101 protein-coding genes and 1 tRNA gene (2 of these 102 cut by a window edge) are annotated in these 115,343 nt (G+C 57.8%); 53 read left to right on the top strand and 49 right to left on the bottom strand.

The annotated features are described in order from the left end of the window. Positions 1-56: the beginning of an aspartate kinase gene (locus GH722_11510; protein MRG72402.1), read on the bottom strand. The gene continues 1,171 nt to the left of window position 1, outside the view; the window shows 56 of its 1,227 coding nt (coding positions 1-56); its start codon is at positions 54-56; the stop codon falls past the left edge of the window. 178 nt (positions 57-234) lie between these two features. Between GH722_11510 and ubiG the strand changes: the two genes are divergently transcribed. Beyond that, a complete protein-coding gene (ubiG, locus tag GH722_11505; GenBank protein ID MRG72401.1) occupies positions 235-993 on the top strand; it encodes a bifunctional 2-polyprenyl-6-hydroxyphenol methylase/3-demethylubiquinol 3-O-methyltransferase UbiG in 759 nt (252 codons plus the stop codon). Positions 994-1,007: 14 nt separating this feature from the next. On the opposite strand, the gene GH722_11500 is transcribed toward ubiG, so the two are convergent. Next, the gene (locus tag GH722_11500) at positions 1,008-1,454 is read right to left on the bottom strand and encodes a DUF1178 family protein (GenBank protein ID MRG72400.1); all 447 of its coding nucleotides are present in this window, start codon (positions 1,452-1,454) and stop codon (positions 1,008-1,010) included. A 72-nt stretch (positions 1,455-1,526) separates the two neighbouring features. Here GH722_11500 and GH722_11495 point away from each other — a divergent pair, with 72 nt between their 5' ends. Continuing rightward, positions 1,527-2,078, top strand: a complete 552-nt coding sequence (locus tag GH722_11495; protein MRG72399.1) for a methyltransferase domain-containing protein — start codon at positions 1,527-1,529, stop codon at positions 2,076-2,078. On the opposite strand, the gene grxC is transcribed toward GH722_11495, so the two are convergent. Together grxC and GH722_11485 are read right to left on the bottom strand one after the other, a co-directional pair. Next, the gene (grxC, locus tag GH722_11490; protein MRG72398.1) at positions 2,075-2,338 is read right to left on the bottom strand and encodes a glutaredoxin 3; all 264 of its coding nucleotides are present in this window, start codon (positions 2,336-2,338) and stop codon (positions 2,075-2,077) included. The two genes, GH722_11495 and grxC, sit on opposite strands and share 4 nt — an antisense overlap. A gap of 60 nt (positions 2,339-2,398) precedes the next feature. Beyond that, positions 2,399-3,205: a ComF family protein gene (locus tag GH722_11485; GenBank protein MRG72397.1), complete on the bottom strand. Its 807-nt coding sequence runs from the start codon at positions 3,203-3,205 to the stop codon at positions 2,399-2,401. Positions 3,206-3,450: 245 nt separating this feature from the next. On the opposite strand from GH722_11485, the gene GH722_11480 reads away from it, so the two are divergent. From GH722_11480 to GH722_11440, 9 genes are all read left to right on the top strand, one after another. Further along, positions 3,451-3,954 carry a hypothetical protein gene (locus GH722_11480; protein ID MRG72396.1) on the top strand — a complete coding sequence of 168 codons (504 nt, stop codon included), beginning with the start codon at positions 3,451-3,453 and terminating at the stop codon, positions 3,952-3,954. Between the two features lie 293 nt (positions 3,955-4,247). Further along, complete coding sequence (locus tag GH722_11475) at positions 4,248-5,165, top strand: methyltransferase domain-containing protein (protein ID MRG72395.1); 918 nt, start codon at positions 4,248-4,250, stop codon at positions 5,163-5,165. Further along, the gene (gene sfsA, locus GH722_11470; GenBank protein MRG72394.1) at positions 5,162-5,863 is read left to right on the top strand and encodes a DNA/RNA nuclease SfsA; all 702 of its coding nucleotides are present in this window, start codon (positions 5,162-5,164) and stop codon (positions 5,861-5,863) included. The genes GH722_11475 and sfsA overlap by 4 nt, the downstream gene beginning before the upstream one ends. Before the next feature lie 58 nt (positions 5,864-5,921). Next, positions 5,922-6,722 (top strand): type I methionyl aminopeptidase, encoded by an 801-nt coding sequence (gene map, locus GH722_11465; GenBank protein MRG72393.1) that lies wholly within the window; start codon positions 5,922-5,924, stop codon positions 6,720-6,722. After that, positions 6,703-7,419 (top strand): DNA repair protein RadC, encoded by a 717-nt coding sequence (gene radC, locus GH722_11460; protein ID MRG72392.1) that lies wholly within the window; start codon positions 6,703-6,705, stop codon positions 7,417-7,419. Before map ends, radC begins: the two co-directional genes overlap by 20 nt. Positions 7,420-7,518: 99 nt before the next feature. Continuing rightward, entirely contained in the window at positions 7,519-7,887 is a 369-nt protein-coding gene (locus GH722_11455; protein MRG72391.1) for a hypothetical protein, read from the top strand. Between the two features lie 173 nt (positions 7,888-8,060). Beyond that, on the top strand, positions 8,061-8,624 hold the full coding sequence (locus tag GH722_11450) for a copper-binding protein (GenBank protein ID MRG72390.1): 564 nt from the start codon (positions 8,061-8,063) through the stop codon (positions 8,622-8,624). A gap of 75 nt (positions 8,625-8,699) precedes the next feature. Then, complete coding sequence (locus GH722_11445) at positions 8,700-10,427, top strand: copper resistance system multicopper oxidase (GenBank protein MRG72389.1); 1,728 nt, start codon at positions 8,700-8,702, stop codon at positions 10,425-10,427. Positions 10,428-10,438: 11 nt separating this feature from the next. Next, positions 10,439-11,167 carry a copper resistance protein B gene (locus GH722_11440; protein MRG72388.1) on the top strand — a complete coding sequence of 243 codons (729 nt, stop codon included), beginning with the start codon at positions 10,439-10,441 and terminating at the stop codon, positions 11,165-11,167. A gap of 51 nt (positions 11,168-11,218) precedes the next feature. Here the strand turns inward: GH722_11440 and GH722_11435 are convergent, their stop codons facing one another. Beyond that, entirely contained in the window at positions 11,219-12,121 is a 903-nt protein-coding gene (locus GH722_11435; protein MRG72387.1) for a LysR family transcriptional regulator, read from the bottom strand. Between the two features lie 117 nt (positions 12,122-12,238). On the opposite strand from GH722_11435, the gene GH722_11430 reads away from it, so the two are divergent. The 7 genes from GH722_11430 to GH722_11400 are packed head-to-tail and all read left to right on the top strand — an operon-like array spanning position 12,239 to position 20,438. Continuing rightward, entirely contained in the window at positions 12,239-13,492 is a 1,254-nt protein-coding gene (locus tag GH722_11430) for an FAD-dependent oxidoreductase (GenBank protein MRG72386.1), read from the top strand. Beyond that, a complete protein-coding gene (locus GH722_11425) occupies positions 13,489-15,447 on the top strand; it encodes a hydantoinase/oxoprolinase family protein (GenBank protein MRG72385.1) in 1,959 nt (652 codons plus the stop codon). The genes GH722_11430 and GH722_11425 overlap by 4 nt, the downstream gene beginning before the upstream one ends. Next, positions 15,444-17,069, top strand: a complete 1,626-nt coding sequence (locus GH722_11420) for a hydantoinase B/oxoprolinase family protein (protein MRG72384.1) — start codon at positions 15,444-15,446, stop codon at positions 17,067-17,069. Before GH722_11425 ends, GH722_11420 begins: the two co-directional genes overlap by 4 nt. Before the next feature lie 29 nt (positions 17,070-17,098). Continuing rightward, complete coding sequence (locus GH722_11415; protein MRG72383.1) at positions 17,099-18,061, top strand: tripartite tricarboxylate transporter substrate binding protein; 963 nt, start codon at positions 17,099-17,101, stop codon at positions 18,059-18,061. Further along, positions 18,061-18,447: a RidA family protein gene (locus GH722_11410; protein ID MRG72382.1), complete on the top strand. Its 387-nt coding sequence runs from the start codon at positions 18,061-18,063 to the stop codon at positions 18,445-18,447. The genes GH722_11415 and GH722_11410 overlap by 1 nt, the downstream gene beginning before the upstream one ends. 21 nt (positions 18,448-18,468) lie before the next feature. Further along, the gene (locus GH722_11405; protein MRG72381.1) at positions 18,469-18,936 is read left to right on the top strand and encodes a hypothetical protein; all 468 of its coding nucleotides are present in this window, start codon (positions 18,469-18,471) and stop codon (positions 18,934-18,936) included. After that, positions 18,933-20,438 carry a tripartite tricarboxylate transporter permease gene (locus tag GH722_11400; GenBank protein MRG72380.1) on the top strand — a complete coding sequence of 502 codons (1,506 nt, stop codon included), beginning with the start codon at positions 18,933-18,935 and terminating at the stop codon, positions 20,436-20,438. The genes GH722_11405 and GH722_11400 overlap by 4 nt, the downstream gene beginning before the upstream one ends. A gap of 18 nt (positions 20,439-20,456) precedes the next feature. On the opposite strand, the gene betB is transcribed toward GH722_11400, so the two are convergent. The 5 genes from betB to GH722_11375 all read right to left on the bottom strand — a co-directional run bounded on the left by betB (position 20,457) and on the right by GH722_11375 (position 27,117). After that, entirely contained in the window at positions 20,457-21,920 is a 1,464-nt protein-coding gene (betB, locus tag GH722_11395; GenBank protein MRG72379.1) for a betaine-aldehyde dehydrogenase, read from the bottom strand. 213 nt (positions 21,921-22,133) lie between these two features. After that, positions 22,134-23,996, bottom strand: coding sequence for a molecular chaperone HtpG (htpG, locus tag GH722_11390; protein ID MRG72378.1), 1,863 nt, complete (start codon positions 23,994-23,996; stop codon positions 22,134-22,136). An 87-nt stretch (positions 23,997-24,083) separates the two neighbouring features. Next, the gene (locus tag GH722_11385; protein MRG72377.1) at positions 24,084-24,878 is read right to left on the bottom strand and encodes an ATP-binding cassette domain-containing protein; all 795 of its coding nucleotides are present in this window, start codon (positions 24,876-24,878) and stop codon (positions 24,084-24,086) included. Further along, complete coding sequence (locus tag GH722_11380) at positions 24,878-25,930, bottom strand: iron chelate uptake ABC transporter family permease subunit (GenBank protein MRG72376.1); 1,053 nt, start codon at positions 25,928-25,930, stop codon at positions 24,878-24,880. The genes GH722_11385 and GH722_11380 overlap by 1 nt, the downstream gene beginning before the upstream one ends. A gap of 56 nt (positions 25,931-25,986) precedes the next feature. After that, positions 25,987-27,117 carry an ABC transporter substrate-binding protein gene (locus tag GH722_11375; GenBank protein MRG72375.1) on the bottom strand — a complete coding sequence of 377 codons (1,131 nt, stop codon included), beginning with the start codon at positions 27,115-27,117 and terminating at the stop codon, positions 25,987-25,989. A 230-nt stretch (positions 27,118-27,347) separates the two neighbouring features. Here GH722_11375 and GH722_11370 point away from each other — a divergent pair, with 230 nt between their 5' ends. Beyond that, positions 27,348-29,873 (top strand): disulfide oxidoreductase, encoded by a 2,526-nt coding sequence (locus GH722_11370; GenBank protein MRG72374.1) that lies wholly within the window; start codon positions 27,348-27,350, stop codon positions 29,871-29,873. After that, positions 29,870-30,271: an RNA-binding S4 domain-containing protein gene (locus GH722_11365; GenBank protein ID MRG72373.1), complete on the top strand. Its 402-nt coding sequence runs from the start codon at positions 29,870-29,872 to the stop codon at positions 30,269-30,271. Before GH722_11370 ends, GH722_11365 begins: the two co-directional genes overlap by 4 nt. 16 nt (positions 30,272-30,287) lie before the next feature. Here GH722_11365 and msrP read toward each other — a convergent pair whose 3' ends face one another. The 5 genes from msrP to GH722_11340 form a co-directional block, all read right to left on the bottom strand. Then, positions 30,288-31,277 carry a protein-methionine-sulfoxide reductase catalytic subunit MsrP gene (msrP, locus tag GH722_11360; protein MRG72372.1) on the bottom strand — a complete coding sequence of 330 codons (990 nt, stop codon included), beginning with the start codon at positions 31,275-31,277 and terminating at the stop codon, positions 30,288-30,290. Positions 31,278-31,440: 163 nt separating this feature from the next. Continuing rightward, positions 31,441-32,316 carry a polyphosphate kinase 2 gene (gene ppk2 / locus GH722_11355; protein ID MRG72371.1) on the bottom strand — a complete coding sequence of 292 codons (876 nt, stop codon included), beginning with the start codon at positions 32,314-32,316 and terminating at the stop codon, positions 31,441-31,443. A 161-nt stretch (positions 32,317-32,477) separates the two neighbouring features. Beyond that, entirely contained in the window at positions 32,478-32,951 is a 474-nt protein-coding gene (greA, locus tag GH722_11350; protein ID MRG72370.1) for a transcription elongation factor GreA, read from the bottom strand. A gap of 81 nt (positions 32,952-33,032) precedes the next feature. Then, a complete protein-coding gene (carB, locus tag GH722_11345) occupies positions 33,033-36,278 on the bottom strand; it encodes a carbamoyl-phosphate synthase large subunit (GenBank protein MRG72369.1) in 3,246 nt (1,081 codons plus the stop codon). Positions 36,279-36,458: 180 nt separating this feature from the next. Further along, positions 36,459-37,067: a TetR family transcriptional regulator gene (locus tag GH722_11340; GenBank protein ID MRG72368.1), complete on the bottom strand. Its 609-nt coding sequence runs from the start codon at positions 37,065-37,067 to the stop codon at positions 36,459-36,461. Positions 37,068-37,250: 183 nt separating this feature from the next. On the opposite strand from GH722_11340, the gene GH722_11335 reads away from it, so the two are divergent. Genes GH722_11335 through GH722_11325 form a run of 3 tightly spaced genes read left to right on the top strand, consistent with a single transcriptional unit; the run spans position 37,251 to position 41,658 of the window. Further along, entirely contained in the window at positions 37,251-39,593 is a 2,343-nt protein-coding gene (locus tag GH722_11335) for an MMPL family transporter (GenBank protein MRG72367.1), read from the top strand. Positions 39,594-39,619: 26 nt separating this feature from the next. Beyond that, positions 39,620-40,426, top strand: coding sequence for an outer membrane lipoprotein-sorting protein (locus GH722_11330; GenBank protein ID MRG72366.1), 807 nt, complete (start codon positions 39,620-39,622; stop codon positions 40,424-40,426). Positions 40,427-40,428: 2 nt separating this feature from the next. Beyond that, positions 40,429-41,658: a hypothetical protein gene (locus GH722_11325; protein ID MRG72365.1), complete on the top strand. Its 1,230-nt coding sequence runs from the start codon at positions 40,429-40,431 to the stop codon at positions 41,656-41,658. A 25-nt stretch (positions 41,659-41,683) separates the two neighbouring features. On the opposite strand, the gene GH722_11320 is transcribed toward GH722_11325, so the two are convergent. Together GH722_11320 and carA are read right to left on the bottom strand one after the other, a co-directional pair. Then, positions 41,684-41,932 carry a hypothetical protein gene (locus GH722_11320; protein ID MRG72364.1) on the bottom strand — a complete coding sequence of 83 codons (249 nt, stop codon included), beginning with the start codon at positions 41,930-41,932 and terminating at the stop codon, positions 41,684-41,686. A gap of 174 nt (positions 41,933-42,106) precedes the next feature. After that, positions 42,107-43,279 (bottom strand): glutamine-hydrolyzing carbamoyl-phosphate synthase small subunit, encoded by a 1,173-nt coding sequence (gene carA, locus GH722_11315; GenBank protein MRG72363.1) that lies wholly within the window; start codon positions 43,277-43,279, stop codon positions 42,107-42,109. Positions 43,280-43,483: 204 nt separating this feature from the next. Between carA and GH722_11310 the strand changes: the two genes are divergently transcribed. The 4 genes from GH722_11310 (at position 43,484) to GH722_11295 (ending at position 49,377) form a co-directional block, all read left to right on the top strand. After that, complete coding sequence (locus GH722_11310; GenBank protein MRG72362.1) at positions 43,484-43,939, top strand: GatB/YqeY domain-containing protein; 456 nt, start codon at positions 43,484-43,486, stop codon at positions 43,937-43,939. A 181-nt stretch (positions 43,940-44,120) separates the two neighbouring features. Further along, positions 44,121-45,929, top strand: coding sequence for a DNA primase (locus GH722_11305; GenBank protein MRG72361.1), 1,809 nt, complete (start codon positions 44,121-44,123; stop codon positions 45,927-45,929). 63 nt (positions 45,930-45,992) lie between these two features. Next, positions 45,993-48,065: an RNA polymerase sigma factor RpoD gene (gene rpoD / locus GH722_11300; GenBank protein ID MRG72360.1), complete on the top strand. Its 2,073-nt coding sequence runs from the start codon at positions 45,993-45,995 to the stop codon at positions 48,063-48,065. 151 nt (positions 48,066-48,216) lie between these two features. Next, entirely contained in the window at positions 48,217-49,377 is a 1,161-nt protein-coding gene (locus tag GH722_11295; GenBank protein ID MRG72359.1) for an acyl-CoA dehydrogenase, read from the top strand. A 67-nt stretch (positions 49,378-49,444) separates the two neighbouring features. Here GH722_11295 and GH722_11290 read toward each other — a convergent pair whose 3' ends face one another. Genes GH722_11290 through GH722_11275 form a run of 4 tightly spaced genes read right to left on the bottom strand, consistent with a single transcriptional unit; the run spans position 49,445 to position 56,614 of the window. Then, on the bottom strand, positions 49,445-50,005 hold the full coding sequence (locus GH722_11290; protein MRG72358.1) for a GNAT family N-acetyltransferase: 561 nt from the start codon (positions 50,003-50,005) through the stop codon (positions 49,445-49,447). Continuing rightward, positions 49,971-50,576, bottom strand: coding sequence for a glutathione S-transferase family protein (locus GH722_11285; GenBank protein MRG72357.1), 606 nt, complete (start codon positions 50,574-50,576; stop codon positions 49,971-49,973). Before GH722_11285 ends, GH722_11290 begins: the two co-directional genes overlap by 35 nt. 49 nt (positions 50,577-50,625) lie before the next feature. Continuing rightward, positions 50,626-55,158, bottom strand: a complete 4,533-nt coding sequence (gene gltB / locus GH722_11280; GenBank protein ID MRG72356.1) for a glutamate synthase large subunit — start codon at positions 55,156-55,158, stop codon at positions 50,626-50,628. Positions 55,159-55,171: 13 nt separating this feature from the next. After that, the gene (locus GH722_11275) at positions 55,172-56,614 is read right to left on the bottom strand and encodes an NAD(P)-binding protein (protein ID MRG72355.1); all 1,443 of its coding nucleotides are present in this window, start codon (positions 56,612-56,614) and stop codon (positions 55,172-55,174) included. A gap of 293 nt (positions 56,615-56,907) precedes the next feature. Here GH722_11275 and GH722_11270 point away from each other — a divergent pair, with 293 nt between their 5' ends. Next, positions 56,908-57,708: an undecaprenyl-diphosphatase gene (locus tag GH722_11270; protein ID MRG72354.1), complete on the top strand. Its 801-nt coding sequence runs from the start codon at positions 56,908-56,910 to the stop codon at positions 57,706-57,708. On the opposite strand, the gene GH722_11265 is transcribed toward GH722_11270, so the two are convergent. After that, entirely contained in the window at positions 57,699-58,703 is a 1,005-nt protein-coding gene (locus GH722_11265) for an NAD(P)H-binding protein (GenBank protein MRG72353.1), read from the bottom strand. The two genes, GH722_11270 and GH722_11265, sit on opposite strands and share 10 nt — an antisense overlap. A 165-nt stretch (positions 58,704-58,868) precedes the next feature. Between GH722_11265 and GH722_11260 the strand changes: the two genes are divergently transcribed. Both GH722_11260 and GH722_11255 read left to right on the top strand, forming a co-directional pair. Then, a tRNA-Leu gene (locus GH722_11260) sits at positions 58,869-58,955 on the top strand. A 398-nt stretch (positions 58,956-59,353) separates the two neighbouring features. After that, positions 59,354-60,769 carry a reverse transcriptase gene (locus GH722_11255; GenBank protein ID MRG72352.1) on the top strand — a complete coding sequence of 472 codons (1,416 nt, stop codon included), beginning with the start codon at positions 59,354-59,356 and terminating at the stop codon, positions 60,767-60,769. Between the two features lie 15 nt (positions 60,770-60,784). Here the strand turns inward: GH722_11255 and GH722_11250 are convergent, their stop codons facing one another. The 7 genes from GH722_11250 to GH722_11220 form a co-directional block, all read right to left on the bottom strand. Beyond that, entirely contained in the window at positions 60,785-61,300 is a 516-nt protein-coding gene (locus GH722_11250; protein ID MRG72351.1) for a hypothetical protein, read from the bottom strand. Positions 61,301-61,357: 57 nt separating this feature from the next. Further along, positions 61,358-62,524 (bottom strand): 23S rRNA (adenine(2503)-C(2))-methyltransferase RlmN, encoded by a 1,167-nt coding sequence (gene rlmN, locus GH722_11245; protein ID MRG72350.1) that lies wholly within the window; start codon positions 62,522-62,524, stop codon positions 61,358-61,360. 153 nt (positions 62,525-62,677) lie between these two features. Further along, positions 62,678-63,970, bottom strand: a complete 1,293-nt coding sequence (locus tag GH722_11240; protein MRG72349.1) for a bifunctional O-acetylhomoserine aminocarboxypropyltransferase/cysteine synthase — start codon at positions 63,968-63,970, stop codon at positions 62,678-62,680. Positions 63,971-64,135: 165 nt separating this feature from the next. Next, positions 64,136-64,399, bottom strand: a complete 264-nt coding sequence (locus GH722_11235; protein ID MRG72348.1) for a hypothetical protein — start codon at positions 64,397-64,399, stop codon at positions 64,136-64,138. Between the two features lie 342 nt (positions 64,400-64,741). Further along, positions 64,742-65,485 carry an SDR family oxidoreductase gene (locus tag GH722_11230; GenBank protein MRG72347.1) on the bottom strand — a complete coding sequence of 248 codons (744 nt, stop codon included), beginning with the start codon at positions 65,483-65,485 and terminating at the stop codon, positions 64,742-64,744. A gap of 104 nt (positions 65,486-65,589) precedes the next feature. Next, positions 65,590-66,141, bottom strand: coding sequence for a hypothetical protein (locus GH722_11225; protein ID MRG72346.1), 552 nt, complete (start codon positions 66,139-66,141; stop codon positions 65,590-65,592). Then, positions 66,138-66,731, bottom strand: a complete 594-nt coding sequence (locus tag GH722_11220) for a pilus assembly protein (protein MRG72345.1) — start codon at positions 66,729-66,731, stop codon at positions 66,138-66,140. The genes GH722_11225 and GH722_11220 overlap by 4 nt, the downstream gene beginning before the upstream one ends. Before the next feature lie 262 nt (positions 66,732-66,993). Between GH722_11220 and GH722_11215 the strand changes: the two genes are divergently transcribed. After that, positions 66,994-67,434 carry a response regulator gene (locus tag GH722_11215; GenBank protein ID MRG72344.1) on the top strand — a complete coding sequence of 147 codons (441 nt, stop codon included), beginning with the start codon at positions 66,994-66,996 and terminating at the stop codon, positions 67,432-67,434. A 3-nt stretch (positions 67,435-67,437) separates the two neighbouring features. Here the strand turns inward: GH722_11215 and GH722_11210 are convergent, their stop codons facing one another. From GH722_11210 to GH722_11170, 9 genes are all read right to left on the bottom strand, one after another. After that, on the bottom strand, positions 67,438-69,045 hold the full coding sequence (locus tag GH722_11210; GenBank protein MRG72343.1) for a thiamine pyrophosphate-binding protein: 1,608 nt from the start codon (positions 69,043-69,045) through the stop codon (positions 67,438-67,440). Positions 69,046-69,087: 42 nt separating this feature from the next. Then, on the bottom strand, positions 69,088-70,206 hold the full coding sequence (locus tag GH722_11205; GenBank protein ID MRG72342.1) for a cycloisomerase: 1,119 nt from the start codon (positions 70,204-70,206) through the stop codon (positions 69,088-69,090). A gap of 4 nt (positions 70,207-70,210) precedes the next feature. After that, positions 70,211-71,764, bottom strand: coding sequence for a gamma-glutamyltransferase (locus GH722_11200; protein ID MRG72341.1), 1,554 nt, complete (start codon positions 71,762-71,764; stop codon positions 70,211-70,213). Next, positions 71,761-73,158, bottom strand: coding sequence for a M20/M25/M40 family metallo-hydrolase (locus GH722_11195; protein ID MRG72340.1), 1,398 nt, complete (start codon positions 73,156-73,158; stop codon positions 71,761-71,763). The genes GH722_11200 and GH722_11195 overlap by 4 nt, the downstream gene beginning before the upstream one ends. Before the next feature lie 74 nt (positions 73,159-73,232). Beyond that, the gene (locus tag GH722_11190; protein MRG72339.1) at positions 73,233-73,688 is read right to left on the bottom strand and encodes an NfeD family protein; all 456 of its coding nucleotides are present in this window, start codon (positions 73,686-73,688) and stop codon (positions 73,233-73,235) included. A 3-nt stretch (positions 73,689-73,691) separates the two neighbouring features. After that, positions 73,692-74,684, bottom strand: coding sequence for an SPFH/Band 7/PHB domain protein (locus GH722_11185; GenBank protein ID MRG72338.1), 993 nt, complete (start codon positions 74,682-74,684; stop codon positions 73,692-73,694). Between the two features lie 111 nt (positions 74,685-74,795). After that, positions 74,796-75,188, bottom strand: a complete 393-nt coding sequence (locus GH722_11180; protein ID MRG72337.1) for a GFA family protein — start codon at positions 75,186-75,188, stop codon at positions 74,796-74,798. Between the two features lie 210 nt (positions 75,189-75,398). Beyond that, a complete protein-coding gene (gene glpK / locus GH722_11175; protein MRG72336.1) occupies positions 75,399-76,892 on the bottom strand; it encodes a glycerol kinase GlpK in 1,494 nt (497 codons plus the stop codon). 21 nt (positions 76,893-76,913) lie between these two features. Then, the gene (locus GH722_11170) at positions 76,914-78,317 is read right to left on the bottom strand and encodes a trypsin-like serine protease (GenBank protein MRG72335.1); all 1,404 of its coding nucleotides are present in this window, start codon (positions 78,315-78,317) and stop codon (positions 76,914-76,916) included. Between GH722_11170 and GH722_11165 the strand changes: the two genes are divergently transcribed. From GH722_11165 to GH722_11110, 12 genes are all read left to right on the top strand, one after another. Next, the gene (locus GH722_11165; GenBank protein ID MRG72334.1) at positions 78,288-79,712 is read left to right on the top strand and encodes a VWA domain-containing protein; all 1,425 of its coding nucleotides are present in this window, start codon (positions 78,288-78,290) and stop codon (positions 79,710-79,712) included. The two genes, GH722_11170 and GH722_11165, sit on opposite strands and share 30 nt — an antisense overlap. Further along, the gene (locus GH722_11160; GenBank protein ID MRG72333.1) at positions 79,709-81,250 is read left to right on the top strand and encodes a hypothetical protein; all 1,542 of its coding nucleotides are present in this window, start codon (positions 79,709-79,711) and stop codon (positions 81,248-81,250) included. Before GH722_11165 ends, GH722_11160 begins: the two co-directional genes overlap by 4 nt. 118 nt (positions 81,251-81,368) lie before the next feature. Beyond that, positions 81,369-84,356: a hypothetical protein gene (locus GH722_11155; protein ID MRG72332.1), complete on the top strand. Its 2,988-nt coding sequence runs from the start codon at positions 81,369-81,371 to the stop codon at positions 84,354-84,356. Beyond that, complete coding sequence (locus tag GH722_11150) at positions 84,310-87,048, top strand: virulence factor (protein ID MRG72331.1); 2,739 nt, start codon at positions 84,310-84,312, stop codon at positions 87,046-87,048. Before GH722_11155 ends, GH722_11150 begins: the two co-directional genes overlap by 47 nt. Positions 87,049-87,050: 2 nt before the next feature. Continuing rightward, positions 87,051-88,082, top strand: coding sequence for a hypothetical protein (locus GH722_11145; GenBank protein ID MRG72330.1), 1,032 nt, complete (start codon positions 87,051-87,053; stop codon positions 88,080-88,082). 9 nt (positions 88,083-88,091) lie between these two features. After that, on the top strand, positions 88,092-90,098 hold the full coding sequence (locus GH722_11140) for a VWA domain-containing protein (protein ID MRG72329.1): 2,007 nt from the start codon (positions 88,092-88,094) through the stop codon (positions 90,096-90,098). Further along, positions 89,971-90,834, top strand: a complete 864-nt coding sequence (locus GH722_11135; GenBank protein ID MRG72328.1) for an ATP-binding cassette domain-containing protein — start codon at positions 89,971-89,973, stop codon at positions 90,832-90,834. The genes GH722_11140 and GH722_11135 overlap by 128 nt, the downstream gene beginning before the upstream one ends. A gap of 3 nt (positions 90,835-90,837) precedes the next feature. After that, positions 90,838-92,061 carry a lipoprotein ABC transporter permease gene (locus GH722_11130; protein ID MRG72327.1) on the top strand — a complete coding sequence of 408 codons (1,224 nt, stop codon included), beginning with the start codon at positions 90,838-90,840 and terminating at the stop codon, positions 92,059-92,061. Continuing rightward, a complete protein-coding gene (locus GH722_11125; protein MRG72326.1) occupies positions 92,051-93,607 on the top strand; it encodes an SUMF1/EgtB/PvdO family nonheme iron enzyme in 1,557 nt (518 codons plus the stop codon). The genes GH722_11130 and GH722_11125 overlap by 11 nt, the downstream gene beginning before the upstream one ends. Before the next feature lie 28 nt (positions 93,608-93,635). Continuing rightward, complete coding sequence (locus GH722_11120; GenBank protein ID MRG72325.1) at positions 93,636-94,355, top strand: hypothetical protein; 720 nt, start codon at positions 93,636-93,638, stop codon at positions 94,353-94,355. A 13-nt stretch (positions 94,356-94,368) separates the two neighbouring features. After that, complete coding sequence (locus GH722_11115; GenBank protein MRG72324.1) at positions 94,369-94,848, top strand: hypothetical protein; 480 nt, start codon at positions 94,369-94,371, stop codon at positions 94,846-94,848. Between the two features lie 79 nt (positions 94,849-94,927). Continuing rightward, complete coding sequence (locus GH722_11110; protein MRG72323.1) at positions 94,928-95,665, top strand: hypothetical protein; 738 nt, start codon at positions 94,928-94,930, stop codon at positions 95,663-95,665. A gap of 136 nt (positions 95,666-95,801) precedes the next feature. On the opposite strand, the gene GH722_11105 is transcribed toward GH722_11110, so the two are convergent. The 6 genes from GH722_11105 to urtA form a co-directional block, all read right to left on the bottom strand. Then, entirely contained in the window at positions 95,802-97,244 is a 1,443-nt protein-coding gene (locus GH722_11105) for an oligosaccharide flippase family protein (GenBank protein ID MRG72322.1), read from the bottom strand. A gap of 68 nt (positions 97,245-97,312) precedes the next feature. Beyond that, positions 97,313-98,008: an urea ABC transporter ATP-binding subunit UrtE gene (urtE, locus tag GH722_11100; GenBank protein MRG72321.1), complete on the bottom strand. Its 696-nt coding sequence runs from the start codon at positions 98,006-98,008 to the stop codon at positions 97,313-97,315. Positions 98,009-98,010: 2 nt separating this feature from the next. Continuing rightward, positions 98,011-98,757, bottom strand: a complete 747-nt coding sequence (gene urtD, locus GH722_11095) for an urea ABC transporter ATP-binding protein UrtD (GenBank protein MRG72320.1) — start codon at positions 98,755-98,757, stop codon at positions 98,011-98,013. 2 nt (positions 98,758-98,759) lie between these two features. Next, positions 98,760-99,914: an urea ABC transporter permease subunit UrtC gene (gene urtC, locus GH722_11090; GenBank protein ID MRG72319.1), complete on the bottom strand. Its 1,155-nt coding sequence runs from the start codon at positions 99,912-99,914 to the stop codon at positions 98,760-98,762. Beyond that, entirely contained in the window at positions 99,911-101,509 is a 1,599-nt protein-coding gene (gene urtB, locus GH722_11085; protein MRG72318.1) for an urea ABC transporter permease subunit UrtB, read from the bottom strand. The genes urtC and urtB overlap by 4 nt, the downstream gene beginning before the upstream one ends. A 97-nt stretch (positions 101,510-101,606) precedes the next feature. Then, positions 101,607-102,893 (bottom strand): urea ABC transporter substrate-binding protein, encoded by a 1,287-nt coding sequence (gene urtA / locus GH722_11080; GenBank protein ID MRG72317.1) that lies wholly within the window; start codon positions 102,891-102,893, stop codon positions 101,607-101,609. A gap of 424 nt (positions 102,894-103,317) precedes the next feature. Here urtA and GH722_11075 point away from each other — a divergent pair, with 424 nt between their 5' ends. The 8 genes from GH722_11075 to ptsN all read left to right on the top strand — a co-directional run bounded on the left by GH722_11075 (position 103,318) and on the right by ptsN (position 110,229). Continuing rightward, on the top strand, positions 103,318-103,995 hold the full coding sequence (locus GH722_11075; GenBank protein MRG72316.1) for a ribonuclease D: 678 nt from the start codon (positions 103,318-103,320) through the stop codon (positions 103,993-103,995). A gap of 133 nt (positions 103,996-104,128) precedes the next feature. Continuing rightward, entirely contained in the window at positions 104,129-105,127 is a 999-nt protein-coding gene (locus GH722_11070; GenBank protein MRG72315.1) for a KpsF/GutQ family sugar-phosphate isomerase, read from the top strand. Then, positions 105,066-105,794 (top strand): LPS export ABC transporter periplasmic protein LptC, encoded by a 729-nt coding sequence (locus tag GH722_11065; protein ID MRG72314.1) that lies wholly within the window; start codon positions 105,066-105,068, stop codon positions 105,792-105,794. The genes GH722_11070 and GH722_11065 overlap by 62 nt, the downstream gene beginning before the upstream one ends. Positions 105,795-105,803: 9 nt before the next feature. Then, positions 105,804-106,619 carry a hypothetical protein gene (locus GH722_11060; protein ID MRG72313.1) on the top strand — a complete coding sequence of 272 codons (816 nt, stop codon included), beginning with the start codon at positions 105,804-105,806 and terminating at the stop codon, positions 106,617-106,619. Positions 106,620-106,692: 73 nt separating this feature from the next. Continuing rightward, positions 106,693-107,451, top strand: coding sequence for an LPS export ABC transporter ATP-binding protein (lptB, locus tag GH722_11055; GenBank protein MRG72312.1), 759 nt, complete (start codon positions 106,693-106,695; stop codon positions 107,449-107,451). Between the two features lie 11 nt (positions 107,452-107,462). Then, positions 107,463-109,007: an RNA polymerase factor sigma-54 gene (gene rpoN, locus GH722_11050; GenBank protein MRG72311.1), complete on the top strand. Its 1,545-nt coding sequence runs from the start codon at positions 107,463-107,465 to the stop codon at positions 109,005-109,007. A gap of 148 nt (positions 109,008-109,155) precedes the next feature. Continuing rightward, on the top strand, positions 109,156-109,731 hold the full coding sequence (gene raiA / locus GH722_11045; protein ID MRG72310.1) for a ribosome-associated translation inhibitor RaiA: 576 nt from the start codon (positions 109,156-109,158) through the stop codon (positions 109,729-109,731). 33 nt (positions 109,732-109,764) lie between these two features. Next, entirely contained in the window at positions 109,765-110,229 is a 465-nt protein-coding gene (gene ptsN, locus GH722_11040) for a PTS IIA-like nitrogen regulatory protein PtsN (GenBank protein ID MRG72309.1), read from the top strand. A gap of 30 nt (positions 110,230-110,259) precedes the next feature. On the opposite strand, the gene GH722_11035 is transcribed toward ptsN, so the two are convergent. Further along, positions 110,260-110,490, bottom strand: a complete 231-nt coding sequence (locus GH722_11035; GenBank protein ID MRG72308.1) for a hypothetical protein — start codon at positions 110,488-110,490, stop codon at positions 110,260-110,262. Next, positions 110,480-111,031 (bottom strand): Hsp20 family protein, encoded by a 552-nt coding sequence (locus GH722_11030; GenBank protein ID MRG72307.1) that lies wholly within the window; start codon positions 111,029-111,031, stop codon positions 110,480-110,482. Before GH722_11030 ends, GH722_11035 begins: the two co-directional genes overlap by 11 nt. A gap of 143 nt (positions 111,032-111,174) precedes the next feature. Here GH722_11030 and GH722_11025 point away from each other — a divergent pair, with 143 nt between their 5' ends. Further along, the gene (locus tag GH722_11025; GenBank protein MRG72306.1) at positions 111,175-112,038 is read left to right on the top strand and encodes a hypothetical protein; all 864 of its coding nucleotides are present in this window, start codon (positions 111,175-111,177) and stop codon (positions 112,036-112,038) included. Positions 112,039-112,081: 43 nt separating this feature from the next. Here GH722_11025 and GH722_11020 read toward each other — a convergent pair whose 3' ends face one another. Beyond that, the gene (locus tag GH722_11020; GenBank protein MRG72305.1) at positions 112,082-112,888 is read right to left on the bottom strand and encodes a hypothetical protein; all 807 of its coding nucleotides are present in this window, start codon (positions 112,886-112,888) and stop codon (positions 112,082-112,084) included. A gap of 128 nt (positions 112,889-113,016) precedes the next feature. Here GH722_11020 and GH722_11015 point away from each other — a divergent pair, with 128 nt between their 5' ends. Further along, positions 113,017-113,565, top strand: coding sequence for a 3-hydroxyanthranilate 3,4-dioxygenase (locus GH722_11015; GenBank protein ID MRG72304.1), 549 nt, complete (start codon positions 113,017-113,019; stop codon positions 113,563-113,565). On the opposite strand, the gene GH722_11010 is transcribed toward GH722_11015, so the two are convergent. Together GH722_11010 and GH722_11005 are read right to left on the bottom strand one after the other, a co-directional pair. Continuing rightward, the gene (locus tag GH722_11010; protein ID MRG72303.1) at positions 113,562-114,902 is read right to left on the bottom strand and encodes an FAD-dependent oxidoreductase; all 1,341 of its coding nucleotides are present in this window, start codon (positions 114,900-114,902) and stop codon (positions 113,562-113,564) included. The two genes, GH722_11015 and GH722_11010, sit on opposite strands and share 4 nt — an antisense overlap. A 7-nt stretch (positions 114,903-114,909) precedes the next feature. Further along, positions 114,910-115,343, bottom strand: partial view of a CoA transferase gene (locus tag GH722_11005; protein ID MRG72302.1) — the 3' end only. It continues 961 nt past the right edge of the window; the window shows 434 of its 1,395 coding nt (coding positions 962-1,395); its start codon lies off the right edge, out of view; the stop codon is at positions 114,910-114,912.

The following is a 115,343-nucleotide window of genomic DNA, read 5'->3' as shown; positions in this document are numbered from 1 at the left end:
ATGCGTTCGATATCGGCAACCGACGTGCCACCGAATTTCTGGACAATTCGTGCCATCTGACTAGCAATCCCTAACTGACGATATGCCCTTGGCAAGGGCGGCGCGGTTATAACGGGTGTCTTCGGGAATGAGAAGTGCCGGAAACACTTTTCACTTCACATTCCTGTCGATTATCGGTTGACCTCTGCGCGTTTGCGCCTCACCTCTGCTGTAAATAATAAATCGAGCCAGCCCATGATTACCAGCGCCGCAGAAATTACCGGCACCGCCGATGCGAGTGAAATTGCCCGCTTTGAAGCGATGGCAGAGGACTGGTGGAATCCGACCGGCAAGTTTGCACCACTGCATAAATTCAATCCCGTACGGCTGGGCTTTATCCGTGACAGACTGTGCCAGCAGTTTGACCGTGACCCGCTGTCCGACCGCCCTCTCAAGGGACTTCGCCTGCTCGATATCGGCTGTGGCGGGGGATTGCTGTCTGAACCCATGACGCGAATGGGGGCCAGCATGACGGGGGTTGATGCGTCAGAACGCAATATCGGGATTGCTGCCGCCCATGCCCGGCAGATGGGACTGGATATCGACTATCGCGCAGGCCGGGTAGAGGACATGGTCGCTTCCGGAGAAACCCCGTTCGATGCGGTGCTGAACTGTGAAGTGGTCGAGCATGTTGCCGATGTCGATCTGTTTCTCGGGTCCTGCGCTGAACTGGTCCGCCCCGGCGGGCTGATGGTTGTCGCCACACTCAATCGCACACCGAAAGCCTTCACCCTTGCCATTGTCGGCGCAGAATATGTGCTGGGCTGGCTGCCCCGTGGCACCCATCAGTGGCGCAAATTTGTGAAGCCTTCTGAAATCGCGGATGCATTGCGCCCCCGTGGAATGGAACTGACCGAAATACGTGGTGTCAGCTACAACCCGGTCAGCGACCGCTGGCGGTTATCCGACGACCTGGCCGTCAACTACATGACAGTTGCGACAAAGCCTGCCTGAGCCCTTCCGGCGGATCAGGCGTCAGACTTCGGCAACCACGGGATCGCCTGAACTTCGACACCTTCATCGGCAAGCTTCTCGGTTTCTTCCGCCGTCGCCTCACCGTAAATGCCCCTCGCCTCGGACTCGCCATTATGGATATTGCGGGCTTCTTCGGCGAAGCGGTCCCCGACATAATCACAATTCTGTTCGACGGCCCGGCGCAGCTCATGCAGCGCCGCCCGCACTTTTACATCCATTGGAAGGGCCGTCTTTGCCGGTTCCGGCGGCAGCACTTCCTGCCCGCGTTTTTTCGTCGTCGACGACAATCGCGGCGCCATCAGCGCCTTTTCAACATCATCACTTCCGCAAACCGGACAAGTGACTTCACCGACAGCGACCAGCTTGTCAAAAGCGTCGTTGCCGCTGAACCAGCTCTCAAACTCATGTTCCTGCGCACAGCGCAGGGAAAACTTCATCATTGAAACTCTCCGATCCTGTACCGCATGTAGTCCCCAACATGATGCGGGTCAAATGATAGGATCAAATAAACAATGAGCGCACCAACAGATCAGCAGCCGTCTGGCTGGGTTGCAAAGCATCTCCGTCTTGTCCGGGCGGGCGGCACCATACTGGATCTGGCCTGCGGACAGGGCCGGCATACGAAACTGGCCGCAGGGCTGGGCTATTCCGTGGTTGCTCTGGACCGGAACGCCGAAGCACTTGCCATGCTGTCAGGCCACAGCGGCGTGGAGACGCTGGAACATGATCTTGAAACCGACGATATGGTCTGGCCATTTGAGGAAATGCAATTCGACGGAATTATTGTCTCGAATTACCTGCATCGCCGGCTTTTCCCGCAGATCCTGTCATCTTTGGCAAATGGCGGCGTACTGATTTATGAGACTTTTGCCAGCGGCAACGAGGCTTTCGGCAAACCCTCCCGCCCCGCCTTTCTGCTTAAAGAAGGGGAACTGCTGGAACTGACCCGCGACCTGACCATTGCTGCTTTCGAGCAGGGGCGGACCAGCCACCCCTCACCTGCCGTTCGTCAGCGTATCTGCTCAATCAGAAGGAGACCCCTGACGGATATCCCGCTGGATTAACCGTGGACGCCCAGCATCTGGTCAAGGCGTCCGGCACCATCCAGATTGAACAGATCATCACAGCCGCCGACATGCTTGCCATCAATGAAGATCTGGGGAACCGATGTCCGGCCACCGGCAAGTTCGGTCATCTCCCGCTTCTTCGCAGCATCCATCGTGACATCGACCTCGTTATACTTGATGCCTTTCTTTTCCAGCAGGCCCTTCGCCCGCCAGCAGAAACCACAGAGCGCACTCGAATAAATTTTTACTTCAGCCATAAGTCTGTCTCCGGAAAATGTTCCCTGACCATATAAGACTTCTCAGCCGTTCTGCAATTGTCATCCGCCCTGTGAGCGCACAACACGCGCAATCGTGAGAACATCGACGAGACCGGCACCCCCACGCCGCAACGCCCGGACACAGACGGAAACCGTCGCCCCCGTGGTCATCACATCATCAATCAGCAGCACCCGTTTTCCTGTGATGACCCGCTGCCGGGACCGGGGAACGGTTATCGCCCCCGCGACATTTCGCAAACGCTGGCGTCGCCCCAGCCGACCCTGACTGGCCGTTGCCCGATGCCGGTGCAACAGATCCACCAGCACCGGCCGGTCGCACAGCCTGCCGATGGTCTGGGCCAGCAGGGCGGACTGATTGTAGCGCCGGGCAAACAGGCGCCGGGCATGCAGGGGCACAGGGACAATCAGATCGGCAGCGGCGATCTGGTCACGACCAGCCTGAATCATCAGCCGGGCCAGCGTCTGCGCGCTGTCCGTCCGGTCCCCGTGTTTGAAAGACAGAATGACAGGCCGGCTGGCATCATCATAGACCAGCGCCGCACGGGCCTGATGATAGGCAGGAGGTTCTGCCAGACAGTCCGCACAGCGGGCGTCAGGACCAACATCAAAGTCGAACGGAAGACCGCACCCCGCACAAAGTGGCGGGGCAATCTGGGCAATCGACCGCCAGCACCCGATACAGAGCAGATGCTGCCGGTCAATCAGCCCCCCGCAGGATGCACAGCGAGGCGGCAACAGCATATCCAGCCCCCGCCCTGCGATTGCAGGTGCGACTGCCGCAATCCATCGGGGAATACCCGCCAGGCAATGCAATGACACTTCCCGCTCTTTCCCAGTCACCTCCATCACAAAGCCCGTATTGCGACGACAGATCAAATTTCGGTCAGAACCCGGAGAGATGTTGAGGTGCCATCACCCGAAACAGATTGCACCGTTCACGGTAATCAGACGGAAAATGGATATCGGGGCGAGCACTGAATGTGGTAAACCGATATGGAGAATCACAGGAAAGTCAGCGATACAAGGCCCAGTCCGGGCTTGATTACGGCTCTCGGACTGTCGATCATCCGGCCACAAAGGATAAACTGACAATGAAACGATTGCTGCTTCTGCCGGTGCTGGCCCTGTTTGCCCTTGCCTTCGCAAATTCTGCCTATGCCCAGTCCAAGGCAAAAGACGATGCCATTGTCATTGATCCGGAGCAGCAGATCTGGCTTCAGCTCCCGACGACAACTGTTCCGGTTCAGGCCGGAATCCATTTCGTCATCGTTGACGTGCTGATAACTGCCGCGAAACATGCGACTTATCTCTGCCGTATCTATCCCCGGCTGAATGAAAAAATTCAGTTCGTTTTTTCCGAAAACCCTCCGGCAGCCAATCGACAGGGCATTATACAGGTGCAGGATTATGGACGACTGCTGAAACCCGGTTTCAACGAAGCGTTACAGGGTGACCTGGTTAAACGGATCAAGGTTTTCGACGGCGGCCGTCCGAAACCGACCGAGCTTGATGATGCAATCATGGAATGTCAGGGATCAGCCGCTATCATGGCCGCGAAATCCTCACTGCGGGATCTGCTCCGCCGCCAACGATAGAAAGCCCTGCTTTTGACAGACGATATTGCTGTTTTCGACCGTGCCTTGCTGCGCCGTCGCCGTGACCGTGCAGCGACTGATTTCGATACCCATGACTTTCTGTTCCGGGAAACCGCAGACCGGCTGGTCGACCGGCTGGAAGATGTCAACGGATCAAGGTTTTCGACGGCGGCCGTCCGAAACCGACCGAGCTTGATGATGCAATCATGGAATGTCAGGGATCAGCCGCTATCATGGCCGCGAAATCCTCACTGCGGGATCTGCTCCGCCGCCAACGATAGAAAGCCCTGCTTTTGACAGACGATATTGCTGTTTTCGACCGTGCCTTGCTGCGCCGTCGCCGTGACCGTGCAGCGACTGATTTCGATACCCATGACTTTCTGTTCCGGGAAACCGCAGACCGGCTGGTCGACCGGCTGGAAGATGTCAAAAGACGGTTTCAGGTTGTTGCCGATATTGGCTGCCATGGCGGTGAGGTAGGCCAGACGCTTGCCGAACGCGGTTTTGCGCAGCCGGTCGTTCAGTGTGACCTCTCGCCCCGGCTCGCCGGTCGTGCAGCGATTGCCGCAAAGGCCCCTGCCATTGCAGCGGATGAGGAATTACTGCCTTTCGCCGCGGGCAGCTTCGATCTGGTCCTCAGCAATCTGTCCCTGCACTGGGTCAATGACCTGCCAGGCGCCCTGATACAGATCCGCAAAAGCCTGGCCCCGGACGGGCTGTTTATCGGCTCCATGCTGGGCGGCGAAACCCTCACCGAATTGCGGGTTGCCCTGCAACAGGCTGAACTGGAACTGGATGGCGGCATCAGCCCCCGCCTGTCGCCACTGGCCGATGTTCGCGATGCCGGCGCCCTGCTGCAGCGTGCGGGATTTGCCCTGCCGGTTGCCGACATGGACCGGGTGACCGTCACCTACAGCAACCCCATGAAACTGCTGGCCGACCTGCGGGGCATGGGTGAAACCAATGTCGTCGCCAAACGCCGCAGGAACTTCCTGAAACGCAGCACGCTGATGGCCGCCATGGAGCGCATGATGCAGGACTTCACCGACAGCGAAGGACGGGTTCACGCGACATTTGACATCATCACCCTGACCGGCTGGGCACCCGATGCCTCGCAGCCGAAACCACTGCGTCCCGGTTCAGCGACACAGAAACTGTCCGATGCGCTGGGCGCGATGGAATTCAAGACTGACGACAAGGCCGGCCAATGAATTTCCCTGATCCGCTGGTCAAGGCCACCCTCATCAAGCGCTACAAGCGGTTCCTGGCCGATGTCCGGTTTGAAGACGGCACGGAGACCACCGCCCATATCGCCAATCCCGGCGGTATGATCGGTCTGAAAGACCCCGGCATGACCATCTGGCTGTCACCGGCGCGCAATCCTGCCCGTAAACTGAAATGGTCGTGGGAGATTGCCGAGGCCGACGGCGGCATGGTTGGCGTCTCCACCGCCCATCCCAATGCCATTGCCGAGGAAGCGATTCTGGCCGGCCGCATTCCGGAACTGGCGGGGTATGAAAATCTGAGGCGTGAAGTGAAATACGGCAAAAATTCTCGCATTGATATCCTGCTGGAAGACCCGAACCGCCCGATGGCCTATGTCGAGATCAAGAATGTACATCTGATGCGCACCCCCGGACTCGCGGAATTCCCCGATGCCGTGACGGCCCGTGGCGCCAAGCATCTGGCCGAACTGGGCGACATGGTTGAGCAGGGTCATCGTGCCGTCATGCTGTATGTGGTTCAGCGTACCGACTGCGACAGCTTTGCACTGGCAGAGGACGTGGACCCGGCTTATGCCGCCGCCTTCCGGCAAGCGATGACTCGCGGAGTCGAAATGTTGTGCTATATGTGCGACATCACGACGCAGCAAATCACCCTGGACAGGCCGCTCCCCCTCACGACCTGAGGCAGCGGATGGAGTAATCATGCAGGATATGGAACTGGCTCAGGAGCCGGATTGGGACATGGAAACACGATCGATCAAATTACACGGCCCGGCGGAATTCGAAGCCATGCGGGTTTCCGGAAAGCTCGCCGCCGAAACTCTCGACATGATCACGCCCTATGTCGTTCCCGGCGTGACAACCGGCGAAATCGACCGGCTCTGCCACAACTTCATTCTCGATCATGATGCGATTCCGGCTCCCCTCGGCTACCGCGGATTCCCAAAATCCGTCTGCACCTCCATAAACCATGTCGTCTGTCATGGCATACCGGGGGACAAGAAACTGAAGAACGGCGATTGTATCAATATTGATGTCACGACCATCGTTGATGGCTGGCACGGCGACACCAGCCGGATGTTCTGGGTCGGCGATGTGCCGGTCAAGGCACAGAAGCTGATCGACGTCACCTTTGAGGCGATGTGGGAAGGTATCAAAGTTGTCCGCCCCGGCGCGACCACCGGTGATATCGGGCATGCCATCCAAACCTATGCCGAGGCACAGCGGTTCAGCGTTGTCCGGGATTTCTGCGGGCATGGCCTGGGCCGTGTGTTCCATGACGCACCGAACATTCTGCATTACGGGAAGCCCGGCACAGGCACCCCCCTGCAGGAAGGTATGTTCTTCACCATTGAGCCGATGATCAATGCCGGACGCCCGGATGTAAAAATTCTCAGCGACAACTGGACTGCTGTCACGAAGGATAAATCACTTTCGGCACAGTTCGAGCACTCCATCGGCGTTACCGCCAACGGCTACGAGGTTTTCACCCTGTCGCCTACCGGCCTCGACCGCCCTCCCTATGCAGCAACAGCCAGCTGACACAGGCACCCCTCAGACGTCCCCGGCGCCGCATTACCTGCAGCACCGGGAGAGATTGCGGGCTCGTTTCCTGAATGGCGGCGCAGCAGCTGTTCAGGATTACGAAATTCTGGAAATCCTGCTTGGCGCAGCGATTCCCCGGCGTGATGTCAAACCGCTGGCAAAAGACCTGATCGACCGGTTCGGGGGATTGTCCGGCGTGCTGATGGCAAAGCCGGCAGAACTGACCGCGGTCAAGGGTATCGGCGAGGTCGCGGCTGCGGTGCTGAAATCGGTTCAGGCCGCGGCCCTCCACCTGCACCGCGCCGAGGTTATGGACAAACCGCTGATTTCTTCATGGGATCAGCTGACGACCTACCTGCGGGCGGTCATGGGCCGAGAAAAAATCGAGCAGTTCCGCATCCTGTTCCTCGACACCCGCAACCGGCTGATCCGCGACGAAGTCCATCAAACCGGCACCGTCAACCACACCCCTGTCTATCCCCGCGAAGTCGTGAAACGCGCCCTAGAAGTCGGTGCTACTGCCATCATTCTGGCGCATAATCATCCCAGCGGCGACCCCAGTCCGTCACGTGCTGATATCGACATGACCGACAAAATTGTCACTGCCGCCCGCGCCCTCGACATCACCGTCCACGACCATGTCATCGTCGCCGCCGGCAAAACCCTCAGCTTCCGTGAACAGGGTCTGCTTTAGGTATCAGCAGATATCCTTCGCTCAGACCTAACGAAAGCAATTCAGAATGGCCGGGCAACAAACTACAGTTCTGTGCCATATTCTTGCCACTTGATATTGATGCAATACCTCGCTACGTGTTTCGTTGAATTCGAAAAAGTGCTGTTTGTATCAATGCTGACCAAAAAACTGATCTCCCTTGCCCTGCTTTTCGCGTTGCTGTTCGCGATTGAGGGCATTGGCGTCCATGGGGAGGCGTTGGCTGAAAATACCAGCACCGGGATTTCACATCAGGTTATCCCTGAAGGTCCACACCACAGCCAGCATGGCCAGAGTCACGGCATCTGCTCGGTTTTCTGTGCATCAATCGCCGAATTTTCCCCGACAATGGTTTCCCAGCCTCTGGAAAACCAGATCCGGTTCGGCTTTGAAGACCAGATAGCAGCATCCCTGCTGCAGGATATACCGTTCAAGCCTCCACGAGCCTGATCCTCAGATCACCGCCCCTTCCGGGCAAAATTTCCATCTGAAATATACGTCCAGTCTGTCTGCAGAGATAGCGCAGACGGCCTCAGATCATCCGTCCTGTTTGACATACAGGGCTGACGACGAGGTTCGGACTGTTCGTACACATGATCATGCTATGTACGGAGCTATGAATAATGCCTTACACGAACAACACCAATATCTCATGCGGTCTGGTTGCACTCATCATTGCGGGAGCACTCGTGACCATTCAGCCAGCCAATGCTGGCGGAACACATGGTAAATCTCAGACAGGACACGCAGAAAAGACCGCCAAGGATGCTGACCGGACGATCAAGATTAAAATGCACGACAATCTTTATGATCCGGAAACTATCTCGGTAAAGAAGGGCGAGACCATTCGCTTTGTTGTCCAGAATGACGGTGAATTTGTCCATGAATTCAATATCGGAACAGCTGAAACCCATGCCGGTCATCAGAAAGAAATGATGATGATGATGGAACACGGCGTCCTGCTGCCCGACCGCATCAACCGGTCCATGATGAAGATGGATATGGGGAATGGTGTAACCATGGAACATAACGACCCGAACAGTGTCCTGCTGGAACCGGGTGAAGTCGGCGAGGTTATCTGGACGTTCGATGAAACGGCAGATCTGGAGTTCGCCTGCAATGTTCCGGGGCACTATGAGAGCGGCATGGTCGGCAAAGTGACCATCTCGCCGAAACCCGCCTCCTAAACCTGAACCGGGCATGACGAACGGTCTCGTCATGCCCGGTGATTTTCAGTTCATCCGATTCAAGGAGCAGACGAAATGAAGTTTCGGTCTCTTTATGTCGTTGCGGCCACGCTGGCCCTGACGGCAGTTTCCATGCAGCAATCCCAGGCTGTCGAATATGATCTCACTGTAGACAGGGTGGCGATCGACATCGATGGCGAAACCACCTACGGCATTGGTTACAACGGTGCCTCACCCGGACCCGTCCTTCGGTTCAGGGAAGGTGAAGATGCAGTTATCCGCGTTACCAACAATCTGGACGAAACGACCTCAATCCACTGGCACGGCCTCATTCTGCCGTACAGGATGGACGGGGTTCCGACGATAAGCTTCGACGGCATTGCACCCGGCGAGACCTTCACCTACCGGTTTCCGGTCCGTCAGAACGGAACATACTGGTTTCACAGTCATTCCGGCTTCCAGGAACCTGACGGGGCTTATGGTTCAATCGTCATTGAACCTGAAAGCCGTGAGCCGTTCAGGTTCGACCGTGAACATGTGATTATCCTGAAAGACAAACACCCGCATTCCGGCGACCGGATCATGCGCAATCTGAAAATGTCGGCTGACTATTATAACCGCAAACAGCAGACCCTCGGCGATCTGTTCTCCGATTTCCGCGACAAGGGAATAGAAGCCACCGTCGCAGACCGCAAGGCCTGGGGCGACATGCGAATGGTCCCGACAGATATCGAGGATGTGCAGGGTTTCAAAGGTCTCATCAACGGAAAGACCCCGGCACAGAACTGGACCGGATTATTCAACCCCGGTGAGCGGGTACGCCTGCGTTTCATCAATGCATCTGCCATGACTTACTTCGACGTCCGGATTCCCGGTCTTGAAATGCTCGTTGTTCAGGCCGACGGGAATAATGTTCAACCGGTAAGAGTCGATGAATTCCGGATTGCCGTTGCTGAAACCTATGATGTGATCATCCAACCCAAAGAAGACAGGGCCTACGCCATTATGGCCGAGTCAATGGGACGCTCCGGTTACGCAGCTGCAACACTGGCTCCTCGCGACGGTATGAAAGCAGACACGCCTGCCCCGCGAACAAAGACACCCCTGCTGACCATGGCCGACATGGGCATGGACCATGGCGATATGCCGGGAATGGATCATTCCAAAATGCAGGGCATGAACAAGGGAGTGGACCATTCCACTATGAAAGGAATGGACCACTCAAAAATGCAGAAGATGGACCATTCTTCGATGAAAGGCATGGATCATTCCAAGATGCAGGGAATGAGCAACAAGGCCGATGATCCGTTCTATGCAACCGGCAGCGGGCTTGTTCCGGCAGCTGAGAATGGTGGCCGCTTCCTGTCCTACGCAGATCTGAAAGCACAGAAACCACGCTATAAGCTCCGGCCTGCAAACCGTGAAATTGAACTCCGGCTGACCGGAAATATGGAACGTTATGTCTGGTCGATAAACGGCGTGAAATACGAAGATGCAGACCCTATCCGGCTGCAATATGGCGAACGGGTCCGGATTACCTTCATCAATGAGACGATGATGTCACATCCGATGCACCTTCACGGGATGTGGTCGATTCTGGATAACGGAAACGGCAAATGGAATCCGGTAAAGCATACCGTGAATGTCAATCCCGGCACGACTGTCTCCTTCGAGACTGAAGTCGATGAACCGGGTCAGTGGGCATTTCACTGCCATCTTTCCTACCACGCCGCAGCCGGAATGTTCCGGAAAGTCATCGTCGAAGGCGGACCCAAATCCGCCTCAACCAGCACAATCAACTGAGGAGGCAGGAAATGAACTCGTTTACACGCACCATTACCCTTGCCTGCGCGACTGCGCTGGCAGCACTGACTTCAACGACTGCATCAGCCCAGTCCAAAGGTCTCGTTTATTACGGCTTCCAGATGGAAGAGCTTGAATACCGGGCCGGAGATGAAGGTGAGAAACTGCTCGTCTGGGATGGAGATGCCTTCATCGGAACCGATGAACTGAAACTCCGCTGGCTGGGTTCCGGTGAACAGGACCTGGGTGAAGGGAAACTCGGCAAGCTGGAAAACCGGCTGGTTCTTCAGACTCCCGTTTCCGACTTTTTCGATATCAAGGGCGGACTGCGTTATGATTCACCGGATGGCCCAAATCGGGTCTATGGTGTCGTCGGTCTGGCCGGTCTTGCAAAGCAATGGTTTGAAATCGACGCAGATCTGTTCGTCAGTGAAAAGGGAGATGCCAGTGCCCGGCTGGATGCCGAGTATGAAGTACTGCTGACCAACTGGCTAATACTGACACCGTCTGCCACATTCGGCATTGCTGCTACCGACGACCGCGAAGCAGGCGTCGGTGCCGGCCTCTCTGATATCGAAGTCGGACTACGGCTCAGCTACGACGTGGTCGACCGCATGATCTCGCCTTATGTCGGCATCGTTTACGAACGGAAGTTCGGCAAGACCGCCGGATTTGCCCGTGATGAAGATGAAGCAGTCGATTCAACATTCGCTGTTGTCGGCCTGCGCCTGCAATTCTGATCAACAGACTTCAGTCTCCCGGAGTGCATCACAAGTGCTCCGGGAGATTCCCTAAAAATCGCGTTTCTGCGATACCCGTTCCCGAAGCATCTCCACGAAGGCGGCTGCTGCCGGGGACAGTTCATAGCCATTGCGCTGATAGACAGAGAAAGCCCGCTGGTTCGGTTCATCTTCAAGGTCGATAAAACGCACGTTAAATCCGGAAGCCAGGTTGTTCGCATAACGCGGGGCAACCGTCACCCCCACACCCTTGCTGACCAGTGACAGGGCAGTGGTGAGATAACGGACTTCCGTCGCGTCAGACAGGCGCAGGCTGGTCTGGCTGCTCTCAAGCGTGCGCTGAATATGGCCGCTGAATTCATTCGAATAGATGATCCAGCGTTCTCCGACCGTATCCCGCCAGCGCAATTTCGGTTTATCGGCCAGCGGGCTGTCTGCCGGGCAGACAATCTGCAACGGTTCATCCCACAGAAAGTCCGCCTGAAGATCATTCGGAATTGCCCGCTCCGGACCAATACCGATCTCTGCCTCATGCGCCTGAATGGATGAAATGATCCTGTCCGGCGTGGTGTCGAACAGCTTGAGCGTGACATTTGGATAGCGGGCCCGGAACTCGCCAATCGCGTCCGGTATCCAGGCACAGGCCAGCATCTGCGGTACAGCGAGACGCAGAATACCACGCTGAAGTTCCCGCATATCAACCGCGCCTTCCTCCACCTGTCGAAGGTCATCCAGCATCCGGCGGGCCAGCGGCAGAATTTGTCGTCCCGCCTCGGTCAGAAGAACCTTCCGGTTTACCCGGTCGAACAAGGGCATCCCGAATTCTGTTTCAAGCTGACGAACCAGCATGCTGACCGCAGATTGCGTGAGATGCATATTGTTGGCCGCCAGTGTGAAACTGGCCGCATCAGCGACGCTGCGAAACGCCCGGAGCTGACGAAGCGTTATATTCATAAGACTACCTGATTCATACTTCAGAAAAATTCATTGGAATGATGCTTAACTTATCCAGACAATAAAATCGAGTGGGGGAACGCCGGTTAACGGTGCAGGATCAGTTTGGGGAAGCATATGCATATCGCCGTCATCGGAGCCGGAATTGTTGGCGTGTCCACTGCGGCTTATCTGCAGCGCGATGGCCATGTGGTGACGATTATTGACCCTTTGGACGCTGGCGAGGCATGTTCTTTCGGCAATGCCGGGTCGCTGTCACCGAGTGCCTGCCTGCCGGTTGGTATGCCCGGCATGTGGAAAAAGGTGCCGAAATGGATACTGGACCCGATGGGGCCACTGACCATTCGCACCGCTTACCTGCCGAAAGTTGCCCCCTGGCTGTTTCGTTTTGTCAGTCATTGCACCAAACCGGAAGTTGAACGCATCGCCAGCGCCATGCGCAATCTGCTGGCTCCCGTGTTCGAAAGCTACGAACCGCTGCTGCAACGGTCCGGCGGCATGGGGCTGATCCGGCGGTCCGGCTGCCTGTATGTTTATTCCTCACCGGAAACGGCCGCCCAGTGGAAATGGGGCATGGACCTGCGCCGCAGCCTCGGTGTCGAGATGCGCGATGTGGATCGTGAAGAACTGGAGAACATGGAACCAGACCTGAAAGGCCGGTTCCGGTTCGGCATTTATGCGCCGGAAAACGGCTCAACACTGAACCCGTCCGCGCTGGTCAAAAACATTTACAGTCAATCGGTCAGCGATGGTGCAACCCACCTGAAGCAGCGGGTCACCGGATTTGAACAGAGCGACGGCGTCGTGACGGCCGTCCGCTTTGAAGATGGCGACAGTCTGGCCGTCGATGGCGTTGTCATTGCTGCCGGTGCCTGGTCAGCAAAACTGACGGCAGAGCTTGGCGCACATATTCCTTTGGAGACCCAGCGTGGCTATCATGTCACCGTCAAGAGCAACAACCTGAAGCTGAGTCACACCGTTATGGCCGTCGAACATAATCTGATGGTCAATCCGATGGAGATGGGCCTCCGGCTGGCGGGCACTGTTGAACTGTCCGGGCTGGAAGCTCCGCCGCGATATGAACGTGCGGATGCCTTGCTGAAACAGGGCAAGGACATGTTTCCGCATCTTGATACCAGCGACATTTCACGCTGGATGGGCCACCGCCCCTGCCTTCCGGACAGCATGCCCGTGATTGACCGTGCCCCCCGGGCCGAGAATGTCTGGTTCGGGTTTGGCCATGGGCATGTCGGCATGTGCAGCGGAGCAACAACGGGCCGGGAAATTGCCAATCTGGTTGCCGGACGGGAACCCGAACTTGACCTGAAACCATTCAGCGCCACCCGTTTTCGTCTGGCATTCACCGCATGACAGCATCCGTGACATGGGCGCTCGGGGTCGATATCGGCGGCACTTATGTCGATATCATCGCCCGTGGCAGTGACGGATCATTGCGCAGTGACAAACGCCCCTATCCGCCCGGCGCCAGCCAGGCCACAGCAACCTTCAGTGCTGTCCGGGGTTTTCTGGACGCTGAAAATATAAGTCCCGACAGTGTCGCCCGTATCCTGCATGGCACCACACTGGCAACCAACACACTGCTGGAGCGCCGGGCCGCACCGGTCGGAGTTATCACAACACAGGGGTTTGAGGACATCCTTGCGATTGGACGGCAGAGCCGTGACGATCTCTATAGTCTGGCACCTGTCTCAACCTCGCCCGTCGATATATTCCCGGCGCCTTTACGGGCCGGCATTGCCGGACGCCTGACAGCCGATGGCACTGAAATAACGCCGCTCGACACGAACGCCCTGATCCCGGTTGTTGAAAACATGATCGAACAAGGTGTCAGCGCCGTCGCGGTCTGTCTGTTGCACTCCACCGTCAATCCGGAACATGAATGTGCGGTTGCTGATATCATCACAGCCCGCTTTCCCGACCTGCTGGTGTCCCTGTCACATCAGGTTGACCCGGCACCCGGAGAATATGAACGGTTTCTCGCCACCGCGCTTGATGCCTATATCAAGCCAATGGCAATGGCCTATCTCAGCGAGCTTTCCTCGCAATTGAATACAGCCGGTCTGCCCGCACCCGAGATTGTGACATCCGATGCGACCGTGGTCACAGCCACTGATGCGGCCAGAATGCCCCTGCGTCTCGCCATGTCCGGACCTGCCGCCGCCTTGCGGGGGTTTGAAGCCCTGACCCGCCGTCACCAGAACACAGGCCGGACCACTTCGATCACGCTGGAGACCGGGGGCACCACCAGCGATATCGGTATGATCCGGCGGGGTGAACTGACCAGCGGTCGCAACCTTGATATTGGCCATCTGGCCATTCGTCAGCGGTCTGTCGATATCAGCTCTACCGCTATCGGAGGCGGCAGCATTCTGCGTGTCAATGAAGCAGGCGCTTTGCGCGTTGGCCCCGACTCCGCTGGTTCAGACCCCGGCCCTGCCGCGTTCGGACGTGGCGGCACAGTACCAACACTGACCGATGCACTCGTCGTTCTTGGCCGGCTTCCTGACAGTCTGGCCGGTGGCATTGATCTGGATACCGGGGCGGCAAAATCCGCCATGATGGAGATCGCCCGCCCCCTGGGTTGCGATATCAACACTGCATCCGAAGCCGCTGTTGCGACAGCAGCGACCGCCATTGCAGAGGCCATGAAGTCACATGCCTTCCGGCGAGGCATTGATCCGGCAGAAGCCATTCTTATGGTCGGCGGCGGCGGTGGCGGACAACATGCGGCCGAGGCAGCCGAACTGGCGGGGATAGAGACCGCACTGGTTATCGCCCAGGCAGCCATCATTTCAGCCGCGGGTTGTCTCGCCTGCTATCCGGTCGGCGCATCAGAAAAAAGCCTTCTGCAGGAACTGACCGAAGCCGCCTTTTCAGAGCTTTGCGCTGAGGCACTGCGAACCGGCAGAGACCTGACCGGCGACAACCCGGCACGCTGTCTGCTGGACATTGCCTATCGCGGTCAGCAATCCCCCATCGAAATCCCGTTCGATCCGGAACAGGATAGTCTTTCAGACATTTCCGAACGATTTGACCGGGCACATGAGACCCTTCGGGGGCATGCCGGTGGTAAAAGCCGCATCCTCCACCGTCTGCGGGTCGAGAAGCCGCGCAATATTCCGGAGGTCACAGCCGAGACATCTGTTGCCCCACACACAAACCATACATCTCCGTTTCCTGAGAGCGGGACGGGGCCGCAGTCCTTGTTTTCAGACCGGACAAGCATCTGGGTACCGCGAGGGTGGAACTGGCAGAGACTGGATGGCGGTGACATTCTGCTGTCACAGGAAAAGAGGGCAGCATGACAAGTCCCGCCATCGCGCCTGATCTCATCCGCCATATCGAGCCGACCCGGCTGACCCTGCAGGCCATTGCCGACCGGATGCAGAACAGTCTGGTTTCCGGTGCCCGCTCCGCCATTGCCCGTGAGGCCGGAGACGCCGCTGCCGCCCTGTTCATGGCTGATGGAAAACTGATCGCACAGGCCCGGTCCCTGCCCCTGTTGCTGGGGTCGCTGATCCCCGCCGTACAGGCGATCCTGAAAGCATTTCCCGCATCAGACATGCAGCCCGGCGACGGGTTCCTGCTGAACGATCCATGGAACGGCGGGGCACATCTGCCCGACCTGACGCTGATCCGACCGGTCTTTGACGGGAATCATCTGATCGGCTTTGGCGCAGCCAGCCTGCATCATCAGGATGTCGGGGGTATTACCCCCGGTTCGATCCCGCCGAACGCCCGGTCAATCTTTGAGGAAGGCCTGCGCCTGCCCCCTGTCCGGTCGCATCGAGCAGGTGAACTGGAACCATCCATTGCTGCCATTCTGAGCGCGAACAGCCGCACACCGGAGGCCCTGCTCGGTGATCTCGCGTCACAATGGTCCTGCCTTGTTCTTGGCGGACGGGAACTGACGCAACTAGCCGGCCGCCTGGGCAACAACTATTCCCGCGCCTGTCAGACACTGATCCATCAGTCCGAAGCCATGACACGGGCCGCCCTGTTGCGGGAACCCGACGGAACAAGTGAGTGGGAAGACCAGCTCGACAGTGACGGCGTGACTACGGACCCTGTAAAGATCCGGGTCCGGATTGATAAGACTGGCGATCATGTCCGGATTGATTTTACCGGCTCGTCACCCCAGACCAGCGGCCCCGCCAATGCAGCACCCGCCGCCATGATGGCCGCCGCCTTGTATTTCATGCGATGCCTTGCCCCGGACGCACCCAACAACGCAGGCTGTCTGGCCCCGCTTGACCTAGTCCTGCCCGCCGGCAGTGTGGTCAATCCGGACTATCCGGCAGCCGTGAATGCCCGCACGGCAACCGTCAAACTGGCCTGCAACGCCATCATCAGCGCCTGGAGCCGGGATCGAAGCGCCACTTCTGCGGCGGCCAATGCCGGTGTGGCGACGGTCATCGCATTCGGAGGGTCAACTGATGACGGCCAGCGTTATCAGCTGACTGAAATCGTCGCCAGTGGTGCCGGCGGATCCTCTTTCAGGCCGGGTGCGTCCGGGCTTTCGACCGATGTCGGCAATGCCCGGAATACGCCTGTAGAGATCATCGAACGGGAAACCCCGATCCGGGTTGAAAGCTATGGCTTCAACCGGGAGTCAGGCGGTGACGGCCAGAACAGGGGCGGTGACGGTCTGCGTCGCTGCTATCTGCTGACCGAAGGCACCACCCATGTTTCCTATCGTGGCGAACGACATAACAGTCAGGCCCGAGGCCTGCAGGGGGGCTTACCCGGTCTTGCATCGAAAGCTCAGATTATCCGCAGCAACGGTGACGCCGAGCAGCTCACCGCGAGAACTCAGATACAATGGCGTGCCGGTGAACGTCTCATCATAGAGACGGCTGGTGCGGGCGGCTGGGGGGCCGTCTATGCCACCCCCCATAACCCAGCAGTCAGGAGGACAGAATGCTGAAACTCACCCTACTTACCCGTCGCACCGCGATGGTTGCAGCCCTTGCGGCGGTCACCGCAACCACCAGTTTTGCCGGCCCGGCAGCCGCACAATCCTATCCGACAAAGCCCGTCACAATCGTCGTACCTTTCCCGCCGGGCGGCTCCACGGACACCCTGGCCCGCAAGATTGCCGAGAACATTTCCGGCCCGCTGGGTCAGCCCGTTGTTATTGAAAACCGCGCCGGTGCCGGTGGCACGGTCGGGGCCAACATGGTCGCGAAATCCGATCCCGACGGCTATACCCTGCTGATGGGTGTTACCGGATCAAACGCGATCAGCGCCGCCCTGCGTGATGACCTGCCTTACAACCCGCTGACCGATTTCAGCCCGGTCAGTCTGGTGGTCAGTGCGCCACTGGTTCTCGTCGTCAACGCTGACTCGCCCTATAACTCCGTGCAGGACGTCGTCGACTTCGCCAAAGCCAACCCGGAGAAGTTCACCCACGGCACCCCCGGCGTAGGCACCTCGATGCATCTCGCCGCTGAACTGTTCGGTCTCGAAGCCGGCGTCAAGCTGGTCCATGTTCCCTACAAGGGCAGTGCAGCCGCCCTGCAGGACCTTCTCGGTGGACGCGTTGATTCGATGTTCGGCGATTTGCTGGTTACGGCAGAGTTCGTGAAATCCGGGCGTCTCCGGGCACTTGGCGTTACCTCGGCTGTTGAACATCCGATGCATCCGGGTATCGCACCGATCGCCAGCAGCGGCCTCAAGGGTTATCAGGCATTCTCATGGCAGGGTGTATTCGCACCGGCTGGCACACCGGATGCTGTCCTGCAGAAACTGTATGCTGAAATCTCGAAAGCACTGGCGACAGATGATCTCCAGGCATTCTTCAAACAGCGTGGTTTCCTTGTTGAAGGCCGTACCCCGGCTGACTCCAAGGCTTTCATCGCGCAGGAAATTCCGAAATGGAAACGGGTCGTTGATGCGGCCGGTCTGAAGAATAAATAATGCAGCGTCTGGGTGGGCCTGTCGTCCGCGGAGGACAGGCCCAGCCCATCTCCCCCCTCGTCCGGGTGGATGGGCCATTACTATTTGTTTCGGGGCAGGTTCCCATCATCGGCGGCAAGATCATCGGTGATGACATCACCACCCAGACAAACTGTGTCATCGACCAGATTGAACAAATTCTGACCCTTGCCGGTGCCAGTCTCGAGAATATCGTCAAATGCACCGTCTGGCTGGTCGACAAAAATGACTATCCGGCCTTCAATACAGCCTACGCAAACCGTTTTCCGCCCGATCGGGCACCGGCCCGGTCAACCGTGATTTCCGATTTGATCGTCCCCGTACGGGTCGAAATGGAAGCCATTGCCGAAATGCCGGACAAAAGCTGATCCCGCGACCGGCGACAACAACTGAACAAGGACCACCAGGTGCCATCGCAGATCAATCGACCTGAACTGACAGCCGCTCTTGGACTTGCAGTCCTCGGTGCGCTGGTGGTTCTCGAAGGCGGCAGCTACCCGCTCGGCTCACTCACCCGCCCCGGACCGGGGTTTGTCCCGGTCGTGCTGGGTAGTCTGATTATCCTGCTGGCGCTTGCCGTGGCCTTTGATGTCCGGAAATCGGACAGTCCCAGACCAGATTTTGGCTGGCGGCCGCTACTGGCTGTGACCACAGGCATTCTGGCTTTCGCCTTGCTGGTCACACCACTTGGCTTCATCCCGGCGACCGTCGCCCTTGTGATGTTGAGTGGCTGCGGTGAAACCCGCCCCCGAATCCTTCAACTCGCGGGTGTGGCAATCTTTATGGCGCTGTTCGGCTACCTGATGTTCATCAAGGGGCTGGGTGTCCCGCTGGATGCCGTGACTGGTTACCGATGAGCAATTTCATTTCCAATATTTCCCTCGGGCTGGAAACAGCACTTTCCTTCAACTCTCTGCTGTTCTGTTTCATCGGCGTGACAGTCGGCACCATCGTCGGCGTGCTGCCCGGTGTTGGCCCGCTGGCCGCGATCTCGCTGGCCCTGCCGATGACCTACTACGTCGATCCCACATCCGCACTGATCATGCTGGCCGGCATCTTCTACGGCACCCAGTATGGCGGCTCGACAGCGTCTATCCTGCTGAATCTGCCCGGCACCGCGACATCCGCCGTAACCTGTCTGGACGGTTATCCGCTGGCCCGGCAGGGCAAGGCCGGGCTGGCTCTGTTCGTCACTGCCATTACCTCCTTCGTCGGCTCTTCCTTTGCCATTCTGCTGGTCATGGGCTTCGCCCCGATCATCGCCGAATTTGCACTCCGCTTCGGCGCACCGGACTACTTCTCAGTCATGATTCTGGGACTGGTGGCGGCATCCACTCTCTCTGTCGGATCGCCGCTGAAAGGCCTCGCCATGGTCAGCTTCGGTCTGGCGCTGGGACTGGTCGGCACAGACGTGAATACCGGTCTGTTCCGCTTTACCTTCGGGTCATTCGAGCTGTCGGACGGCCTGTCACTGGTGGCCGTTGCCATGGGCCTGTTTGGCGTCGCGGAGATTCTGTCGAACATCGGCATTACCCGCAGCACCAGCCTGTCAGCCAAAGACATTACCTTCCGCTCGATGATGCCGAACCGCAATGAATGGCGTCAGGTCTGGCGACCAACCGCACGCGGCACCATCGTCGGCTCCATCGTCGGCGCCTTGCCGGGCACCGGTCCGGGCATTGCCTCCTTCATGGCCTATGCGCTGGAAAAGCGGATCGCAAAAGACCCGTCGCGGTTTGGTCGCGGCGCGATTGAAGGGATCAGTTCACCTGAAGCAGCCAACAACGCTTCGGTTCAGGCCGCTTTCATCCCGACACTCAGTTTCGGCATCCCCGGCGATGCGGTCATGGCGGTTCTGCTGGGCGCCATGCTGATCCACGGCATAACCCCCGGCCCCAGTTTCATCGCCAACGAACCCGCCATGTTCTGGGGACTGGTGATGAGTTTCTGGGTCGGCAATATCCTGTTGCTGGTACTCAATATCCCACTGATCGGTCTCTGGGTCCGGTTGCTGACCATCCCCTATCACCTGCTCTATCCGGCAGTCCTCGTCTTCATCTGTATCGGGGTCTATTCCTCGTCGAACAGTGTCTTCGATATCTTCGTGGTGCTGATCTTCGGCATCATCGGCTATATCATGCGGAAGTTCGAATATCCGGCCGCCCCGGTTCTGCTGGGATTCATTCTGGGTCCGCTGCTTGAAGAGAACTTCCGGCGCTCGCTGCTGCTGGCTGGCGGTGATATGACGGTGTTCGTAACGGAACCGATCAGCCTTGTCTTTCTGCTGATGACACTGGCTTTTCTCGCCGTCTCCTTCCTTCCCGGCCTGAAGAAGGCTTTCATGAGTGGCGGTGAATAACCCCTCCCCTGCGCACCGTCAGTAAGGCGCGTCCACGTCACCGGTCTCTACATAGACCGACTTGATCTGGCTGTAACTGTCCAGTGCCGCCCGCGCATTTTCGCGGCCAAAACCGGATTGTCTGACGCCGCCGAACGGCATACCCGCCGGTGTCAGGTTATAGGCATTGATCCAGCAGGTTCCGGCTTGCAGACGTGCCACGACGCGATGACCACGGGCCAGATCGCGGGTAAAGACACCGGCGGCGAGACCGAACGGGGTCGCGTTGGCGCGGGCGATGACCTCTTCCTCATCGCTGAAAGACAACACCGACATTACCGGCCCGAAAACCTCTTCCCGGGCAATGCGCATATCGTCCTGCACATCAGCAAAAATCGTCGGGGCGACAAACCAGCCCGCTTCCATTCCCTGCATCGTCACGGCTTCACCGCCACAGACCAGGCGTGCCCCTTCATCAACACCGGATCGCAGGTAGCCGAGCACCCGGTCACGCTGGGCCGCAGTAACCAGCGGGCCGATCTGTGTCGCTTCATCCATCGGATCGCCCAGCCGCAGTTTCGCCGTGCGCTCCTGCAGGCGGTCCAGAAAAGCATCGCGCAGCTTGTCCTGTACAAAAACCCGGGTTCCATTGGAACAGATCTGCCCGCTGGAATAGAAATTACCGAGCATCGCACCGCCGACCGCATTCTCGATATCCGCATCTTCAAACACGATCAGTGGTGATTTGCCGCCAAGCTCCAGCGTCACCTGCTTCAGACTTGCTGCTGCGCCAGCCATCACCCGCATCCCGGTCGGGACAGAGCCTGTCAGCGAGACCTTCGCGACATCCGGGTGGGCCGTCAGTAACGCACCGGTCTCTCCATAGCCCTGAACCACATTGAACACGCCATCAGGCAAACCGGCCTCGGAATAGATTTCAGCCAGTTTCAGGGCCGACAGCGGTGTCGTTTCTGACGGTTTGAAGATCATGGCATTGCCACAGGCCAGCGCAGGAGCTGATTTCCAGCAGGCAATCTGGATCGGATAGTTCCAGGCCCCGATGCCAGCACAGACGCCCAGCGGTTCACGCCGGGTATAGGCAAAAGGCCCGCCGAAATCGATATGCTCGCCGGTCATGTCGCCCGCGATACCAGCAAAATATTCAAGACAATCCGCACCGGAGGCCGCATCAGCAACCAGTGTCTCCTGCAACGGCTTGCCGGTATCCAGTGTTTCCAGTTCAGACAGTTCACGATTGCGGACCCGCAGCAGATCAGACGCCCGTCGCAACACCCGGCCACGTTCCACGCCCGACATGGCCGCCCAGACCTGCTGACCGGCACGCGCTGAATCCACGGCCTTGCTGACCGTCATCTCAGTCGCAGCATTCAGCCGGGCGATGATTTCTGTTGTCGCGGGATAACGGCTTTCAATGACAGCGCCCTGCGTATCATCAACATACGCACCGGAAATATAATGCGACCCCGCTGGCTGCGCCTTCATGAACTGCTCCTGATAGGTTCAGATGCAAAATGCTCAGGTCCGCCGGGGGATGCAAGTTGTGCGGAAATGAGGGCGGGGGTTAACGGCTATCCTTCGAGACGGGCTTACAGCCCTCCTCAGGATAAGGCCGTTTTAAAACCGCACCTCATCCTGAGGGGCCTGCATCGCAGGCGCCTCGAAGGATAGCGAACAATACCGGAAGACTTCCGGAGCCTACCCCACCAGACCGCGGGTCATCATGTTGGTCAGGCGTTTGGCAAAAGCGACCGGGTCGGTGACGGTTTCACCTTCAACAATGCGGGCCTGATCAAGCAGCAGACGGGCTGCTTCATCGACATTGTCCGGCTGGGTTTCGACTATCTCTCCGAGGCGTTTGATCATCGGATGCTTCGGGTTGATCTCAAAGATACGGCTGGATTGCTTCTCCACCTGATTATGACGGCGGAGCAACCGCTCCAGATGCATGTCAGCATCGCCTTCGTCGGCGACCAGACAGCAGGCGCTGTCGGTCAGGCGGGTCGAGGCGCGGATATCCTTCACCTGTTCACCAAGTGCGACCTTGAAACGGGCGATCAGCATGGCGGTATCCGGCGTATCAGCCTTGTCTTCTTCCGCCTTCTCCTCATCGCTGGACGTGATCTTGTCGAGGCCGGAAGAACCACGGGTCACGGAGGTGAAGGCATTGCCTTCATAGACACCGACCGAGGGAATCCAGAATTCATCAACCGGATCGGTCAGCAACAGCACCTCAACGCCCTTCGCCTTGAAGCCTTCAAGCTGCGGGCTGAGATGGATCGAGTCCGTGTCATCGCCGGAGATATAGAAAATCTGGTCCTGACCTTCCTTCATCCGGCCAACATAATCAGCCAGCGAGACCAGCTCATCGGAGCCGGTGGTACGGAACCGGGCCAGCGCCAGAAGATCATCACGGCTGGTATAGTCTTCGTAGAGACCTTCCTTCATCAGGGCGCCGAAATTGCCCCAGAATTTCGCATATTCTTCCGGGGCCTTCTCTGCCTTCTTCTTCAGTTCGCCGAGAATGCGTTTCACAAGACCGGACTTGATCTTGGCGATGACCGGATTGGCCTGCAGGGTCTCACGGCTGACATTCAGAGGCAGATCCTGCGAATCCACCACACCCCGGACAAAACGCATATAAGCGGGCAGCAGTTCCGGGCAGTCATCGGTGATGAAAACGCGGCGGACATAAAGTTTCAGATGCTGTTTACGTTCAGCCTCGAACAGGTCGAACGGCTTTTCTGTCGGTACGAACAGCAGGTTCGTATATTCGATGACACCTTCAACCTTGTTGTGCATCGTGAGCCACGGGTCATCCATGGTCCGGCCGACATGGTTGTAGAATTCCTTGTAATCATCGGCGGAAATCTCGCTCTGCGATCGGGTCCAGATTGCCGAAGCCGTATTCAGGGTCTCATCTTCACCGTCTTCACCTGCCATCACGATGGGCAGTGCAATGTGATCTGAATAGGTCTTTACGATCTGGCGGAGCTTGAACGGATCGAGATAATTTTCCGCGCTCTCGCGAAGATGCAGGGTAATTTCCGCACCACGGGTTGCATCCGGTGCACTGTCCACGGTGAAGGTGCCCGCGCCTTCCGATATCCAGATCCAGCCTTCACTGTCACCCGCCTTCCGGGACTTCACCTCAACCTTTTCAGCCACCATGAAGGCAGAATAGAAACCCACCCCGAACTGGCCGATCAGAGCGACGCTTTTATCTTCGCCGCTTTCGATCGCCTTGCGGAAAGCTTCTGTTCCGGATTTCGCAATGGTACCGAGATTCTCGACCAGATCATCCCGGTTCATGCCGATACCGTTATCGGCCAGCGTGATGGTTCCCGCATCCTTATCAACGGACAACCGCAGTTTCAGATCTCCGTCACCTTCAAGCAGCGCCTCGTTCGTCAGCGCTTCGTACCGTAATTTGTCGCAGGCATCCGAGGCGTTGGAGATCAGTTCCCGCAGGAAGATATCCTTGTCGGAGTAAAGCGAGTTGATAACGATATCGAGCAGCTTCGCTGTCTCGGCTTTGAATTTAAGCTTCGATTTGGCCATGAATTCCATTCCTTGTTAGTCGTCGTGCCAAACGGCTGGCCAGATATGGATTCAATGACACGGTAGCGCAAGGCGCAGGTTTTTCGCTTACTCGGCAGCAACAGCCGCCGGCATGGTATCCAGTGGTGCCACATAGAGCTGTCCGGAGGCCGTAAAACCGGTTTCAACAGTGACCCCATAAATCTCCTGAATCCGGGCCGAAGACAGCACCTCGACCGGGCTGCCATCACTGACCACCCGTCCCTGCCCCATCAGGATGATCCGGTCCGCAAAGCGGGCCGCCAGATTGAGGTCGTGCAAAGCCACCAGACTGACCGACCCCCGCTCGCGGGTTGCCGCACCGACACGTTGCAGCACATCAATCTGATGGCGAAGGTCCAGCGCACTTGTCGGCTCATCCAGCAGCATCACCGATGGCGCACGCACCAGCGCCTGAGCGATGGAGACCAGTTGCTGCTGGCCGCCACTCAGTTCACTGACAATCCGGTCAGCCAGACGGGATATTCCGAGACGGTCCAGCGCCATCTCCACCGTTCCGATATCATCGGCAGAAACCGTTGCCCGGCCTGATTGCTTCAGGGCCAGCAGAACCACTTCGAACACACTGAGAACCGCATTCATGGCAAAGACCTGCGGCATGTAAAAGATATGCGCGGCGCGTTCTGCCGGAGGCATGGTAGCCACATCCTGACCGGCAAAACAGATCTGCCCGCCCAGCGGCCTGATGAGCCCGGCGATTGTCCGGAACAGGGTCGACTTGCCCGCCGCATTCGGGCCGATGATGGCGATCACCTCCCCCGGTTTCAGATCATTGATGGTGACATCATCAAGAACGCGATGCGCACCATAACCGGCACTCAATCCACTGATATCCAATGACATTACCAGAGCCTCCTGCGGGATTTCATAACCAGACTGATGAAGAAGGGAATACCGATCAGGGAGGTGATGATCCCGATGGGATAGATCACTCCCGGCACGATGGCTTTCGAGACCGTCGAGGCAATCGACAGGATCAGCCCGCCGCAAAGACCTGACAACGGCAGGAAGAAACGCTGGTCCTCGCCAACCAGAATGCGGGCGATATGTGGTCCAACCAGGCCGACAAAACCGACCGTACCGACAAAGGAAACGGAGGTCGCCGCCAGCAGTGAAATGCAGATCAGCATCTCGATGCGAAGCCGCACCACATTAACGCCAAGACTTGCCGCCTTGTCGTCACCAAGCCGCAGGGCGGTCAGCGCCCATCGACGATGCAGCATCAGCGGCAGAACTACGGCCAGCAAGGCAACCGCACCAAAGATTTTCGGCCAGCTTGCACGCCCCAGACTGCCCATCATCCAGAACACAACCTGCTGTAGCTGGGTCTCTGACGCGCCGTACTGAAGCAGCGCCAGAAGCGAATTGAAGGTGAACAGCAAGGCAATACCGACCAGAATCATCGTCTCCGCATTCACCCCCCGCACGCGGGTGATAAAATAGAGCATCCCCGAGGTGAGCAGAGCGAACAGGAAAGCATTTGCCGTGACCAGCAGATGCCCGGCAACCGGGATCAAGCCGATACCCAGCACAATGGCCAGCGCCGCCCCGAAACTGGCGGCAGATGAAATACCGAGTGTAAAGGGATCGGCCAGAGGGTTGCCCAGAATGGTCTGCATCTGTGCGCCGGCGACCCCCAGCATCACACCGACCAGCAAGGCGGTCAGTGCCACGGGAAGGCGCAGATCCCAGACAATGACCTCCATCCGCACGCCATATGACGCCGGATCAAATAAAGTGCCGATGACCGTAAGCGGGCTGAAATTACCCGGACCAATAAATAGATCAGCAAGCAAGGCAGCTAGCAAGGCCAGCAGGCCACCAACCAGAATCAGGGTTCGCCGGCGAACGGTCAGACGGTAACCGCTACCGGTTGTCTCAATGGTTTCGGTCATAGTTGTGCCCATGAAGAAATGACCCGCCGGAAAAGTTCCGGCGGGTCAGAGTCTGTCTACTGAAGTTTTGCCCAGAACAGGCCTTCGTTACTGATCGGCAGGAACCTGTCATGCAGTTCAGTCATCGTGGCGTTCGGATCGATATCCTTGAAGTCTTCCGGATAGAACCATTTCGCAAAAGCCTGAACGGCGACAAAATGGTAGGGGTTGTTATAAAACTGGTGATACATCGAATAGAACTGCTTTGCCTTCACCGCTTTCAGGGTTTCCCAGCCCGGACGGGATGCCAGCGCCTTCATCCTCTCCTGCGCCATCGCCATATCCGCTTCATAACCCAACAGAACAGCCGTTGTATCAGGCACTGCTTCTGACCAGTTTGCGCCGGTACCGATGATGATGTCCGGGTCGGTTATGAACAGCTGCTCCGGATTGATGTTGCCACTGAATCCGGTGAACATGGTGGAACCCCAGTTCCGGCCACCGGCTTCTTCAACCAGGCGTCCGAGATTGGCGGAACCGAACGTGCTGCAGCATTTGTTCGGATTGTAGCCTGCCGCACGCTCAACAAAGACCAGCGGCTTCTTGTCTTCCGGCTTGTTGATTGTCCGCGTATAAACCAGCCGCATCTGTTTCAGATAGAAGTCGTTATAGGCCTGCGCTTCTTTTTCTTTTCCAAGCAACCGGCCCAGAAGCTGAATGCTGGGGACTGTGTTCTGCGTCGGGCGCTGACGGAAATCGATGAAGACCACGGGAATTCCGGCTTTCTCCAGCTTCTCAATGATGCCGGTTTCCTGAGCCTTCATGTATTCGCCAAGGTTCAGAATCACCAGATCGGCATCGACGGCAATCGCCTTCTCGACACTGAAATCAGCCGCATAGGGGCTCCCGAAATTTGCCATATCGGCAAGTGCCGGAAACTTTGCGAGATATTTCCGGTAGGCATCCGGGTCATACAGGATCATGTCGTCTTTCCAGCCGACCACATGTTCGAACGGGTTTTCCTTCTCCAGCGGTGCGATGGCGTAAATCTGACGCCCCTCACCGAGGATGATCCGTTTCACCGGCGTGTTGACCGTAACAGTCCGGCCAGCGACATCGGTAACTTCTGCGGCCTGAGCAGCCACTGCGAGCAGCATTGCCCCTGCAGCAAGGGTGAGGCTTCGGAAGAAGCCGCCTGATCCATTCATTTGTAATCTCCGGGATGTAAGTCAGTGGTCTGGACGGAGATCATTACTGAAATTGCAACTGACTCGCAATATCATATTTGAAAGATCAGAATTCTTTAACCGACTCGATAAGGGGCAGCAGCGGGATATGCAGCTGTGCTGACAGGATTTCACAACCGCTCAGCCCTTGTATATCAATCGATTGCCACGAAATTGTTGAATGATGAACTGAAACCGGCAAGGGTTTGAACATGAACGGTGAGAACCCGGTAGTGACCGCCGTGTTGGGTCCGACCAACACAGGCAAGACACATCTGGCCATAGAGCGGATGCTTGGACACGCGACCGGAGTCATCGGATTTCCGCTTCGCCTTCTGGCTCGCGAAAACTATGACCGGATCTGCAAGCTTCGCGGCCCCGGGCAGGTAGCCCTGATTACCGGTGAAGAGAAAATCATCCCGAAACGACCGCGCTGGTATGTCTGCACGGTCGAATCCATGCCTGTCGATCTGCCACTGGACTTCCTCGCCATTGATGAAATCCAGCTTTGTGCAGACCGCGAGCGCGGGCATATCTTCACAGACCGGCTGATGCATGCCCGCGGAACACGGGAAACCATGTTCCTCGGTGCCGAGACGATACGCCCGATGATCCGGCGGCTGGCACCGGATGCGGTCTTCGAGACCCGTAACCGACTGTCGACACTCAGCTATGCCGGATCAAAGAAAATCTCCCGCCTTCCGGCCCGATGTGCCGTCGTTGCCTTCGGCATTGACGATGTCTATGCCATCGCCGAACTGATCCGCCGCCAGCGGGGTGGCGCGGCTATTGTCATGGGCGCCCTCAGCCCGCGAACCCGCAATGCGCAGGTCGCCATGTTTCAGGCGGGCGAGGTCGACTATCTTGTCGCCACGGACGCTATCGGCATGGGCCTCAACATGGCAATCGACCATGTTGCCTTTGCCAGTCTGGCAAAGTTCGATGGCCGCCGCCGCCGTTATCTTGCCGCGCCGGAACTGGCGCAGATCGCCGGACGGGCCGGACGCAGCATGAATGACGGTACTTTCGGTGTCACCGGTGACTGCCCGCCGATAGATGCGGACCTGGTTGATCGGATAGAAAGCCATGAATTCGATCCGGAACGCCGCCTTTACTGGCGCAATACCGACCTTGATTTCCGCAATGCAGACAGCCTGCTGTCCAGCCTGACAGCCCCGCCGCCCCGTCGCGAGCTGCAACGGTCCCCGGATGGTGATGATGTCATCGCGCTGCAGATTCTCGCCCGGGATCCGGATATCCGGAAAATGGCGAACGATCCCGAAATTGTCCGCCTGCTCTGGGATGTCTGCCAGATACCTGACTTCCGGAAAGTCATGGGCGAGGCGCATAGCCGGATGCTGGCCCGCATGTTCAACTGGCTGGCCGATGGCGACCGTGTCGTGCCCGAAGACTGGATGGCAACGCAAATTGACCGGCTGGACCGTGACGATGGCGATATATCTACCCTGATGGGCCGCATTGCCGGTATCCGGACATGGACCTATGTCGCCTATCGCAGTGACTGGCTGAAAGATGCAGAAGTCTGGCGCGAACGGTCCCGGGCCGTGGAAGACAAGCTTTCCGACGCCCTGCATGACCGCCTGACCCAGCGGTTTGTCGACAAGCGGACTGCCCATCTGGTGAAACGCCTGAATGACGACGAAAACATCCCGCTGCTGGCTGCTGTCTCCCGTGATGGTGCCGTAACTGTGGAAGGGCATCATATCGGCCAGCTGGACGGTTTCCGGTTCCGTGCTGACGAGGCTGAGACACTGGGCGGCAAACGAACTGTCGCAAATGCGGCGCGACGTGCGCTCCGGCTTGAAATCCGCCGCCGCATCACCGCCATGGGACAGACTGACAGTAACCGTTATTCCCTGTCGGATGACGGCACCATCCTGTGGGGCGATGACAGCATCGGCCGGCTGACACGCAGCAGCGACCTGCTGGCCCCGGATGTCATGGTCTATGACAGTGATCTGTTTGAAGCCGGTGACCGGGAACAGGTGACCCGGCATCTGCGGGAATGGCTGAATGACTACCTGACCCGGCATCTGGCGTCATTGCTGAAACTCCGTGACCCTGATCTCAAAGGCACTGCACGCGGGCTTGCCTATCAGCTCAGCGAGGCTCTCGGCACTCTGCCGACCCGTGCGGTCAGTGATCTCAGAAAAGATATTTCAGACCATGACAGGAAAGGCCTGGCACGTCTCGGCGTGCGGTTCGGGCTGGAAACCATCTACATGCCGGCCTTGCTGAAGCCTGCCGCTATTGCCGCCCGTGCGGCGCTCTGGCGCTGTTTCCACGATGAAGGACCGGCCCTGCTGCCACCGGAAGGGCGGGTCTCGTTCGATCTGTCGGACCTTGGGAGACGGGATTACTGGTATGCCCTCGGCTTCGCCACCATACGCCACGAGGCCCATGGCTTTGCCCTGCGCGTCGATATGCTGGAGCGGATTGCCGCCATCGCCCGAAAACTCAGCTGGAAAGGCCCTTTCACGGCCAATGCCGAGATGGCCTCACTGGCGGGCGGAAGTCTCGACGCTGTCGTCTCGATCCTGAAATCCATCGGTTTTCGCCCCCGGACGACAAAGGAAGGTATTGTCTTCACGGCAACGCCACGCGCCCTTGGCAAGCAACGAAAACCAAAGCGCCACCGGCCAGCCGGACCCCAACAAAAATCGCCCGCTGTTTCATCTTCACCCTTTGCCATACTTCAGGGAGTTGTCGGTAAATGAACGAGACGGAAGACACGCTGCGTATCGACAAGTGGCTCTGGCATGCCCGCTTTTTCAAAAGCCGCACGCTGGCCGCAAAATTTGTCTCGGCCGGTCATCTGCGAATTGATGGCGCAACCGTCTCAAAAGCCCATTTCATGATCCGGCCCGGCCATGTACTGACCTTCCCGCTCGGCAACCATATCCGTATTATCCGTGTCGAGAAACTCGGTGAGCGGCGCGGTCCGGCACCGGAGGCACAGTTGCTGTATCACGATCTTGACCCGCCCGAACTGCGTGTAGCCCGCTCACCGGAAACACCGCTGGTGCCGGTACGTGACGCCGGGGCCGGGCGACCGACCAAGAAGGAACGACGCGCCATCGACCGTCTGCGGGCCGACAGCGGCGTCTCTGACTGATTACGTACCACTCAGATCAGTAGAAGTACTTCCGGTCCTCGGTTGACGGATACATATGGGCGACCTGCTCCGTATAGCCGTTATACAGCTTCGTCGGCACCCGACCGTCCTGACCCAGCACCTGTTCGGTTGCCTGGCTCCATCGCGGATGGCTGACTTTCGGATTCACATTGGCGTAGAAGCCATATTCCTTGTCCTGCAGGGTCTCCCAGAATGAGACCGGCTGCACATCGGTAAAGGTAAAACGCACAATCGACTTGATGCTCTTGAAGCCATATTTCCAGGGCGTCACCAGTCGCAGTGGCGCACCGTTCTGCTTCGGGATCGCCTTGCCGTACAGACCGGTCGCGATGAAGGTCAGATCGTTCTGCGCTTCTTCAATGGTCAGGCCTTCCACATAGGGCCAGGGCTGGAAGAAATAGTTCTGACCGGGGGCAACTTTCGGATCCTGAAAAGTCGTCATCTTGACGTATTTCGCCCCGGATTTCGGACTGGCCAGCGCAACAAGCTGCTTCATGGTGAAACCTGACCAGGGCACCGCCATCGACCAGGCCTCAACGCAGCGATGGCGATAGAGTCGCTCTTCCAGCTGCACCTTCTTGATCAGGTCGTCAAAGCCCAGGGTCATTTCCTTGTCGACCATTCCGTCGATGGTAATTTCCCAAGGGCGAAGCGGCAGCGCCTGTGCCTGCACCCAGATGTTTTTCGAGGTGCCGAACTCATAGAAATTGTTATAGGTGGTCGCGAGCTTTTCCTCGGTGATCTCGCGATCCAGCCGGTAGGCCAGATTACGCTGAACCGGATACATATCAGCCGTCGGATCAACCTCAATCTCGGTGGCCACGGCCTCACCTGAGTCACAACCGGCCAGCAGGGCCGCAGCACCAGATGCCAGTATCGGCCCGGTCGCGATGGTTTTCACCAGTCGGCGGCGGTCGTGAAACAGACTTTCCGACGTTGCCTGACTTTCCGGCATTTCCCAGCTTTTACGTTTCTTGATCAGCATACCCTGCTCCTGCTTTTTCCACTTACCTATGTACGTGGGGTGCATGATGACAGCAAATCAAGGAAACGTTATGGCCCTGTGAGACAGAAGTACAGTCTGTCGCAGTACTTTGAGGATACCAGGTCAACAGCCCGGTGCGCACTCATCCAAAACGACAGAAAAATCAGTCGCCCCCGCCGGGAATCCCGCCGTTTCCACTGATCACATGGGCACTTGGCCCGACAATCAGGGGATCGACATGGCCGAGGACCGAATGGTCTTTGCCGTGATAGGGCAGTTCATGCAGGAAGTGGCGCATGCAGTTCAGCCGGGCGCGCTTCTTGTCGTCCGATTTCACCACAGTCCAGGGCGCATCGGCGGTGTCGGTATGGAAGAACATCGCTTCCTTAGCCTCGGTATATTCCTGCCATTTGTCCAGTGACGCCAGATCAATCGGTGACAGCTTCCAGGTCTTCAGCGGGTCGGTTTCACGGGCTTTGAAACGCTTGAGCTGCTCATCCTGCGTGACCGAAAACCAGAACTTGAAGAGGATGATTCCGGACCGCACCAGCATCTGTTCAAACTGCGGACATTGCCGCATGAATTCGAGATATTCCGACGGCGAACAGAAACCCATCACCCGTTCAACCCCGGCACGATTGTACCAGGACCGGTCAAACAGCACCATTTCACCGGCATGCGGCAGATGCTGGACATAACGCTGGAAATACCACTGGGTGCGTTCTTCCTCTGACGGCTTCGTCAGGGCGACAACACGGGCATATCGAGGGTTCATATGCTCCATGAAACGCTTGATCGCCCCGCCCTTGCCTGCCGCATCACGGCCCTCAAACAGCACAACAATGCGCTGCGAGGTATCCTGCGCCCAGCGCTGAACCTTCAGCAGTTCAACCTGCAGTTTGGTCTTTTGCTTCTCGTAGGCCTTGCGGCCCATGCGTCCGGCATAGGGATATTCACCCGATTCGAAGGCATGGCGAATGGTATCAGCATCCGGTTTCGCCCGCGTCCGGTGTGGCGATTGCGGCTGTGACTGCGGCATCAGAACACCGGTTTCCGGGTCCGGCGTCAGTGCCTCAAGAGCAGCTTCGACGGGTGTTTGTCTGTCCGGGTCGTCATCTCTGGCGCTGGTCACAACGGACCTCCCTCGGCGTTACCCTGTTTGACCTTACCGGCGGGACCAGCCCGCCGGCAGGGACAAAATCAGACGTATTTGATCTTGCTGATCTCGTAGGACTTGGCGCCACCGGGTGCACTCACCTCGACACTGTCGCCAACTTCGCGGCCAATCAGACCGCGGGCCAGCGGTGACGTGATGGACAGACGCCCTTCCGCGATATCCGCTTCATGACTGCCGACAATCTGATAGGTGACATCCTCATCAGCGTCTTCGTCATACAGCTCGACCGTCGCACCGAATTTGACGGTGTTGCCGGACAGCTTCGACGGATCAATGACCTCCGCATAGGAAATCAGCGATTCAAGTTCGGCAACACGGCCTTCAATAAAGCTCTGTCGTTCACGCGCAGCATGATACTCGGCGTTCTCAGAGAGATCGCCATGCTCGCGCGCTGTTGCAATTGCCCGGATGACCGCCGGGCGTTCATCAATCTTCAGAGTCCGCAGTTCATCTTCCAGGCGTTTAAGCCCGTCCGCGGTCATTGGATACTTATCCATCGCGTCTTTCCGTTTTTCGTGACCGTAAAATGAAACGACGCCCGCCGCGATTTTTCAACCGCTATTCGGGCGAAGTTAAAATCAGAATGAAACGGTAAAATAGTCCTGGAGGGGTTTCACTGCAAGGTTACCACCCTGCAATGCCGTAATTGCCTCGACCGCTGCACTGGCGCCCGCCACCGTCGTATAGTGCGGAACGTTGTGAATCAGCGCCGTTTCACGGATCGAACGACTGTCGGCAATTGCCTGTGCACCCTCGGTCGTATTGATGACCAGCTGGATCTTGCCGGACAGCAACTCGTCGACGCAATGCGGCCGGCCCTCAAGTACTTTGTTGACCTTCTTCACCGGCAGGCCCTGCTCTGTCAGATAGGTCGCCGTGCCACTGGTCGCCATCAGGCCAAAGCCCATATCGACCAGCCGCTTGCACAGCTCTGCCATCGGTGCCTTGTCCCGGTCCTTGACCGAGACGAAGACAGTCCCCTTGTCCGGCAGGCTCATGCCCGCACCAATCTGGCTTTTCAGGAAGGCATGACCAAAATCTTCGTCGATACCCATCACTTCGCCGGTGGATTTCATTTCCGGACCCAGAATGATGTCGACTCCGGGGAAGCGTTTGAACGGGAACACCGCTTCCTTGACCGCCATATGACTCGGGCCTTTGGTCGGCAAAGTAAACGTCGCCAGTTTTTCGCCGGCCATCACCCGGGCCGCAAGCTTCGCAATCGGCACACCCGTTGCCTTGGCAACAAAAGGAACCGTGCGGCTGGCGCGCGGATTGACTTCCAGAATATAGATATCCCGGCCCTTGACCGCGAACTGCACGTTCATCAGACCAATTACACCCAGACCAAAGGCCAGCGCCTCTGTCTGTTTGCGAATTTCGGCCAGAAGCTCGTCATCCAGTGAATAGGGTGGCAGGGAACAGGCACTGTCACCGGAATGAATCCCGGCTTCCTCAATATGCTGCATGATACCCGCAACATGCACCTGCTCACCATCACAGAGCGCATCGACATCAATTTCGATGGCATCCTGCAGGAAACTGTCGATCAGGATCGGCGACTTGCCGGAGACATTCACAGCCGATTTCATGTAGCGGCGCAATGCGGTCTCGTCATGGACGATTTCCATCGCCCGTCCACCCAGTACATAAGAAGGCCGGATGACCACGGGGTAGCCAACATCGCTGGCCACAACAACCGCTTCCTCAATGCTGACCGCGAGACCGTTATGCGGCTGACGCAGACGCAGTTTCTGCAACAGCTGCTGAAACCGCTCGCGATCTTCGGCCAGATCAATGGTGTCCGGCGTCGTACCCAGAATGGGGATATCCGCCTTCTCCAGATCACGGGCCAGCTTCAGCGGTGTCTGGCCGCCGAACTGAACGATCAGTCCCTTGACCTCGCCACGGGACTGTTCCTTGCGGACCAGTTCAATGACATCTTCATCCGTCAGTGGCTCAAAATACAGCCGGTCAGCCGTGTCGTAATCGGTTGAAACCGTTTCCGGGTTACAGTTGACCATGATGGTCTCGTAACCCGCTTCCTGCAACGCATAGACCGCATGAACACAGCAATAATCAAACTCGATACCCTGACCGATGCGATTCGGGCCACCACCAAGGATGATGATCTTTTCGCGATCTGTCGGTTCCGATTCATCTTCTGCCGGATCGAAGCCATCGCCTTCGTAGGTCGAATACATATACGGCGTCTGTGACGCAAATTCTGCGGCACAGGTATCGATCCGTTTATAGACCGGGTGCACATCCAGCAGCCGGCGACGATTGCGCACCTGCTTGACCGAAACACCGGCCAGTGTTGCCAGCCGCTCGTCAGAGAAGCCCTGACTTTTCAGCCACAGCATCGTTGGCGCGTCGGAAGGCAGACCGTTTGCACGCACGTCTTCCTCGACCGCAACCAGATCGGCAATCTGGCGAATGAACCAGGGCTCGAACAGGCAGGCCGCAGCTATTTCATCAACCGTCATGCCATGACGGACGGCCTGGGCAATAACCAGCAGCCGGTCGGGACGCGGGGTCGACAAGGCGGCGCGAACCGCATTGGGATCGGTTTCGGCATCCGGAATGATGATCTCATCCAGACCCGTCAGATCGGTTTCAAGCGACCGCAGCCCCTTCTGAAGGCTTTCTGCGAAAGTCCGCCCGATCGACATCGCTTCACCGACCGACTTCATCGATGTGGTCAGCAGCGCATCCGCACCGGGAAATTTCTCGAAGGTGAAACGCGGGATCTTGGTGACGACGTAATCAATCGTCGGCTCGAAACTTGCCGGGGTCACACCGGTGATATCGTTATCGAGTTCATCCAGCGTATAGCCAACCGCCAGTTTGGCCGCGACCTTGGCAATCGGGAAACCCGTCGCCTTGGAAGCCAGCGCGCTGGAGCGGGAAACCCGCGGATTCATTTCGATGATAATCAGGCGGCCCGTCCGGGGATCGACGGCGAACTGCACATTCGAGCCACCGGTATCCACACCGATCTCGCGCAGCACTGCAATCGAGGCATTGCGCATGATCTGATATTCTTTGTCGGTCAGAGTCAGCGCAGGCGCAACCGTGATCGAATCGCCGGTATGAATGCCCATCGGGTCGACGTTTTCGATGGAACAGATGATGATGCAGTTGTCGGCGCTGTCGCGCACGACCTCCATCTCGAACTCTTTCCAGCCGATGACGCTTTCTTCGACCAGCACTTCTGTCACCGGTGAGGCATCGAGACCACCACGAACGATCTTCTCGAACTCTTCGCGGTTATAGGCAATGCCGCCACCGGTTCCACCAAGCGTGAAACTGGGCCGGATAATAGCCGGAAGACCCGTATCTTCGAGGGCCTCCATGGCTTCCGCCATCGATTTGCACAGGCGTCCCCGAGGGCTTTCCAGACCAATCCGTTCCATCGCTTCGCGGAACTTCTCGCGGTCTTCCGCCATCTCGATGGCTTCCCGACGCGCGCCGATCAGCTCGACATTGTACTTTTCCAGTACGCCGAGATCAGCCAGAGCCAGCGCCGCATTCAGCGCGGTTTGCCCGCCCATTGTCGGCAGCAAGGCATCCGGGCGTTCTGCCTCGATGATCTTGGTCAGGATTTCGGGAGTGATCGGTTCGACATAGGTGCGGTCGGCAAGGCCCGGATCAGTCATGATCGTCGCAGGATTCGAGTTCACCAGGATAACCCGGTAACCCTCTTCCCGAAGCGCCTTGCAGGCTTGTGCGCCGGAATAATCGAACTCGCACGCCTGACCAATAATGATCGGTCCGGCGCCAATGATGAGAATAGATTGAATATCGGTACGTTTTGGCATGGCGGCGGGTTGATACTGCCTCAGGCTCGGAAGGGAAAGCGGTTAATGCCCGAATCACGGATTAGAGGCTGATTCTACCACCTCTGACGTCGAATTGGGAACAGCTTGTCCATCCTGCAAGCTCATATTCCGGTCAGACAGGCAGCCGACAGCACAACAATCACCCCACCGATTCGCAAATTACCGACGCACACCATCAAGGAAGATGGCGACAGTTCGCTGAACCATTTCTTCCCGCTCATCCGGCGTCGGAATAGGGGCTGCCTTCAGCAGGCAGGCGATCAGTCGTTTGTTCATCATCGCGGACATCAATGTACCCGCAGCCTGGAAGGCATCCCCGATATCAATGACGCCAAGCGCCTTCTGTCTTTCAAGATACTGGGCCACCGCAGCAGTTGATGCCTCAGGTCCGCTTTCAAAAAACCGCCGTCCGATATCCGGAAAGTTATCAGCCTCGGCGGCCAGAATACGAAACATCTTCAGGGTTTCATCCTGAAAAATCATGGCGAGGAAATCACGCCCCAGTTCCCGCAGCGTTGCATCAATCGGCGCTGTTTCATCCGCGTTGCTGACAAAGTTTTCACGCGTAGCCGTGCATTTGCGCTCCAGCAGGGCAACGAACATGTCCTCCTTGGAGCCGAAATGACTGTAAACCGTCCGCTTGGACACACCCGCAGCCTCGGCAATCTCATCCATACCGGCGGCGCTGAAGCCCTTTTGCAAAAAGATGTCATGTGCAGCAGCAACAATAGCCTGATGCTTCTGCTCACTTCGGGTCTGCTTCACCATTGGCGGCGTCCCGGCAACAAAGGGCTATGGAAGAATGAGTCGGACTTGTTCAAAAAAATTCTCCGATAAACTGCACAGTTCAGTTTACTTACGAAAAGAAACAGGGTAAACGACACCGTACAGTTTACTTGCAAATATGTCCAGACATAACTCTGGCCAGCGGTCCTATCTGGAGGGATTCACATGACTGAGACGAAAACCGGTTTTGCAGTTTCCTGGGCGCGGTTTGTTGTCCGCTGGCGCTGGCTTTTTCTGATCCTGCCGCTGATCGCCATAATGGCTGTTGCATCAGGGGGGCGTTTCCTCAGTTTCACCAGTGACTACCGGGCCTTCTTTGGGGCTGACAACCCGCAGCTGAAATCTTTCGAATCCCTGCAGGCGATTTATACCCGGTCCGACAATATCCTGTTTGTCCTGAAACCGGCATCAGGCCCGGTCCTGACACCGGAATGGCTGGATGTGGTGGAAACACTGACTGAGGATTCGTGGCAAATCCCCTATTCCATCCGCGTCGATTCCATCACCAACTTCCAGCATACCGAGGCCGTACAGGACGACCTCGTGGTTGAGAACCTGGTTGAGGACGCTCTTGACCTGACAGCAGACGACATCAGCCGCATCAACCGGCTGGTGCATGAGGAACCAACCCTCGCCAACCGGCTGATCTCGGACGACAGCACAACGACCGGGGTGCAGATCACCCTGCAACTACCCATAGACGACCCCGTTGCACTGGATGCCGCCGTCAGCCATGCTGAAAACATGGCGGCTGCGGTCATGGCAAAGCATCCCGACCTCCGTGTTGCGGTTACCGGCGTCGCCCCTCTCAGCAATGCATTCCCGAGGGCCAGCATCGCTGACATGCAGCTGCTGATTCCGCTGATGTTCGGCATCATTGCCTGTGCGGTCTTCCTGTTCCTCCGTTCCTTCACCGGCACATTTGCGACCTTGCTCGTTGTCATGCTCTCCGCAATGGGGGCCATGGGTGTTGCCGGCTGGATGGGTATCCGCCTGACCCCGCCTTCAGCCATGGCGCCCATCATCGTGCTGACCATCGCCATCGCTGACTGCGTGCATATCCTTGTGACCATGTTCGGCGAAATGCGTCGCGGCACAGAACGGCGGGAAGCATTGATTGAAAGCCTGCGGGTCAATACGCAGCCCGTCTTCCTGACCAGTCTGACCACGGTCATCGGCTTCATGTCCCTGAACTTCTCGGATGCCCCTCCCTTTCATGATCTCGGCAACATGTCCGCCGCCGGTGTTGTCGCGGCCTGGGCCTTATCAATGACATTTCTGCCCGCACTGGCCGCCATTCTGCCCAGCCGTGTTGCCGTCGACCGGTCCGGCCAGACGCCAATGATCGAACGACTGGGTGACTTTATCATCACCCACCGCACCAAAATGCTGGTTGGCATCGGCATTCTCTCCGTCGCCGTGATCTCGATGACAAGCCGCATCCAGCTTGATGACCGCTTCGTTGAATATTTCGACCATTCGATTCCCTTTCGTGTCGACAGTGATTTTGCCCGGGAAAATCTGAGTGGCATCTATCAGGTCGAATTCTCACTCGGTTCCGGCGAATCCGGCGGCGTATCAAATCCCGATTATCTGGTTACCGTCGAGGCTTTCAGCGAATGGCTGCGCAGCCAGCCGGAAGTGACCCACGTCAACACCCTGACTGACACCATGAAGCGGCTGAGCAAGTCGATGCATGGCGACGACCAGACCTGGTACAGACTGCCGGCGGAACGCGACCTTGCGGCTCAGTATCTGCTGCTGTTCGAAATGTCCCTGCCCTATGGTCTCGACCTGAACAGTCTGATCAATGTGGATAAATCCGCCAGCCGCCTGACCGTCACGCTCGACAATGTCACCAGTCAGGAAATGCGCCTGCTCTCTGAACGATCGGAAGACTGGCTGAGAGCCAATGCACCGGCGCATATGTATTCCGAGGGCACATCCTCCGCGATCATGTTCGCCTATATCGCTGACAGGAACATCAGGTCCATGCTGATCGGTACGGGGCTGGCCTTCGTGCTGATCTCACTGACCCTGATCTTTGCACTCCGCAGCCTGCGAATCGGACTGATCAGCCTGATCCCGAATCTGGCACCCGCCGCCATGGCATTTGGTATCTGGGGACTGTTCGTTGGTGAACTGGGGCTGGCGGCCTCTGTCATCGCGGCAACCAGCCTGGGCCTGATTGTCGATGCAACCGTGCATATCCTGTCAAAATATGTCCGCGCCCGCCGGGAACGTGGCTTCAGTCCGGAAGACGCCGTTCGCTACAGCTTCCGCACGGTCGGCACGGCGCTCTGGGTAACGACAGCCGTGCTGATTGCAGGCTTTGCCGTACTTGCCTTCTCCTCCTTCCGGGTCAATGCGGAGCTTGGCATTCTGACCGCTATAGCCATCGGCATCGCCCTGATCATCGACTTCCTGCTGCTGCCACCCTTGCTGCTGTTGCTTGATAAACGCAGTGCCAGCGACAAGGCCGGTGAAGCAAAACCGGCAACCGCCTGACCCCCGACCTTTCGGAGAAACAAACAATGTCCGCCATACGTAAATTGCTCGCCATCACAATCACCGGCACGTCACTGCTGACCCTGCCGTCTGCTGCTTTCAGTCAGGATGCAGCCACAAAAGGATCTGAGATTGCTGCGGAATGGGACCGCCGGGACCATGGTTTTGGCGACAGCCGCCAGATCACCAGAATGGTTCTGGAAAACCGTCATGGTGAAACCAGCATTCGCGAAATGCGGATGGATACCCTGGAAGTCCCGGACCCGGACAAGGGCGACAAGACGCTGGTGGTGTTTGAGGAGCCCCGTGACGTGAAGGGTACGGCGTTGCTCAGTTTTTCGAACATTCTGGAGCCGGATGACCAGTGGCTCTATCTGCCCGCTCTGAAACGGGTGAAGCGGATTTCATCCAAAAACAAATCCGGACCGTTCGTCGGCAGCGAATTTGCCTATGAAGATATTTCCGCCCTGGAACTAAAAAAATACAGCTACACATGGCTGCGCGATGAAGCCTGCGCTGCGCTGGACTGCTTCGTGCTGGAACAGATCCCCCAGTATGAAGATTCCGGTTACACGAAACAGGTCGCCTGGTACGACAAGTCTGAATACCGCCTGCAGAAGATTGATTTCTATGACCGCAAAAACGAACTGCTGAAAACCCTGACCTACAGCGACTACAAAAAATATCTCGATAAATACTGGCGTGCCCATGACCTGTTCATGGAAAACCACCAGACCGGCAAGAAAACCCGTCTGACCATCGGGGAAATCACCTTCCGGATGGGCTTTTCCGACAGCGACTTCAACAGCAATTCCCTGAAGCGGGCCTATTGACTATGTACCGGCGATTTCTGTCCATCCTTCAAGGCCGACCGGCGGTAACAATCGCCGCTACCCTGCTGCTGTATCCGTTTGCCGCGACGGGACAGACATACGATTTCTCCGGCTATATCGCCGGTGACTTCCGGGTCTTCCCCGTAACCCCGGCAGACCCCCGGCAGGACAACCAGCATCTCAACCCGTCGCTGGTTATCGCCCCGGAAGTTGTCATGGAAATGGACTCCGGGGACGATATCTTCGTTGCCAAACCCTTCTTCCGTTACGACTACCATGATGCAGAACGCACCCACGGCGATCTGCGCGAGTTCAAATGGCTGCATATCGGTGACGGCTGGGACATGCGGGCCGGCATCGACAAGGTCTTCTGGGGTGTGACCGAAAGCCGCCATCTGGTCGATATCATCAACCAGACGGATTCGGTCGAGGATGTCGATGGTGAAGACAAACTTGGTCAGCCGATGGTCAATCTCGGCCTGCAGCGCGACTGGGGAAATCTCAACTTCCTGTTCATGCCCTACTTCCGCGAGCGCACCTTCCCCGGACCGGAAGGCCGGTTGCGCTCCCAGCCTCCCGTCGACACGGACCGGGCCAGTTATACCTCTGACGCCGGACGCTGGCATCCTGATCTGGCGTTGCGATATGCAACTGCGGTCGAGGAATATGACATTGGTCTTTCATGGTTCCGTGGCACCTCGCGGGAGCCAACATTTTCCGTCGGTACCAACGCGCAGGGCGATGCTGCTTTCATTCCCTCCTATGACGTCATCAATCAGGCTGGCCTCGATCTTCAGGCAACCTTTGACGCCTGGCTGTGGAAACTGGAAAGCATCTATCGCTGGGGGCAGGCAGACCGCTTCGCAGCTGCCTCTGCCGGTGTCGAATACACCTTCTTCGGTGCCATCAATGATTCCGGCGATCTTGGCCTGCTGACAGAGTTCCATTATGACGGCCGCAACAGTGCTTCCCCGGCTGCGGGTTACGACCATGACCTGTTCCTTGGCGCCCGCATCACCCTCAACGATGTTGATGATACGGACTTTCTGGGCGGTGTGATGATTGACCCGACGACCGGCAAAGGGTCGCTGTCAATCGAAGCCGACACCCGCCTGAATGACCGCTGGACCGCCGAACTGGAAATTCGCCTGTATCGTCCCGATGCCAGCGACCCGCAATTCGGCGCCCGCCGCGACCATCATCTGCAATTGCGTCTGGCGCGGTATTTCTAGATGAATCACATCTGACCGGCATCCGTCAGGATGCCGGGGAAACCTGCGGGACACCCAGCGACATTTCCATTCTGTAGGCTTTGCGGGCCAGCCATCCGACAAGGTAAAGACTGGGGATTGCCGCAACGGACATTGCAATGGCCAACCCGTCCGTTACAGATGTGAAATTCTCAATCAGCGCCATACTGAACGCTGTCAGCATACTGAACAGATCACCACCGACCAGAGTTGCAAAGGCAACGGCGGTGGCTGCACAAACAAATTCCCGCGTCATGAAAGAACGTCTCCAGATAAAACCGGAGCGCGATATATGCCGGGAAAAGCCCTCTGCCAGAGGCAGAAGGCGATCAGTCAGAAATATTTTCTGGCGCGGATCAGACCGGGGACACAAACATCCCCTGGACGACCCGGCGACGCCGGTTCCGGGGTAATGTCAAAAGGTCAAAACCTACCCTTTAGACGCCGCGATATTGGCAACGAAACGCTTGAACAGATAATGGCTGTCCTGCGGACCGGGAGAGGCTTCCGGATGGTACTGGACCGAAAAGACCGGTTTGCCTTCAACCTTGATACCTTCAAGAGAACCATCAAACAGTGACTTGTGAGTCATCACGACACCGGCCGGGAGTGAGCTTTCCAGCACTTCAAAACCGTGGTTCTGGGAAGTGATTTCAACCTTGCCGGTTTCCAGATCCTTGACCGGATGGTTTGCGCCGCGATGGCCGGTTTTCATTTTGCCGGTCGACGCGCCCAAAGCCAGCGCCAGCATCTGATGACCGAGGCAGATGCCGAATACCGGCTTGCCGGTTTCCAGTATCTGTTTGATCACCGGAACGGCGTATTCGCCAGTTGCCGCCGGGTCGCCCGGACCATTGGCCAGAAACACACCATCCGGATTGTGCCGCATGATGTCATCAAAGCTGGCACTGGCCGGAACGACCGTCACATGACAGCCCTCACTGGCCAGACAGCGCAGGATGTTTCGTTTGGCACCGAAATCAACCGCAACAACCCGGTGCGCCGGCGCTTCCTGCGTGCCGAAACCGTTCGTCAGATCCCAGCGGGTCTCTGACCATTCATAGGTCTGGGTGCAACTGACATCCTTTGCCAGGTCCATACCTTCAAGGCCGGGGAAGTTCTGCGCCTGCTTGCGCAGCATGGCAATATCGATCTGACCATTCGGGTCATGCAGCAGCGCACAGTCAGCCGCGCCCAGATCCCGCAGACGCCGGGTCAGGCGGCGTGTATCAACCCCGGAGATACCAACGAGATTGTTCGCCTTCAGCCATTCATCGAGATGCCGCGTCGCGCGGTAATTCGCCGGCTGCGTGATATCCGCAGCGATAACGCAGCCCCGTGCCGCCGATGTCGTTGTCTCGACATCTTCAGGGTTGGTGCCGACATTGCCGATATGCGGAAAGGTAAAGGTGATGATCTGCCCGGCATAAGACGGGTCTGTCAGGATTTCCTGATAGCCTGTGAGCGAGGTATTGAAGCAGACTTCACCAACGGTCGTACCGGTCGCACCAATGCCGCGCCCCCAGAATACCGATCCGTCTTTCAGAACCAGAGCAGCGGTCGCGACAGATTTAGACGCGGCCGGTTTCGGCGGCAGAGGCATGGCAGTCATGGGATGTCCTTTCTGGATTTTGCGATAAATAAGCAAGTTCCATGCCGTCGTCAACCACCCTTAAAAAATCATAAAATGAGCGATATCAACACCTTAGCATATATTTCAGGCTTTGCTACCGACGCCGGGTTGGTTTAATGTCCGCCGCTTGGGCCATCTGAGGATGGCAAGCACCACTTTCTTACGGGGTATGGCATGCTGCGCGAACAATTGAACGCCGCACTGAAAACATCAATGAAGGCAAAGAAGGAACGTGCTGTTTCCACGATCCGCCTCATTCTCGCTTCCCTCAAGGATCGCGACATCAACGAGCGTTCGTCCGGCAACATGGACGGCATAAGTGACGACGAAATCCTGAAACTGCTGCAATCCATGGTGAAGCAGCGCAACGAGTCGATCTCGATGTATGAGAAGGGCGGTCGCCTTGAACTTGCTGAACAGGAAAGTCAGGAAATCGAAGTCATCAAGAGCTTCCTGCCCGCGCAGATGTCTGACGCTGAAATTGAAAAAGCCGTGGATGACCTGATCGCAAAGACCGGCGCCGAATCGGTCAAGGACATCGGCAAGGTCATGGGTGGTCTGCGTGAGGGCTATGCCGGACGCATGGACTTTGCCAAGGCCGGTGCCCTGGTGAAGAAACGTCTCGCCTGATCCTGTAATTTAAGTCCCCGCTTTCCACATACCGGGATGCTGTATTCCCACCGCCAGCGGACGTACTATGTCATGCTGGTGGTGCGGGGAAGTTTTGCTGCGTTTCCACAGGTCCCGAAAGATGACATGGAAACCCCGACAGGTTACCCGCCCCCACCGACCGAACTGTATGGACCCGTGAATGCGTTTTCCGCCGGAGTTTCTTGATGAATTAAGAAACCGCGTCCCCCTGGAGGACGTGATTGGTCGGCATGTTCGCCTGCAGAAAAAAGGCCGGGAATTTGTTGGCCTGTCTCCCTTCAACAAGGAGAAAAGCCCCTCCTTCACCGTCGTTCCGTCGAAAGGCTTCTATCACTGCTTTTCCTCCGGTGAGCATGGCGATGTCATCAGTTTCCTGATGAAGGTCGAAGGTCTGACCTTTCCGGAAGCTGTCGAAAAACTGGCTGGTGAGGCCGGACTGCGGATGCCGGAACAGTCTCCGGAAAGCCGGGAACGGTCACGACAGGCCGCCGACCAGCGCGATATCCTCGAACAGGCTGCGGACTGGTATGCCCAGCGCCTGTTTGCTCCCGAAGGCCGCACCGCCCTGACCTATCTGCGGGAACGCGGGCTGTCGGAAGAGACGATCCGCCGGTTCCAGATCGGCTTTTCTCCGGACAGCCGCGATGCCCTGAAAAGCCATTTCCTGCAACAGGGCCAGACGGAACGTGCCCTTGTTGCTGCCGGTCTGCTGATCAATCCGGATGAAGGTGGCCGCCAGACCTATGACCGGTTCCGGGGCCGGGTAATGTTTCCGATCAGCGATCTGCGGGGACGCATCGTGGCCTTTGGCGGCCGTGCACTGGGCGATGGTCAGCCGAAATATCTGAACTCACCGGAAACCGATCTGTTTCACAAGGGGCGGAACCTCTATGGCGGTGACCTGGCCCGCAAGGCGGCCCATGACAAGGCCACGGTGATCGTGACCGAAGGCTATATGGACGTCATCGCCCTTCACGCAGCAGGCTTCACCGGTGCGGTCGCCCCGCTTGGTACCGCACTGACAGAGGAGCAGCTTGATCTGTTATGGCGCATGGCGGACGAACCTGTCCTCTGCTTTGACGGGGACAAAGCCGGTCAGCGGGCGGCAGCCCGCGCTCTTGAACGGGCATTGCCACTGCTGAAGCCGGGAAAATCTCTCCGCTTTGCCCTGCTGCCCTCCGGCGAAGACCCGGACAGCCTGATTCAGCGCGAAGGTGCCGAGGCCATGCGCAGCCTGCTGAAAGGTGCCAGCAGCCTCTCTGACAAGCTGTGGGATATCGAGGTCGTCGGGCGCGATCTGGAAAACCCGGAACGACGGGCTGCTGTCTGGCAGGCACTGGAAAGCCAAGTGAAACTGATTGAAGACAAAACTGTCCAGAAAAGTTTTAACGACGCCTTCTTCCAGCGTTTCTGGCGTCGTATGAGCAAAAAGCGCGGGGGCGACGGGAAAGCCGGTTTCCGGGCCGGAACTGCGGCGCCACTGGCGACTCCCGGGCGCCGGGAACGCGAACGCCTGATGCTTGTTATCCTGCTGAATCACCCGGACTTGCTGCCTGAGGTCATTGAAGATCTCGGAAATGTCAGCTTTTCCGCGCCTGATCTTGACAATTTCCGACAGCAAGTCTTAATTCGCGCCTTCGAGTGCAGCCCTCTTGAACCGCAACGACTGAAAGACCAACTAATCGAAGCAGGTTTTGCCTCTGTAATTGCCGCGATAACCGGTGATCAGAAACTTCGTACAGTTGGTTTTGCAAAACCGGAGGCGGACAAGACGGAAGCTTTCGCCGGGTGGAAACACACGTTTCGTATCTTCCAACAGGAAGCTCTGAAAGATGAGATTAAATATGCGGAACAGCGTCTCGCGACGGACAACACCCCGGAAAATTTTCGCTATCTGCTCGACTTGAGAGCGCAGGAATTGACGTTGCTGGATGATACCGAACCGGAAACGGTACAGCGACACGCCTGAATTTGACGTCACGGGTAATCGCGCAGCTATGAGGCGCGCTGGACCAGGGGATTATTGGACAATATGGCAAAAGCAACCGAAGCAGCTGAAACAACAGACTCAAGCGAAGAAACCGAAGCCGGTCCACTGCTTGATACATTAGGACAAAGCGTCAAAAAGCTGCTCGTCCGCGCAAAGGACCGCGGGTTCGTCACGATGGACGAACTCAACAACGCCCTTCCGCAGGACGATTTTTCTTCCGAACAGATCGAGGATTTCCTCGCCCAGCTGTCCGAAATGGGCATCACTGTGGTCGAGAACGAGGAAGACGCTGAAGACAGCACAAAGTCGTCAGACGATTCCGAAGAAAAGGAAAGCGGCAACCTCAGCGATGACGATGTCGGACGCACCGACGATCCTGTTCGCATGTATCTGCGTGAAATGGGTTCCGTCGAGCTGCTGTCCCGCGAAGGTGAAATCGCCATCGCCAAACGGATCGAGGCCGGTCGCGAGATGATGATCGGCGGCATCTGTGAAAGCCCGCTGACCATTCAGGCCATCGTCAACTGGCATGACGATTTGCAGGACGAACTGATTCTGCTGCGTGATGTCATTGATCTCGACGCAACCTACGGCTCTGGCCCGGTCGCTGTCGATGAAGATGGCGAAGAAACCGACGAAGACGGCGAAGACAGTGACGATGGTGAAGAAGGCGCGGCACCAAAAGCCGATAACGTCGTCAAGCTGACTCCCCCGAAACCGGTTATTCCCAAACCCGCTGAAGGCGAGACCGTCAAAAAAGCTGATGGCGAAGCCGGCGACGGTGAAGCGGCCGACGGTGAAAAGACCGAAGGTGAAAGCGACGACGAGGATGATGGCGACGAGGTTTCGGTCTCGCTCGCAGCCATGGAAATGGCCCTGCGCCCGATCGTGCTGGAGACGTTCGAGAACATCGCCAAGACCCATGCAAAAATGCAGAAGGTTCAGGAAAAGCGGATTACCGCTCTGTCCGCCGGTGAAGAAGTGCCGCCGGCAACGGAAAAGCGGTACAACAAGCTGAAGCAGGAACTGGTCGAACTGATGGAAGGCGTGCATCTGAACAATGCGCGTATCGAACAGCTGGTCGATCATTTGCAGGGGCTCAACCGCCGCCTGCTGAACCTTGAAGGCAAGTTGTGGCGTCTCGCCGACAAGGCAAAGGTAAAACGCGAAGACTTCATCCGCGAATATCAGGGTAACGAGCTGGATCCGAACTGGGTTGAACGGGTCAGCAAGCTGCCGGGTAAAGGCTGGAAGAAATATATCGAGAAGAACGCTGAAGAAATCGAGGAAACCCGCAGCCTGATTTCCGAAGTCGCCGAAGCAGCCGCCCTGCCGATCAGCGAATTCCGCCGGATTGTCCATACGGTCCAGCGCGGCGAACGCGAAGCCGGCAAGGCAAAGAAGGAAATGATCGAGGCCAACCTGCGTCTCGTCATCTCCATCGCCAAGAAATATACCAACCGCGGCCTGCAGTTCCTGGATCTGATTCAGGAAGGCAATATCGGCCTGATGAAGGCTGTCGATAAGTTTGAATATCGTCGCGGCTACAAGTTCTCGACCTATGCCACATGGTGGATCAGACAGGCGATCACACGGTCGATTGCCGACCAGGCGCGCACCATCCGGATTCCGGTGCATATGATAGAGACCATCAACAAGCTGGTCCGCACATCACGCCAGATGCTGCATGAAATCGGTCGTGAGCCGACACCGGAAGAACTGGCTGAAAAGCTCTCCATGCCGCTTGAGAAGGTCCGCAAGGTCCTCAAGATCGCCAAGGAGCCGATCAGCCTTGAAACCCCGATCGGAGACGAGGAAGACAGCCATCTCGGTGACTTCATCGAAGACAAGAACGCCGTCCAGCCGCTCGACGCCGCCATTCAGGGCAACCTGCGTGAGGCAACGACACGGGTGCTGGCCAGCCTGACCCCGCGTGAAGAACGTGTTCTTCGGATGCGCTTTGGTATCGGCATGAACACCGACCATACGCTGGAAGAAGTCGGTCAGCAGTTCTCTGTCACCCGCGAACGTATCCGTCAGATTGAAGCCAAGGCGCTGCGCAAGCTGAAGCATCCGTCACGGTCGCGGAAGCTGCGGAGTTTCCTCGACACCTGATTGAATTCTGGAAGCTGAAGATAATCCGGGCCGGCGACTGCAATCGCCGGCCCTTTTTCTTTGGCGGTTTTCCGTTTGCGGGACAGACCGGCATTTACCCCGCCAGTCTGCTGGGCCATTCTGGCGGCAACGATAAACGGAGACGTACCAGATGGATTTCAGCCTTTCAGAAGATCAGCGCGCCCTGCAGGAAACCGTTCGCCGCTTTGCGACGACCGAACTGCCGGACATCGCCCGGCAGATTGAAGCCGACGACGAACCGCCCTCACACGATCTGGTCAAACGCTATGCGGCGATGGGGCTGCTCGGGGTCAATCTGGAGGAATCACTCGGCGGTGTCGGCCTGTCCCATCTCGACGCCGTCATCGTGATGGAAGAAGTGGCAAAGATATCTCCGGCCATTGCCTTCCCGATCTTTGAATCCTGTTTTGGTCCGACACTGGCCATCGCACATTTCGCGCCGCAGGAACTGCGCGAGCGTGTCATTCCAAAGGTTTGTGCCGGTGAGATGATTGTTTCCGTCGCCATGTCGGAACCACAGGCCGGAACCGCCCTGACCGATCTGACAACCCGTGCCAAGGTGACCGGCGACAAGGTCACCATCAATGGCCAGAAGCGCTGGTCCTCCGGCGCCAGCCATGCCGACGCCTATGTGGTCTACTGCCGCCTGTCCGATGCCCCCGGGGCCAAAGGGATTGGTGCCGTGCTGGTTGAAGATGGTTCCGAAGGCCTGTCCTTCGGCAAGCGTGAGCAGCATATGGGCTTTCGCGGCATCTGCAGCGCCGATATCTATCTCGATAATGTGGTTGTCCCTGCCGGTAACATCATTGTCCCCGCAGGCGGCTTTCCGAAGCTGATGGAAGCCTTTGATCTGGAGCGTTGCGGTAACACGACCATGAGCCTGGCCATCGCCCAGTCCGCCCTTGATTACGTGCTCGCCTATGTTCAGGAACGCGAGCAGTTCGGCAAACCCATCGTCGATTTCCAGGCCGTTCAGCTGCATATCGCCGAGATGGCGATGAAGGTGGATGCGGCCCGTCTGTTGCTATACCGGGCCGTTGCCAATGCCGAAGCCGGTCTGCCATCGGTGGCAGACTCATCCATCGCCAAATGCTTCGCCAACGAGATTGTCCGGGAAGTCACCGGCAAGGCCGTGCAGCTGATGGGAGCCTACGGCTATTCCAAGGAATATCCGATGGAACAGAAATTCCGCGACGGCTGGGGCTGGGGCATCGCCGGTGGCACCATCGACATCCAGAAAGTGAACATCGCCGCGGCACTGGTCGGACGGAGATTCAATCAGCGATCCTGAGACAGAACGCCATCCTTCGAAGGGAAACATTATTCCATCTTCGGAGGGTGGCCCGTATGCCCGCCCGTCAGTTCAGGCTGTTAAATGAATCCGGATAACGGGCGATCATGTTGTCCGGCAAAATGACGCCCGGATAGGTCCAGGCGGCCAGCGCCGGGCCGCTATAGGGGCAATCGACAGCTTTCGCCGCGTCGACCTCGAACCCGAAACGGTGATAGAATTCGGGATCGCCCAGTACCAGCACCATATCCCACTTGTTCTGAGCGGCCAGGGCCAGCCCGCCATTGATCAGGGCTGATCCGATGCCAAGGCGCTGCAGGTCCGGATGGATCGCAACTGGTGCCAGCGCCAGCGCCCGGACAGGGTCGGCAGGCCCGGTGATGGTCAGCCGGCTAAAAAAGATATTCCCGATATGATGGCCTGCCGCTTCGGCAACAAGTCCGAATTCAATAGCGTTCTCTGCGGTCAGTGAGGCGACCAGATTGGCCTCTTCCTCGCCATCAAATGCCGCTGTCAGAACCTGCCGGACCTGTGGACCGTCTTCTGTTTCAACGCGCCGGATACGCACGTCAATTTCTGCATCTTCCAAATCGCTACCCCCGGGTAATCGGAATATGCGGCGTATCATCGGCAACACGCTTCAGCCAGTCCAACAAATTCGGGTATTCTGCGAGTCTGAACCCGCCTTCTTCGGCAACATTACTGTACCCGTACAGGCAGATATCAGCGATGGTCAGTCTATCCCCGACCATAAATTTTCGCCCGTCGAGATGCCGGTCCATGATTTGCAGGGCACGTTTGCCACCAGTCATTTTCTGTTCCAGCTCTGCGCCCCGCCGGGGGTGATCCGCTGGCAGAAAATGGCGGATAAAGCGGGCCACGGAGACATTCGGTTCATGGACATACTGTTCCCAGAACATCCAGCGCATGACCTCGGCCCGGGTAAAGCGGTCTTCCGGAAAATACCGGCTGCCCTCAGCCAGATAATACAGAATAGCGTTTGATTCCGGCAGCAGGCGGCCGTCATCCAGCTTCAGCAGCGGCACACGGCCATCCGGATTCCAGGCGAGGAATTCCGGCGTCCGGGTCTCCCCTGCCAGAATATTCACCTCGATCCGGGTGTAATCGACACCGAGTTTATGCAGCAGCAACCGGATCTTGTAGCCGTTCCCGGAATCCAGAAAGTCATACAGTTCCACCGCAGCTTCCTCTCGCACCCGTTAAGCCATCCGAAAACGGCCCTGAATATCAGGCTATCTTCTCATCCGAAGTCTCGGCCAGTGCCGGATGTTCCAGTTTGTGCATGATTTCCGTCGGTACAACCTGCCAGAAATTATCGCGTTCCCGATGCCAGTCATTCAGCAGGTTCTCGGCAAACATTGAACTGGTTTCGCGGACATGTTCTGCAATGAGTTCCTTACAGACATTTTCCCAATGTTCGGTCTGGAACCGGATCGGCAGCACCATTTCACGGTTCACCCGTTCTTCAAACAGGCCGGACTGGTCGTACACGAAGCACATTCCCCCGGTCATGCCGGCAGCGAAATTCGCACCGACATCGCCCAGAATGACAGCAACCCCACCGGTCATATATTCGCAACCGTTTGAGCCGCAGCCTTCGACAACCACATCCGCGCCCGAATTACGAACCGCGAAACGCTCACCTGCCTGTCCGGCTGCGAACAGCTTTCCGGCGGTCGCCCCATACAGAACAGTATTGCCGATGATGGTATTCTCATTGCTCTTCAGGGTTGCCGAGATCATCGGACGAACCACGATGGTGCCGCCGGACAGACCCTTGCCGACATAATCATTGGCATCACCGAAGACTTCGATCTTCAGCCCCTGAACCGCAAAGGCACCAAGCGACTGCCCCGCAGAGCCCCGCAGGCGCAGCGTGATGTGATTTGGCTGAAGGCCGGTCATGCCGAACCGACGAACCAGCGCCGAGGAGAACTTGGTCCCGACCGCCCGATGCGTATTGCGCACCGCATAGGTCAGCTGCATCTTCTCGCCGCGTTCCAGTGCCGGTTTCGCATCGCGAATAATTTCCGCATCCAGCGTTTCCGGCACTTCATTGCGGTCACCGGTCTTGTTGTAACGTGGCAGTCCGCCTGCATCAGCCTGTGCCAGCAGCGGATTGAGATCAAGATCATCGAGATGCGAATGCCCGCGGCTGACCTGTGCCAGCAGGTCGGTCCGTCCAATGATCTCGTTCAGTGAACGGAAGCCCAGTTCAGCAAGGATTTCCTTCACTTCCTCAGCGATGAAACTGAACAGATTGACCACCTTCTCCGGTGTACCGACAAAACGGTCACGCAACGCCGGGTCCTGGGTACAAACCCCGACCGGACAGGTGTTCGAATGGCACTGACGCACCATGATACAGCCCATTGCCACCAGCGAGGTGGTTCCGACACCGAATTCCTCGGCGCCCATCATTGCCGCGATCACAACATCACGACCTGATTTGATGCCACCATCAGTGCGCAGGGTTACCGTATGGCGCAGACGGTTCAGGGTCAGGACCTGATTGACTTCCGACAACCCCATTTCCCACGGAATACCGGCAAACTTCAGGCTGGTCTGCGGGCTGGCCCCGGTGCCGCCGTCATGGCCGGCAATCAGGATGGTGTCCGCCTTCGCCTTGGCGACCCCGGCGGCAATCGTGCCGATGCCCGAGCGGGCGACAAGCTTCACGGAAACCCGGGCTTCCGGATTGATCTGCTTCAGGTCATAGATCAGCTGCGCCAGATCCTCGATCGAATAGATATCATGATGCGGCGGCGGCGAGATCAAGGTTACACCCGGCGTCGAATGACGCAGCCGGGCAATTTCCACCGTGACCTTGAAACCCGGCAGCTGGCCACCTTCACCGGGTTTGGCACCCTGCGCGACCTTGATCTGGATTTCACGGCAGTTGTTCAGATATTCCGCCGTGACGCCAAACCGGCCGGACGCGATCTGCTTGATCGGCGAATTGGCATTGTCACCATTTTCATAGGGTGAATAGCGTTCCTTGCCCTCGCCGCCTTCGCCGGAATTCGATTTCGCGCCGATCCGGTTCATGGCGATGGTCAGGGTTTCATGTGCTTCCGGGCTGAGCGCACCAAGCGACATGCCCGGCGTTACAAACCGCTTGCGGATTTCGGTGATGCTCTCGACTTCATCAATCGAAATCGGTTTGCGGTTGTGACGGAAATCCAGCAGGTCGCGCAGGTGAATCGGGTCACGATGGCGCAGCCCGTCAGAAAATTTCTTGTACTGGGAATAGGCACCTGTCGTCACCGCATGTTGCAGAATATGGATCAGGCGGCCGTCATGGGCATGACGCTCACCACCCTGCCGATAGCGATAGAAACCGCCGACCGGCAGCGCGACCACATCTTCGTCAAATGCCTTGCGATGCTGATCGACAGTCTTTCGCTGGATACCGAACAGACCGATCCCGGAAATACGGGAATGCATGCCGGGGAAATATTCCGCAACCAGTGCCCGTGACAGGCCTACAGCCTCAAAACAATAACCACCGCGGTAGGACGAGATGACGGAAATGCCCATCTTCGACATCACCTTCAGCAACCCCTGATTGACCGCCTCCGTGTAGCGCTCCATGCAGTCACGCAATGTCAGACCCGGAAACAGCCCCCAGCGATGCCGGTCAGCGATATTTTCCTGCGCCATATAGGCGTTCACGGTCGTTGCACCGACACCGATCAGCACCGCGAAATAATGGACGTCCATACATTCACCGCAACGAACATTCAGCGATGTGAAGGTCCGGAGTTGCTGGCGTTGCAGATGTGTATGAACGGCACCCGTCGCCAGAATCATCGGGATTGCGGTACGTGTCTTGCTGACCGTCATATCGGACAGAATCACATGAACACAACCACCGCGAACCGCGTCTTCAGCTTCTCTGCGAATACGGTTCAGGGCATCACGCAATGCACCATCGCCACCGGATGTGTCGAAGGTACAGTCGATCTCGGCGGCGGTTTCTCCCATATAGGCGGCCATCGCATCGAATTCGGCATTGGTCAGGACCGGTGATTCCAGCTGCAGCAGATCACACTGGCTTTTGTCCTCATCCAGAATATTGCCAAGGTTCCCAAGCCGCGTGCGCAGCGTCATCACCTGACGCTCACGCAGGGAATCAATAGGCGGATTGGTAACCTGCGAGAATGTCTGGCGAAAGAAATGATGCAGCCCGCGATAGCTGTCCGACAGCACCGCAAGCGGCGTATCATCACCCATCGAGCCGATGGCTTCCTTCGCATCCTCGACCATCGGATGCAGAATCAGTTCCAGTTCTTCCAGGGTCACACCACTGGCAACCTGCCGGCGACGCAGTTCATCACCGGCATATTCAGCCACTTCATCATGATCAGGACTGATCAGGTCATCAATGACTGTGATTTCCTGAATCCAGTCAGAGTAATTAGCCTGTCCTGCGAGATGCCCCTTGATGTCGCGGTCATGATAGAAATGCCCGTCTGCCAGATCGACAGCGACCATTTCCCCCGGGCCGAGGCGGCCTTTTTCAAGCACAGTGGTTTCATCAACCGTCACCATGCCCGTTTCAGAACCGACGATCAGCAAATCGTTGCTGGTGCGGGTAAAGCGCATCGGACGCAGACCGTTGCGATCCATCCCTGCGACAACCCAGCGACCATCGGTTGCCGCTATTGCTGCCGGGCCATCCCAGGGTTCCATGACACAATTGGCATAGTTGATCATCGCCGCATGTTCGTCGGGAATGGTCGAATCCCGACCGAGACTTTCCGGGATCAGCATCAGCTTGACCATCGGAGCCTCCCGTCCACCGCGCACCAGAAGCTCAAAGGATGCATCGAGTGCAGCAGAATCGGAACTGCCGAGCTGAATGACCGGCTTCAGGTCTTCGACCGAGTCACCGAAGATCTTACTCGCCATACGGGTTTCATGGCTTTTCATCCAGTTGATGTTGCCCGTGACCGTATTGATCTCGCCGTTATGCGCGAGCATGCGGAAAGGCTGGGCCAGCTTCCAGGTCGGGAAGGTATTTGTCGAATAGCGCTGATGGTAGATCGCAAAACGCGAGGTAAAGCTCTCATCAAGCAGGTCCGGATAGAAAATCGACAGCTGCTCGGCGAGGAACATGCCCTTGTAGATCAGCGACCGGCAGCTCAGCGAACAGATATAGAATTCGTTGATGTTCTGCTGCTGGACCTTCTTCTCGATACGGCGGCGAATGATATAAAGTTCGGTCTCGAACTCCTCATCACTCAGGCCCTTGGTATTCGAAATCATGATCTGTTCGATTTCGGGCCGGGTCGCGTTCGCCTTCTCGCCAATCACCTCGACATTGACCGGCACCTGGCGCCAGCCGTAGATACGATATCCGCGATCCAGAATTTCCGTCTCGACGATACCGCGGCAGACTTCCTGTCCGTTCAGATCGGCCTTCGGCAAGAAGACCATACCGACAGCCAGCCGGCCCGTATCCGGGGAATGCCCGGTCCGTTCAATATGTTTGCGGAAAAATGCCTGCGGGATTTCAACATGAATACCGGCACCGTCACCGGTCTTGCCGTCTGCATCCACGGCGCCACGGTGCCAGACTGCCTTCAGTGCGTTGATTCCGGCGACGACGACATCGCGACGTGACTGGCCATCAAGGGCGACAACCAGGCCAACCCCGCAGGAGGCGTGTTCATCCGCCTCGCTGTACATGCCATTGGCGGTGAGGTGATCGACATTGCGCTGCCAGTCGCGGATAAATTCCAGATTGTTGGTCATCTTCCGATCTCCCTCAGGACGCCTGTTTGAGCGTCGTTTTGGCCTTGGCCTGAATATAGGTGTGAATAGCATCGGCACAGTCCCGGCCGTCGCGTACCGCCCAGACGACAAGTGACGCACCACGGACGATATCGCCCCCGGCAAACACCCCGTCCAGCATGGTCATATGGGTGCGGAAATCGACCTTGATGGTCCCCCAGCGACTGACTTCGAGACCCGGCTCACCGAACATCGTGGGCAGGTCTTCCGGGTCGAAACCCAGCGCCTTGATCGCCATGTCACAGGGAATGTTGAATGATGAGTCCGCAATCGGCTCCGGGCTGCGCCGGCCAGAAGCATCGGGCATGCCAAGATGCATACGCAATGCCCGGACATGATCCACAGCCCCGTCACCCGTGAAGGCTTCCGGTGCAGAAAGCCAGACGAACTCCACCCCTTCCTCTTCCGCATTCGAGACTTCACGCTGCGACCCCGGCATGTTCTCCCGGTCACGGCGATAGAGACATTTCACCGACCTGGCCCCCTGCCGGACGGCCGTGCGCACGCAATCCATCGCGGTATCACCACCGCCGATCACCACAACATTCTTGCCCTTGGCATTCAGCGTACCATTCTCGAATTCCGGCACATCATCACCAAGCCCCAGACGGTTTGACGCGGTCAGGAATTCCAGCGCCGGCAGCACGTTCTTCAGGCCCGCACCCGGCAGGGTGATATCCCGCGCCTTATAGACCCCGGTGCCGATAAAAACCGCGTCATGCTTTTCGCGCAGCTCGGCCAGCGTCGCATCCCGGCCAACTTCAAAATTGGAAACCAGTGTGATGCCGCTGTCAGCCAGCAGGCGCGTGCGGCGTTCCACCACGTCCTTTTCCAGCTTGAAGGAAGGAATGCCATAAATCAGCAACCCGCCCATACGGTCATAGCGGTCATAGATGGTGACCTGATAACCACGTTTACGAAGCTGCTCCGCGGCTGCCATTCCGGCCGGACCACCACCAATCACACCAATCGACTCAGCCCGCTCCACCGATGGTTTGACGGGCTTCACCCAGCCATTTTCCCAGGCCATTTCGGTGATATATTTCTCAACCGAACCGATGGTCACGGTGCCATGGCCAGACTGCTCGATAACACAGTTACCTTCACAGAGACGGTCCTGCGGACAGATACGGCCGCAGATTTCCGGCATGTTGTTGGTCGCGGAAGACACCTCATAGGCCTCTTCCAGCCGGCCATTTGCCGTCAGCATCAGCCAGTCCGGGATATTATTATGCAGCGGGCAATGCACCTGACAGAACGGCACACCGCATTGCGAACAACGGCTGGCCTGCTCCTCGGCCTTATCACGGATGAACTCGCCATATATCTCGTGCCAGTCCTCACGGCGGGCCTCAGCCTCACGCTTCGCTGGCATTTCACGGTCAACCTTGACGAATTTCAGCATCCGTTGAGGCATGGCGTTCTCCCGATTAAAGAGCCGCCCGCAGGGGGCGGCGGTCTGGCGCAACAGGCGCAAAGAATTAAGTCCGACAACAGTTCTATAATATCACTCAGAGCCGATTGCACGAAAATTTCGGCAGATAGGTCAGTTTCTATGACTATTTTTTTAAAAACCCCCGTTCGGGATATCTGTTTTAACCTCTCCGGGATCACCTACCAGCTAATTAGGTCCGAACTGGGACTAAAATTGCTACTGCACCCACAGGCCTCCCGGTGTTATCTTCCCCGCCTATCTGGGGGTCTCTCAAAGTGATTTCACTACATCTCGCGGTTCTGGCGATCATTCAGGGTATAACCGAGTTTCTCCCGGTCAGTTCCTCCGGGCATCTGGTCCTGGTTCCTCTGCTGACCGGCTGGAAGGATCAGGGCATCCTGATTGATGTTGCCGTCCATGTCGGCAGTCTCGGTGCCGTCCTGATCTATTTCTGGCGCGACATCTGGGCGATGCTGGCGGGTCTTGGGCGCCTGATCCGGGGACGCCGGTCACCATCAGCGGCCCTGGTTGGCCATGTCATCATCGCCACCCTGCCGCTGGTCATCGCCGGGATTGCACTCGAACATTACGGTATGGATGCCCCCCGCACACTGGAACTGATCGGCTGGACCACCCTGATCGGCGGTCTGTTCCTCTATCTCGCCGACAGCATCGGCATGACTGTCCGGCGAATCGAACATATGACCTTCGGCACATCGCTGCTGATCGGCATCTCGCAGGTATTTGCCATCCTGCCCGGCATGTCGCGCTCCGGCGTTACCATGACGGCGGCACGTATCTGCGGCTATGAACGCCCGGAGGCAGCCCGCTTCTCGATGCTGTTGTCGATTCCGGCCATTCTGGGTGCCGGCCTGCTGAAAGGCCGGGTTCTGTTCGACGGCTCGCACCCCGAACTCACCACAGACGCCTTCGTTGCGGCGGGCCTCGCCTTCATCACCGCGCTGGTTTCCATTGCCATCATGATGGCCTGGCTGCGCCGGGCGTCTTTCACGCCCTTTGTGATCTACCGGCTGCTGCTTGGCGCTGCCCTGCTGACACTGGCCTATCAGGCCTGACGGCCACGTTTCGACGGCGGGCGGTAAGCAGCGAGATAGGTCGGCAGGATTGCCGCCAGCGATTTCGGCTGCAACCCGAGGTCAGCGAACCCGGCAGCCCCTTCATGGACCACGTTCGGGATTTGCATCATATCGATATGATCCGGCGTGAAGGCCGGGTTTGGCAGCGGCTTCATGATATAAGCCAGCAGCTTTGCCTTCCAGTAGGGCAGCGACAGCGGAATGTTCTTCCGGCGCGTGACCTCCAGTATCAGCTTTGCACAATCGGTGCCGCTGACCACATCCGGACCGCCCAGTTCATAGGTCTTTCCGGCCTTTGAGGCATCGTTAAGCGCCACCCAGACCGCGTCGACCACATCCCCGACATAAACCGGCTGCATCACCGGGCCGCCGCTGGCCGTCACCAGCCCGCATTTCGACTCGTTGAAATTGATATAAGGCAGACTTGCCCCGATAACCGGCAGAACCGGACAGAAGCGCAGCATCCCGGCAAGCCGGTTGAAGTAATGATCTTCCGGGCCAAAAACCACACTGGGGCGCAGAATCGTCGCCTGCGGATATCCGCCGCGCACATATTCCTCACCACGCCCCTTCCATTTCACCAGACCGATGGAAGAAGAGGAATCAGCACCAAGGCCAGAGATATGCACCACCGCCCCGACACCGTTCTGGCGGGCATGGCGGGCAATATGCCCTGCCCCTTCGGCATTCACGGCCTGGTAGGTGGATTTGCCACTTTCGGACTGCACACCGGCGGCATTCACAATTGCATCAGCACCGGCACAGGCGCGGGCAATGCTTTCTTCATTGGACAGGTCTGTCGGCAGAATGGAAATCTGCCCGACATCACCGCGTGGCAGCAGAAATTTTGCGCCTTCCGCATCCCGTACCGCCACCCGAACCCGGCATCCTTCCGACGCCAGCTTCTGGACGATATGCCGCCCGATAAATCCGGACCCACCAAAAACCGTTACCAATCGCCCGTTCATAGCCATCCCCAAGAGCTGGAATATTGTCCCTTAATCTAGCCCGTCGCTTACCCGATGACCACCCAAGCGTCAACTGATCGGAAACTGTCTGAACGCTGTTGACAGAAGGCGGGACAGACTTTAACTACTCGCCTCCCGCACCGAGAAATCGATGCAAAGGATTGGCTGCCTGCCCAGGTGGCGGAATTGGTAGACGCGCAGGCTTCAGGTGCCTGTGGCCGCAAGGTCGTGGAAGTTCGAGTCTTCTCCTGGGCACCAAAGCAAAAAGGCGAGTTGGCCCAATTTTAAAGACGCCGAAAATACGACGAGATTCGTTGTTAAAATTTTCTTAGGCTCGCGTCTTGACTTCATACCATTGTGACATATTTCCGGAAAATGCGGTCCAAATAGGGTCCGTAGTTCGCTGTTATAACTGTCAAGGCTAAATGCTATCCCGACAGTGATCTGAATGGAAATCTGCATCGTCAGCCTCCTGAAAGATACGGGTGCGTCAGCCAAGCCTAAAGTGACGTAAAGCTGCGCCACTATATTATAACAACTCATGTTCGACGTTGATCACGTGTGCAAGAGTGGAAGCCCCACTCGAACAATAGCCGGGGAGGTAACATATCCGTAACGTGAACGGAGTTGCCTCCCCTCTCGTGAGGGAAAACGCAATGATAGAATGGACTCCTTCAAAAGACGATCAGAAGCAATACCCTCATTTTGACGCACCGCTTTCATTAAAAGAAATGAAAGAAATTTCAAATAATCCCAAGGCAGTAGAAGAAAATGCATTTTTACCATTTTTGAAATATGAGAACACCTACAAACCGTTCAGACCGCTCGGCAAGCCAAAGAAAATTCGTGAAATACGCTTTGCCTCGCGACGAGATGCTGCAATTTTCAGTCGATATCGTCATGGGCTTTCACAGAAGTACGAAAATTTATTAACAAAGTACGGTATTTCTAAAAATGTACTTGCCTACAGAAGAGTACCAATATCTTCTGCGATTAATAGCGGAAAAAGCAATATAAATCACGCATCTGACTCCTTTAATTACATTAAAAATATTAAAAACTGCTGGGCTATATCATTAGATATAAGTAATTTTTTTGAAAATTTAGATCATGATAAAATCAATAAAATTTGGTGTCGACTTCTAGACACCAAAATATTACCAGCCGATCATTACGCTGTTTTTCAAGCAATAACTAAATACAATGTTGTTGATATCAAAGAAGCATATACTGCATTAGGGTATTTTGGGATAAAAAAATCAGGAGTAAAGGGGTATTTATTGCCTCGGCGGGAAATCCCAAAACAACTATGCACCATGAAAGAATTTCGTGAGAAAATTTGCGGTAAAAACCCTAAATATAAAAATTTAATTCACAAAAATGAAAATACCTATGGTATTCCGCAAGGAGCTCCGCTATCGGATTTAATAGCTAATTTTTATTTATTAGATTTTGATTTTGAGGTATCAAAGATAACAAACTCCCTAAATGGTCACTACCTACGTTATTCTGATGATATTTTAATAATTCTCCCCATTAACACTGTTGATCCAATCAACTTTATGAACAAAATTCGTAATTTGATTCAGGTTCATGGAGAGAATTTAGATATTAAAGAAAGCAAATGCACTATCGACAAATTTACCCGCTCATCAGAGGGGTTACTATATGAAGCAATATACCCTAAAGGAAAATCACGTAATGGATTGAATTATCTTGGGTTTCGATTTGATGGACAAAGAGTATATTTACGCGATTCGACATTGAGTAATTTCAAGAGAAAAATGACTCTCTGCGTTAAAAGAGAGGCAATACACTTAGTCAGCCGCTACCCAGGAAAAGATTACAAATACTTACGGCCTATATTAAAAACAGAACTTATAGTAAGAAAATTTGGAAAAGTTGAGGATTTTGATCAATTTACCGATAAGAAAAAATGGACATTCTGGACATATATCAAGCGAGCGGAAAAAATATTTGGTGCGGAATCAAAAATTCACCATCAAGTAAAAGGATATCCTGACTTTATTCGGACCTTGTCAGATAAATTCATGATAAAATTCTCTCTATAGCATAATTTTTTACTCTTACTTCCTCACATCAATCAGCTGGTTGCCCGGCCTTACTTCCGTTCGTGCCAGACAGTCGCCGGCTTCGAGGACTTCCTGACCGTTGCGGCATTCACCTGCAATCCTGATGATGCGGCCATCGCCGATGGCGCTGCATTTCTCATCGCGGATGGTACGGTTGATGCGGATGCTGCTCTGGGGGACGAGGGCCGGGAAGCGGAAGGAGACGTCGCGTTTCCAGGCCGGGGCCGTGCCGGAGAACAGGATCGAAGGTTCAAACCCGCGCAGGCGTTCTTCCGTCACGTTGGTCGCCTCCATCTCGATCCAGCAGCCGCGGCGACCATCCTCAATTTCGGTGACCTGCAACAGCACAATCGGCGGCAGGTCGCTTTCCGCCGCAGGTCCGGCAAAGACCCAGGTGCCGTCATCGCGGAGCACGACCTTGCGGCCATCCTCAGTGGTTGCCAGACGATCAGCGAAGGCGGCTGACGCCAGAAGCGTTCCGAGAAAGGCGAGCAGGAGGGCGGGTTTCATCTGACGTCCGTTACTATTGTTGCTTACAACAATAACATAGTGCGCCGGGAGGGTGACTTACAGGGCGACCTTCTGACCACGCTGGCGTTCACTGGCGCTTTTAAGCTGGCCACAGGCCGCCAGAATGTCACGCCCGCGGGGCACCCGGATCGGCGCGGAGTATCCACCGGCATTCACGATATCGGCAAACCGGTGCATCCGGTTGTTCGACGAACATTCATATTCCGCCCCCGGCCAGGCATTGAACGGGATCAGATTGACCTTTGCCGGGACATCTTTCAGCAGCCGCACCAGTTCATGCGCATCCGCATCGGAATCATTGATGCCTTTCAGCATGACATATTCGAAGGTGATCCGGCGCGAATTCGACGCGGCGGGATAGTTGCGGCAGGCTTCCAGCAGTTCGGCAATCGGCCATTTGCGGTTGATCGGCACCAGCACATCGCGCAGATCGTCGCGGACCGCATGCAGGCTGATGGCAAGTCCGACACCCAGTTCCTGACCGACCTTTTCGATCATCGGGACAACGCCGGAGGTCGACAGGGTAATGCGGCGACGCGACAGGCTGATGCCCTCGCTGTCCATAAGGATGCGCAGCGCCTTCGCCACATTGTCGTAGTTATAGAGCGGCTCACCCATGCCCATCATCACGATATTCGAGAGCATCCGGTTAACGCCGTCTTTCGGCGACGGCCATTCGCCATAGGTATCGCGGGCCTTCATGAACTGGCCGACAATCTCCGAGGCGCCAAGATTGCGGACAAGCTGCTGGGTGCCGGTATGGCAGAAGGTGCAGGCCAGCGTGCAGCCGACCTGACTGGAGATGCAGAGCGCCCCCCGGTCTTCTTCCGGGATATAGACACATTCCGCTTCATTGCCGTCAACAAAGCGCAGCAGCCATTTACGGGTGCGATCTTCCGACAGTTGTTCGGTGACCGTCTCCGGCCGTCCGACCACGTAATGTTCAGCCATCCGGGCACGCAGGTCCTTGCCCAGCGTGGTCATCTTCGCAAAATCAGTCTCACCCTGATGGTACATCCAGTGCCAGAGCTGCTTGGCGCGAAACTTCGGAAGGCCAAAGGCTGTCAGTTCGGCATCAAGCTCTTCACGGCTTAATCCGATGAGGGTCTTGCGGCCGTCAGCATCAAGCTGCGCCCAGGCCCGGAGATCATCAGACTTCAGGGCCGTCTTTTCGATGGAAGATGTGGTGTTCATGGCGGCCATATAGGCGCTTTTGGTAATTCTGTCACGTCCAGACATGGGATAAGGCACTCCCGGACGCGCAGTCAGCCCCGTATCCGCCTGAAAGACGATCAGGATGACAGGGGCACAATGGCCCCTCCTCCCCCGCTGTGCGGGGAAGGAGGACGACCAGAGTTATGCCTTGTCGAGAGCCTGTGTCAGATCCGCCAGGATATCATCGATATGTTCGATACCAACGGACAGGCGGACATAGCCGGGGGTTACCCCTGCGGCCACCTGATCTTCTGCAGAAAGCTGCGAATGGGTCGTGCTGGCCGGGTGGATGGCAAGGCTGCGCGCATCGCCGATATTCGCGACGTGATACAGCAGTTCCAGCCCGTCAATGAAGCGCCGACCGGCATCCTTGCCGCCCTTCAGTTCAAAGCCGACAAGTCCGCCGAAGCCGCCATCCAGATAGGCATCTGCCCGACGACGGGGCTCACCGGACTGCTGGCTCGGATGAATGACAGAGGAGACCTTGTCATGAGCTTTCAGGAACGCCGCCACCTTATTGGCATTCTCGCAATGAACCGGCATCCGCAGCGCCAGGGTCTCAAGGCCCTGAATGAACTGGAATGCGTTCATCGGGCTCATGGCCGACCCCATGTCCCGCAGCAGGATAACCCGGATGCGCAGGATATAGGCAATCGGGCCAAGCGGCTTGACCGCTTCGGTCCAGACGGCGCCATGATAACTCGGGTCCGGCTGATTCAGGGTCGGGAACCGGTCGCCACCGGCTTCCCAGTCAAAGTTTCCGCCATCAACGACCATGCCGCCAATCGAGGTACCGTGACCGCCGATATATTTTGTTGTCGAATAGATGACCACGGCTGCGCCATGTTCCAGCGGCCGGCAGATCATCGGCGCGGCGGTATTGTCCATGATCAGCGGAACACCGAGTTCGCGCCCGATATCGGCAACTTCCCTGATCGGGAAAACATTGAGCTGCGGATTGGCCAGGGTTTCGCCGTAGTAGCACCGGGTTTTGTCGTCGGTCGCCTTGCGGAAATTCTCCGGATCTGACGGATCGACGAAACGACATTCGATGCCAAGATCCTTCAGCGTGTTCGCGAACAGGTTCCAGGTTCCGCCATAAATACCGGTGGAGCAGACAAAGTTGTCACCTGCGCGGCAGAGGTTGAGGATGGCAAAGTTCGAGGCGGCCTGACCTGATGCCAGGGCGAGACCGGCAACGCCGCCTTCCATCGCTGCAATACGCTGTTCCAGCACATCACAGGTCGGATTCATGATGCGGGTATAGATGTTTCCCAGTTCCTTCAGCGCGAACAGGTTTTCCGCATGTTCGGTGTCGCGGAACTGAAAGGATGTTGTCTGGTGGATGGGCACCGCCACCGACCCCGTGGTCGGGTCTGCGCGATAGCCGGCATGCAGCGCCAGTGTCTGGGGATGAAGTTTACGGTCAGTCATAGCTGTTCCTCCTTGATGCCGGTTGTGCCCGGCTGAAAACCGAACGCGATCATTCTCCTCTCTGTCGGAAGGGCAAGGGTTTTTCGGAACAGCAGGCCGGGTGGAAAGAAAAAACCCGGCCATCGAAGGATGACCGGGTTACAGACAAAGCCTGCCAGACAGCAATTACCTGATGGTGATGGTGGAGATTTTCTGAACCCCGTCGTCACCACTGGTGACATATTCAATCGTGACCATGTCGCCCGCTTTCAGGTTTTCGGGGATTGCGTCTTCAGAACCGACAGTGGTCCAGACGGTCTTGTCGTCCAGAACGATGATCTTCGCCTTGCGATCAAAGGCAACAATTGTCCCCTCAGTGTTATCAGCAAAGGCTGTCGCAAATGCGGTGACAGACATCAATGCAGCCAGGCACAGAACCCGGGTACCCATCGTCGTAAATCCTTCATGAGAAATGGTCTGCCAGGACCGGTTATAGCGGGCAGATCATTTCAGGAATTTTGCCGGGAACAAGGGGAATCAGGGGCATTTTCTGCAGATCACGCAATCTTGTCCTCCCGGACGACAGGGGGGATGTCGTCCGGGAGTGACAGCCTGCTCGCAGGTTCATCCGGAACCGCGCCAGGTCTGTACCTGCATCATGACAAGAGAACCGGACGTGAGTTTCGGCGATCCCGAAACCTGTCCGGACTGAGGCGTCAAAAAGGGATCACGCGGTCATCCTCCCTGTCATCCCGCAATACCGGGATGACAGGGAGGATGTTTTTCGGGCAATCAGAGCGCGGCGCCGCCGTTGACCTGAATCATCTGGCCATTGATATAGGCACCACCATCCGACACCAGCATCCGTACAGCAGCAGATACTTCAGCTGCCGTTCCCTGCCGTCGGGTCGGGTTCGAGCCGATCGTCTTGGCGATATAGGCTTCAAACTCCGGATCGTCCCGTTCACTTTTGATCGGGCCCGGCGAAATGCAGTTGATGGTAATGCCATACTGGCCAAATTCCACAGCAAGGCTGCGGGTCAGGCCGAGAACGGCATGTTTTGAAGTCGAGACATGCGGACGATTGGCATGGCCGCGCATCGCATTCATGCCGGTAAAGTTCACAATCCGGCCCCAGCCGGCGTCGATCATGCCCGGCAGGAACATGCGGGCAAGACGTGCCGGCGCATTCAGGTTGATGTCGAAGACACGGTTCCATTCGTCTTCATCAATTTCGAGAAACGGGGAAATCGGACGGATGGCAACGTTATTGACGATCACATCGACGCTGCCGAAACGCTTCAGCGCAGCCTCACCCATGGCGGTAAGTTCGGACTTGTCCCCGACATTGCACATCATCACTTCTGCATCGACGCCAAGAGCGCGAACTTCATCGGCGACCCGGTCACAGGGCTCGCGGCTGCTTGAGCCATTGACGATGATATTGAAACCGTCTTTAGCCAGATCATGGGCCATCGCGCGGCCGATGTTGCGGCCAGAACCTGTAATCAGGGCTGTTTTACGCTTGTCGCTCATCTTGTTTCCTCCAGAAAATAAGTTGCCCTATTTGTAAGCGCTGGAATTCACCCCGACAAGCGGCCCCGGTCATTTTTGTATCATTCTGTGAAATCACAGTTTCGTCAGTTGATCTGGTCAAGCGACCCGAAGCGAGGACGAAAGAAGGCATTGCGATACAGTTGCTGTGCCCCGAGCAGCGATCCGGTCAGCATCGGCTGGTAGTCAAAATAGACCTCCGAGACGATAACATTACCCCCGTCTGTCAGGGTCAGTGCCGCCGGCAGTGTGGCAGCAAGGCCCGGCTGCCCGATCCGGCTGACCGCAACCAGCCCCCCGGCATTGATCCGTTGCCAGTCTACCGTAACCTGGCTGCCTGACCGCGATACCGACGTCAGCACCACACGTCCCCGGCCGGTCACATCAAAGGGCTGGCCGATATGCGAAACCGCATCGAAGATATTATTGATATCGGTCTCGGCCAGTTCCTCAGACTGTGCAATCAGGTCTGCCAGTGTCATGGCAATCCGGTCGAGCTTCTGATGCAACAGCACATAGCGCGACAGTTCCACCGTCCCGAAAGTCATGATGATCAGAATGGGTACGGCAAATCCAAACTCGATCAGCGCGACGCCACGCCGGTCCGCTGCCAGACGGCGCAGTAATCCTCCGATCATGGCAATGCACCGCCGCTGGCGGCCTCATAGGGTTCATTGCGAACGACCACACTGGCAGCCAGACGCACCCTGCCCGCTTCACCGATCACACCGGCCAGCACCGGGGTCAGCAGCGACCAGTCATAGGACAGGCGATAAACCACGACATCCCCCGGACCACCGGCCCCCGCCGCCCCCATATCCGGATCCCAGACACCATTGCCGTTCACGTCAGTAAATGTTTCACCCATGTCGTAAGCGCCATTTGCCGGGGCACTGTCGACGAACGGTTCCGGGCCACCAATATCGCCAAAGCTGGGATAGATCAGCGCCTGAACGCTGGCTGTCGACATATCGACCAGCCCGATTGTATTGCGCCCGACGATCTCCAGAATACGTTCCTCGCGGGTAATGCCTTCAGGCTCAAACCCGGTAATTCCGAACCGGGAGGCATCACGCAACCCGCCTTCCATGAGGGCAGCAACAAACAGAATCATGGCGAGTTCCATGATCCCGGTAACCAGTGCCATAAACAGGGGGGTCATCAGGGCGAATTCCATCGCCGTCGCCCCGTACTGATCTGACTCCAGTTTTCTGAACCTGCTAAACATGGCGATATTATTTATGATGAATTATTGTTTTTATATTCTATTCATTACTCACGCAAAATAATCATATACTTGTAATTATATATAAAATTTGTATAAAATTTTATTGATCTTCGATCTTGTTGACAGCGCAACCACCGATGCCTAATTTCCTTTGCATCAGTCCGGGTTTGAATAATCGGGCATTTGGGGAAGGACCTGGCAACCGTTGAGCGCAATATCCCTCCGACGGCTCCAATTTCTGGTCATTGATGATAACGCGCCGATGCGTGCGATTATTCGTAACATATTGAAAGAACTACAGGTCGAATCGATCCGGGAAGCACAGGACGGCACGGATGCCCTTGCCCTGCTGAAAGATGTCCCGTTCGACATGATCATCACGGACTGGAACATGAAGCCCATGAACGGGCTTCAGTTCGTCCGCTCCATTCGCCTGTCGAAAGATACCCCGAACCGCTATATCCCGATCATCATGGTCACGGCCTTTACCGAGCTTGGTCAGGTCGTGACGGCCCGTGATGCAGGCATTACCGAATTTCTGGCAAAACCGGTTTCCGCCCGATCCCTGTTTTCACGGATCAAGGCCGTGATCGAAAATCATCGCCAGTTCGTCCGCTCGCAGAATTTCTTCGGGCCGGACCGCCGGCGCCGGAAATCCGCAAGTTTTTCCGGCACCGAGCGACGCGACGTCGTCATGATGTAATGCCTACAGACGACCGTCATAGGCACGACGGTCGATCCGGCAGGCCAGCACGGTGAAACAGTCGCGGGCAAAAGCCGCCTTCAGTTCCCGCTCCAGCGTTTCCCGGTCTTCGATAAACATCCCCTCACCGCCCAGCGCTCTGGCAACCGCCGGGAAATCGGTGGCACCGAAATCCACACCGACATTCGGCAGCTGGGTATTACGCTGCTTCAGTTCGATCAGCGACAGGCTTTCATCGACAAAGACCACAGCGACAATGGCCGTCTTCTTGTCCCGTGCTGTTGCCAGCTCGTTGAGGACCATTTCAATTCCTGCGTCACCGCTGAACGAGACCACCTGACGCGACGGTGCCGCAAGCTTCGCCCCGATGGCCAGCGGCAGGGCAATCCCCATGGTGCACAACCCGGTCGATTGCAGCAGGCGGCGGGGCATCGGCGCTTTCCAGGCCTGACTCAGCAGAATGCGATGGGCACCGCTGTCGACCGTCGCCACCCCATCCGGTTCCATAACGCTGCGCACCACGTCAACAATTGCTGCCGGGCCCCAGGCTTCATCCAGTCGGTAGCCGTCGATCAGTGCCTTGCGCACTTTTGCAGGCTCCCCATCCGGCCAGCTTGCCACCGGCGCGGCACCATCACGCAACATCGTCAGACCGGCCCCGATATCGCCGACAAAACTCATGCTCGCGGTATGCACATAATGATGGTTCGGCACGGCACTGAATTCGACCACCCGCTGCCCGTTCGACCAGGGCTGTATCCAGCCGGACCGCATTTCAATCGGGTCATATCCGGCAAGCAGAATGAAATCACTGTTCTTCACCAGCTTCATGAACTGTTCGTCAGCAACCGGTGACAGACCGGCCCCCCCCATCGCCAGCGGGTCATTTTCGTCCAGCACACCCTTGGCCTTGTAGGTGGTAATAACCGGAATGCCGAAATCGCGGGCGAAAGCCGTCACCGCGTCTTCCGCATGCTGATGCAGGACATCAAGACCGGCAATAATCAGCGGCTTTTTCGCCTGCCGCAGCCAGTCCTTTGCCTGCTCGATATCCCCGCCCGGTGCCGGGGCAACCAGCGAGGGGAAGGGTCTGCGAACAGGGGTTGTCACATCATACTGCTTTTTCGCGATGGCAATCGGCAGGTCGATATGAACCGGGCCCGGCTGACCATCCAGCGCAATCGCCAGCGCCTTGTCGACCAGCACATCCACATTGCCGTCGGCAACGGTAAAGCTGCCTTTCGTCACCGGTTTCATCAGCGCAACATGGTCGAAAATCTGATGGTTGTAGGTCAGCGCCTCCGCCGCATCGACACATCCGGTCAGGAAGATCAGCGGCACCCGGTCCTGTTCGGCATTTGCCACCGTATTCACTGCATTGGCGACACCCGGACCGACCGTCGCCAGCAGAATCGCCGGAGCGCCTGTCATGTGGTAGATGCCCTCCGCCATGTAGCCACCGGCATTCTCATGCTTCACCAGAACGAATTCGATCCCCACTTCACGCAGGGCATCCAGCATGGTCAGCACCTCACCACCCGGCATACCGAACGCATAACGGCACCCCTGATCGTAAAGACGCCGGGCGATAATCTGGGCAGCAGTAGGCATGGTGGTCTCCATCAAAGATCAGAACAAATTATTATAGCTGGGTCAGGCGCTGCGGACCGTACACCGGTCCAGACGGTCTTCATCGATATCGAGTCCGAGACCCGGCCGGTCAGGCACAATCACCTGCCCCTCGGATATCGCGAACGGGCATTCAATCTCATCTGCACTATAGACCACTGACGGCATATAGAACTCGCATCCCAGCGGGAAATTCCGCTCCGCAGCGATCATATGCGTGGCTGCGGTCAGGGCAATCGGCCCCTCCCACAAGGTTCCACCATAACAGGGAATACCGGCAGCTTCTGCAATAGCCAGCACCTTCTGGACGCCGCGGATACCGCCGCTTTTCATGATCTTGCAACTGAACAAATCTGCTGCACGCAGATTAACCAGACGCAGGGCATCAGCTGCATTGAAGACGCTTTCATCGGCCATCACCGGTGTATCCAGTGCCGCTGTCAGGTCGGCCATACAGTCGACATGCTGCCGGGCGACCGGCTGTTCGATGAATGTCGGTTTGAATTCTTCGATATCCCGCAGGGTCCGCAACGCATCCCAGGGCTCCAGCCCCTGATTGTAGTCCACCCGCAGGTCAATATCGCCCAGCCCCTCGCGCAGCATCGCAAGCCGTTTCAGGTCGTTGGCGTGACTGGAGAACCCGGTCTTCACCTTGAAGATACCCCAGCCCCCCTTCACCAGATCACGGGCACGCTCCACATCTGCCTCGATATCCGGATCGGCAATTGAAAAGCTGAGCGGGATACGGTCACGAATTTTGCCGCCAAGCAGCTGATGAACCGGAAGCTCCAGCGCCTTGCCCTGAAGATCCAGCAAGGCCATTTCCACCGCCGCCTTGGCCGCTTCTTCGCCAAAAACTTCATGATCACAGGCCTGCATGATATCCGGCAGCCGAAATGCATCGGCACCGATCAGATGTTTGCGGAAATATCCGTCGATGGCCTCGAACGCAGCCTCTGCGGTTCCTGAAAAGGCTTCCCAGGGGGTGCCTTCACCCCAGCCGCTGATACCCGCATCCGTATCCAGTCGCAGGATCACCCGGGGAATGGTTTCGCGGACACTGCCGATACCATGTGACCGGATCATGGCGATACGATTCCGGACCAGCCTCAGATGCAGGCCGGTAATTCTCAAATCCCGCATTGATTTACTCCGTTGCGGCCATCGCAGTGGGCCAGGGCAATGACGGCTCTGCGGCGGCATAACTGCCGGAATCATCAAACCCGGCGACACCAACACAGGCATAGTTTGTTGGATAGACCATTGGTGGAATCTGTTCGACGGTCGCAATGACCTGCCTTGCAGCCTCTGCGACCGTATCAGGAAAACGACAGTCCAGTGCGGCCCGGCCCGGCGTCACGACCGCAGCACGAGGTGCCGACAACGCTTCCTCTGCCCCGGCACCTGCAATCAGCCTGCGGGCTGCCTGCGCGACAGAACCGATGATGTGGCGGCCACCGGAAGCTCCCAGCGCAAAGCCGGATCTGCCATCCGGCGTCATCGCCAGCATCGGCGACATATTGGCCAGTGGCGACTTGCCCGGAGCCACTGAATTCGGGCGGCCCGGTGTCGGATCGAACCACATCATGCCGTTATTCATCAGCACCCCGGTTTCCGGCAGCACAACACGGGAGCCGAAGCGGCCAAGCAATGTCTGGGTCAGCGAGACCAGATTGCCATGCCGGTCCACCACCGACAGATGTGTGGTACAGGCGTCACGCCCGAGATCGCCCGCATGTCCCATGGTCTGAAGCCGGCGGGAAAATGCCTGATCAGCAGACGTGATGAAGGCCTGAACAAAGGCGTCGTTATCCTGTGGATCAACTGTGGAGAGGGCTTCCAGAATAGCCGCTGTGGTGACCCCGCCGCTGAGACCCGAGGTCGTAACGCATTCCCAGCCGGCGACCGTCTGCATTGCGGGCTTTGTCCAGTCCGCCTGATAGCTGGCCAGATCCTGCGCCGTGAGCAAGGCCCCGACATTCCGGAAATCTGCCGACAGCCTTGCCGCCAGATCACCCCGATAGAAATCTTCCCAGCCCGCCGCCGCCAGATGCGCAAGTGTCTCGGCCAATCCCGGGATTTTCAGCACCGGGGCCGGATGACCCGTGGGCTGAGCCAGCGGAAACCCGTCCGGCATGAAAGCAGCCGCCGTCGACGGATGCTCTGCCAGTTCAGCCGCCGTCGTTGCAATGCAAAGCGTCGTAAACCAGTCGACAGTCAGACCACGCTCAGCCAGATCGACAGCGGGCTGCATCGCCCGTTCCCATGAAATTGTACCAAACCGCTCCAGTGCTGCTGCTGCTCCCGCCACAACGCCCGGCGTACAGATCGACATCGGCCCCTTGGTATTTCGGTCACCCTCTACCGTCGGCCAGGCAAACATGCCGGGCGAGACGCCACCGGCCAGCGGATATTTATCCGGCGTCGCAGCGAGTGGTGAGACCATGTTGAAGTCGAGCTGATGAACCTCGTCCCCCATCTTTGTCAGCAGAAACCCGCCGCCGCCAAGCCCGCTCATCCAGGGCTCCAGCGCCGCCATCGACAGCGCCATGGTCACCGCCGCATCAATGGCGTTACCACCTTCGGACAACACCGCAGCACCGGCAGCAGCGGCATCCGGGTGCTGCGCAACCGCAGCACCACCCCGGCCCTGAACAGCCGGTTTTACAAACAGATTGGGGAAAGGGGGAGCGATGGTCATTTTGCTTTCTTCGGTCCGTTACCTGCGCCGATATCCCAGAACAGTCCGGTCATGATTTCCAGCCCTTCACGCATGATCGATTTCAACGCATGTTCATTCGGTGCATGCTGCGAGCAGGCAGCATAGGAGTGCGGCACCCAGACCGTCGGCAGACCCAGCGCATCAGCAAAGCTGTCATTCGGCAGCGAGCCGCCGAGGTTTGGCAGGATGGCAGCCTTTTTGCCGGTGGTCTGCGTGATCGAGTTGGAGGCAAAGGTCACCCAGGGATGATCCGGGTCCAGCCGGGTCGGCGGGAAGAAATTTTTCCTCGCCATTGCCACTTCGACTTGCGGAAAACCCGCTTTTTCGAGATGCCGGCGCAGTGATGGCAACACATCGTCAACATCCGTACCGACCACTGTCCGCAACTGGCAGATTGCCACTGCCTTGTCGGGGATGGCATTGACCGGAAATTCCGGATTGCCCGTCTTGAAGGTCAAAACCTCGAAACTGTTCCAGCCATAGACCCGTTCCGACGGGGTCAGTCCGCGCTCCCCCCAGTCCTTGTCAATCTCCGGCCCGTCATCACCGCCGCCGACATGAATGTCCGACAAGGCCATCCGGACAGAATTCGTCAGTGAATTCGGCCGCCATTCCGGCACCTGAATCTGTCCCCGCTCATCGACAATGGTCGCAATCGCATGGGCCAGAATGACACCGGGATTGGCCAGCAGACCGCCCCAGTTGCCGGAGTGGTGCGCACCTTCGCGCAGATTAATGGTCAGACTGAAATTCATCGAGCCGCGAGAGCCCAGGAACAGGGTCGGACGGTCGGGGCTGACCCGGGGGCCGTCAGAGGCGATCAGCACATCAGCCGCCAGCCGTTCCCTGTTTTCCGAGCAGAACTGTTTCAGGCCCGGCGATCCGGTTTCCTCGCCGGTTTCCAGCAGCAGCTTGATGTTGAAGCCAAGCGACCCCCGCGTCTCCAGCACCGCTTTCAGCGCCCCGAGATTAACACTGTGCTGGCCTTTGTTGTCCGCCGTACCCCGCCCGTAAATCCGGTCACCCACGACCTTCAGATTCCAGGGACCGTCACCTTCTGTCCATTGTTCATCCAGCCCGCGAATGACATCGCCATGACCATAGGACAGCACGGTCGGCAGATCGGCATCTTCAATCCGTTCGGCCACCAGAAAGGGGCCAGAACCTTCAACAGGATTCTGTTCAATCGTCCAGGAAAAACCCAGACTCTCCAGCAGTGGCGCAATCTCCATTTCCAGATAGGCGAGCAGTTCCGCGCCCCGCTCACCACTCTGGCTCTCTGTCTTGTAAGCGACCCTGCGGGTCAGATCGGCGATGTAACCACCACCGTCAAAATAGCTCTGGACTGAACTGATTGCCTGTTCGCGCGACACCTGAAAACCTCTCTCTGATGAATCTGCCGGCATCGTGCCGCAGCTTCCCGGTAAAGAGAACCCGGAAACGCAGATCAATCTTTCGCGGGTTCGACCTCCAGCGCCATGCCCTGCATTCCGGTGACGGTAATCCGGCTGCCTGCGGGCAGATCATCCTTCGCCAGAATTTTCCAGAAGGTATCGTCAACCTGCAACCTGCCGACGCCATTTTCGATTGCCGTGTCAATTCTGTAGGTCCGGCCGATATATTCTGCACCCCGGCGATTCAGGGTCGGATGATCACTCTCACCACCCCGACGGCGCATCCAGCTGCGCCCGAAATAGACGCTGATGATCGACAGCACGGCAAAGACCAGACACTGAATCTGCCAGCCCAGATTGGGAATGATCAGTTCCACCAGCCCGGTCACCAGAGCGGCTACCCCCATCCACAATAATACTGCGCCGGGGATCACCGCCTCACCGATGACCAGAACAATTCCCAGAATCAGCCAGTGCCAGAAGCTGATATCATTCAGCAGTTCACCCATAACTTATGCCTCGTCATCATCCGGACGGCTGACCGGCACCGAACTGCGCCGGCGGCGGCCAATTTCATCAGGCCGGGTCTGCACATCGCCAAAGGCGTCTTTTGCAATTTCGGCAATACCGGCCAGCGATCCCATAAGACCCGTCGCATCCAGCGGCAGCATCAGAACCTTCTGGTTTTTCGCACCCGCCAGTTCCTTCAGCGCCTCGACATATTTCAGCGCGATGAAATAGTTGATCGCCCCCATGTCACCGCGCCCAATCGCCTCTGACACGGAGGTGGTAGCCTTCGCCTCGGCTTCTGCCGCGCGTTCCCGCGCCTCGGCATCCCGGAAAGCGGCTTCGCGACGGCCTTCCGCCTGCAGAATGGCCCCCTGCTTTTCGCCGTCTGCCCGCAGGATGGCCGATTGTTTGTCTCCTTCTGCATCCAGAATCTGCGCCCGCTTGTCGCGTTCTGCCTTCATCTGCCGGGCCATTGATTCAACCAGATCCATCGGCGGACGGATATCCTTGATCTCGACACGGGTGACCTTCACACCCCAGGGCGTCGTCGCCTCGTCGATGATGCGCAGCAGCCGCACATTGATCTCATCGCGCTTCGACAGCATCTCGTCGAGATCCATCGACCCCATCACGGTCCGGATATTGGTCATCGAGAGGTTCAGCGAGGCGTTGTACAGATCGCTGACCTCATAGGCCGCCTTCGCCGCATCCAGCACCTGAAAGAACACCACCCCGTCGACTGCCACCATGGCATTGTCGCGGGTGATGACCTCCTGTGTCGGCACATCCAGCACCTGTTCCATCATGTTGATCTCGCGACCAATGCGGTCGACCATCGGCACGATAATGGCCAGACCGGGGGTCAGCGTCCGGGAATAACGGCCAAACCGTTCAACCGTGTAATTATATCCCTGCGGGACTGTCTTGACGCCCAGAATGATGATGACGATAGCCAGCACCACAACAGCGCCAACAAAGATCGAAAAGTCGGAAATGGAGTCCAGCATGGGAAGCCCTCATTGTTGCGGCAACAACTATGAAACGATCCCGACAGACCTGACAATCTATTTAGGAGCAAAACCTGTGAACGGGCTGAAAGCTGTCACTCAATCCTCCGGCCGGTCTGCCGTCTCACGATCCCGCTCATACAGCTTCGTTCCCGGAAACGGCGGCAGCCAGGACTCGCGGCGAAGGGTCCAGCTTTCATAAGTCGGCACCAGCTGGTCCGCAGCATCCAGCGACCCCAGATGGACTTCGACCTCATCCCCGCTGCGCGCAAATACCGAAGACCCGCAACGCGGACAGAAAAACCGCCCGGCATAATCATGCGGCTCGCCGGTGATCGTGACCTGATCCTGCGGAAATATGGCGGATGCATAAAACAGCGCCCCGTGATGCTTGCGGCAATCAAGACAATGACAGATGCCGACCCGCCGGGGCCGCCCCACTGCCACAAGCCGGACCTCGCCACAAAGACAACCTCCCGTATATCGCTCCATCCGGCCTCTCCCCAAAATCGTACGCTCAGAATACCTAGAACGAATCCCGTCAGCCGTCCATGTTCGGAGCTGTCCGGGATATTGCCTGAGCTTTGATGTCTGAACTTCGCTGTGATCCTTCGAGACGGCGCGTTGCGCCTCCTCAGGATGAGGAAGTAGCTTACAAAAACCTCATCCTGAGGAGCAGCGCAGCTGCGTCTCGAAGGACCCCTAACGGGTCAGGGTTCGGCGCAGGGCATCTTGCCAGCCGGCGAATTTTCTGGAGCGGACGGCCTCGTCCATGACCGGATCAAAACGCTGATCAAGCTGCCACTTCTCCGCGAACGACGTTGCGTCACCGTAAAAACCCACATGCGAACCGGCGAGCCAGGCAGCACCGAGAGCGGTGGTTTCCATGACGACAGGGCGATCAACACGGGCATTCAGGATGTCAGCGAGAAACTGCATCGTCCAGTTGCTGGCCGACATGCCGCCATCAACACGCAACACTGTGCGGCTGTCCCGGTCCGGGCTCCAGTCGCGGTACATCGCTTCCAGCAAATCGCGGGTCTGATAGCAGACCGCCTCCAGCGCGGCACGGGCCAGCTCCTTCGGTCCGGTGCCGCGGGTCAGGCCATAGAGTGCGCCACGGGCCCCGGTATCCCAGTGCGGTGCACCGAGACCGGTGAAGGCCGGGACAAGGTAGACCTGCTGATGATCATCGGCACCGGCGGCCAGACCATCACTATCCCTCGCCTGTTCAATGACACCCAGCCCGTCGCGCAGCCACTGCACAGCCGCGCCTGCAACAAAGATCGAGCCTTCAAGGGCATAGGTTGTCCTGCCATCCAGCCGGTAGGCGATGGTGGTGAGCAGGCGGTTATGCGAACTGACCGCCTCCTGCCCGGTGTTCAGCAGCGCGAAACAGCCGGTACCGTAAGTTGATTTCAGCATACCCGGCCGGAAACAGGCCTGACCGACCGTGGCCGCCTGCTGATCGCCCGCAACACCGGTGATCCGGATCGCCCCGCCCAGCAGATCCGGATCGGTCTCGCCAAAATCGGCGGCGCAATCCATCACCTCCGGCAAGATGCCGGCCGGTATGTTGAGCAGGGACAGCAATTCCGGATCCCAGTCATTGTCATGAATATTGTACAGCAGGGTGCGCGACGCATTGGTCGCATCCGTGCGATGAACGCGCCCGTCGGTCAGCTTCCAGATCAGAAAGCAGTCGATCGTGCCGAAAGCCAGATGACCGGCCGCCGCGAGATCCCGGGCGCCCTCCACATGGTCCAGAATCCAGGCGATCTTGGTGCCCGAAAAATAGGGATCGAGCAGCAGGCCGGTGCGGGCCGCAACCTTGACCTCATGTCCGCCGTTTCGCAGCCGCTCACAGATCGACGCCGTCCGCCGGTCCTGCCAGACAATCGCCCGGTGGATCGGCTCGCCCGTCCGCCGGTCCCAGACAACAGTTGTCTCACGCTGGTTGGTGATACCGATGGCGGCAATATCGCCTGCCGCAGCCCCCGCCTGCTTCATCGCCTTGCGACAAGACTCAAGAACCGTATCCCAGATGTCGCCGCAATCATGCTCAACCCAACCGGAATCCGGAAAATGCTGGGGGAATTCCTGCTGTGCGGTTGCGATGGCATGGAAGTCCCTGTCGAACAGGATGGCCCGGCTGGAGGTCGTACCCTGATCAATCGCCAGTACATATTTTGTCATGACGGCTCTCCCTGATCCCGGTCAGTCGGCGCAGACAGCCCGGTCGAGCGTGGGCGCTACCCCGTAGGATTTAATGAACCCGGCAATGCCCTTGGCGGACAGGGCGTAGCTGACCCGGCCGGCATTCTCAGAATCAACCCGGATGAAGGTGTTGATGCCAATCACCCGGCCACAGCGGTCTACCAGCGGTCCGCCGCTGTTACCCTGCGAAATATCCGTGGAATGGACGATCCATTCATCACTGGCACTGATCGGCTGCAATGCCTGAATGGAACCCTGATTCATCACCAGCGAGGGGGCTGCCGAAAAATCACCCTTCTCGAACATCTGCCGCATGGAGATATCGGTCAGGGTGACAAAGCCCGGATAACCGGCGGCAACCACCGACTGCAGCGCGTCATATGAGGCGGTCAGCCGGAGTGGCGCGGTGATGTTCACCCCGTCGACCCGCACCAGCGCGAAGTCCGCAATCCCCTTGTCCTCCTTGCGCGACATGGCCAGCACTTCACCCTGTGCCGCGCCGCCCATGGACTTGGAGGTAACATAGACCGTCCTATTTACCGCCTTTTCCACCACATGCCGGTTGGTCATCAACAGATTCGGCGCGATGAAAAAACCGGTCCCCGTGGAAAGTGCGTCCCTGTCGCCCGCGACTTCCGTAAAGATGAAAGCCGTCGCGGCACGCAGACCGTCGCGCAGACCGGCCGTCGTCAACGGTTTCAGTTCGCCGGTCCGGGTTTGTGGCGCTGTCTCCGGTGGTGACGGGGTTCCCACAGCCGGTGGCGTTACCGCGGGGGTGCCGGCCGCTCCGTTCCCGCGCTGGCGAACCGCTCCCGGGCCACCGGAGGGTGCGGCACTGGCGTCCTTCACCATTCCCGGCGGGCAGATATCCTGTGCGATTTCCTCGTTCAGCCGGGCAACCAGCTGTTCCTTGTCCTGAAGATTTTGCTGTTCCGCTTCCAGACGCGCCTGGTCTTCGGCAGACATCCCGGCCGGGATATCCCGGTATTCCACCGGTGCCTCGCGCAGAAACAACCAGACAGCCAGACCGGCAATCGCCAGCAGCAACAGCAGATAGACGGCAATCCAGACCGGAGTCAGTTGTGGTCGCGGATCAGATGTGTCGGTCGCAGCGGTCATCGGCGCCTGTCGTTGAAACCGGAAACTGCTGGGATGATAGCCAGAAGCAGGCCACCCGTACAACCAATGCAGACCAGAACACGATTGGCGAGGGCAAGACGGATGGGTTAGTCTGTCCGAAGACTGAATTTGACGGACAGTGACCGAACGCCAGTGGCAACAGCGACCCTGATCAGAACTGCCCCGCCGGAAGGGCGCAAGCCGCTCGGCGTACAGGGCCAGCAGGTCATCGACGCCTACCGGCAACTGGACAGCGTGCTGCGATCGCGCCTCGGTGCGGATCATGCCGATCTTTTTGCCCGCCCGGAGCGTAAATCCGACGGCGGCTTTGACTGGTATGCCGCCTGGACCGGTGAGGTCGAACCTCTGAGCGGTGCCGCGCCCGAAGTCCGCGCCTCACATGAAGCTGCTATCGCTGAAAAACTGGAGGCGATCCGGAATTTCGCCCGAGAACAGGCTGATCGCGGGGGAGCTGGCTCGACACTGGCGGAGATGCTGGACCGGGCAACCCAGATGGCGCGCACTGATGATGCCTATCTGGTCGGCGGCAAACCGGTTCTGACCTTCTGGGGATTTGTGCCGGAAGACCCGGCCCATGCGCCCGCAGTCTTCAATCCGGTTGCAGCCTTACCCGCAACACCCGCTGCCAGCGCCGCCGCACTGGCCGTGCCGGCAACCGCCTCGGGGGGATGGTGGCGATGGCTGCTGCTGTTACTGCTGCTGGGCCTGCTGGCCTTCCTCACCCTGAAAGCCTGTGAGCCCCTGCCACCGCAGATTGTCGAGCGGGAAGTCCCGAACGATGACGCCGCGACGGCACTGGATGACCTGAAAAAACGGGGCGAGGAACTGGACCTGCTGCTCGGCGATCTGAGTAAGAAACGCGAGGAACAGCTGGCAGCCTGTATCGCCCCGCCGCCGGAACAGCTGGCTGATCTCCCCAACATTCAGGTTGAGGAACCGAAACCGGAGCCTGCACCACCCCCTCCCGTCACCGCAAAACCGGAGCTACTGCCGGAACTGCCGTCGCTGCCGGACATTCCGGAGACACCGACAGTGCAGCCGAAACCCGCAAAGCCCAGAACCGCGCAGAATGCCTGTACGCCTGACCGGCAGCCCCATGAAGCGCCGGAAGTCGTGCTGGTCGTTGATGCCTCCGGCAGCATGAATGATGGTATTCCCGGCGCCTCCTCGCGGATGGATGCCTCGAAGCGGGCGATTGAGGGACTGGTCAAATCCATGCCCGGCGACATCGATATCGGCATGGTCGAATTCACCGACTGTAATCGTGTGGAACGGGACCGGTTCTATTCACCCGCCGAACGCGGCACGTTGCTGGGCCGGGTCAACCGCCTGTCACCACAGAAAGGCACCCCGCTGGCACGCGCCATTGACCGTGCCGGGCTGGTTATATCCAGTCAGGTCGACGGGGTGATTGTTGTGGTCACCGATGGTGCCGATTCCTGTCAGGGTGATCCCTGTGCCGCCGCCCGGTCTCTTGCTGCGAAGAAACCGAATGTGAAAATCAACGTGATTGATATCAGCGGTTCATCCAGCAACCCGTCTGCCCAGTGCATCGCACAAGCCTCCGGCGGCAAGGTGTTTCAGCCGAATACGGCGGCGCAGATGAAAACCATGGTCCAGCAGGCCAGTGAACAACCCGATGCGAGTAAATGCCAATGACTGTCGCAGGACCCCTGCTGCTGAGTTCAGCCTTTAACGAGTTCCGCCCGCTTGGCGTGATGGGCCAGCCCGTGCATCTGAATCACGGCAAGATTGTCGCCGCGATACGCGCCCGGCTGGGAGATGATTTTACCAGCTATCTGGCCCGGCCTGAAATTGACGACAGCAACCGGAAAATTCACTGGCACGCCCCGGTAGAGGGAGAAGTTCGTCGCTGGAGTGACCTCTCTGAGGCTGAACGTGAGGCTGCCATGCCCCGCGTTACGGCGATGCGGGATGGCTTCCTGTCCTTTGTTACAGACCTTGAGAACCGGGAGTCCGGCAACCGTTCGGATCAGGGTTTTGCCCATCTGTTACGGCAGTCCCTGAAGTCACCGGGTCAGGACACCCTGTATCTGGTCGGCGACCAGCCGGTCCTGACCCTCTGGGGATTTGAGGGCGACGGCACCCCGTTTGATACGCTCAGCTTTGCTGCTGTCGGTGGAACGCCCCCCGCCGTGGCTCCGGTTGCGGCGACGGCCGGCGTGACCGTGCTGCCACCGGCAACGGCTGCTGTCTCACGGCCATGGTGGCGCTGGCTGCTCTGGTGGCTGTTGTTCCTGCTGCTTCTGGCCTTGCTGTTCTGGCTGCTGCGCAGTTGCGGCTACGTACCTGAAAACATCCCGTTCGTTGATGACAACAGACCTGTCGAAGAACAACCGCTTGAAGAACAACCGCTCGACCCGCGGCAACCGGATGTCCGGGTCCGTCCCGACGGAACCGTCATCGGTCCGAATGGAGAGGCTGTCGTCGTGCCACCCGCCGACGGATCAGCGGGGGATGTACCGCCTGCAGAAGGCCAGCCGGAAATTGACCCGGCCGTCACTGACCCGGCAAAGCCGGAGGATCAGATAACGGACCCTGCGACAAACGATCTTCCGCCCCCCGAAAACGACCAAACCGACCCTGAAGTCCCTTCGGATCAGCCCCCGGCACCGGAGCAACCTGTCGAACCGGAGACAGCACCCGAAGATCCGCCGAAACCGGAAGATCAGACAACGCCGGAAAACCAGACACAGGATCCCCCTGCACCGGAACAGGAACAGGATCAGGATCAGCCGCAGGACACACCAACCGATCCGCCCCCGGCTGACACCCCGTCACCTGAGAATGGACAGCCGCTGGAAATTCCCCCGGCGCAGTCTCCGGAAGCCGGAACCGGCGGTGTCGGCTTCATGCAGGGTGAATGGAAGTCCGACGGCGGTCTGGTCGACGAGAAAAGCGGCAAGCCGCTCGACCAGCGCTACAAATTTGACGACAAGGGCGAAGGTGAGGTCATCATCCGGCAGGGCGACGGCACGCAATGTCGCGGCGGGGCGAGAGCCACCCGTTCTGCAGATGGCGGCCTGCGCATCACCGAGACCGGACCACTGGCCTGTGGTGACGGCAGCTCCTACGCCCCGTCTGTCACCGAATGCAAACCTTCGGCCAGTGGCAAAACCATTTGCACCGGGGTCAACCCGGACGGCTCAACCTACAGTGTGGAGGTTACAAAGTGACTGTCATCAATCTGCATGACGGCAGACCTTGCATGCCCCCCGAAGGTCATTCTTTAATGGGCCTGTTACGGGAAGGCTGTCAGCCACCATTCAACATTAGCAGGAACCGGGGAAAGCCATGGCGCTGAAAGAGCGTCTGCGACATTCAAAGACCGTATCGATCATTCCGCGGAGTGGCATACAGTTTCTCGATTTCAGACTGAAGTCGGACAGCGACAAGCTGCCGCGCGACTGGGGCTGTCATGATTCCGTTGGCAAGGGCGAGCTGCCGCAACCCGGTGAGTTCGCGCTGGTCAGCCGCGATGACGAACCGATCGGGCGCGACACCAAGGGTCTGGCCGCGAAATATTCTGTCGGCCGCCGGGAAATATTCGATCTGTTTGCCGATCGCTGGACACCCCTGCCCCTGCTGCGCCGGGTGGGTGAAGGCTTCTACCGTGGTCCGTCAAACTGGGCCCGGATCAAGATTTCCGCCCTGACGGAACCGGATGATGATGGCTGCGACTACCATATCGTCCTCGCCCTCGATACCGACCTGATGGATCATGTGGAAGGGCGTCCTTATCTTGCCCCGTCTGCCAGCGATGCCGAAGCCGGACTGCCCTTCGGGCTGGCCAATGATGCGGCTTCCGTCGGCTGGTTTCTGGCCGAAGAATGGATCGCGCTCTGGATCAACGAGCTCTATCGCGAAATGCTGGAAGCCCGCCGTCAGAAACGGCAGGGCCGCCGGCGTGCCGACCCGATCACCCAGGAAGAGATCGACGAGGAACTTGAAGCAAGCGGCTATGGCGAGCCGCTGCTGCGCTATGCCGCCCTGCTCGACATGCTCGACCGGGCCGAGGTGCTGCCGGAAAACATCAAGCTGGTCGATACCCTGACCAGCCGCCGCCAGCCTTTCATCGATTGCGATCTGGTGCTGGATGTCGGCAATTCCCGGACCTGCGGCCTGCTGGTTGAACGTGACCCGGAACATGGTGCCGATGTTGCGCAGGCCGTAAAACTGGAATTGCGCGACCTCGGCAACCCGCAACATGTCTATTCCGACCCCTTTGAAAGCCGGGTTGAATTTGCCGTCGCCAGTTTTGGCCGCAACCATCTGTCACACCGCTCTGGCCGCAGTGATGCCTTTGAATGGCCAACACTGACCCGTGTCGGTGATGAGGCTTCCCGGCTGGCCGGACAGCGTGTCGGCAATGAAGGCTCGACCGGCATGTCGAGCCCGAAGCGTTATCTGTGGTCCGAAGAATCTCCGGCCCAGCCCTGGCGGTTCAATCATCGCACCCTGCGCGGCGACATCGAACCGCTGGCCGCACAGGGACCGCTTGCTGTTCTGGTCAATGACCTTGGCACGCCGCTGCATCTGGTTGGAGACGACGGCGACTTCCTGCCCGCCATGGAAGCCCGCTATTCGCGCAGCAATCTGTTCACCTTTGCGCTGACCGAGATTTTCCTGCAGGCGCTGACCATGATCAATTCGCCGGCGCACCGGTCGCGCCGTCCGAACGGCGACAATCCCCGCCGGATCAAGCGCATCATCATGACCATGCCGTCGGCCCTGCCACTGGCAGAACGCCGCATCCTTGCCGACCGTGCAAAGGCCGCACGTGATCTGGTCTATCTTGCCCTGAAACTGGCAACGGCAGACGGACCGGATGGCCTGAAATGGGATGCTGACGGCGTCGAGGAACCCGAAATCCTGCTGGTCTGGGATGAAGCCAGCGCCACACAGGTGGTTTATCTCTATACCCAGATCGTCAAGAATTTCTCCGGCCATGCACCGGCTTTCTTCGAGACCATGCGCCGGGCAGAAAACGCCGATGCAAAGGGCCTGCGCATCGCCACACTGGATATCGGTGGCGGCACCACCGACCTCGTCATCACCGAATTCACCTATGAAGGCTCCGGTAACGCGGTCACCATTTTCCCCGACCAGTTGTTCCGGGAAGGCTTCAATGTCGCCGGTGACGATCTAGTCTATCGCATTGTCCAGACCCATGTCCTCGACCGCATCGAACAGGCCGTTGAAGCAGCCGGTGTCAGCAATGGCCGGGCACTGACGGTTGACCTGTTCGGGGGTGACTGGGGTGGCATGGATGTCTCGGACCAGGTTCGTCGTCAGCAATTTGCCCTGCAGGTCGCGACACCGGTGGCACTGTGCCTGCTGTCACATTACGAGGCCGAACGTGAATCCGGCAGCGATGCCACCACCACGCTCGGCTTCGATGACATCTTCACCAATGGTGGCCCGTCAGATGATGTGGTCAACCATCTGAACAATGAGGTTGAGAAACGCGGTGGTTCCGGTTTCGACCTGCGTCAGGTCACCTTCCCGGTCGATCTTGATGCGCTGGAACAGACAGCCCGCAGCGTCCTGCAACCGATCCTTGATGTAATGGCAGAGATATCCTGGCGTTACCGCTGTGATCTGATGCTGGTCTCCGGCAGGCCGTCGCGGCTGCCGATGGTGCGTGCCAGTCTGGAAGAGGCCCTGCCGATGATGGTCGGGCGGATTGTACCATTGCACCGCTTCCGCGCCGGACACTGGTATCCGTTCCGCGATCACGAAGCCCGGATTGACGATCCGAAAACCACGGCAGCGGTTGGTGCGATGATCTGCGCGCTGGCCGAAGGTGGCATTCAGGATTTCAACTTCCGGTCGGACAAGATCCGCAATCCGAAATCAACCGCCCGCTATATCGGCAAGCTGGACGGTGCCGGACGCATTCCCGAAGAAGACACCTATTACGCCAATATCGATCTGGAAGATGCGGAACAGGACATGCCGGAAGGCGGGTTTGAATTCCGGGGCGTCACCGCCCTTGGCTTCCGCCAGTTCCCCAATGCCTGGTGGCCCGCGACACGGCTCTACACTCTTGATTACCGGAGTGAAGAAGACCGCCGCCGACTGCATCCGAAAACCCCGATACAGGTAACCCTGAAACGGGGGCGTTCGCGTAATGGCGAACAGATGACCGAAGCGATGATGATTGACGAAGCACGTGATTCCGATGGCCGCAGTGCCAAATCCGCGCTGACCCTGAAACTGCAAACCCTGAGTGATGGTGATGGTTACTGGCTCGACACAGGCATCCTCCGGCGGAGCTGATTCCGCCGCGCTGACAACGGCTGCCGGGGATCTGTCCTCTGCCGCCGGTGATGCGCGTGGCTGGGTGCGCGACGTTGCCGCCGATTCCAGCCGGATCAATTCCGAATCCCCGGCGCTGATCGATCTGTCCCGCCGCGTGGAAAACGCTGCCCGGAAACTGCAGAACGCTGCATCCCGTCGCATGTGCGTCGGTATCTTCGGTCCCAGTCAGGCCGGGAAATCCTATCTGGTCTCGCGTCTTTGCAAGAAACCGGCAGAAGCCGGCGGCGAGGATGAACGGCTGGTTGCCGATATCGGTGGCCGTGCGATGGACTTCCTGCGCGAAATCAACCCGCCCGGCGACAAGGAATCGACCGGACTGGTAACCCGGTTCACCACCGTTCCCGAAGCAACACCAGACGGATTCCCGGTTTCCCTCCGCCTGTTGTCCGAAACCGATCTGGTGCGGATTTTTGCCAACAGTTTCCTGCTGGATTTCGACGCCAACAATCTGGATTTCGATCCGCCGGGTGAGGCCGAGACCCACACCCTTCTGAACGAACTGCGCAAGGCGCCGAAAAACCCTGCTCTGCCGCACCTTGCGGAACTGATGATCTTCGACCTGAAGGAATATATGGCGCGGAACTTCTCCAAACGCCTGACCTTCCTGCAACCTTCCGGCTACTGGGATTTTGCCTTTGCCCATGCATGCGAACTCGGCATTCAGGACCGTGCCCGGCTGTTCAGCGTTCTGTGGGGTGGTATTGAGGAATTCACGGCGCTGTTCATCAGTCTGGTCGAGGCCCTTGATGCGCTGGGCTATCCGCCGGAAGCTCATGCCGCGATTGAGGCCCTGACACCCCGCGAACGCAGCATCATTGATGTTGACCGGATCAAGCTGGAACTGGGTACCGCCGCCGACCAGCAGGACCGGGTAAAGGTTCAGGGGGCGAAGACCGCTGACCTGCCGCGGGCCGTGCTCTGTGCCCTGGTTGCCGAGTTGCGGATCACCATGAAAAACAAGACATGGCCGCTGTTCGATACCACCGACCTGCTGGATTTCCCCGGCGCCCGGTCGCGGGAAAAATATCGTGATATCGCCGAACGGGCAGAGGATGCCGAAGATCTGGCAAAGCGCCCGCGTGAACTGTTCATCCGCGGCAAGGTCGCTGTCCTGTTCCAGCGTTATTCCGAGGAACGGGAAATCACCTCCATGCTGCTCTGCATGGCCGGCAGCAATGCCGAGGTAAAAGATCTCGGGCCGCTGGTGCGCGACTGGATCTGGTCGACGCACGGTGAAACAGCGGATGAACGCAAACAGCAGCGCAATGCCCTGTTTTTCGTGCTGACCAAATCAGACGCAGATTTTATCACCAAGGAAGGCGAGGACGAGGACTCCCGCAAGGGCAAGTGGTACCGTCGTATCTTCGCCTCGATGATCGAACTCTACAGCCGCGATGGCTGGCTGGATGACTGGGACGGCAATCCCTTCACCAATACTCTCTGGCTGCGCAATCCGGGCATCGAGCAGACCCATCTCGTGCGCTACAAAATGGAAGAGCGCGATGGACAGCGGGTCCGGGCAGAACCTCTGACAGAGGAAGATTACGCCGACGACATCAAGCCCCGCCTGAACGAAATTCGTGGCCACCTGCTGGCCGATGAGCGGGTTACACGGTATTTCGACGATGCGGAGGCTGCCTTCGATGCCCTGTTGTTGCTGAATGATGGCGGTGTCTCACTGATCGTGCAGAAAATTGCCGGTGTCTCTGATCCAAAGATCAAGGAAGAGCAGGTCCGGGGGCGTCTGCTGACACAGGCTGCCCACCTGACGGACGGGTTTGAACGTTTCTACGACGCCGGCGCCTCCGGTTCCCGCGAAGAGAAAATTCAGGCGGCGATGAAAGCGGCTGAGAATGCCGGGCGATCTGTCTCAAAAGACGGGTTTCGTGCTTTTGGTCATCTCCTGCGGGCTTTCAGCGCCGAGGAAGATGCCCTGCGCGGCCTGTATTTTACCGTCGCCAGCATGTCCGAGGAAGATGCGGAAGAAGACAACGCCCCGGCAGCCGGTGGTGGCAGCATTTTCGATGACTTCGATTCTGCACCGGAAAGCTCGTCCTCGGTGTCCGCCAGACGGGACCGCAGTGAACGCTTTGCCGAACTGTCCCTGCAACACTGGATTCGCAATGTGCGCGAATTTGCCGCTGACCCCACCCATCCGCTCCGCCGCGGGCTGGACGGCGATACCGCTGACCTGCTGGCACAGGAACTGATTGCCACGGCACAGCGGGAAGATGTCATCGGTCGGATCGCCGCTGATGTACGCAAGCAGGCCGCAATCGGATCCTCTGACTGGGAAACCACATCGGCCAGAGCCGCCTGTGTTGCCGCGAACACTATCAACCAGATCGTCGCAAGCTTCGGCTACAGCGCGATGAAACCGGGCGACCGGCCACAGGTGCCACCTGCGCCGCAACCGGAACGCCGGAAAGCGTTCCTGCCGCCGCCGGACTTCAGTGGCCTGCCAACCCTCGACAGTCAGCCCCGGCGGCTGGCTGCGGAATATACACAGGACTGGCTGGCCGCACTGGTTCAGGCCGGTGTCGACAATATGGGTGTGGCGACAGGACGGGACATCTCTGACGAACAGAACGGAGCTTTGGGCCAGATTCTGAAACAGGCGCATATTGATGACCGGCTGGGGGGCGCCTGATTATGCTCAGGATTCGCGCATGGCAGGACCAGAACCTTGATCCGGATGGCTGGTGCCGACTGGAAATCACTGGCGCTGATTTGTCAGCCGACGCACCCGTTGAAATCTGTTTCCGGCGCGGTGGCGAGAACCGCCCCTTCCTCGGAGAACGTGACTGGCAGGAAGATGAAGCCTGGCTCCCGCTGGAGATATCAAACCGGCAGGATGCTGTTCTGACCGGTATGGCCGGCCCGGAGATGACAGTACCGCTGAGTGCTGTAACGACAGTGGAAATCAGACTGCGGGATGCCGGAAGCGACCTGAAACCGGCCAATCGCACCCGAATTGCCTGGCCGAAAATTATCCTGCCCGGTGCCAATACAGCCGGTGAAGCAACCGACACATCGCAACCGGTTGCTCCGCCGCCGCCTCCCCCACCACCTCCGCCTCCGCCGCCTCCCCCGCCGGGTCCGATCATTGATCCGGAGGAAGAGGCACCGGCTTCAGGCGGCCGGACGAAATGGTTGATTCTGGCGGTACTTCTGCTGTTCCTGGGCGGAGCTGGTTATGCCTGGTTTGCCGGTCTGATTCCTTTTGGCGATGACATTATCGCAGACAGCGGCCCCGCCTATACACAGGATTCCATGCAGGCATTTATCGCCACCAATCCGGACGGTGCCGCAGCAACAGCCAAAGCTGCTGAATTCCTCAAGGCCGGAAAGCCCGACCTGGCATTGCTGATCTATCGTTATGCCGACCGCCGCAACGAGCCGGAAGCGGCGACCGCGATTGGCCGCATGTATGATCCGGCCAGCCACAAGCCGGAAACATCACCCTTTCCCTCACCCAGTGCTGATCAGGCCGTGACCTATTACCTGAAAGCCGCTGAAGCGGGTGATCCGGCAGGCCAGTATGCCCTCGGTCAGCTGATGATGTCCGGGGCGACCAGCGGTCCGAATGATGCCGAACAGGGTGTGGTATGGTTGCAACGTGCTGCGAAACAGGGCAATGCGGACGCCATCAACGCGCTGCAGAAACTCGGCGTCTCGAATTAGGAGCCGAAAATGAGAAGTCTTTTTTCCGGAATGGTCAGGTCGGCAATCATCGCCATCCTGATGACCACATTCACTTTTACTGCTCCGGCCACGGCACAGGACCGCAAGCCGCTGCTGATGGAAGGCAAGCAAAACCTGTTCCAGCGCGTGCTTACCCGCCCCGGAACAGAACTGCTGGAACAGCCCGGCGGCAAGGCCCTGAAGAAACTGCCGCCGCTGTCGATTTTCTATGCCTATGACCGGCTGACCAACGAAGCCGGAACCGAATTTGTCGAAGTCGGTACAAACAGCAGTGGCCGTATTTCCGGCTGGGTCCGCAAGGAGGCCACCATCGACTGGAAACAGGCGCTGGTTCTGACCTTTGCCAATCCGGCAGGCCGTGACCGCGCTTTGTTCTTCCGCGATGAAAACGCCATGCTGGATATGGTCGAAGCCGACGATCTGGCCAAGAAACTGTCTGATGTTCGCCAGACAATCGCCACCGCCGGTCTGTCACCGGAAGCCGACATCATTGCGGTTGAGCCGGAAGAATTCATCGATATCCGCAAGCAGTTCTATCTGCTGCCCATCCTGCAGGCGCGGGAAACTGCCCTGTCGTCCGGTTTCCGGGTGAAAAGTGTCGAGGTTGCTTCGGTAACGGCACAGGAAGACACAAAAGTCGCCGACACACCGCCTGCCACCCCGCAAATGAAACAGCGCGCCAATCCGAAGCTGAAGGATTTCACGGCAGCACTTGTGTTCGTTATCGACGCCTCGACCTCCATGGGTCCCTATATCGACGAGGCACGAGCCGCTGTTGCCCAGGTCTATGACCGGATCAGTTCCGCCGGACTGGCCGACAAGATGCGGTTCGGTCTGGTTGGCTACCGGGACGATCCCTCAGCCGTGCAGGGCCTTGATTACCTCTCGAAGATCTTCGTTGACCCGCAGGCGGTAAATGACCGGGAGGCATTTCTGGATCTCGCCAGCAGCCTGAAGCCGTCAGATGTCAGCACACGCACCTTCGAGGAAGACGGTTTCGCCGGGATGATGGACGCCATTGACCAGGTCAACTGGCAGGAATTTGGCGGCCGCTATATCGTGATGATTACCGATGCCAGTTCGCGCAATGCCTCGCATCGCTTTTCCTCGACGGGCCTTGGCCCGGGCGAAGTCCGCGAAAAGGCGCTGGAGAAGTTCATTGCGACTTATGTCGTGCATCTGAAAACACCGCAGGGTGCGAAGGACCACGCGAAGGCAGAGGCGCAGTACCGGACCCTCAGCAACTATCCGAATGTCGGCGAGCTGTACTATCCGGTGAATGCCGGTGATGTCGGCAACTTCCGCCAGAATGTCGATGTGCTGGCCGATGCCATTGTCGATCAGGTCGACAAAGCATCAAAAGGCACATTCGCCAAACCACAGGAAGACCCGGCCCCTGCCGCACAGGCGCCATCCCCTGCCGATGACCTGAAAGACAAGACAGCCGCCCTCGGCTATGCCATGCAACTGGTCTATCTTGGCAGCCAGAGCGGCGTTCAGGCTCCGGATATGTTGCAGGCATGGGCCATCGACCGGGATCTGGCAGACCCGACCAAGCAGGCATTACAGGTCAGGTTACTGCTGACCAAGAACCAGCTCAGTGATTTGCAGACCGCACTGCGCCAGATTGTCGATGTCGGCATCGCCACCGAGATCAGCCGTGACAAGTTTTTTGACCAGCTGAAAAGCGCCGCTGCCGTTCTGAGCCGTGACCCGACACAGGTCGGCAAAGCCGGGCAGACCAATCTTCAGGAACTCGGGCTGATGGGTGAATATCTGGAAGACCTGCCCTATCAGAGCCGTGTTCTGGCGCTCTCGGAAGAAATGTGGAACCGCTGGAGCATCGGCGAACAGGTCGCCTTCCTGGATGACCTCTCTGCAAAAGTCAGGCTCTACCAGAGCTTCCACGATGATGTCGATAACTGGGTTACACTGGATGAAGGTGCAGCCCCCGGCGATGCCGTCTATCCCGTACCTTTGTCTGCATTGCCCTGACCTGATGAACGAACATAGCGTCGGCACCTCTGACCCGACACCACATCTGATCGATATCACCGGCCTTGTCTGCCGCCGTGGCCGTGGCCCCGACGCCTTCCGGCTGCATGTTGACCGCTTTCAGGCGAAAGCCGGAGACCGCATTGCCGTGGTCGGACCAAGCGGGTCCGGCAAGAGCACCTTTCTTGATATTCTGGCTCTGACCCTTGCCCCTCAGACCGTTGAGGCCTTCCGGCTCGGCGTGATTGATGCCGGGGCACTGTGGCAGGCCGGTGACCTCGCAGAACTGGCGGCACTCCGTTCTCAGGGTATCGGCTATGTCCTTCAGACCGGTGGACTTCTGGGCTTTCTGTCTGCCCGCGAAAATGCCCGCCTGCCGCTTCGCCTGCTGGGCCAGCCGGTAACTGCGGCTGATGCACTTCTGGAAAAGCTCGGCATTGCCGGTATTGCGAACCGCAAACCGGAGAGCCTGTCGATTGGCCAGCGCCAGCGCGTCGCCATCGCCCGGGCACTGGCGCATCGCCCTCCCATCGTGCTCGCGGATGAGCCGACGGCATCACTCGACGCGACCAATGCCGCTCAGGTTATGGAACTTCTGGTGACGACTGCCGCAGAACTGGGATGTTGTGTTATTCTGGTTACCCATGACGCCGCACTGGCGGCCCAATCCGGATTCACCCCTGTCCATTGCCATACGGAAGCGGGCTCTCCGGTTGGCCGGATTGACTGGACCTGAATGATGCGTAGCGGACTTCTTTTATTCCGGCTCGCCGTTGCCGATCTGTTTCATGACCGGCTGGTCAGTCTGTGCCAGATCATCATGGCGGCCGCCGTGGTGGCCCCGCTGTTGCTGCTGTTTGCCCTGAAACATGGCATCGCCACAACCCTGCTTGATGAATTGCGGGCCAACCCGGAAACCCTGCGCATCCGCCCCGTTGGTTCTTACCGGCTGGGACAGGACTTCTTTGATGAAGTCCGGGCACTGCCGGAGACCGCTTTTCTGGTACCGACCACGCGGGCGATTGCGACACAGATCTATCTCGGACGCCTTGCGACAGACGATGACCTCCGCCCGACATTATTTGATTTCCAGATGCTGCCCTCCGGCACAGGTGACCCGCTGGGTGACGGCAAATCACTTGCTCCCTCCCGGCATGTGGTCAGCCTCAGTTCACGTGCCGCCTGGCAGTTACAGGCCAAACCCGGCGATACATTACGGGGGATTGTCGAACGCAACCGGAATGGCCGCCCTGAACCGGTAACGCTGGAACTGACCGTACTTTCCATTGTTCCCGAACATATCCACCTTTCCGCATCCGTCTTTGTTCATCCGGACCTGCTGGCAGCTGCCGAACGTTATCGCGATGGCTTTGCCGTACCCATGTTCAGCTGGGAGGGCGACAAGGAATGGAGCCCGATTGAGACCTATGCCAGCTTCAGGCTCTACGCACGGGAGCTGGAGGATGTGGAAAGCCTGTCTGCCAAGGTACGCGTACATGGCATCGAAGTGCGTACGGATGCAGACAGAATAGCCGGTATTCTGGCTCTTGACCGCAATCTCACCGCCCTGTTCATCATCGTTGGTGCTGTCGCCGCCGCCGGACTGGCCGGTGCCCTGATGGCCAGCATGGTGGCGGGCGTCGAACGTAAACGCCGGGCGCTGGCCGTGCTGGGACTGATCGGTTTCCGGCGCAATCTGCTGGCTGCTTTCCCCATGTGGCAGGCCGCACTGCTGGCCGCAGGCGGGTTTGTATTATCCCTTGGCGTCTATGCCATCGGTGCAACGGCTGTACAGCAGCATTTCGCACCGGTCTTGCGTGACGGACAGGTCGCGCTGGCTCTTGAAAGCTGGCATTTTGCTGCAGCGGGCCTGTTGACCCTGATGCTGGCCATTCCACCGGCACTGGTGACCGGTTTCCGGGCCGCCGGCACAGAACCATCGGAGGCGCTACGTGAAATCTGACGGACTCAGGCTGGCGGCCCTCGCGGCAGCCCTGTTATTCACCTCGCTGGCAACCAGCCATGCGGCGCCCGAAATCACCTGGCGTGACCGCTATTACAATCCGAAACCCTCTGAGGGCGATCTGGTCCTGCCGCTTGCCTGCGGCGGGGCAATGGTTTTCCGTCCCGTCCCTGTTCCGGCTGAAAAACTGCTGGGAGATCGCAAGCTGGTTCTGGGGGGTAATGACGACCGCTTTGCCTATGCCGAGAGCAGCCGCGCCGACCATATCGCCGGATCTTTCAATGCCGGTTCCGGCGATGGCGGACGCCTGTTTTATATCGCCAAATATGAAGTCACCGACGACCAGTATGCCGCCCTGACCAGTGAAAAATGCGGTCGGGCATCGAATATCGGACGGCTGGCCAAAACCTCTGTCAGCTGGCTCGAAGCTGTCACCTATGCCTCCCGCTATACGGAATGGCTTTACAAGAATGCGCCGGAGGCATTGCCGAAGGCAGACGGTGTCAGCGGCTTTCTGCGCCTGCCAACAGAAACTGAATGGGAATATGCCGCCCGTGGGGGCGCCGCCGTCAGCGAAAGCCAGTTCGTCGCACCACAATTCCCGATGGATGGCGAGATGGCAGCCTATGTCTGGTATGGCGCACCGGAATCATCCGATTTCAAACGCCAGTCTGTCGGACTGCTGAAACCCAATCCGCTCGATATCCACGATATTCTCGGCAATGCCGGTGAACTGGTGCTTGATCCCTATCGCCTGAACAAGGTTTCCCGGCTGCATGGGCAGACCGGCGGCGCAACCGTCCGCGGCGGTGACTATTTCACGCCCAAGGACGCAATCCGGACTGCACAGCGTCAGGAGATGACACCCTTCGACAAGGACGGTCCGAGACGGCTGGAAACCGTTGGCTTTCGTCTCGCCATCTCGGCCCCGGTCGTCACCTCAAAGGCCCGGCTTGAAGCGATTGAGGAGGAGTGGTCAAAACTGCCCTCAACCGAAAGCGCGCTGGCGGGCACAGAGCGTCTGGAAGACCCCCTGCAGGAAATGGCTGTGCTGATCGAAGCCACCCGTGACCCGGCATTCCAGGAACGGCTGAAAGACCTGCGGACCGTCATGCGGGCCAGCATCGCGACCCGTAACGAACAGCGTGATCGTGCCGCCCGTAACCTGCTGCGGTTCGGGGTCATTCTAGCCCAGCGTATTCTTGATGCAGACGGCATAAGGGATGCCAAAGACCGGGCTTTGACGGCTCTGAAACCCGCCTATCCTGCTGACGCCCCGATCCTGAAGAAATTTGCCGGTGAACTTGCTGCCGCCAGTGAAGATGTCGAAACCAACGCCCGCCATTACCGTGACACAATTGTCGAACTGATAAGGGACTATCCCCCTTCAATCATCGAGGCGCAGGGCAAGGTGTTACAGGAAGAACTCAAGGCACGTGACATGAAGGGGTTAGAACCGGTTGCGAAAACCTTCCAGGACCATGTCGACCGCTTCCGCAGAAGTGGAAAACTTCCTTCAAACGAGATAATTCGTGAGCTAAGATAACCATATCAGGTAACCGGAGCCGCAGAACATGCTGTCATATATCAGAAACAGGGGTCGCGCCGTTTCGTTGGTCTGCGCACTTTCACTCGGTGCCTGCCAGACACTTGGCTATGACGGACCGCTGACCGCGGATGAAGAACTGCTTCGCACCCAGTCCGAAGGCTTTGTCGCCGAGAACGTGGCCGGCGGTGCTGTCGCCGGTGCCGTTGTCGGCTGTCTCATCCTTACCGCCCTGTCCGTCGCGGCCAACAATAATGGCAGCGGAGCCGGTACCGCCTGCGCCATAGGTGCTGCCGGGGGCGCTGTGGTTGGTGGTGTCGACGGTTACATGAAAGCCAAGGAAGCCCAGACCAAGGCGAATGATACCGCCATGACGGCAGCCATGGCAGAAGACGTTCGTGCAGATAACGAAAAACTGGCCGAAATGGTCGAGACATCACGTCGTGTGGTCGAAAATGATCGCCGTCGCCTTGATGACATCGCCCGCAAGGTTGACTCCAAAATTCTGACGCTGGAACAGGCACGGGCAGAAGCGGCGGTTATCCGTAATAATTCGCAACAGATTGAAACCATCCTGCAGGAAGCCCGTGAGAAACGGGATACATATCAGGATGCACGCTCACGCGTCGGCGGTGGCGACACAGCCCAGCTGGATGCGGAAATCGGCCGCCTGAATGGCGAAATCAGCCAGCTTGAGACCCAGCTCAGCGCTGTGAATACCGCGCTCCGGGTCAACGGACTTGGATAAGGGAATAGCTGCAATGATCCCCGTCCTGAAACTGACTTTCATCGCTGCAGCGACCATCACACTTGTTGGCTGCACCTACATGGACACCCGCTCCAAGGTCTCCAGCGGTTATTATGACAGCCGTCTGAACGAGGAGCGGCGACGGCTGGAGAATGAGCAGGACAAGCAAACACAGCTGAAACGCGACCAGCAGCGGATCGAGGATGAACGCCTGAGTGTCGAGCGTGACCTGACCCGTTATGAAGGACAACTGGCCGCTCTCGACAGTGACCTTAAAAAGGCCAACACGGATCTCGAAGCAGCCCGGCGCAAGAACCAGCTGTCTCGGTCAGAATATGAGAAGCTCAAGTCCGATCTTGAGCAGCTTCAGTTCGAAGAAAAGGCACAACAATATTCTAAAGCCGACCCGGCAGAGAAGCAGCGCAAGCTGGAGGAACTGCAACAGCGGCGCCAGGCGCTCCAGAAAGCCATTCAGGCACTGGCCACCAGTTAGCGTGCTCCCGGGCAAAACCTATTCATGTCAGGCCATTTCCGGTCTAGGATGACAGCAGAAGTCACCGGGAATGCTGAAAATGCTGTCTTACGTCCGGATGAAATGTCGCACTCTATCGCTCGTCTCTGCCATGCTTCTTGCTGCCTGCCAGACCACCTCGACTGACAGCAGTACTCCCTATAATGGCCCCCTCTCCACCGATGAAGAGTTGTTGCGCACCCAGTCCGACGGATTTGTGACGGAGAATGTTGCGGGCGGTGCCTTTGTTTACGGTACCGTCGGATGTCTCGCGATGGGTGCTGCCTCCGCCATCTCCCGCGGGAACATCAGGGATGCACGAAGCGCCTGCCTTACCGGTCTGGTTCTGGGCGGCATTGCTGGCGGTGTCGACGGATACATGAAAGCCAAGGAGGCACAGCAAAAGGCGGACAGGATCGCCATAGCCAAAGCCATGGCCGATGACGTTCGCACCGAGAATGACAAACTCTCCGAAATGGTCATGACTTCTCGCCGGATTGTCGAGACTGACCGTCGGCGAATTGAAGATCTTGCCCGAAAGGTTGAGGCAAAGGTTCTGACACTGGAGCAGGCCCGCGCTGAAGCAGAAGTCATCCGCAGCAATTCAGAACAGATCGAAAGTATCCTGCAGGCTGCCCGTGAAAAACGGGATGGCTATGAAGAAGCCCGCAGGCGCATCAGTGGCGGTGACACCACAGAACTGGACGCAGAGATCGCCAGGCTGAATGTGGAGATCAATGAGCTGGAAAAGCAGCTCGATTCAGTCAACACAACCCTACGGGTCACCGGTCTCGGCTAGATCGTTCCGATTTAGACTGAAACTGTAACTCGGAACGATGGAACCGTGTTCCCGCCGTTGCGAAATGATGACGGATTACGATTCTGCCTGTCAGCGAAATCATCTGGAATGCCGCCATCTGACAGCATGAACGGCCTCATCCCTGTCGCAGGGAAGACGAAGGACGGACAAGCCGGACGAGCGTTGAAAAGCTGGCAATACGCAGGACCAGTCCACCGGCAAAAGCCAGAATCATCACCAGCACCGCACCCCAGAGGAGAGCGGTAATGTTGCCCGCACCGGATGGTGTCAGGCTGACCACCACGACCACCGATAACAGGGTCAGGACAATGGCCCGCGCCTGCAGCCACAAAATTGGCAGCAGGTGAAACCAGCCCCGGTTCGCCATCAGAACCGCCAGAACAATAAGCTCGCTGATGATCGTCGCAATCGCTGCCCCTTCTCCCGCATACAGGGGGATCAGATAGAGGTTAAGCAGGACATTGGCCACTGCGCCGACACCAAGCGCCCTGATACGCCAGTGATCCTGCCCCCAGGCCATCAGTGGCGCATCAAGGCAAAGCCGGAAATAAGCCAGTCCGGTCGCGCAGACCAGCAAGGTCACGATCATTTCGGCCTCGCCAAAAGCCGGGCCGAACAGCAGGGCGATCAGCGGCGAGACACAGGCAACGCCCCCCGCAACAACCATGATGCCAAACAAAAGTAATGCCTTGGCATGTAATGTCAGGGCGGACTGACGTGCCTCCGCATTGTCCCTTGTCGCGGCGAGGTGCGGCAGAAAGGCCGTGCCGATCATGGTTGCCGGCATCACCGCCAGAATGAAAATCCGTGATGCCGCACTGTACAGACCGACTTCGTGATCATCGGACAGGAAGCCCAGCATCACGATATCGGCGCTGATGAATATCGCGGTCAGAAAGGCAGCAAGAGCAACCGGCAGAGATTTTTTCAGCATCTCCCGGATAACCGGAAATTCCAGTCTTGGCCGAAAGCCGGGCTGCATTCTTGCGAACGCACATAACATGCCGATGGCCGCAATTGCCGATGCCAGCATACTGACGGCAGCCGCAACCGGCACATCTCCGGTGTCGGCAACAAACAGAAACACACCAGCCAGTATCAGCAGACTGGTTGCAATCTGGCGCCAGGCGATAGCCCCCATTCGTTGCGTCGCCTGAAACGAAAAGTCGATGGTTATCGCTGTCACAAACAGACCTGCCGCCTGTACCAGCAGGACCGTTCCCTTCAGACCTTCCGGCCCGAACAAGAAAATAACCGCAGCCAGAACCAGATAGAGCAACAGGGCAACAGAAAGGCGAAAACCGATGACATTACCGGTCATGCTGTTCAGCAGCCCCGGGTCGCGGGCAATTTCACGGACAGCGTGACGGTCGACCCCCGGATTGACCACAAGGCCAAGATATCCCAGCAGGGCGATTCCCCATCCCAGAACGCCAAACCCCTCGGGCAGCAGCACCCGGGCCAGATAGGCGGTCGACAGCAACCCGGCAATATTCGACACCATCTGCGCTATCATCAGGGCAGAGAAGTTGCGAAAAATACGGTGGCCGTCAGTCATCGTGGCGCCGGAAACAATACAGGGGCGGCCAACGTGGCTGCGCCTCGCGCTGAGGTCAAGCCGGACGACTATACCGTCAGGCGCCGCCGGACATCCGCTTCATTCATCTCTGCACGGGTTCCCGACAGCACGATCTCGCCACGGTCCATGACAGCAAAGCTGTCTGCCAGGTCACGGGCAAATTCAAAATATTGCTCCACCAGCAGGATCGCCATGTCACCCCGGTCACGCAGAAAGGAAATTGCGCGACCGATATCCTTGATGATGGACGGCTGAATACCTTCCGTCGGCTCATCCAGAACCAGCAGTTTCGGGCGCATCACCATGGCGCGGCCAATCGCCAGTTGCTGCTGTTGCCCGCCGGACAGATCACCGCCCCGTCGTCCGAGCATATCTGCCAGTACAGGAAACAGCTCAAAGACTTCCTCCGGTACAAAGCGGTCCTTCCGGGGCAGCGGGGCATAGCCGGTTTCGAGATTTTCCTTTACCGTCAGCAGCGGGAAAATCTCCCGTCCCTGCGGAATGAAGGCAATGCCACGCCGGGCACGATCGAACGGCGCCAGCCCGGCAATATCCTCATTGCACCAGCTCAGGTGCCCACTCGCGACGGGATGCTGACCAACCACCGCCCGCAACAGGCTGGTCTTGCCAACCCCATTACGCCCCAGCAGACAGGTGACCTCACCGACTTCCGCCTCCAGCGAGACCCGGCGAAGGGCCTGCGCCGCCCCGTAATAGAGGTCAATATTCTCCAGCTTCAGCATGATTACCGCCCGAGATAAACTTCAATAACGCGTTCGTTTGCGCTGACCTGATCAATTGATCCTTCCGCCAGAACTGACCCTTCGTGGAGAACGGTGACCTTCACACCAAGATCGCGAACAAACTCCATGTCATGCTCAACCACCACAACCGAATGGTTCTCGCTGATCTCACGCAGCAACCGTGCGGTCTCGGCCGTTTCGGCGTCAGTCATCCCTGCCACCGGTTCGTCCACCAGCAACAATTTGGGGTCCTGCGCCAGCAGCATCCCGATCTCCAGCCACTGTTTCTGTCCGTGGCTCAGGCTGTCGCCGGAAGCCTTTCGCAGATGTGTCAGACGGATCGTCGCCAGTATTTCGTCAATCCGGTCCGTAATCTCCGATGACATCCGGGCAAACAGGGTATCGAACACCCCACGCGGCTGTTTCAGGGCGAGGAGAATATTGTCCTCGACCGTGTGGCCTTCAAAGATTGTCGGCTTCTGAAACTTCCGACCGACACCCAGCTCGGCAATATCCGCCTCATCCAGCCTGGTCAGATCAGTGCTGGCACCAAACAACACAGTGCCACTGTCCGGTCGTGTCTTGCCGGTGATGACATCCATCATCGTTGTCTTGCCCGCCCCGTTCGGCCCGATGATGGCCCGCATTTCGCCCGGACGCAGAATCAGCGACAGGTTGTTCAGGGCCTTGAAGCCATCAAAGCTGACGCTGACGCCATCAAGATACAAAAGACTGTCTTCAACGCTCATGATCAATCCGCCTCCTGACCGGCCGTCTGGTGTTTCACAGCAGCCGGGCCATCATCATCTGACTTGTCCCGGCGTCGCCGCCGTGAGGACATCAGGCCAAGGATACCTTTCGGCAGGAACAGGGTGACGACGACAAACAGCCCGCCCAGCGCAAACAGCCAGAACTCCGGTATCGCGCCGGTGAAGTATGTCTTGCCTGCATTCACCAGAACCGCGCCCAGCGCCGCTCCGACCAGTGAACCACGACCACCGACCGCAACCCAGATCACCACTTCGATGGAGTTTGCCGGTGCGAACTCGCCGGGATTGATGATGCCCACCTGCGGCACATAAAGCGCCCCGGCAACCCCGGCCATGCAGGCCGACAGGGTCCAGACAAACAGCTTGTAGCGTTCAACACGGAAGCCCAGAAAGCGCGTACGGCTTTCCGCATCCCGCACACCAACCAGCACCTTGCCGAACCGTGAGGTCACGATGGCCCGGCACAACAGATAGCCTGCCGCCAGCGCAATCGCAGAGGCCAGGAACAGGCCGACCCTTGTGCCATCGGACTGAATATCAAACCCGATGATTTCCTTGAAATCGGTCAGCCCGTTATTGCCGCCGAATCCCATGTCATTTCGGAAAAAGGACAGCAGCAACGCAAAGGTCATCGCCTGGCTGATGATCGAGAGGTAAACTCCCGTCACCCGTGACCGGAAGGCAAACCAGCCGAAGATGAAGGCCAGCAGGCCCGGTGCCACGACCACCATGACACAGGCAAACCAGAACATGTCGAAGCCATACCAGAACCATGGCAGTTCCTGATAGTTCAGGAAGACCATGAAGTCAGGCAGTACAGGATGGCCATAAACACCCCGGCTGCCGATCTGGCGCATCAGATACATGCCCATAGCGTAACCACCGAGGGCAAAGAACGCCGCATGGCCCAGCGACAGCACGCCGCAATATCCCCAGACCAGATCTACTGACAGGGCCAGCAGGGCATAGGTCAGATATTTTCCCAGCAGCGAGACAATATAGGTCGGGACATGCAGTGCTGAATCCGGCGGGAATGCCAGATTACCGACGCTGACAACAAGGGCCGCCAGAAACAGAACAGCGAGGAAGATTTTTCCCTTGGCATCCAGTCGTTCATAGAGGGCACGTGTGATCATGATTCCACCGCCCGGCCCTTCTGTGCAAACAGACCGCGGGGGCGTTTCTGAATGAACAGGATGATGAAGACGAGTACGAATATCTTGGCCAGCACCGCCCCGGCATAAGGTTCAAGAAACTTGTTGGCGATCCCCAGCGTCATGGCGCCGACCAGCGTTCCCCACAAATTCCCGACACCGCCGAACACCACGACCATGAAACTGTCGATAATGTAGGACTGTCCCAGATTTGGACTGACATTATCAATCTGGCTCAGCGCGACACCTGCGATACCGGCAATGCCCGACCCCAGGCCAAAGGTCATCGCGTCAACCCAGGGGGTGCGAATGCCCATTGAACTGGCCATCGCACGGTTCTGCGTCACGGCCCGCATCTGTAAACCGAAACTGGTCCGGCGCAGCACCAGCATCAGCAATCCCATGACGAGCAGGGAAAATACGATAATCCAGAGCCGGTTGTTCGTGATCGTCAGTTCGCCAAGCTGAAAGGCACCGGACATGAATTCAGGTGCTCCGACCTCCTGATTTGTCGGCCCGAAGATTGTGCGGACGGCCTGCTGCAAGATCAGTGAAATACCCCAGGTCGCCAGAAGAGTTTCCAGTGGCCTGCCATACAGAAACCGGATGACGCCGCGCTCAATCCCGACACCAACCGAACCGGAAACCAGGAAAGCCAGCGGCAGCGCAATCATCAGCGAATAATCGAACAAACCCGGCGCGGAGGTGCGGATGATGTCCTGCACGACGTAGGTTGTGTAAGCCCCCAGCATGACCATTTCGCCGTGCGCCATGTTGATCACACCCATGACACCGAAGGTGATGGCGAGACCAAAAGCCGCCAGCAGCAGGACCGAGCCCAGCGACAGCCCGTACCAGACATTCTGGAGTGCACCCCAGAGCTGCAATTCCTGCTCTATGCCCGCCACACCTTTATCGAGAGCTGCTTTCAGATCGCCTTCGGCACCATTCTGCGCAGCTTTCAGCAGTGAAAGCGCTTCACGGTCACCGCGATCAACCAGCACAGACACCGCGGTGATTTTTTCAGCTTCATCAGCAGGGGAATTCAGTATCGCGGCGGCCCGGGCTTCAGCCAGAAGCTGGCGGATATCATTGTCTTTCTCAGTCTCCAGCGCCTGATCAACCAGTTCGATCATACCCGCATCACGAGCCTTGAAGATCGACTCAACTGCCGTGTGACGCACTTTCGGATCCGGGGACCGCAGGGTTAGCCCGCCGAGGGCAGAGCGCAGGGCACGGCGAAGATTGTTATTAACCCGAACTTTTTTCACCGCACGCGAGCCGACATCACCGGTCTGCTCACCACTCAGCGGATCAAACAGCAGCAGGCCGTTTCCACCCCGACGGCCAATAACCACCGTACCGTCAGGCTTTGTATAGACGTCGCCATCCGACAGTGCCTGCAAAACAGGCGCGACAGCAGGATCGCCAGTTGCAGCAAGGGCATCAATTGCTTTTGCGCGATCATCAAAACTGCCCTGACCCAGTGCCTGAACACCAGCCAGCAAGTCATCGGACTGTGCATGGGACAGCACCGGCGACGCGATCAGAATGACAAGGGCAAAGACAATGCGCATCAGGTTAAGGCGCATATCAGTTCCGGAAAACAGAGGATTCGGAGTGGGGGCCGGCCGCAACCGGCCCCCGGACAGAAGGTTCACGTGAGATCAGGAATCAGCTTCCCTGACCACCACATTTGCCAGTTGCGGTATTGAAGTTTCCGCAGGACATCGGCTTGCGCCAGTCCGAGATCAGGTCTTTCGAACCCGGAAGGAAATCGGACCATGCGTCACCGACGACCAGACCCGGCGTTTCCCAGACAGTTTCAAACTGACCATCTGCCTGCACTTCGCCAATCAGGACCGGCTTGGTGATGTGGTGGTTCGGCATCATCGCCGACAGGCCACCAGTCAGATTTGGCACGGAGACACCGACGATTGAGTCGATCACCGCATCCGGATCGGTCGTACCGGCCTTTTCAACCGCTTTGATCCACATGTTGAAACCGATGTAATGCGCCTCCATCGGATCGTTGGTCACGCGCTTCGGATTCTTTGTAAAGGCCTGCCATTTCTTGATGAACTCTTCATTCTCCGGCGATGTCCCGGACATGAAGTAATTCCATGCCGCCAGGTGACCGACGAGCGGTGCCGTATCAATACCGGCCAGTTCTTCTTCACCGACAGAGAAAGCAACGACAGGAATGTCTTCTGCCTTGATGCCCTGGTTGGCCAGTTCCTTATAGAAAGGAACGTTCGCGTCACCATTGATCGTGGAAACGACGGCAGTCTTCTTGCCGGCAGAGCCGAATTTCTTCACGTCGGAGACAATGGTCTGCCAGTCGGAATGACCGAACGGCGTGTAGTTGATCATGATATCGGATTCAGCGACGCCCTTGTCCTTGAGATAGGTCTCGAGGATTTTGTTCGTCGTCCGCGGATAGACATAATCCGTCCCCGCCAGAACCCAGCGCTCAACCCCCTGCGCCATCAGGTAATCAACAGCCGGAATAGCCTGCTGGTTCGGAGCCGCACCCGTATAGAAGACGTTCCGCTGGCTTTCCTCACCCTCATACTGAACCGGATAGAACAACAGGCTGTTCAGCTCTTCAAAAACCGGCAGAACTGATTTCCGGGAAACTGAAGTCCAGCAACCGAACACCGCATCAACCTTTGAGACCTGGATCAGCTCGCGGGCCTTTTCCGCGAACAGTGGCCAGTCGGAAGCCGGATCGACAACCACAGGCTCCAGCATCTTGCCAAGGACGCCACCCTTCTTGTTCTGCTCTTCAATGAGCATCAGCATTGCGTCTTTCAGCGTCGTCTCACTGATCGCCATCGTACCGGACAGCGAATGCAGGATACCGACCTTGATCGTATCCTGTGCGTTCGCCACCGTTGCCGTCAGAGCCGTACCGGCGACTACGCCTGCACAGAGCATGTTTTTAAGTGTTTCCCTCATTTTTTGGAAACCTCCACTAGGGTTGTTATTGCACCGCAGCAAAGGTGAGCAAGTTCCGGGCCAGAATATAAACCCGGCATATTTAAACAGGAAATTCAGCCCAACTCTTTGGTAACAAAAGACAAGTTTCTGCATAAAATCACACCTCAGAAATGTAGATATGACCAAGAGAGCACAGAAAATGTCTATATTTTAATCAGCTCGGAAGTCGTGTCTGTTTTTTAGGCGAATTGTTTATCAATTGAACATTGAACCGCTACCATCCCATCCCCATCATCAGAAACGGAGCTCTCAGAGCCCCACAGGGGTTGTTATTGCACCACAAGAATAACCCCGCCCCCTGCTCTCCGCCGAGAGCAGGGGGATTTTCTCCCACCTCGTTCTACCCTGTCGCTTGATCGCCAAGGAAGATTGAACAAATATAATGCACCGCACCGGTTCCCTATCGGTGCCGACACAACAGGAAAATGACCGAGTGACCAAAAAACCAGCCATCCACCTCCATCATGGCGACCTGCCATCCGGACTCTCCTTTGGCGACAGTGTCGCCGTTGATTCCGAAACCATGGGGCTGCGGGTCCGGCGCGACCGGCTTTGTCTGGTTCAGCTGCGCGGTCGGGATGGCGATGTTCATCTGGTCAAATTCGAACGGGGACAATATGACGCGCCGAACCTGAAAGCGCTCATGGAAGACCGTTCCGTTCTCAAAATATTCCACTTCGCCCGGTTCGATGTCGCTGCCTTCCGGGCCTGGCTCGGTGCCGATACCGGTCCGATTTTCTGCACAAAGATCGCTTCGAAACTGACCCGCACCTACACTGACAGGCACGGCCTGAAGGATTGCTGCCGGGAACTGCTGCAGGTTGACCTCTCGAAAGAGCAGCAAAGTTCCGACTGGGGTGCCCCCGATCTCAGCGAAGCCCAGAAAGGCTATGCAGCCTCAGACGTCCTGCATCTCCATGCCCTGATGGATATCTTCAACAGCCGGCTGGAGCGCGAAGATCGCAGGGAAATCGCCGAGGCCTGTTTCGGCTTCCTGCCAACGCGGGCGGAACTCGACCTGCTGTCATACGAAGATACTGATATATTTGCGCATTCCTGAGCATTAGAGTCGACTAGACCAGCCCCGCTACCCTTGTTGATTTCCGACCCGCGCAAGCGCATGATTGAGGCGATTCGCAAGGATGGGGCTGCCCGTATTGCGGAATGAAAAAAACAACATAGATAGTCGGTGCATGAACAAGGTTCAGACAGCCATTAACAAGACACCGGACGGTGATATCCATCCGGACATCGCATCAGCACGGCGTGTATTGCTGGCTGAAGCTGATGGTGTACGCGCTGTCGCTGACCTTCTCGACGAGTCCTTTATCAAAGCTGTCGACATCATGCAGGCTGTCACCGGCCGCATTATCGTCAGCGGTATGGGTAAAAGCGGCCATATCGGGAACAAGATCACCGCCACCCTGGCCTCTACCGGCACGCCGGCACAGTTTGTTCATCCGGCTGAGGCCAGTCACGGCGATCTCGGGATGATCACCCCGGCTGATGCCGTGCTCGGACTGTCCTATTCCGGTGAGGCGACCGAGCTTTCCGACCTCATACATTATACCCGCCGGTTCAATATCCCGCTTATCTCCATTGTCAGCCGGGAAGGCTCGACGCTTGGGCGGGCTGCTGATGTGACCCTGCTGCTGCCGCGGTTTGTCGAGGCCTGCCCGATGGGACTGGCACCCACCACCTCATCCACGGCTACGCTGGCGCTGGGCGATGCCCTTGCCGTCGCCCTGCTGGAAAGACGCGGATTTTCAGCAAATGATTTCCGGCAGTTTCACCCCGGCGGCAAACTCGGCAGTTCCTTGCTGAAGGTCGATGACCTCATGCATTCCGGCGAGGATATGCCGACGGCACAGCTTGACGAGGCGATGGACCGGGTTCTGCTGACGGTCACCGAAAAACGTCTGGGTTGCGCCGGCATTCTGGATGATGGCGGCAAACTTGTCGGCATCATGACCGACGGTGATTTGCGGCGCCATATGAGCCCTGATCTGCTCCGTGCACGGGCTGGCGACATCATGACCGCAGCGCCGGTTACCATAAAGCCGGGCATGCTTGCAGCCGAGGCCGTGCGCATCATGAACGAGCGTTCCATTACCCAGCTGTTTATCGTCGATGACGGACGCCCCGTCGGCATCCTGCATATTCATGACTGCCTGCGGGCGGGTGTGGTCTGAGATGAGCGACGCCAGCCCGGAAGCCCCTCCCGGCACCCCGCGCCGCCAGCGGTCTTCCAACGCCGGTGGCAATTACTCGCGGTTTGTCAGCCTGATGCGGGTCGCCTTGCCAACCATCGCCCTTATTGTCGTCGTCTCACTGGTGATCTGGCCGAAACTCCAGGGTGAAGATGATCGTTTCCGGCTTGGCTTCTCTGCCCTGAGCGCCAAGGAAGCCGAGGCTCTCAATATGGTGAATGGCCAGTTTTTCGGCTCGGACGAGAATGACCGTCCCTTCACAATCACTGCCGACCTGATCACCCAGCAGGGTCTGGAAGGCGAGCGGGTCGAGCTTGAATCCCCGAAGGCAGATATCACCCTTGATGACGGAACCTGGCTGGTGCTGACGGCAGATTCCGGGCGCTATACCGAGGCCAGCCGCAAACTTAATCTGGTCGGATCCGTTAATCTCTACCACGATTCCGGCTATGAAATCCGCTCGCCGACGGCCCAGATTGATCTTCAGCGCGGTGAAGCACTCAGCAATGATGATGTCGCCGGACAGGGTCCGTTCGGCACATTGAAGGCTGAGGGTTTCCGCCTGATTGACAAGGGCAAGCGAATTGTCTTTATCGGCAAATCCCGGGTCATCCTCTATCCTGGTGGTGAACCGCCCGTGACCAATTAGGAGCAGCCGATGGCCATCCGACACTGGCTTTTTCTCGCCCCCCTTCTTCTGCTCTCTCCACTTTCGGGCATGGCGACAGCCGCCGGGCTGGACCTTTCCGGCAATGGCGGCGGCCCCATCGAGGTTCTGGCCGATGACGGGATTGAGTGGGAGCAGGACAAGAAACGCTTCATCGCGCGCGGCAATGCACGGGCTTCCCGTGGCAATGTCATCACCAGCGCAGATATTCTGACCGCCTACTATCGGGAGACCAATGGCGGTGGCACGGATATTCACCGGCTGGAAGCTGTCGGTGATGTCCGTATCAAATCCGAAACAGATACAGCCTACGGTGATGCCGGCTATTACGATGTCGACCGGGCGCTGCTGGTGCTGACCGGCCGCGACCTGCGGCTGGAGACCGCGACCGACAAGATTTACGCCCGCGACAGCCTAGAATACTGGGGCGGTACCGTAAATGCCGCTGTTGCCCGTGGGGCAGCCCGCGCCGTCAGTCAGGGAAAAACCCTTGAAGCCGGCATTCTTACAGCCTTCTTCTCCGACAAGACCGGCAAGAACGAAATATCCGAGGTCAAGGCCGAGGGGGGCGTGACCGTCCGGACGGACAGTGAAGTCATCAAGGCAGACAGCGGCCTTTATGATGTCAAAAAAGGGATCGTCGACCTGATCGGCAATGTCCGCATTACCCGTGGCAAGAACCAGTTGAATGGTGCCCGTGGTCAGGTCAATCTGAACACGGGTAAAAGCCGCCTGTTCGGCGGTGCCCAGGCAGGCAGCAGTTCCCGGGTGAAGGGCATGCTGGTACCAAAGAAGCCGACGGAGTAGTCTGGTCCCGACCGGGGCATACCAGACGCCCTGAAAAGACATCAGGACCCCTCAAGGAGATATCATACCAGGTATGAGCAGCGTCGACGGACCACGATTGGTAGCACAAAATTCCGGGCTGATTGCCACGAGCATCGGCAAGCGATTCCGGAAGCGTCTGGTCCTGCGCGATGTTTCGATCACCGTTCAGCGGGGCGAAGCCGTCGGGCTTCTGGGACCGAATGGTGCCGGCAAGACCACCTCCTTCTATTGCATCACCGGGCTTATCAAGCCGGACTTTGGCGAAATCATGCTGGACGGTCGCGACATCACCGATCTGCCGATGTACCGGCGGGCCAGACTGGGCATTGGTTATCTGCCACAGGAAGCATCCATTTTTCGTGGCATGACCGTCGAAAACAATATCCGTGCCGTCCTCGAACTGATCGAACCTAATCGCGAGAAGCGGGAAGCCATTCTGGAAGCCCTGCTGGCTGAATTCTCGATCACCCATCTGCGGCGGGCGCCGGCCCTGGCCTTGTCCGGTGGTGAGCGCCGGCGGGTGGAAATCGCCCGTGCGCTGGCCAGCCAGCCACATTTCATTCTGCTCGACGAGCCGCTGGCCGGGATTGATCCGATTGCCGTGAACGATATTCGTGACCTGGTCGCTCATCTCAAGGACCGTGGCCTTGGCGTGCTCATTACCGATCATAATGTCCGGGAGACCCTCGACATTGTTGACCGGGCCTACATCCTCCACGATGGCATGGTATTGATGGAGGGTTCGCCTCAGGAGATTGTGTCGCACGAAGATGTGCGGCGCGTTTATCTCGGCGAAAGATTCAGCCTTTAAACTGGCGTCTCATGGCTATTTCACCTCGCCTGGATCTGCGTCAGTCACAATCACTTGTGATGACCCCCCAATTGCAGCAGGCCATCAAGCTGTTGCAGATGGGCAGCATTGAACTTCAGACCTATGTTGAACAGGAACTGGAGCGCAACCCGCTGCTTGAGCGGGATGACGACTTTGTCGAGGATCGCCGGGACGACGAACGCGGGGGCAATGACACCCCGGTTCAGGACAGCAAATCCGATGATGAAAGCTACGACCCGTCCGACCTGAAAGATACCAGCGAATTCTCGGACTCCGGCACACTCGGCGAATCCGACGACATGCCGTATGACGCTGATTACGATAACACCTTCGACACCGACGAAGCCGGGGCCGTGCGCTCTGCCAGCGCCGTTGAAGACTGGGGCAGTGGTGGCAGCCGTGACTTCTCGGGTGGTGACACGGATTTCGATCAGTTTTCCGCAGCCGAACTGACGCTGCGCGAACATATCACGGAACAACTGGTGTTCGAGCTGGACGATCCGGTCGACCGGATTATCGCCTCTCATCTGATCGATATGCTGGATGATGCCGGCTATCTGACAGGTGATCCGGAAACCGTTGCCGATGCCCTGAACTGCACCCCTGAACAGGTTGAAACGGTACGCCAGAAGCTCCAGCAACTCGAACCACCCGGCCTGTTTTCACGCAGTCTTGCGGATTGTCTGGGTGCCCAGTTGCGGGATCAGAACAGATTTGACCCCTGCATACAGGCCTTGCTTGAGAATCTGGAACTCGTCGGCAAACGCGATTTCGCCAGGCTCCGGGAAATCTGCAATGCCAGCAACGAAGACCTCTCGGAAATGCTGGAAGAAATCCGCCAGCTCGACCCAAAACCCGGATTGCGGTTTCAGCATACTCTGGTTGAACATCTGATCCCCGATGTCCTGATGCGGCCGCAACCCGGCGGCGGATGGATCATCGAGCTGAATCCGGATGCCCTGCCGAAAGTGCTGATCAACAATCAGTACTACGCCGTGCTCTCCGCCAAAGCGCATTCCAAAGACGACAAGCACTACATCTCTGAGCAGTTCCAGACCGCGAACTGGCTTGTCCGCTCCCTGCATCAGCGGGCGACCACCATCATGAAGGTCGCAACCGAGCTTGTGCGCCAGCAGGATCAGTTCTTCGTCAGGGGCGTCACAGGTCTGAAACCACTGGTATTACGCACAATTGCCGATGCGATCGATATGCATGAAAGCACCGTCAGCCGGGTGACCGCGAACAAGTATATCGCCACCCCACGCGGCATTTTCGAAATGCGGTATTTCTTCACGCAGGCCATTGCCGGAACTGATGGAGAATCATCTCATTCGGCGGAGTCTGTCCGTCACAGCATTCGCAGCCTGATAGACGCGGAAGATCCCCGGAAAATTCTGTCCGATGACAGAATTGTCGAATTGCTGCGGGCAGAGGGGATCGAAATCGCCCGCAGAACGGTCGCAAAATATCGTGAAGCCATGCGGATACCGTCTTCTGTCCAGCGGCGACGCGAAAAATCGGCTGAAAAGCTGTAAAAATTGCGACCCCCGACTCAGGGGAACTGCGGTTGACACATCACAATCGTCACCATATGGTCCGCGCCGCTTTGGACAGCCGGAAATATCGGCTATCCTGATTGACGTCGGCACGGCCGACGATCTGAAACTGACGGCAAAAACAAAAATGCAGATTTCTATCAGAGGACGACATATCGACCTCGGCGACGCCTTCCGTGAACATGCTGAAGGACGTCTCGGAGAGTTGATCTCGAAGTACTTCGAAAAAGCCATCGAAGCATCGGTGACCGTGGATAAGGATTCATCCGATATCGAGGTTGGCATTTCAGTACATGTGCATCGCGGCATGCTGATTCAGGGAACCGGCGAAGCGGCTGACGTTTATGTCGCCTTCGATCAGGCGGCTGACCGGATTGCGAAGCAGCTTCGGCGTTACAAACGTCGTCTCACGAAACATCCTCGCAGCGACGAACCTGTCGAAGCGCAGCAGTATGTGCTGGCTCCTGAAAGTTCAGACAAAGAAGAACTGGAGGAAGCCGCCTGGGAGCCGATGGTCGTTGCAGAGATGGCAACCGACATCGTCACCTGCACTGTCAGTGGCGCTGTCATGCGGATGGATCTGGCAGATCAGCCCGCGCTGATGTTCCGGAATTCTGCTCATGGCGGTCTGAACATGGTTTATCGACGTCCTGATGGAAACATCGGCTGGCTCGATCCGCGCGGTTCACGCGCAACCAAATAATCGGCCTGTCGCTCATCCTTTTACGAGGTGGAGATGAATATCGCTGACTTGTTGGCTTCTGACTGTGTCGTGTCCAACCTTCATGCTTCCAGCAAGAAACAGACACTGCAGGAGCTTGCCAAACGTGCGGCCCAGGTAACCGGGCTGCACGAACGTGCAATTTTTGACGTACTGCTTGAACGTGAGCGGCTTGGCACCACAGGTGTCGGGAGCGGAATTGCTATTCCGCATGGCAAACTGCCGGAACTTCAGCGTCTGTATGGCGTCTTTGCGCGACTGGACAAACCGGTCGATTTCGACGCCATCGATGACGCACCGGTAGACCTGATTTTTTTGCTGCTGGCACCTGAAAATGCCGGTGCCGACCACCTGAAGGCGCTGGCACGGGTATCGCGCCTGCTGCGAGACAAGGTCACCTGCGAAAAACTGCGCGGCGCCGACAGCGCCGACGCATTGTTTGCCATTCTTACCGAAGATGCGACCAGTCAGGCTGCGTAAGATCGCAGCCTGACCGGCAAATTCGCCCCGTCAGTTGATATCGACGGGCTGAAGATTGTTTTGCACAGCAGCCGCGCGGGCAATATCCCGTGTCGGTGCAGCACCAAGTTGCTCTCCCGTTGCGGAAAAAATGCCGTAGACCGACCCGGAGTCACTTACGATCTTCCGGATAGCGGCAATTTCATTCAGGCCCAGCTGCAGCAGGTCTTCCGGGGAAATATGAACCGCGGAATTCAGTGCTTTTTCGGAATTAACGTTCATCACGACTTCCTTTCCCAATCGCCCTCATCGGCGCGATATCAATCATTTCACCATGCGTTCCGACGTCACCCTTCTGACCTGACGTGATCGGGATGGTGCGCACACGGACATCCGGAACCGGGCGCTCCATATCGATATGCAGCAGACCGCTTTCAAGGAATGCCGCTGTCACCTCGATTCCTTCAGCCAGCACAAAACTGCGCTGGAACTGTCGGGCTGCAATACCGCGATGCAGGAACATCCGGTCTGCGCCGTCATCCGCCTGCCGGCCCCGCACGACAAGCTGGTTGTCTTCTGTGGTAACCGCCAGGTCATCCATGGTGAAACCGGCTACCGCCAGTGTGATCCTCAGTGAATGGTCACTGGTCTTCTCGATATTATAAGGGGGGTATCCGTCCGAAGACGCTTTCGAAACACGGTCCATGACCCGTTCGAGATCATCGAAGCCCAGCAATAGCGGGCTATTGAACAAAGAAAGTCTTGTCACGGCGTCCTCCTGACAATGAGCGACGTACCGCTTGTACCGGACCCGGTCTGGCATCCGTCAGCGCTGCTAATTATTTGGAACAGCAGAGCCGGCTGTCAAGGTCCGGACACCCGGATAGATTGAGAGAGTTGTACTAACAGAAACGCCTGATTATTCTGAACCGGGTAGGGGCAGGTACGTGGACGGAATCCATGAGAATGTTATTCGATGAAATGGGGGAACAACATCAGCTGAAAAACGGCAGAGTTGACGGCTATGAGTTCCTCAGTTTTTCCGTCGATGTCGATCTTGCCGATTTTCTTGTCCGCAACCGTGGCTGGGTTCTGGCCGATATCGACCCTGACCGGTCAACCCCGCTGATTATCCGGTTCTATACCCCGAATGTTGAAGAGAAAGCCCTCTATGCCGTCAGTTCGATCATTGTAGGTCTGGCGGACTTCGGCGCTATCGGCCTGCAATACTGGTACGGCGGCTGGGCCGAAGAACAACATTTTCAGATCGATACATTGCTTGAACGGGTCGAGGAAATCCTTGACCGGCGGGATGAGTCACAAGTCTGGAAACCGACAACTTTTAGCGAAAAGTCCCGGGGGCAGTTATTTTCAGAGCGGATCAACCGGCTGACGCAGATCTGGCAGGCCTCTCACGGGGTACTGAGCAACGAGATGCTGAGCTGGATGGAAGGCGCCGGGCTGATGCACCGCACCTTGATGGTCGAGTTACAGGATGAGAATCTGATCTATCGTTATTTCGGTGCCGGCTTTGAAAAACTGCTGGGCCGGAAATTCTGTCAGGAACGGCGCAACACCGTGCAGGACGGGTCCGGCAGCGACTATGGCCGCAAGGTTGTTCAGCATTACTATGACGTCGTTGCCGCGTCAGAACCCTATTACGACCGGATAACAACCTCCCTGCCCGACCGGAATCGCGAAGATGACAGCCCGATGCATTATCGCTATTTCGATTATGAACGGGGCCTGTTCCCCTGCATGAGCGAGGATGGAAAACTGATCATCCTCGGTCATACGGAAAACACTCCCCGCTCCCTGATTCTGACCTGAACCGGACAGAATTCCGGTTCAGGGGACACTGGCACCCCGCTGGTTATTCCGCTGCAGATACCTGATCCGACAATGGCTGCCTTTCATCCCCTGAATAGGGGAAGACATTTACCGGAGCCGGAGCCGGAGCCGGAGCTGGAACCCGCCTGAATTCCTGTGCGGATACCCAGACATCGATATCATCAATCATCGAAACCCGGTCATTCCAGACCAGCTGCATATTCCCCCAGGTCGGGAAATAAGGCTCCTGCCAGGTCACGCCACCATGACGGTTACGCATGCCATAGCGTTTCAGCACCGGCTCCGGCAGCGTTTCCTTTGCCAGCCCGAAGGCGTAATCAACATTCCAGCACCCCAGCGCCAGCGCATAGGTAAGCCTGACCATGAAGTCGCTCAGCCCTTTCAGGCGATAACGGGGGTGGCTCCACATCGCGCCATGCAACGCCACGTCGCCGGCAATGTAATCGGCAGCAAGACATAACCCGCCAAACATCTCCTCTGCCGGACGGGTATCCGACCCGGAAGGGTACATGACGCTGAGGTCATGGAATTTGTCTGACAGAGGCGTCTTCCCAAGCCGATAAAGCCGGGTCGCGGCTGTCGTCACAATCTCCCCCTCTGCATCCGTGCCACAGATCCAGAAGGCTTGTTCCGCTCCATAAAAAGCAGGGAACAACGGCCCCCAGTTATCGGACTGGGTTTTGTTGAAGCGGCTGAGGCGATCAAAATCTGTCTCCAGCGACAAAGTAATGCCCAGTTCTGCAGCCCGTTCCGCCGCCATCAGGCAGAAATCCGACAGAAGCCCCCTCGGACCATGATGAAAGGTTACCTTGTCCAGCCAATGCGTCATCCTGCTCTCCATAACCGGTGTTTGCTGAACAACGCTTATTGAGGCCCCAGACGCGGTTTCGGAGCATACTTGCTCCGGTATCAGGCCATACGGCATACTCCCTCTGTCACGGACTGAAGGAAGAAATCATGGCAAGCGATGGCGCACCGAAACTGACGCCGCTGAACCTGAAAGGCTGGATCGACGAACACCGGGATCTGCTGAAACCACCCGTCGGTAATGTTCAGGTCTGGAAGGACACGGAGTTCATCGTCATGGTGATCGGTGGCCCGAACCAGCGCACAGACTTCCATGATGATCCGATTGAAGAAGTCTTCTTCCAGCTGGAAGGTGACATGGTTCTGCGCATCGTCGAAGACGGCAAGCTGAAGGATATCCCGATCCGGGAAGGCGAGATGCTGATGCTGCCCCCGCATGTCCCCCACTCACCACAGCGCCCTGCCGGCAGTATCGGCATGGTGATCGAACGGGTTCGTCCGGAAGGCATGCTTGAGGCCTTCGAGTGGTATTGCGAAAGCTGTGGCCAGCGCCATCACCGGCGGGAAGTTCAGGTGCGTAACATCGAAACCGACATGCCGCCGGTCTTTGATGAATATTACGACAGCGAGGATTTACGGCGCTGCGGTAATTGCGGCCATCTCAACCCCGGACGTCCGCCGAAAGCTGCCGCCGGCTAACCCAGCCAGACACCGTCTGCCGTCAGTTGCTGTTGCAGGCGGGGAATATCCAGCGCTGACGGCAGGACGCCTTCAGAAACGGATAGCGCGGCCGCAGTACCAACCGCCTGTCCCAGCGCGAAGCACGGACCGGACACCCGCAACGAGGCCTGACCTTCCGGTGTCGTCGATGCGCATCGACCGGCAACCAGCAGGTTATCGACCTTCTGTGGCAGGGCACATCGGAAGGGTATCTGGTGATAGCCACGACCGGCGAGGAACACGAACTTCATGCCTCCCAGAACATGCGTCTCCAGCGGCCAGCCATTCGCCCCGATGGTGTCATCGAAATCCCGACAGCCAAGAATATCATCCCCGGACAACTGGAACTCGCCGACGATCCGCCGGGTTTCCCGGATACCGATCTGCGGTGCGGTTTCCAGCAGGTAGCAGTTTTCAAAACCGGGCACCCTGTCTTTCAGAAACCGAAGATACTCGGTCACCTGACGACGGCCTTCAATTTCGGAAAAGGTCAGGTCATCCGCATCTGCACCATTGATCGGCGCGCCATTACGGCTGATCTGGGTCAGGTTTGCCCGCCATTCCCCTGAATGATGCTGCACGCCCATGATACCCGCCTTGCGGGGCAGGTCGTAGTCTCCGGATCGTGCTGCCTCTTCCATCAGCCGGTTGAGAGCCGGTTTTCCCTCTGTCTTTGCCCGCTCATCATCGACAGCGGCCAGACGGAACATCAGGGTGGGATAGGCGATGAAGCCATCATCCGAGCCAATTTCAAAAGGTGCGCCAGACCATGCAGCAAGATCCGCATCACCGGAACAGTCGATAAATACCTGGCCACGGACCGCCTGCCGTCCAGACTTGGTTTCAATCACAACCGCATCAATCCGCCGCTCATCCATGACAGCACCGACCGCGACCGTATGAAACCTGATCTCGACATTCGACGACAGCAGCAGATCATCGGCGGCGGCCTTCAGGGCTGCCGTATCATAAACCTGTGCGGCTGTGCGTAACCCGTCCGGGCCCTGAACGATATGTGGTTCGGCCAGGGCATCCAGCTTGCGAAGACGGTCCTGAAGGTCATCCACCACCCCGTGAATGATCTGTGTGATCTCACCGTCAATATCAGCATGCAGGCCACAGAAATTGGTGACCATCGCTGCCGTACCCATGCCTCCCAGAAACCCATAGCGTTCCAGCAACAAGGTCCGGGCACCGGTACGGGCAGCAGCCGCCGCCGCGGCAATACCCGCCGGTCCGCCGCCCAGTACGACGACCTCGGCTTCCGCGATAACCGGTATTTCACGTGCCGGCTCCTGAATCATTCTGCTCATGATCGCTTCCTCATGATGGCCAGATGGCCGGATGCGTACCCAGCGGTACGGGCGGACGGGGCCAGACCGCCGGGGTTGCTGACAGTTTCATGGCCGGGGCGATAAATTTCAGCCGGCCAAACGGGCTTTCCATCCGGTCCGAATAATCACCCACATCAGCTTCATCCGGTATCGGGCGATCAATGATGTCATTGCGACCCATACGCCACAACCAGTTGCGGGTCTGTGCCAGTGAAACACGGACACGCCAGCTTCCGCCTTCTTCAGCCCGGCGTCGCAGAGCCGTCATCGCACCGAAAGCCGCCAGATATCCTGTCGCGTGATCAAGCGTCTGGCAGGGCATCGGTTTCGGGCCGTCCACACCATAGGCCTTGCCGCCTTCCCAGGCGATTCCTGTGGTTGTCTGAATGATGCTGTCATAGCCGCGACGCCCGGCCCAGGGAC

It is taken from the genome of Alphaproteobacteria bacterium HT1-32 (assembly GCA_009649675.1).
GTDB lineage: Bacteria > Pseudomonadota > Alphaproteobacteria > Rhodospirillales > HT1-32 > HT1-32.
Note: the sequence above shows the minus strand (reverse complement) of the source record. Positions and strands in the feature narration are given on the sequence as shown.

Excerpts from the sequence above, each read along its gene's own strand:
- ubiG (MRG72401.1), top strand. The coding sequence starts at position 235 with ATGATTACCAGCGCCGCAGAAATTACCGGCACCGCCGATGCGAGTGAA.
- GH722_11500 (MRG72400.1), bottom strand. The coding sequence starts at position 1,454 with ATGATGAAGTTTTCCCTGCGCTGTGCGCAGGAACATGAGTTTGAGAGC.
- GH722_11495 (MRG72399.1), top strand. The coding sequence starts at position 1,527 with ATGAGCGCACCAACAGATCAGCAGCCGTCTGGCTGGGTTGCAAAGCAT.
- grxC (MRG72398.1), bottom strand. The coding sequence starts at position 2,338 with ATGGCTGAAGTAAAAATTTATTCGAGTGCGCTCTGTGGTTTCTGCTGG.
- GH722_11485 (MRG72397.1), bottom strand. The coding sequence starts at position 3,205 with ATGGAGGTGACTGGGAAAGAGCGGGAAGTGTCATTGCATTGCCTGGCG.
- GH722_11480 (MRG72396.1), top strand. The coding sequence starts at position 3,451 with ATGAAACGATTGCTGCTTCTGCCGGTGCTGGCCCTGTTTGCCCTTGCC.
- sfsA (MRG72394.1), top strand. The coding sequence starts at position 5,162 with ATGAATTTCCCTGATCCGCTGGTCAAGGCCACCCTCATCAAGCGCTAC.
- map (MRG72393.1), top strand. The coding sequence starts at position 5,922 with ATGGAAACACGATCGATCAAATTACACGGCCCGGCGGAATTCGAAGCC.
- radC (MRG72392.1), top strand. The coding sequence starts at position 6,703 with ATGCAGCAACAGCCAGCTGACACAGGCACCCCTCAGACGTCCCCGGCG.
- GH722_11455 (MRG72391.1), top strand. The coding sequence starts at position 7,519 with ATGCAATACCTCGCTACGTGTTTCGTTGAATTCGAAAAAGTGCTGTTT.
- GH722_11450 (MRG72390.1), top strand. The coding sequence starts at position 8,061 with ATGCCTTACACGAACAACACCAATATCTCATGCGGTCTGGTTGCACTC.
- GH722_11445 (MRG72389.1), top strand. The coding sequence starts at position 8,700 with ATGAAGTTTCGGTCTCTTTATGTCGTTGCGGCCACGCTGGCCCTGACG.
- GH722_11440 (MRG72388.1), top strand. The coding sequence starts at position 10,439 with ATGAACTCGTTTACACGCACCATTACCCTTGCCTGCGCGACTGCGCTG.
- GH722_11435 (MRG72387.1), bottom strand. The coding sequence starts at position 12,121 with ATGAATATAACGCTTCGTCAGCTCCGGGCGTTTCGCAGCGTCGCTGAT.
- GH722_11430 (MRG72386.1), top strand. The coding sequence starts at position 12,239 with ATGCATATCGCCGTCATCGGAGCCGGAATTGTTGGCGTGTCCACTGCG.
- GH722_11425 (MRG72385.1), top strand. The coding sequence starts at position 13,489 with ATGACAGCATCCGTGACATGGGCGCTCGGGGTCGATATCGGCGGCACT.
- GH722_11420 (MRG72384.1), top strand. The coding sequence starts at position 15,444 with ATGACAAGTCCCGCCATCGCGCCTGATCTCATCCGCCATATCGAGCCG.
- GH722_11415 (MRG72383.1), top strand. The coding sequence starts at position 17,099 with ATGGTTGCAGCCCTTGCGGCGGTCACCGCAACCACCAGTTTTGCCGGC.
- GH722_11410 (MRG72382.1), top strand. The coding sequence starts at position 18,061 with ATGCAGCGTCTGGGTGGGCCTGTCGTCCGCGGAGGACAGGCCCAGCCC.
- GH722_11400 (MRG72380.1), top strand. The coding sequence starts at position 18,933 with ATGAGCAATTTCATTTCCAATATTTCCCTCGGGCTGGAAACAGCACTT.
- betB (MRG72379.1), bottom strand. The coding sequence starts at position 21,920 with ATGAAGGCGCAGCCAGCGGGGTCGCATTATATTTCCGGTGCGTATGTT.
- htpG (MRG72378.1), bottom strand. The coding sequence starts at position 23,996 with ATGGCCAAATCGAAGCTTAAATTCAAAGCCGAGACAGCGAAGCTGCTC.
- GH722_11385 (MRG72377.1), bottom strand. The coding sequence starts at position 24,878 with ATGTCATTGGATATCAGTGGATTGAGTGCCGGTTATGGTGCGCATCGC.
- GH722_11380 (MRG72376.1), bottom strand. The coding sequence starts at position 25,930 with ATGACCGAAACCATTGAGACAACCGGTAGCGGTTACCGTCTGACCGTT.
- GH722_11375 (MRG72375.1), bottom strand. The coding sequence starts at position 27,117 with ATGAATGGATCAGGCGGCTTCTTCCGAAGCCTCACCCTTGCTGCAGGG.
- GH722_11370 (MRG72374.1), top strand. The coding sequence starts at position 27,348 with ATGAACGGTGAGAACCCGGTAGTGACCGCCGTGTTGGGTCCGACCAAC.
- GH722_11365 (MRG72373.1), top strand. The coding sequence starts at position 29,870 with ATGAACGAGACGGAAGACACGCTGCGTATCGACAAGTGGCTCTGGCAT.
- msrP (MRG72372.1), bottom strand. The coding sequence starts at position 31,277 with ATGCTGATCAAGAAACGTAAAAGCTGGGAAATGCCGGAAAGTCAGGCA.
- ppk2 (MRG72371.1), bottom strand. The coding sequence starts at position 32,316 with ATGCCGCAGTCACAGCCGCAATCGCCACACCGGACGCGGGCGAAACCG.
- greA (MRG72370.1), bottom strand. The coding sequence starts at position 32,951 with ATGGATAAGTATCCAATGACCGCGGACGGGCTTAAACGCCTGGAAGAT.
- carB (MRG72369.1), bottom strand. The coding sequence starts at position 36,278 with ATGCCAAAACGTACCGATATTCAATCTATTCTCATCATTGGCGCCGGA.
- GH722_11340 (MRG72368.1), bottom strand. The coding sequence starts at position 37,067 with ATGGTGAAGCAGACCCGAAGTGAGCAGAAGCATCAGGCTATTGTTGCT.
- GH722_11335 (MRG72367.1), top strand. The coding sequence starts at position 37,251 with ATGACTGAGACGAAAACCGGTTTTGCAGTTTCCTGGGCGCGGTTTGTT.
- GH722_11330 (MRG72366.1), top strand. The coding sequence starts at position 39,620 with ATGTCCGCCATACGTAAATTGCTCGCCATCACAATCACCGGCACGTCA.
- GH722_11325 (MRG72365.1), top strand. The coding sequence starts at position 40,429 with ATGTACCGGCGATTTCTGTCCATCCTTCAAGGCCGACCGGCGGTAACA.
- GH722_11320 (MRG72364.1), bottom strand. The coding sequence starts at position 41,932 with ATGACGCGGGAATTTGTTTGTGCAGCCACCGCCGTTGCCTTTGCAACT.
- carA (MRG72363.1), bottom strand. The coding sequence starts at position 43,279 with ATGCCTCTGCCGCCGAAACCGGCCGCGTCTAAATCTGTCGCGACCGCT.
- GH722_11310 (MRG72362.1), top strand. The coding sequence starts at position 43,484 with ATGCTGCGCGAACAATTGAACGCCGCACTGAAAACATCAATGAAGGCA.
- GH722_11305 (MRG72361.1), top strand. The coding sequence starts at position 44,121 with ATGCGTTTTCCGCCGGAGTTTCTTGATGAATTAAGAAACCGCGTCCCC.
- rpoD (MRG72360.1), top strand. The coding sequence starts at position 45,993 with ATGGCAAAAGCAACCGAAGCAGCTGAAACAACAGACTCAAGCGAAGAA.
- GH722_11295 (MRG72359.1), top strand. The coding sequence starts at position 48,217 with ATGGATTTCAGCCTTTCAGAAGATCAGCGCGCCCTGCAGGAAACCGTT.
- GH722_11290 (MRG72358.1), bottom strand. The coding sequence starts at position 50,005 with ATGATACGCCGCATATTCCGATTACCCGGGGGTAGCGATTTGGAAGAT.
- gltB (MRG72356.1), bottom strand. The coding sequence starts at position 55,158 with ATGACCAACAATCTGGAATTTATCCGCGACTGGCAGCGCAATGTCGAT.
- GH722_11275 (MRG72355.1), bottom strand. The coding sequence starts at position 56,614 with ATGCCTCAACGGATGCTGAAATTCGTCAAGGTTGACCGTGAAATGCCA.
- GH722_11265 (MRG72353.1), bottom strand. The coding sequence starts at position 58,703 with ATGGCTATGAACGGGCGATTGGTAACGGTTTTTGGTGGGTCCGGATTT.
- GH722_11255 (MRG72352.1), top strand. The coding sequence starts at position 59,354 with ATGATAGAATGGACTCCTTCAAAAGACGATCAGAAGCAATACCCTCAT.
- GH722_11250 (MRG72351.1), bottom strand. The coding sequence starts at position 61,300 with ATGAAACCCGCCCTCCTGCTCGCCTTTCTCGGAACGCTTCTGGCGTCA.
- rlmN (MRG72350.1), bottom strand. The coding sequence starts at position 62,524 with ATGGCCGCCATGAACACCACATCTTCCATCGAAAAGACGGCCCTGAAG.
- GH722_11240 (MRG72349.1), bottom strand. The coding sequence starts at position 63,970 with ATGACTGACCGTAAACTTCATCCCCAGACACTGGCGCTGCATGCCGGC.
- GH722_11235 (MRG72348.1), bottom strand. The coding sequence starts at position 64,399 with ATGGGTACCCGGGTTCTGTGCCTGGCTGCATTGATGTCTGTCACCGCA.
- GH722_11230 (MRG72347.1), bottom strand. The coding sequence starts at position 65,485 with ATGAGCGACAAGCGTAAAACAGCCCTGATTACAGGTTCTGGCCGCAAC.
- GH722_11225 (MRG72346.1), bottom strand. The coding sequence starts at position 66,141 with ATGATCGGAGGATTACTGCGCCGTCTGGCAGCGGACCGGCGTGGCGTC.
- GH722_11220 (MRG72345.1), bottom strand. The coding sequence starts at position 66,731 with ATGTTTAGCAGGTTCAGAAAACTGGAGTCAGATCAGTACGGGGCGACG.
- GH722_11215 (MRG72344.1), top strand. The coding sequence starts at position 66,994 with ATGCGTGCGATTATTCGTAACATATTGAAAGAACTACAGGTCGAATCG.
- GH722_11210 (MRG72343.1), bottom strand. The coding sequence starts at position 69,045 with ATGCCTACTGCTGCCCAGATTATCGCCCGGCGTCTTTACGATCAGGGG.
- GH722_11205 (MRG72342.1), bottom strand. The coding sequence starts at position 70,206 with ATGCGGGATTTGAGAATTACCGGCCTGCATCTGAGGCTGGTCCGGAAT.
- GH722_11200 (MRG72341.1), bottom strand. The coding sequence starts at position 71,764 with ATGACCATCGCTCCCCCTTTCCCCAATCTGTTTGTAAAACCGGCTGTT.
- GH722_11190 (MRG72339.1), bottom strand. The coding sequence starts at position 73,688 with ATGGGTGAACTGCTGAATGATATCAGCTTCTGGCACTGGCTGATTCTG.
- GH722_11180 (MRG72337.1), bottom strand. The coding sequence starts at position 75,188 with ATGGAGCGATATACGGGAGGTTGTCTTTGTGGCGAGGTCCGGCTTGTG.
- glpK (MRG72336.1), bottom strand. The coding sequence starts at position 76,892 with ATGACAAAATATGTACTGGCGATTGATCAGGGTACGACCTCCAGCCGG.
- GH722_11170 (MRG72335.1), bottom strand. The coding sequence starts at position 78,317 with ATGATCCGCACCGAGGCGCGATCGCAGCACGCTGTCCAGTTGCCGGTA.
- GH722_11160 (MRG72333.1), top strand. The coding sequence starts at position 79,709 with ATGACTGTCGCAGGACCCCTGCTGCTGAGTTCAGCCTTTAACGAGTTC.
- GH722_11155 (MRG72332.1), top strand. The coding sequence starts at position 81,369 with ATGGCGCTGAAAGAGCGTCTGCGACATTCAAAGACCGTATCGATCATT.
- GH722_11150 (MRG72331.1), top strand. The coding sequence starts at position 84,310 with ATGGTGATGGTTACTGGCTCGACACAGGCATCCTCCGGCGGAGCTGAT.
- GH722_11145 (MRG72330.1), top strand. The coding sequence starts at position 87,051 with ATGCTCAGGATTCGCGCATGGCAGGACCAGAACCTTGATCCGGATGGC.
- GH722_11140 (MRG72329.1), top strand. The coding sequence starts at position 88,092 with ATGAGAAGTCTTTTTTCCGGAATGGTCAGGTCGGCAATCATCGCCATC.
- GH722_11135 (MRG72328.1), top strand. The coding sequence starts at position 89,971 with ATGACCTCTCTGCAAAAGTCAGGCTCTACCAGAGCTTCCACGATGATG.
- GH722_11130 (MRG72327.1), top strand. The coding sequence starts at position 90,838 with ATGCGTAGCGGACTTCTTTTATTCCGGCTCGCCGTTGCCGATCTGTTT.
- GH722_11120 (MRG72325.1), top strand. The coding sequence starts at position 93,636 with ATGCTGTCATATATCAGAAACAGGGGTCGCGCCGTTTCGTTGGTCTGC.
- GH722_11115 (MRG72324.1), top strand. The coding sequence starts at position 94,369 with ATGATCCCCGTCCTGAAACTGACTTTCATCGCTGCAGCGACCATCACA.
- GH722_11110 (MRG72323.1), top strand. The coding sequence starts at position 94,928 with ATGCTGTCTTACGTCCGGATGAAATGTCGCACTCTATCGCTCGTCTCT.
- GH722_11105 (MRG72322.1), bottom strand. The coding sequence starts at position 97,244 with ATGACTGACGGCCACCGTATTTTTCGCAACTTCTCTGCCCTGATGATA.
- urtE (MRG72321.1), bottom strand. The coding sequence starts at position 98,008 with ATGCTGAAGCTGGAGAATATTGACCTCTATTACGGGGCGGCGCAGGCC.
- urtD (MRG72320.1), bottom strand. The coding sequence starts at position 98,757 with ATGAGCGTTGAAGACAGTCTTTTGTATCTTGATGGCGTCAGCGTCAGC.
- urtC (MRG72319.1), bottom strand. The coding sequence starts at position 99,914 with ATGATCACACGTGCCCTCTATGAACGACTGGATGCCAAGGGAAAAATC.
- urtB (MRG72318.1), bottom strand. The coding sequence starts at position 101,509 with ATGCGCATTGTCTTTGCCCTTGTCATTCTGATCGCGTCGCCGGTGCTG.
- urtA (MRG72317.1), bottom strand. The coding sequence starts at position 102,893 with ATGAGGGAAACACTTAAAAACATGCTCTGTGCAGGCGTAGTCGCCGGT.
- GH722_11075 (MRG72316.1), top strand. The coding sequence starts at position 103,318 with ATGCACCGCACCGGTTCCCTATCGGTGCCGACACAACAGGAAAATGAC.
- GH722_11070 (MRG72315.1), top strand. The coding sequence starts at position 104,129 with ATGAACAAGGTTCAGACAGCCATTAACAAGACACCGGACGGTGATATC.
- GH722_11065 (MRG72314.1), top strand. The coding sequence starts at position 105,066 with ATGACGGACGCCCCGTCGGCATCCTGCATATTCATGACTGCCTGCGGG.
- GH722_11060 (MRG72313.1), top strand. The coding sequence starts at position 105,804 with ATGGCCATCCGACACTGGCTTTTTCTCGCCCCCCTTCTTCTGCTCTCT.
- lptB (MRG72312.1), top strand. The coding sequence starts at position 106,693 with ATGAGCAGCGTCGACGGACCACGATTGGTAGCACAAAATTCCGGGCTG.
- rpoN (MRG72311.1), top strand. The coding sequence starts at position 107,463 with ATGGCTATTTCACCTCGCCTGGATCTGCGTCAGTCACAATCACTTGTG.
- raiA (MRG72310.1), top strand. The coding sequence starts at position 109,156 with ATGCAGATTTCTATCAGAGGACGACATATCGACCTCGGCGACGCCTTC.
- ptsN (MRG72309.1), top strand. The coding sequence starts at position 109,765 with ATGAATATCGCTGACTTGTTGGCTTCTGACTGTGTCGTGTCCAACCTT.
- GH722_11035 (MRG72308.1), bottom strand. The coding sequence starts at position 110,490 with ATGAACGTTAATTCCGAAAAAGCACTGAATTCCGCGGTTCATATTTCC.
- GH722_11030 (MRG72307.1), bottom strand. The coding sequence starts at position 111,031 with ATGCCAGACCGGGTCCGGTACAAGCGGTACGTCGCTCATTGTCAGGAG.
- GH722_11025 (MRG72306.1), top strand. The coding sequence starts at position 111,175 with ATGTTATTCGATGAAATGGGGGAACAACATCAGCTGAAAAACGGCAGA.
- GH722_11020 (MRG72305.1), bottom strand. The coding sequence starts at position 112,888 with ATGACGCATTGGCTGGACAAGGTAACCTTTCATCATGGTCCGAGGGGG.
- GH722_11015 (MRG72304.1), top strand. The coding sequence starts at position 113,017 with ATGGCAAGCGATGGCGCACCGAAACTGACGCCGCTGAACCTGAAAGGC.